At 53.6% G+C, this 115343-nt stretch carries 102 protein-coding genes (2 of these 102 cut by a window edge); 46 read left to right on the top strand and 56 right to left on the bottom strand.

The window, feature by feature from the left end; genetic code table 11:
- From B152_RS22640 to B152_RS0105425, 4 genes are all read right to left on the bottom strand, one after another.
- A protein-coding gene (locus B152_RS22640) for an ABC1 kinase family protein (RefSeq protein ID WP_020591384.1) crosses the window boundary here: on the bottom strand, positions 1 to 1053 show its 5' portion. It extends 564 nt beyond the left edge of the window; only the first 1053 of its 1617 coding nucleotides appear in the window; it begins with the start codon at positions 1051 to 1053; the stop codon falls past the left edge of the window.
- Positions 1043 to 1807 (bottom strand): TetR/AcrR family transcriptional regulator, encoded by a 765-nt coding sequence (locus B152_RS0105435; RefSeq protein ID WP_020591383.1) that lies wholly within the window; start codon positions 1805 to 1807, stop codon positions 1043 to 1045. The genes B152_RS22640 and B152_RS0105435 overlap by 11 nt, the downstream gene beginning before the upstream one ends.
- A 377-nt stretch (positions 1808 to 2184) precedes the next feature.
- Positions 2185 to 2778 (bottom strand): DUF6151 family protein, encoded by a 594-nt coding sequence (locus tag B152_RS0105430; protein ID WP_020591382.1) that lies wholly within the window; start codon positions 2776 to 2778, stop codon positions 2185 to 2187.
- A 79-nt stretch (positions 2779 to 2857) separates the two neighbouring features.
- Positions 2858 to 3535, bottom strand: a complete 678-nt coding sequence (locus B152_RS0105425) for a hypothetical protein (protein WP_020591381.1) — start codon at positions 3533 to 3535, stop codon at positions 2858 to 2860.
- A 256-nt stretch (positions 3536 to 3791) separates the two neighbouring features.
- On the opposite strand from B152_RS0105425, the gene B152_RS0105420 reads away from it, so the two are divergent.
- Together B152_RS0105420 and B152_RS0105415 are read left to right on the top strand one after the other, a co-directional pair.
- On the top strand, positions 3792 to 4934 hold the full coding sequence (locus B152_RS0105420) for a DUF2157 domain-containing protein (RefSeq protein ID WP_020591380.1): 1143 nt from the start codon (positions 3792 to 3794) through the stop codon (positions 4932 to 4934).
- Positions 4934 to 5608, top strand: coding sequence for a hypothetical protein (locus B152_RS0105415; RefSeq protein WP_020591379.1), 675 nt, complete (start codon positions 4934 to 4936; stop codon positions 5606 to 5608). Before B152_RS0105420 ends, B152_RS0105415 begins: the two co-directional genes overlap by 1 nt.
- Here the strand turns inward: B152_RS0105415 and B152_RS0105410 are convergent.
- Complete coding sequence (locus B152_RS0105410; RefSeq protein WP_211212134.1) at positions 5605 to 5931, bottom strand: YciI family protein; 327 nt, start codon at positions 5929 to 5931, stop codon at positions 5605 to 5607. The two genes, B152_RS0105415 and B152_RS0105410, sit on opposite strands and share 4 nt — an antisense overlap.
- 238 nt (positions 5932 to 6169) lie before the next feature.
- Here B152_RS0105410 and B152_RS0105405 point away from each other — a divergent pair, with 238 nt between their 5' ends.
- Together B152_RS0105405 and B152_RS0105400 are read left to right on the top strand one after the other, a co-directional pair.
- Complete coding sequence (locus B152_RS0105405; RefSeq protein ID WP_020591377.1) at positions 6170 to 6799, top strand: glutathione S-transferase family protein; 630 nt, start codon at positions 6170 to 6172, stop codon at positions 6797 to 6799.
- 169 nt (positions 6800 to 6968) lie between these two features.
- Entirely contained in the window at positions 6969 to 7802 is an 834-nt protein-coding gene (locus B152_RS0105400; protein ID WP_157230867.1) for a substrate-binding periplasmic protein, read from the top strand.
- A gap of 77 nt (positions 7803 to 7879) precedes the next feature.
- Here the strand turns inward: B152_RS0105400 and B152_RS0105395 are convergent, their stop codons facing one another.
- The 12 genes from B152_RS0105395 to B152_RS25015 all read right to left on the bottom strand — a co-directional run bounded on the left by B152_RS0105395 (position 7880) and on the right by B152_RS25015 (position 17627).
- Positions 7880 to 8752 (bottom strand): substrate-binding periplasmic protein, encoded by an 873-nt coding sequence (locus tag B152_RS0105395; RefSeq protein WP_020591375.1) that lies wholly within the window; start codon positions 8750 to 8752, stop codon positions 7880 to 7882.
- 107 nt (positions 8753 to 8859) lie between these two features.
- A complete protein-coding gene (locus B152_RS22635) occupies positions 8860 to 10146 on the bottom strand; it encodes a methyl-accepting chemotaxis protein (RefSeq protein WP_020591374.1) in 1287 nt (428 codons plus the stop codon).
- A 99-nt stretch (positions 10147 to 10245) separates the two neighbouring features.
- Entirely contained in the window at positions 10246 to 10545 is a 300-nt protein-coding gene (locus B152_RS0105385; protein ID WP_020591373.1) for a CHASE3 domain-containing protein, read from the bottom strand.
- A gap of 22 nt (positions 10546 to 10567) precedes the next feature.
- Positions 10568 to 11041 (bottom strand): hypothetical protein, encoded by a 474-nt coding sequence (locus B152_RS22630; RefSeq protein ID WP_211212132.1) that lies wholly within the window; start codon positions 11039 to 11041, stop codon positions 10568 to 10570.
- A 598-nt stretch (positions 11042 to 11639) separates the two neighbouring features.
- A complete protein-coding gene (locus tag B152_RS0105375) occupies positions 11640 to 12005 on the bottom strand; it encodes a VOC family protein (RefSeq protein WP_020591371.1) in 366 nt (121 codons plus the stop codon).
- Between the two features lie 55 nt (positions 12006 to 12060).
- Positions 12061 to 12525 carry a VOC family protein gene (locus tag B152_RS0105370; protein ID WP_020591370.1) on the bottom strand — a complete coding sequence of 155 codons (465 nt, stop codon included), beginning with the start codon at positions 12523 to 12525 and terminating at the stop codon, positions 12061 to 12063.
- 83 nt (positions 12526 to 12608) lie between these two features.
- Positions 12609 to 13448: an AraC family transcriptional regulator gene (locus B152_RS0105365; protein WP_020591369.1), complete on the bottom strand. Its 840-nt coding sequence runs from the start codon at positions 13446 to 13448 to the stop codon at positions 12609 to 12611.
- Positions 13449 to 13559: 111 nt separating this feature from the next.
- The gene (locus B152_RS0105360; protein WP_020591368.1) at positions 13560 to 14279 is read right to left on the bottom strand and encodes an RES family NAD+ phosphorylase; all 720 of its coding nucleotides are present in this window, start codon (positions 14277 to 14279) and stop codon (positions 13560 to 13562) included.
- On the bottom strand, positions 14276 to 14707 hold the full coding sequence (locus tag B152_RS0105355; protein WP_020591367.1) for an antitoxin Xre-like helix-turn-helix domain-containing protein: 432 nt from the start codon (positions 14705 to 14707) through the stop codon (positions 14276 to 14278). Before B152_RS0105355 ends, B152_RS0105360 begins: the two co-directional genes overlap by 4 nt.
- A gap of 76 nt (positions 14708 to 14783) precedes the next feature.
- Entirely contained in the window at positions 14784 to 15254 is a 471-nt protein-coding gene (locus tag B152_RS0105350) for a GDYXXLXY domain-containing protein (RefSeq protein WP_020591366.1), read from the bottom strand.
- Positions 15255 to 15256: 2 nt separating this feature from the next.
- Positions 15257 to 16489 (bottom strand): DUF4401 domain-containing protein, encoded by a 1233-nt coding sequence (locus tag B152_RS0105345; protein ID WP_020591365.1) that lies wholly within the window; start codon positions 16487 to 16489, stop codon positions 15257 to 15259.
- Positions 16482 to 17627 (bottom strand): DUF2157 domain-containing protein, encoded by a 1146-nt coding sequence (locus tag B152_RS25015; RefSeq protein WP_020591364.1) that lies wholly within the window; start codon positions 17625 to 17627, stop codon positions 16482 to 16484. Before B152_RS25015 ends, B152_RS0105345 begins: the two co-directional genes overlap by 8 nt.
- A gap of 277 nt (positions 17628 to 17904) precedes the next feature.
- Between B152_RS25015 and B152_RS0105335 the strand changes: the two genes are divergently transcribed.
- The 3 genes from B152_RS0105335 to B152_RS0105325 all read left to right on the top strand — a co-directional run bounded on the left by B152_RS0105335 (position 17905) and on the right by B152_RS0105325 (position 20295).
- Positions 17905 to 18411, top strand: a complete 507-nt coding sequence (locus B152_RS0105335; protein ID WP_157230865.1) for a GNAT family N-acetyltransferase — start codon at positions 17905 to 17907, stop codon at positions 18409 to 18411.
- 396 nt (positions 18412 to 18807) lie between these two features.
- Positions 18808 to 19674 (top strand): substrate-binding periplasmic protein, encoded by an 867-nt coding sequence (locus B152_RS0105330; protein WP_157230863.1) that lies wholly within the window; start codon positions 18808 to 18810, stop codon positions 19672 to 19674.
- A gap of 126 nt (positions 19675 to 19800) precedes the next feature.
- Positions 19801 to 20295 (top strand): P-loop nucleotide/nucleoside kinase family protein, encoded by a 495-nt coding sequence (locus B152_RS0105325; RefSeq protein ID WP_020591361.1) that lies wholly within the window; start codon positions 19801 to 19803, stop codon positions 20293 to 20295.
- Positions 20296 to 20559: 264 nt separating this feature from the next.
- Here B152_RS0105325 and B152_RS0105320 read toward each other — a convergent pair whose 3' ends face one another.
- A complete protein-coding gene (locus tag B152_RS0105320; protein WP_026261305.1) occupies positions 20560 to 20886 on the bottom strand; it encodes a low molecular weight protein tyrosine phosphatase family protein in 327 nt (108 codons plus the stop codon).
- Between the two features lie 440 nt (positions 20887 to 21326).
- Between B152_RS0105320 and B152_RS0105315 the strand changes: the two genes are divergently transcribed.
- Positions 21327 to 21977 carry a DUF2306 domain-containing protein gene (locus B152_RS0105315; RefSeq protein ID WP_020591359.1) on the top strand — a complete coding sequence of 217 codons (651 nt, stop codon included), beginning with the start codon at positions 21327 to 21329 and terminating at the stop codon, positions 21975 to 21977.
- An 83-nt stretch (positions 21978 to 22060) separates the two neighbouring features.
- Here B152_RS0105315 and B152_RS0105310 read toward each other — a convergent pair whose 3' ends face one another.
- Positions 22061 to 22591, bottom strand: a complete 531-nt coding sequence (locus B152_RS0105310) for a hypothetical protein (RefSeq protein WP_020591358.1) — start codon at positions 22589 to 22591, stop codon at positions 22061 to 22063.
- A 393-nt stretch (positions 22592 to 22984) separates the two neighbouring features.
- On the opposite strand from B152_RS0105310, the gene B152_RS0105305 reads away from it, so the two are divergent.
- Positions 22985 to 23521, top strand: a complete 537-nt coding sequence (locus B152_RS0105305; RefSeq protein ID WP_157230861.1) for a hypothetical protein — start codon at positions 22985 to 22987, stop codon at positions 23519 to 23521.
- A gap of 69 nt (positions 23522 to 23590) precedes the next feature.
- On the opposite strand, the gene B152_RS25010 is transcribed toward B152_RS0105305, so the two are convergent.
- Both B152_RS25010 and B152_RS0105290 read right to left on the bottom strand, forming a co-directional pair.
- Positions 23591 to 25354: a methyl-accepting chemotaxis protein gene (locus B152_RS25010; RefSeq protein WP_020591356.1), complete on the bottom strand. Its 1764-nt coding sequence runs from the start codon at positions 25352 to 25354 to the stop codon at positions 23591 to 23593.
- A gap of 680 nt (positions 25355 to 26034) precedes the next feature.
- Positions 26035 to 27237, bottom strand: coding sequence for an aminotransferase class V-fold PLP-dependent enzyme (locus tag B152_RS0105290; protein ID WP_020591354.1), 1203 nt, complete (start codon positions 27235 to 27237; stop codon positions 26035 to 26037).
- 160 nt (positions 27238 to 27397) lie between these two features.
- Here B152_RS0105290 and B152_RS0105285 point away from each other — a divergent pair, with 160 nt between their 5' ends.
- Both B152_RS0105285 and B152_RS0105280 read left to right on the top strand, forming a co-directional pair.
- Entirely contained in the window at positions 27398 to 28342 is a 945-nt protein-coding gene (locus B152_RS0105285; protein WP_020591353.1) for a LysR substrate-binding domain-containing protein, read from the top strand.
- Positions 28343 to 28437: 95 nt separating this feature from the next.
- Entirely contained in the window at positions 28438 to 29475 is a 1038-nt protein-coding gene (locus B152_RS0105280) for an alpha/beta hydrolase (protein ID WP_020591352.1), read from the top strand.
- A 64-nt stretch (positions 29476 to 29539) separates the two neighbouring features.
- Here the strand turns inward: B152_RS0105280 and B152_RS22615 are convergent, their stop codons facing one another.
- Positions 29540 to 30283: a 5'-methylthioadenosine/adenosylhomocysteine nucleosidase gene (locus tag B152_RS22615; protein ID WP_020591351.1), complete on the bottom strand. Its 744-nt coding sequence runs from the start codon at positions 30281 to 30283 to the stop codon at positions 29540 to 29542.
- Between the two features lie 257 nt (positions 30284 to 30540).
- Between B152_RS22615 and B152_RS0105265 the strand changes: the two genes are divergently transcribed.
- From B152_RS0105265 to B152_RS0105235, 4 genes are all read left to right on the top strand, one after another.
- Entirely contained in the window at positions 30541 to 31029 is a 489-nt protein-coding gene (locus tag B152_RS0105265) for a hypothetical protein (RefSeq protein WP_157230859.1), read from the top strand.
- A gap of 211 nt (positions 31030 to 31240) precedes the next feature.
- On the top strand, positions 31241 to 33001 hold the full coding sequence (ggt, locus tag B152_RS0105255; protein WP_020591347.1) for a gamma-glutamyltransferase: 1761 nt from the start codon (positions 31241 to 31243) through the stop codon (positions 32999 to 33001).
- A 162-nt stretch (positions 33002 to 33163) separates the two neighbouring features.
- Positions 33164 to 33853, top strand: coding sequence for an alpha/beta fold hydrolase (locus B152_RS25005; protein ID WP_020591345.1), 690 nt, complete (start codon positions 33164 to 33166; stop codon positions 33851 to 33853).
- Positions 33854 to 33968: 115 nt separating this feature from the next.
- Positions 33969 to 34568 carry an HD domain-containing protein gene (locus B152_RS0105235; RefSeq protein WP_020591343.1) on the top strand — a complete coding sequence of 200 codons (600 nt, stop codon included), beginning with the start codon at positions 33969 to 33971 and terminating at the stop codon, positions 34566 to 34568.
- 133 nt (positions 34569 to 34701) lie between these two features.
- On the opposite strand, the gene B152_RS0105230 is transcribed toward B152_RS0105235, so the two are convergent.
- Entirely contained in the window at positions 34702 to 35754 is a 1053-nt protein-coding gene (locus tag B152_RS0105230) for a hypothetical protein (protein ID WP_020591342.1), read from the bottom strand.
- A gap of 189 nt (positions 35755 to 35943) precedes the next feature.
- Positions 35944 to 36597: a glutathione S-transferase family protein gene (locus tag B152_RS0105225; RefSeq protein WP_020591341.1), complete on the bottom strand. Its 654-nt coding sequence runs from the start codon at positions 36595 to 36597 to the stop codon at positions 35944 to 35946.
- Positions 36598 to 36864: 267 nt separating this feature from the next.
- On the opposite strand from B152_RS0105225, the gene B152_RS25000 reads away from it, so the two are divergent.
- Positions 36865 to 39252, top strand: coding sequence for a mechanosensitive ion channel family protein (locus tag B152_RS25000; protein ID WP_083921815.1), 2388 nt, complete (start codon positions 36865 to 36867; stop codon positions 39250 to 39252).
- A gap of 58 nt (positions 39253 to 39310) precedes the next feature.
- On the opposite strand, the gene B152_RS0105215 is transcribed toward B152_RS25000, so the two are convergent.
- Positions 39311 to 39943 carry an Lrp/AsnC family transcriptional regulator gene (locus B152_RS0105215; RefSeq protein ID WP_245549946.1) on the bottom strand — a complete coding sequence of 211 codons (633 nt, stop codon included), beginning with the start codon at positions 39941 to 39943 and terminating at the stop codon, positions 39311 to 39313.
- 264 nt (positions 39944 to 40207) lie between these two features.
- On the opposite strand from B152_RS0105215, the gene B152_RS0105210 reads away from it, so the two are divergent.
- Positions 40208 to 40804, top strand: a complete 597-nt coding sequence (locus B152_RS0105210) for a LysE family translocator (RefSeq protein WP_026261302.1) — start codon at positions 40208 to 40210, stop codon at positions 40802 to 40804.
- 430 nt (positions 40805 to 41234) lie between these two features.
- On the opposite strand, the gene B152_RS0105205 is transcribed toward B152_RS0105210, so the two are convergent.
- The 4 genes from B152_RS0105205 to B152_RS0105180 form a co-directional block, all read right to left on the bottom strand.
- On the bottom strand, positions 41235 to 41738 hold the full coding sequence (locus tag B152_RS0105205; RefSeq protein WP_211212131.1) for a GNAT family N-acetyltransferase: 504 nt from the start codon (positions 41736 to 41738) through the stop codon (positions 41235 to 41237).
- 544 nt (positions 41739 to 42282) lie between these two features.
- The gene (locus tag B152_RS0105190) at positions 42283 to 43857 is read right to left on the bottom strand and encodes an alanine/glycine:cation symporter family protein (RefSeq protein ID WP_020591333.1); all 1575 of its coding nucleotides are present in this window, start codon (positions 43855 to 43857) and stop codon (positions 42283 to 42285) included.
- A gap of 10 nt (positions 43858 to 43867) precedes the next feature.
- Entirely contained in the window at positions 43868 to 44305 is a 438-nt protein-coding gene (locus B152_RS0105185; RefSeq protein ID WP_020591332.1) for a universal stress protein, read from the bottom strand.
- Between the two features lie 332 nt (positions 44306 to 44637).
- The gene (locus tag B152_RS0105180) at positions 44638 to 47925 is read right to left on the bottom strand and encodes a transglutaminase family protein (RefSeq protein ID WP_020591331.1); all 3288 of its coding nucleotides are present in this window, start codon (positions 47923 to 47925) and stop codon (positions 44638 to 44640) included.
- A gap of 105 nt (positions 47926 to 48030) precedes the next feature.
- On the opposite strand from B152_RS0105180, the gene B152_RS0105175 reads away from it, so the two are divergent.
- The 11 genes from B152_RS0105175 to B152_RS24995 all read left to right on the top strand — a co-directional run bounded on the left by B152_RS0105175 (position 48031) and on the right by B152_RS24995 (position 62957).
- Positions 48031 to 49905 (top strand): class II glutamine amidotransferase, encoded by a 1875-nt coding sequence (locus tag B152_RS0105175; protein WP_020591330.1) that lies wholly within the window; start codon positions 48031 to 48033, stop codon positions 49903 to 49905.
- 114 nt (positions 49906 to 50019) lie between these two features.
- Complete coding sequence (locus B152_RS0105170) at positions 50020 to 51486, top strand: circularly permuted type 2 ATP-grasp protein (protein ID WP_020591329.1); 1467 nt, start codon at positions 50020 to 50022, stop codon at positions 51484 to 51486.
- A complete protein-coding gene (locus tag B152_RS0105165; protein WP_020591328.1) occupies positions 51479 to 52423 on the top strand; it encodes an alpha-E domain-containing protein in 945 nt (314 codons plus the stop codon). The genes B152_RS0105170 and B152_RS0105165 overlap by 8 nt, the downstream gene beginning before the upstream one ends.
- Before the next feature lie 171 nt (positions 52424 to 52594).
- Positions 52595 to 53560 (top strand): bestrophin family protein, encoded by a 966-nt coding sequence (locus B152_RS0105160; RefSeq protein ID WP_020591327.1) that lies wholly within the window; start codon positions 52595 to 52597, stop codon positions 53558 to 53560.
- Between the two features lie 118 nt (positions 53561 to 53678).
- Positions 53679 to 54953 carry a tetratricopeptide repeat protein gene (locus B152_RS0105155; protein ID WP_020591326.1) on the top strand — a complete coding sequence of 425 codons (1275 nt, stop codon included), beginning with the start codon at positions 53679 to 53681 and terminating at the stop codon, positions 54951 to 54953.
- A 208-nt stretch (positions 54954 to 55161) separates the two neighbouring features.
- Positions 55162 to 56460: a hypothetical protein gene (locus tag B152_RS0105150; RefSeq protein WP_020591325.1), complete on the top strand. Its 1299-nt coding sequence runs from the start codon at positions 55162 to 55164 to the stop codon at positions 56458 to 56460.
- Positions 56461 to 56902: 442 nt separating this feature from the next.
- Positions 56903 to 58996 (top strand): hypothetical protein, encoded by a 2094-nt coding sequence (locus B152_RS0105140; RefSeq protein ID WP_020591323.1) that lies wholly within the window; start codon positions 56903 to 56905, stop codon positions 58994 to 58996.
- Positions 58986 to 60116, top strand: coding sequence for a hypothetical protein (locus B152_RS0105135; protein WP_020591322.1), 1131 nt, complete (start codon positions 58986 to 58988; stop codon positions 60114 to 60116). The genes B152_RS0105140 and B152_RS0105135 overlap by 11 nt, the downstream gene beginning before the upstream one ends.
- A 14-nt stretch (positions 60117 to 60130) precedes the next feature.
- Positions 60131 to 60724 carry an RNA polymerase sigma factor gene (locus tag B152_RS0105130; RefSeq protein ID WP_020591321.1) on the top strand — a complete coding sequence of 198 codons (594 nt, stop codon included), beginning with the start codon at positions 60131 to 60133 and terminating at the stop codon, positions 60722 to 60724.
- Positions 60721 to 61371 (top strand): anti-sigma factor family protein, encoded by a 651-nt coding sequence (locus tag B152_RS0105125; RefSeq protein ID WP_020591320.1) that lies wholly within the window; start codon positions 60721 to 60723, stop codon positions 61369 to 61371. The genes B152_RS0105130 and B152_RS0105125 overlap by 4 nt, the downstream gene beginning before the upstream one ends.
- Positions 61371 to 62957, top strand: coding sequence for a S8 family serine peptidase (locus tag B152_RS24995; RefSeq protein WP_020591319.1), 1587 nt, complete (start codon positions 61371 to 61373; stop codon positions 62955 to 62957). Before B152_RS0105125 ends, B152_RS24995 begins: the two co-directional genes overlap by 1 nt.
- A gap of 6 nt (positions 62958 to 62963) precedes the next feature.
- On the opposite strand, the gene B152_RS25965 is transcribed toward B152_RS24995, so the two are convergent.
- The 4 genes from B152_RS25965 to B152_RS0105100 all read right to left on the bottom strand — a co-directional run bounded on the left by B152_RS25965 (position 62964) and on the right by B152_RS0105100 (position 64786).
- Entirely contained in the window at positions 62964 to 63125 is a 162-nt protein-coding gene (locus B152_RS25965; RefSeq protein ID WP_157230855.1) for a hypothetical protein, read from the bottom strand.
- A 103-nt stretch (positions 63126 to 63228) separates the two neighbouring features.
- On the bottom strand, positions 63229 to 63654 hold the full coding sequence (locus B152_RS0105110) for a GFA family protein (protein WP_020591317.1): 426 nt from the start codon (positions 63652 to 63654) through the stop codon (positions 63229 to 63231).
- A gap of 191 nt (positions 63655 to 63845) precedes the next feature.
- Positions 63846 to 64235, bottom strand: coding sequence for a cupredoxin domain-containing protein (locus tag B152_RS0105105; protein ID WP_020591316.1), 390 nt, complete (start codon positions 64233 to 64235; stop codon positions 63846 to 63848).
- Positions 64232 to 64786, bottom strand: coding sequence for a DUF4142 domain-containing protein (locus tag B152_RS0105100; RefSeq protein WP_020591315.1), 555 nt, complete (start codon positions 64784 to 64786; stop codon positions 64232 to 64234). Before B152_RS0105100 ends, B152_RS0105105 begins: the two co-directional genes overlap by 4 nt.
- 317 nt (positions 64787 to 65103) lie before the next feature.
- Between B152_RS0105100 and B152_RS0105095 the strand changes: the two genes are divergently transcribed.
- Both B152_RS0105095 and B152_RS0105090 read left to right on the top strand, forming a co-directional pair.
- A complete protein-coding gene (locus B152_RS0105095) occupies positions 65104 to 66039 on the top strand; it encodes an AraC family transcriptional regulator (RefSeq protein WP_020591314.1) in 936 nt (311 codons plus the stop codon).
- A 145-nt stretch (positions 66040 to 66184) separates the two neighbouring features.
- The gene (locus tag B152_RS0105090) at positions 66185 to 66553 is read left to right on the top strand and encodes an SPW repeat domain-containing protein (RefSeq protein ID WP_020591313.1); all 369 of its coding nucleotides are present in this window, start codon (positions 66185 to 66187) and stop codon (positions 66551 to 66553) included.
- Between the two features lie 78 nt (positions 66554 to 66631).
- On the opposite strand, the gene B152_RS22595 is transcribed toward B152_RS0105090, so the two are convergent.
- A complete protein-coding gene (locus B152_RS22595; RefSeq protein WP_020591312.1) occupies positions 66632 to 67657 on the bottom strand; it encodes a WD40/YVTN/BNR-like repeat-containing protein in 1026 nt (341 codons plus the stop codon).
- A gap of 207 nt (positions 67658 to 67864) precedes the next feature.
- On the opposite strand from B152_RS22595, the gene B152_RS0105080 reads away from it, so the two are divergent.
- Positions 67865 to 68737, top strand: coding sequence for an isocitrate lyase/PEP mutase family protein (locus B152_RS0105080; RefSeq protein WP_020591311.1), 873 nt, complete (start codon positions 67865 to 67867; stop codon positions 68735 to 68737).
- Here B152_RS0105080 and B152_RS0105075 read toward each other — a convergent pair.
- From B152_RS0105075 to B152_RS0105065, 3 genes are all read right to left on the bottom strand, one after another.
- The gene (locus B152_RS0105075; protein ID WP_020591310.1) at positions 68720 to 69133 is read right to left on the bottom strand and encodes a MerC family mercury resistance protein; all 414 of its coding nucleotides are present in this window, start codon (positions 69131 to 69133) and stop codon (positions 68720 to 68722) included. The two genes, B152_RS0105080 and B152_RS0105075, sit on opposite strands and share 18 nt — an antisense overlap.
- Before the next feature lie 156 nt (positions 69134 to 69289).
- Positions 69290 to 70159 carry a hypothetical protein gene (locus B152_RS0105070; protein WP_020591309.1) on the bottom strand — a complete coding sequence of 290 codons (870 nt, stop codon included), beginning with the start codon at positions 70157 to 70159 and terminating at the stop codon, positions 69290 to 69292.
- Complete coding sequence (locus tag B152_RS0105065; protein WP_157230853.1) at positions 70156 to 71046, bottom strand: hypothetical protein; 891 nt, start codon at positions 71044 to 71046, stop codon at positions 70156 to 70158. Before B152_RS0105065 ends, B152_RS0105070 begins: the two co-directional genes overlap by 4 nt.
- Positions 71047 to 71438: 392 nt before the next feature.
- Between B152_RS0105065 and B152_RS0105060 the strand changes: the two genes are divergently transcribed.
- Positions 71439 to 72272: an isocitrate lyase/PEP mutase family protein gene (locus tag B152_RS0105060; RefSeq protein ID WP_020591307.1), complete on the top strand. Its 834-nt coding sequence runs from the start codon at positions 71439 to 71441 to the stop codon at positions 72270 to 72272.
- A 119-nt stretch (positions 72273 to 72391) separates the two neighbouring features.
- On the opposite strand, the gene B152_RS0105055 is transcribed toward B152_RS0105060, so the two are convergent.
- Positions 72392 to 73246 carry a DUF7847 domain-containing protein gene (locus tag B152_RS0105055; RefSeq protein ID WP_020591306.1) on the bottom strand — a complete coding sequence of 285 codons (855 nt, stop codon included), beginning with the start codon at positions 73244 to 73246 and terminating at the stop codon, positions 72392 to 72394.
- A gap of 19 nt (positions 73247 to 73265) precedes the next feature.
- The gene (locus B152_RS0105050; protein ID WP_211212129.1) at positions 73266 to 74009 is read right to left on the bottom strand and encodes a helix-turn-helix transcriptional regulator; all 744 of its coding nucleotides are present in this window, start codon (positions 74007 to 74009) and stop codon (positions 73266 to 73268) included.
- Positions 74010 to 74152: 143 nt separating this feature from the next.
- On the opposite strand from B152_RS0105050, the gene B152_RS0105045 reads away from it, so the two are divergent.
- Positions 74153 to 74866, top strand: a complete 714-nt coding sequence (locus B152_RS0105045) for a hypothetical protein (RefSeq protein ID WP_020591304.1) — start codon at positions 74153 to 74155, stop codon at positions 74864 to 74866.
- A gap of 139 nt (positions 74867 to 75005) precedes the next feature.
- Here B152_RS0105045 and B152_RS0105040 read toward each other — a convergent pair whose 3' ends face one another.
- The 3 genes from B152_RS0105040 to B152_RS24990 all read right to left on the bottom strand — a co-directional run bounded on the left by B152_RS0105040 (position 75006) and on the right by B152_RS24990 (position 77644).
- The gene (locus B152_RS0105040) at positions 75006 to 75572 is read right to left on the bottom strand and encodes a hypothetical protein (protein ID WP_020591303.1); all 567 of its coding nucleotides are present in this window, start codon (positions 75570 to 75572) and stop codon (positions 75006 to 75008) included.
- A gap of 370 nt (positions 75573 to 75942) precedes the next feature.
- Entirely contained in the window at positions 75943 to 76989 is a 1047-nt protein-coding gene (locus tag B152_RS24740; RefSeq protein WP_020591301.1) for a methyl-accepting chemotaxis protein, read from the bottom strand.
- Positions 76925 to 77644, bottom strand: coding sequence for an MCP four helix bundle domain-containing protein (locus tag B152_RS24990; protein ID WP_020591300.1), 720 nt, complete (start codon positions 77642 to 77644; stop codon positions 76925 to 76927). Before B152_RS24990 ends, B152_RS24740 begins: the two co-directional genes overlap by 65 nt.
- A gap of 510 nt (positions 77645 to 78154) precedes the next feature.
- On the opposite strand from B152_RS24990, the gene B152_RS0105020 reads away from it, so the two are divergent.
- The 4 genes from B152_RS0105020 (at position 78155) to speA (ending at position 83829) form a co-directional block, all read left to right on the top strand.
- On the top strand, positions 78155 to 79282 hold the full coding sequence (locus B152_RS0105020; protein WP_020591299.1) for a hypothetical protein: 1128 nt from the start codon (positions 78155 to 78157) through the stop codon (positions 79280 to 79282).
- 10 nt (positions 79283 to 79292) lie between these two features.
- Positions 79293 to 80423, top strand: a complete 1131-nt coding sequence (locus tag B152_RS22585; protein WP_020591298.1) for a cytochrome-c peroxidase — start codon at positions 79293 to 79295, stop codon at positions 80421 to 80423.
- A gap of 50 nt (positions 80424 to 80473) precedes the next feature.
- The gene (locus B152_RS0105010) at positions 80474 to 81715 is read left to right on the top strand and encodes a YncE family protein (RefSeq protein ID WP_020591297.1); all 1242 of its coding nucleotides are present in this window, start codon (positions 80474 to 80476) and stop codon (positions 81713 to 81715) included.
- Between the two features lie 227 nt (positions 81716 to 81942).
- Positions 81943 to 83829 (top strand): biosynthetic arginine decarboxylase, encoded by a 1887-nt coding sequence (gene speA / locus B152_RS0105005; protein ID WP_020591296.1) that lies wholly within the window; start codon positions 81943 to 81945, stop codon positions 83827 to 83829.
- Between the two features lie 134 nt (positions 83830 to 83963).
- On the opposite strand, the gene B152_RS0105000 is transcribed toward speA, so the two are convergent.
- Both B152_RS0105000 and B152_RS0104995 read right to left on the bottom strand, forming a co-directional pair.
- Positions 83964 to 85148 carry a glutathionylspermidine synthase family protein gene (locus B152_RS0105000; RefSeq protein ID WP_020591295.1) on the bottom strand — a complete coding sequence of 395 codons (1185 nt, stop codon included), beginning with the start codon at positions 85146 to 85148 and terminating at the stop codon, positions 83964 to 83966.
- Between the two features lie 55 nt (positions 85149 to 85203).
- Complete coding sequence (locus B152_RS0104995) at positions 85204 to 85740, bottom strand: DUF1190 domain-containing protein (RefSeq protein ID WP_020591294.1); 537 nt, start codon at positions 85738 to 85740, stop codon at positions 85204 to 85206.
- A gap of 618 nt (positions 85741 to 86358) precedes the next feature.
- On the opposite strand from B152_RS0104995, the gene B152_RS0104985 reads away from it, so the two are divergent.
- Both B152_RS0104985 and B152_RS0104980 read left to right on the top strand, forming a co-directional pair.
- On the top strand, positions 86359 to 86988 hold the full coding sequence (locus B152_RS0104985) for a PAS domain-containing protein (RefSeq protein ID WP_020591292.1): 630 nt from the start codon (positions 86359 to 86361) through the stop codon (positions 86986 to 86988).
- 80 nt (positions 86989 to 87068) lie between these two features.
- A complete protein-coding gene (locus B152_RS0104980; RefSeq protein ID WP_020591291.1) occupies positions 87069 to 87458 on the top strand; it encodes a VOC family protein in 390 nt (129 codons plus the stop codon).
- Positions 87459 to 87623: 165 nt separating this feature from the next.
- Here B152_RS0104980 and B152_RS0104975 read toward each other — a convergent pair whose 3' ends face one another.
- The 3 genes from B152_RS0104975 to sugE all read right to left on the bottom strand — a co-directional run bounded on the left by B152_RS0104975 (position 87624) and on the right by sugE (position 91087).
- Positions 87624 to 89597, bottom strand: coding sequence for a methyl-accepting chemotaxis protein (locus tag B152_RS0104975; RefSeq protein ID WP_020591290.1), 1974 nt, complete (start codon positions 89595 to 89597; stop codon positions 87624 to 87626).
- A gap of 446 nt (positions 89598 to 90043) precedes the next feature.
- On the bottom strand, positions 90044 to 90736 hold the full coding sequence (locus tag B152_RS0104970; RefSeq protein ID WP_020591289.1) for a hypothetical protein: 693 nt from the start codon (positions 90734 to 90736) through the stop codon (positions 90044 to 90046).
- 30 nt (positions 90737 to 90766) lie between these two features.
- On the bottom strand, positions 90767 to 91087 hold the full coding sequence (gene sugE, locus B152_RS0104965; protein WP_020591288.1) for a quaternary ammonium compound efflux SMR transporter SugE: 321 nt from the start codon (positions 91085 to 91087) through the stop codon (positions 90767 to 90769).
- Between the two features lie 380 nt (positions 91088 to 91467).
- On the opposite strand from sugE, the gene B152_RS0104960 reads away from it, so the two are divergent.
- Entirely contained in the window at positions 91468 to 92295 is an 828-nt protein-coding gene (locus B152_RS0104960; RefSeq protein WP_020591287.1) for a substrate-binding periplasmic protein, read from the top strand.
- Between the two features lie 26 nt (positions 92296 to 92321).
- Here B152_RS0104960 and B152_RS0104955 read toward each other — a convergent pair whose 3' ends face one another.
- Complete coding sequence (locus tag B152_RS0104955) at positions 92322 to 92729, bottom strand: hypothetical protein (protein ID WP_020591286.1); 408 nt, start codon at positions 92727 to 92729, stop codon at positions 92322 to 92324.
- Between the two features lie 295 nt (positions 92730 to 93024).
- Between B152_RS0104955 and hglS the strand changes: the two genes are divergently transcribed.
- From hglS to B152_RS26500, 4 genes are all read left to right on the top strand, one after another.
- Positions 93025 to 94503, top strand: coding sequence for a 2-oxoadipate dioxygenase/decarboxylase HglS (hglS, locus tag B152_RS0104950; protein WP_020591285.1), 1479 nt, complete (start codon positions 93025 to 93027; stop codon positions 94501 to 94503).
- A gap of 62 nt (positions 94504 to 94565) precedes the next feature.
- Positions 94566 to 96047: an FAD-binding oxidoreductase gene (locus B152_RS0104945; RefSeq protein ID WP_020591284.1), complete on the top strand. Its 1482-nt coding sequence runs from the start codon at positions 94566 to 94568 to the stop codon at positions 96045 to 96047.
- A gap of 204 nt (positions 96048 to 96251) precedes the next feature.
- A complete protein-coding gene (locus B152_RS25960; RefSeq protein WP_157230851.1) occupies positions 96252 to 97034 on the top strand; it encodes a hypothetical protein in 783 nt (260 codons plus the stop codon).
- On the top strand, positions 97031 to 97165 hold the full coding sequence (locus B152_RS26500; protein WP_281168709.1) for a PIN domain-containing protein: 135 nt from the start codon (positions 97031 to 97033) through the stop codon (positions 97163 to 97165). The genes B152_RS25960 and B152_RS26500 overlap by 4 nt, the downstream gene beginning before the upstream one ends.
- A 15-nt stretch (positions 97166 to 97180) precedes the next feature.
- Here B152_RS26500 and B152_RS0104925 read toward each other — a convergent pair whose 3' ends face one another.
- Both B152_RS0104925 and B152_RS0104920 read right to left on the bottom strand, forming a co-directional pair.
- Positions 97181 to 97984: a hypothetical protein gene (locus tag B152_RS0104925; protein ID WP_020591280.1), complete on the bottom strand. Its 804-nt coding sequence runs from the start codon at positions 97982 to 97984 to the stop codon at positions 97181 to 97183.
- A gap of 255 nt (positions 97985 to 98239) precedes the next feature.
- Positions 98240 to 99034 (bottom strand): substrate-binding periplasmic protein, encoded by a 795-nt coding sequence (locus B152_RS0104920; RefSeq protein ID WP_020591279.1) that lies wholly within the window; start codon positions 99032 to 99034, stop codon positions 98240 to 98242.
- 534 nt (positions 99035 to 99568) lie between these two features.
- Between B152_RS0104920 and B152_RS0104910 the strand changes: the two genes are divergently transcribed.
- The gene (locus B152_RS0104910) at positions 99569 to 100393 is read left to right on the top strand and encodes a substrate-binding periplasmic protein (protein WP_020591277.1); all 825 of its coding nucleotides are present in this window, start codon (positions 99569 to 99571) and stop codon (positions 100391 to 100393) included.
- A 5-nt stretch (positions 100394 to 100398) separates the two neighbouring features.
- Here B152_RS0104910 and B152_RS22575 read toward each other — a convergent pair whose 3' ends face one another.
- The 6 genes from B152_RS22575 to B152_RS0104880 form a co-directional block, all read right to left on the bottom strand.
- Positions 100399 to 101853 carry a DUF1835 domain-containing protein gene (locus B152_RS22575; RefSeq protein WP_020591276.1) on the bottom strand — a complete coding sequence of 485 codons (1455 nt, stop codon included), beginning with the start codon at positions 101851 to 101853 and terminating at the stop codon, positions 100399 to 100401.
- Between the two features lie 152 nt (positions 101854 to 102005).
- Positions 102006 to 103154: an STM3941 family protein gene (locus B152_RS0104900; RefSeq protein ID WP_020591275.1), complete on the bottom strand. Its 1149-nt coding sequence runs from the start codon at positions 103152 to 103154 to the stop codon at positions 102006 to 102008.
- Between the two features lie 58 nt (positions 103155 to 103212).
- Positions 103213 to 104478: a lysozyme inhibitor LprI family protein gene (locus B152_RS0104895; RefSeq protein WP_020591274.1), complete on the bottom strand. Its 1266-nt coding sequence runs from the start codon at positions 104476 to 104478 to the stop codon at positions 103213 to 103215.
- 197 nt (positions 104479 to 104675) lie between these two features.
- Complete coding sequence (locus B152_RS0104890) at positions 104676 to 105914, bottom strand: threonine/serine exporter family protein (protein WP_020591273.1); 1239 nt, start codon at positions 105912 to 105914, stop codon at positions 104676 to 104678.
- Between the two features lie 49 nt (positions 105915 to 105963).
- Complete coding sequence (locus B152_RS0104885; protein ID WP_020591272.1) at positions 105964 to 106407, bottom strand: DUF3088 family protein; 444 nt, start codon at positions 106405 to 106407, stop codon at positions 105964 to 105966.
- A gap of 5 nt (positions 106408 to 106412) precedes the next feature.
- On the bottom strand, positions 106413 to 109577 hold the full coding sequence (locus tag B152_RS0104880) for a CHASE domain-containing protein (RefSeq protein WP_169337404.1): 3165 nt from the start codon (positions 109575 to 109577) through the stop codon (positions 106413 to 106415).
- Between the two features lie 678 nt (positions 109578 to 110255).
- On the opposite strand from B152_RS0104880, the gene B152_RS0104875 reads away from it, so the two are divergent.
- Positions 110256 to 115343, top strand: the 5' portion of a protein-coding gene (locus B152_RS0104875; RefSeq protein ID WP_020591270.1) for an alpha-2-macroglobulin family protein. Its footprint extends 321 nt past the window's final position; the window shows 5088 of its 5409 coding nt (coding positions 1-5088); the start codon lies at positions 110256 to 110258; its stop codon lies off the right edge, out of view.

Here is a 115343-nt window from a genome sequence, read left to right as displayed (position 1 = left end):
TGGCATAAAGAGAAAGTTTCCGGGATGGGGATCGGCGTGCAGGTGTTGCAGGTCGAAAAAGCTGTGAAAGAAAAAATCATAAAGCAGCTGACCGTAATGGTTCTTCTCGGCCTGTGTCGGATTGCCCGCTAGCCATTCCTCGAGATGACAGCCCGAGAGGTTTTCCATGGTCAGGATGCGTTCGGAAGAATAGTCCGCAAAGACGGCCGGGATCCTGACCTTGTCGAGTTTCAGGCGAGAGGCAAAACGCGTAAGGTTTTCCGCCTCGAGAAAATAGTCGACCTCGCGCTGGAGCTGCAGGGTGATTTCATCAAGCACCGGGTCAATCACTGTCCGGTCCGGCATAAAGTTGGTCGAGGCCGAAACCAGAGACAAGAGGCCGCTAAGGGCCTTGATGTCGCTTTTGATCGAGGCGGCAATACCGGGGTACTGAACCTTGACCGCCACGTCCTGATTTGGGGCTTGATTTCGGGCCTGAGTTGGGGCCAGACCCTGATCCCCGGGCAGGGTGGCCTTGTGCACCTGCCCCAGACTGGCGGCGGCAAAGGCGTTCTTGTCAAAGCGGGCAAAAACATCGCCGGGACCCTTGCCAAACTCGTTGCGAAAGACCTTGTCGATCAGAGCCCGATTGAGCGGCGTGGCCTGATAACAGGCTTTGGCCAGTTCCTTGCGAATGCCTTCGGGCAGAATTTCGGCTTCCATGCTGAGGATCTGCGAAGCCTTGAGCGCGGTGCCCTTGAGCTGGTTCAGGGCTTTGAAGAGGGTCTTGCCGATCTGTTCTTCGTGGGCGCGCTGGATCTGGGCACGGCTTTCCCTGCTGGCGATATCGTCGGTGGTCTTGGGGTTCAGTCTTTGTGCCAGCTTTGTCCGACCGAGATGACCGAGATGGCTAAGACCTACTCTGGTCGCGGTCAGGCCGAGGGTGGTCGATCGCTGGAGACGTCGGGTGGCGATGCTGCCCTTGTCTTCCTTGTCGGCTGGTTTATTGGGTGATTTTTCTCGTAATTGTTCTGGTAATTTTTCTGGTGATTTATTGGGTGATTTATTCGGCATGGCCCCGGCCTCCTCTGGAGACAAAAGAACTCATGCCCTTCATCAGCGAGGCCAGACCCATCGCGCCCCCCATTCCGGCACCGCTTTCCATAAAGCGCATCATCTGGCTTTTGAACAGGAAGCTGACCAGATCAGCACCCTTGCCGATGATCCCGCTTTTGAGCAGGGTAACAAAAAATCCGGTGGCAACCTCGACAAACTGGGTGGTCTGGGTAAAGTCCTCGCTGTCATCCTGCAGCCAGTAGAGCACCGTGCCGAGCAGGCCATCGACCATAAAATGCGACAGCGCGCCCTGAAACGGCAGCTCGGGGATTTCCCCGGTTTCAACAGCCTCATCCAGGATCTGTGCCAGTTTCTTTTTCAGCGCCTTGCTGGCGGCAAATTCGCGCTGCATCAAAAAGGAGGGCGAGGCACGGAGAATTTCCAGACTTTCGCCGACAAATTCGCGGTTTTCCAGCAGCTCGTCGAGGTAGTTATAGACAAAAAATTGAAGTTTTTCCTCAAGGGTGAAATCGGCGAAGTCGCTGTTTTCCTCGACCAGATCAAGAATGTGAAACAGAACATCCTCGTGATAGGCCAGCAGGAACTTGTCCTTGTTGGGAAAGTATTTGTAGACCGATGAATCGCCCATACCAGCGGCTTTGGCGATCTGTTTCATCGTGACATTATGAAAACCCTGTTCCGAGAAAAGCTCGACCGCAACCGCAATCAGCTTGCTGCGATTGGCTTCTTTCTGTTTGCTGGAAATGCGCATAATGAAAAATACTCTCTATTAAATAAGGATATAATGTTGTTTAATGTAGTAATATTCTCATAAGAGTCAACGCAGCTTACTATTTAGCCGCCGTAATTTATGTCCGTTATCAAATTGGAATTCTGGTAACTAGCTGGTGTAATTGAAGAATTTTAGATTTCTTTTTCAAAATTATCAGCTCGTCGACTCCCGCGGGTTTTGTGACGGGGCTGTCGAGGGAGGTGTCCTGTAAAAACAGGGCAGGAAAAAGTAGAGCCGCCCAGAGGGGGGGCTGGGCGGATTTGCTGAGGGGGTGGTTCACCCGGGGATTGCTTCGCCCGGGGATTAATTTACTCGGGACTTGATTGGTTTGAGTCTGATTTCTTGGCGGGCTTGCTTCAGGATGCAGGCTGTTTCTGTTCGGACACAATCAAGGGTTCCGAAACGGGTTGGCCTTCGGCGGTGAAGAAGGGGGTCGGGCGATGTCTGCCGAGCAGGCGGTTGACCAGGGCACGGGGCATAACCCGCAGCAGCAGCCGCAGGGGGAAACCCTTGTGCAGGGGCCGGGCCGGAGGGGTGCCTTTGGCATATTTGCCCATGACATAACTGCGTACCGGGCCGAGGTTCAGGCTGCGTCTCGTCTTGTCGCCCATAAAGCTGTGCACCAGCCCGACCACAGGCAAGCCGGCAGAGAAGGTATTACCGACGGGGGTCTTGCAGCAGTCACAATACCAGCGCAGCAGGCCGCCGGGGGTCAGGCGCAGGGAACGGAGCAGTTCAACCCCGTGGCTGATCTCCAACTGGGCTGGCGTAAGCTGGTATATATCCGTGCCGCCATGTTCGTCCAGAATCTCGGTTTCCCGTCCGAGAAAGCGGGCGAAGGCCTGGCAGTCATCACAATAGCAGACAATCCGGGTTCCGCTGACGGGGGATACCTTGTGGGCCTGGCCCTGGACTTTGCCACAGCTGCAACTTAAGGGAACATCGGTCATGATGGCTCTCGGGCTATTGTCGGGTTATATTATCTCTTCCCGCAGCCTAGTGGGAGTGAGCGAGCGCTGCAACAGGGATTTAAGCCATAAGTTGCGATTGATAGTGAAGATACTCCTGTGCCTGGAGTGGTTGTTTCAGCGGCGGCATGTGAGCGACGCCGATCATGGTCTCCAGAACCAGGGTCAGGGCGACCTGCAGATCGATCATCTGCCCGGCCTTGGCCAGCATATAGGCAAGGGCAAAACCCAGGGCCATGGTCTTGCCTTCGCGATCCAGATCATAGCGGGCTGCAATCTCGTTGACCTTGAGCCGCAGGTTGGGACAGGCATTGGGGGACCATTCCCGGGGATGATATTGGACCGGGATAGAAAGAGGGGGAAAAGGGCTGCTGCCCAGGGCATCGGTAACCCGTTTGACCGCGGCTTCGGGATCGGGCAGGGGGATCTCGATACCCTCGCGCCTGAGCACCAGCCGGATAATGGTCCAGACGGTTTTCCCGGAAGACTTTACAGGTGAATTTACGGCAGACTTAACGGGTGAACTAACGGGTGAAAAAATCAGGCGCAAGGCTTTCCCGGTGATCAGCCGTCCCTCGGCTGCTCCTCCACTCTGTGCAGCGAGCAGGGCACTTTCCCCGGCCAGGGCTGCCGCAGCACCCAGCAGGGTTTCGTTGTGCAGGCCGGAGGGCCTGTTGTAGTGCTTCATCAGGAGGCTGATAATTTCCAGCCCGGCGGTTGATTCTGTTGCGCTGGACATCAGCGGAAAACTCCAGTTTATCTCATGCTGATAACACGCGTTGCGTGTTGAAAAAATATTGTAAAATTATTTAGTGGGTTGGTATTTATGGAAATATAGGCGGTATTCTTTGGAAAGGACACATAATCTTTTTGTCTCAAAACAAGATAAAATACACGCTAATGGTGTGTCTGTGTTTTGGTGCGTCACCCATTATCAGTTGCGAAAAACCCTCTTTCTGCCTAGGATTTTTGGCTAAACAGCAATGGGGGTGGAGATGGACAGGCGAACGGCAGGGGAACGGAGCCAGCAGATCCTGGCCTTTCGGGCCGAGCTGGCGCTGCTGGAGCAGCAGGGGCTGGCGAAGTTTTCGGTGGCGGAAAACAAGCGGGTTGTGACCTATCACGAGGCACTTCTGGCGGATTTTTCCCGGCGCTTTGATACCGATCTCAGCAGCTCGCAGCAGCAGCTTTCCTGGGGCATGCGTCTGGCGTCCACTTTTGGGGCACTGGCCTTTTCCTGTGCGATCTTCCTGTTTTTTGAACACTACTGGGATGTTTTCTCTATCGCCCTGCAGATCGGGCTGGCGAGCGCTGCGCCGCTGGTGGCGCTGGTACTGTGCGAAGGGGTCGAACGGCGCTTTGCCACACGCCACTATACCGGACTGGCGGCGCTGGTGGCGCTGGCCTGTTTTGGGGCGAACCTCAGTATTCTGGGAGAAATCTATAATATTTCGGCCTCGGCCAATGCCTTTCTCGCCTGGGGGGCTTTTGCCCTGATTCTGGCTTATCGTTATGACCTGCGGGTGGTTCTGGGCCTTGGTCTTGGTGGTCTGATCATCTTTGTCGGCGGCAGCTTGACGGGTCTGCTGGGCTATCTCTGGCCCCGGCGGGACGTACCGGAACTGTATCTGCTGGCTTCCGGTTTGATCCTGTTGCTGCCGTTATTGGCCGGGTTATTTGGTGCCGGGCTGTTTGATAAATACAGCGACGGTGTGGCAAAAGCGATCCGCCGCCAGCGCGAGGTCTATGCCTTTGCCGGGCTGGCGGGGATCTATATCAACCTGCAGTGGCTCGGGCTGGATGCGCAGCAGAGCCTGCTGCCGCTGGCGGACTGGACAGTGGAATATATCTATTCCCTGCTGGCTTTTGCGGCTGCCGGGCTGGGTGTCTGGCTGTGCCTGCGCCAGCGCTGGCAGATCGGCAGCTATCTTTCGGCCGGGTTCCTGCTGTTTTATGCTCTGCTCAAATACGCGATCTGGTTCTGGGACGACTGGCCGGAATACGTTTTTTTCCTGATCCTCGGCCTGATCGCGCTGGGCATGATTGTCTTTCTCAACAGGCTGCGCAGTCGTCTGCGCCAGCAGCCTGCTGTGTTGCCCGATCTCGCTGGTGAAGCAAAAGCTGGGGGAGAGCTGTGATGAAGAGCAAAACAGAACAAACAGACGAGAGTCAGGAGCCGCAACAACAAAGGCCGGGGAAATCCGGACTGATTATGGCTGTTCTGGTGCTGGTTCTTGCCAATGCCGGGCTCTGGGCCGGGGTGGTCTGGAACCGGAGCGGTGATCCGACCGGAGAAATCAGCTTCACTCAATGTGATTTTGTTGACTTCACCAACGCTACGGACGGCAGCAGCAGACCCCAACCCTTTATCGGCAGTCTTTATCTGTCCATCGACGGGCTGGAAATCGGCACAGACAACGCAGAGCGGCTGGGCAGCTTTTACACAGGTTATGTGGCAGTCAGCCGGGGCGGTGAAGCCTGGGAGAAGCACTTCAACGCCTTGAGTGAAAACGACAGACGCTGGAGCAGCAGCGATCAGCAACTTCTGGCAGTTGCCGTGTCCCGCCGGGCAGAGGAACTGTTCCCTGATTATGGTCAGGATGGTCGCAGTGCGGTTTTGCCCGCCTATGTCGGAGTTGATCGCTGGGTGGCCCTGAACCATCTGGTCCAGGTTGGTGACGGGATGCGCGAAAAACTCGGCGCGATCCCGGTGCAGGGCAAGGACTGTACCCCGACCCACCGCCTCACCATAACCTGGGGCCAGCGCCATGAACCCTGGCTCAGCGCGGTCGAGGAAATCGGGAGTAGCTAGCTCAATCCCTCGGCGGTCATGCGCGGCTGGAACTCGGTGATGTGGTAGCGGGCGATCTGCTTGGCGTGGAAGGGATCTTCGGTGATCAGCTGTTCAACCTCGGCCCGGCTGGCTGCGACCGCCAGGATCACCCCGCCGCTGCGCGGGACCTTGGCACCGGAAGCCAGAAAACGCTTGTTGGCGTAATATTTATCCAGAAAAGCGCGGTGGGCCTCGATCAGCGGTTCGACCTGTTCCAGCGGCACCAGATATTCAAGATCAATGATAAAGATATTAGGATGTAGGGCATTTTTTACTCTTGTATTATGAGGCTCGCTGCTCACTGGGATCTGGCGGGCAGCAAGAGAAAAAGAACACAGGTGAACGGGCGAGGTCAAGAATCACAAGTGGCCCCGTTACCCCGTTACCCCGTTACCCCGTTACCCCGTTACCCCGTTACAGGGGGGGGGGCAGTCGCAAGTGGCTCTCTCTCAATTCCGCAAATGGATCTGTTATTCGGGGGTGATCAGCGACAGTTTGGTTTGCTAATTATTTTTCCGATTATCTGTAGGCTGAGCCCCGATGAAACTGCTTTATCAAACCCATTCTCCCTATGCGCGCAAGGTTCTGGTCATGGCCCAGGAAACCGGACTGGTGAACCAGATGGAGGTTGTCCATATGGAAACCAGCCCGACGGATCGCAACGACGAGGTTTTTGCCCTCAACCCGCTGGGCAAGGTTCCGGTTCTGATTGATGCGGGCGAGGCGATTTATGATTCCTCGGTGATTTGTGACTATCTTGATCGTAAACATGACGGGGTGAAATGTTTGCCCACTGACAGCAAGGGTTACTGGGCGACAAGAAAGCTTGAGGCGCTGGCGACAGGTCTCGCTGATGCGGGCATTCTGGTCCGCTGGGAGACCGTCCGCAGACCGCAGGAAAAACGTTATCAGCCCTTTCTAGAAGGGCAGCAGCTCAAGGTCAGGGAAACCTGCGCTTCTCTTGAACAAAGCCTTGACCTGGCATCCCCGGAATTCCGGCTGGGGCAGATGGCGCTGGCCTGTACCCTGAGCTGGCTGGACTATGTGGGGCTGGCACATTTCAGGGAAGACAATCCTGAACTTGCTGCCTGGCTGGACAGGGTATCCCTGCGTCCTTCGATGCAGGCCACGGCCTATTCGGGAACGACACAGGATCTGGGCAAGGCGTGATATCGGGTTCTTGCTGTTGTGGTCACGATACTGGAATAAAAGTGGGGGTAAGGAAAACAAAGGTTTTGTTTCCTGTTTCATGTTATGCTTGCGCAAAGGTCCAGACGGCATCCTGGCCGGTTATGGCAATGTTGAACTGGACTAAAGCAATTGGGCGCAGGGAATTCTGGTGTGGTTAGAAGAACCTGCTATGGAGGGTGTCGTGCCATTCTTCTATGCGATCCTGTTGGTTTTCTTTGTGAGTTCAACCTCTCTTGCGCAGGAAAATGCGGGAGAAGATCTTGCCCTCCCGAACCGTTCAGACCCTAAAACCGTCTATCTGACCAACGGCGAATGGCCGCCCTATACTTCTCAGCATCTGGACCACTACGGTTTCGTGTCCCGTATCATTGAAGAAGCTTTCAGGGTTGAAGGTTATAACGTCGTCTATGGATTTTTCCCCTGGAAGCGATCCTATGAGCTGGCGAAAAAGGGGCAGTGGGATGGCTCTGTCGGCTGGGTGCCTACGGAGGAACGGCAGTCAGACTTTATATTTTCCGATAATGTTGCCGATGTGCAGAAGTATTTTTTCCATCTCAAGAACACGGAATTTGACTGGGCAGAGGTAGAGGATCTGAAGGGCTATCGTCTCGGGGTTGCGGCGGGTTACACCTATGGCCCGGAATTTGACGAGCTCTGGCATAACGGCGTCTTGGCAACGGATGAAAGCAACAATGAAACCAGTAATCTGGTCAAGCTGTTGCGCGGACGCATCGACGCTTTTCCAATCGAGTTGGAGGTGGGGTATTATCTGATCCATTCGACCCTGCGCAAGCGGGATATCGTCCAGATCACCAACCACCCGCAGATGATCATGCAAAGCCCGGTTGCCCTTGGAATCTCGCGGCAGCTCGATCCGGCGCGGGCAGAGGAAATTCTTTCCGTGTTCAACCGCGGTCTGGCTACCCTTCGTGAGCTGGGTATCTATGAAAAATATCGCGACGAGATGATGCCGCGTTCGTAAAGGGACCGGTTCATAAAGCATCCCGGTCGTAAATTTATTCGGCGATGAAAGATCGGAGCCCCTATGGGACGTTGTATCTAGAGCAGCAGTTCTTCTTCGCTCCAGAGATCACGGAGGCTTTGCAGCTCTCCACTTTTTTCGAGCTTTTGCAAGGTCACGGAAATGCGTTCTACTATGTTTTCCGGCAGATGGGGCGAAACCATCATATAGAAGGTTTCACTGCCCAGAGCCGAGGCATGAATGCGCAGGTTGTGGACATTTTTCACGCCCGCCTGTTCCAGGCCGGGGCGGCGGACATAATAAAATCTGGCCCGGCCATTCCAGAGTTTATCGACATTTTGCTGCAGCGTTTGTCCACTGCTGTCGACCCGGATGCCAAGGTCTTCCAGCTTTTTGATCACACTGCTGCCTGCATTGACCAGAACAATATTGTCAGGGGAAAGGGCCCGGACATCGGCCCAGTTTTGGGGTGTGGCTGTGTCGTCCTGACGCGAAAGCAGGTGGTAATCTACGGTCCAGACCGGAAAATCAATTACATGAAGTGATCTGCGGCGGCTGTCGCTGTCCTGAAGCCCGCAGGCAAGGTCTAACTTGCCTTTGCTGGTTTCATATACAATGCGCGAAAGGGTGCGCCACTGGTCCTGGCCTTTGAATTTTAATCCCGGGTCTGCTGCTTCAATCGCGCGCAACAGATCCGGGCAGAAACCGGATGGTGTGTGTTCACTATTCCGGCCCATAAATTTTGGAGCGCCACCAATCTGGGCAGAGGTCCGCAGGACAAGCGGCTCTTCAGCCCGGGCCTGGGGCGAGGTGAAGAACAGAGCTATGGTCAAAAACGGGAGCAGCCCGGAAAGGCGAAGGACAGGAAAAAGGCGTGAGGATTTCCGGGGCAGGCGTGTCGCCCCGGGTTTCTGCACAGAAAGCAGGCCCTCATGTCTTTTCGAAATCATCTTATTTTCCCTGCGGGACAATGCTCTGCCATAGGGTCATTGTTTACAATCCTTTGCTTCTTTTCCGCCTGGTCTGTTGTAATGGTACAGCAACAGGGTTCAATTTTCTATATCAACCTTACATTGCTGAGGAATTCGGTAATGTCATCCTTGAGTGTTTTGTTGTTTTGATTCAGATCTGCGACCACTTGTTTTTGGTTCTCGGCAAGTTTGCCGGTTTCGTCTGCTGCGGTTGCAACATCCTGAATGGTCTTTCCAACGTCGCGTGCGCCCTGTGAGGCCTCTGTCACGTTGCGGGCAATCTCGCTGGTTGCCGCGCTCTGTTCCTCGACCGCACCGGCAACGATTGCCGTCAGCTTGTCGATGGTCCTGATGGTTTCTCCGACCCCGAGAACGGCAGAGGCTGCAGCTTCGGTTTCCAGCTGGATCTCCTTGATTTTTTGGCTGATCGTTTCGGTTGCCTCTCCGGTCTGGCTGGCGAGATTTTTGACTTCGCCGGCCACCACGGCAAAGCCCTTGCCGGCTTCTCCTGCCCGGGCGGATTCAATGGTGGCGTTCAGGGCCAGAAGGTTGGTCTGGCCAGCGATATCACTGATCATCTTGATGACCTGTCCAATACTTTCTGCAGCTTCACTCAGGGTTTTAACCCGCGTGTTGGTCCGTTCAATCTCATCGACAGCCGAGCGGGACACATCTGATACCTGAGCCATCTGTCGGGAGATTTCATCGACGGATGCGGACAGCTCGGTCGTTGCCGAAGAAACCGTCTCTATATTGCTGTTGGCCTCTTCGATACTGATCGATGCGTTGCGGGAAAGCTCTCCGGTAGAAGTTGCATTCTGGGCCATGGTCGAGGCCGAAGTGGAAACATTTTCGACAGAACTGGACACAATATCCAGCGCACTGCTCATTTTTTTGTCAAATTCAGTGGTCAGTTGGTCAAGCTTTTCATGGCGTTGTCTTTCTGCCTCCTGTTTAAGTGCATCCTGTTCGAACATGCTGCGTTGTTTGATCGCGTTTTCCTTGAACACGCCGACAGCTCGGGCCATGTTGCCGATTTCGTCCTTGCGATTGGCTCCCTGGATATCAATATCCAGATTATTATCTGCCAGCTCACTCATGCGGTCGGTGATCTGGGCGATGGGGGTCGCTATAACCTTGGTCAGCACAACCCCGAAAAATATGGCCGCCGAAGCCAGAAAGGCGAGAGAGACAATGATGGTTGTCGTGAATTTGATAACAGCGCTGTTTTTGAGGGTGTGAGAGTCAGCCACGGTCAATTCCAGCTTCTGACTTAATTCCTGAGCCACCTCCTCGAATTTTCCAATCGTCTCCTGGGGCAAGCCGGAGACTTCGATGGCCCTGGCCTGATTAACCGTAAGATAGTTGCGCATCAGCTGGATCTGCTTGCTGGCAAAGGTATCACGCCAGAGCTGGTAATTGCTTGCCAGCGAAGCAACCAGCCTGTCAATTTCCGGATCCTGTACCGAGAGCTATTTGAGACGGGAGGAATGTTTTGTCACAACCTCGCCTAAGTTATTAAAGTCTTGAAGACCTTTACGATCACCCGTCAGAAGGTAATAGAGCAGGCCCTGACGCTGATCGATGAAGGATTTGTTATAGAGCTGATAGGTATGATCCAGATCCTGGGCATATTCATTGTTCAGGTCTGCATTCTTGATGTCGTTGATGGCAGAGAAGGAAATAAGGGCCATCAGAACCGTGATGGCAATCAGGCAGGCAAAGCTGACAGCAAGCTTGCGTGAAATTTTTATATTGTGGAGGAAGTTCATGATCTGCTCCCGAGTTCCGGCATTATTGCACTGCGCGACGGCGAGCGAGTTCTGTCAGATTGTATTCGACAGTAATCGCGCCTATCGGCTGCTGTGTGCTGTCCGAGATGGTCAGATTAATCTGGGTACGCCAGGTCTTGCTGGCTTCATGATATTCTGCCTCGTCTATAAAAACAGCGTTGTGACCCTTGGGGTAGGTCTCCGAGAACTTGGCCTCATCCCCTTGCCAGAAATCCGATGTGATGGCGCTTTGTCCCACGTTCAGGCCCTTGGCATCCATAACAAACATTTCAGTGAAAAGGCCGATGGACGCGGCCTGGATCTGGGTGAGATAACTGGAAAGAGGGCTGCTGAGGGTGGCCGCGATCAGGGGTTGGTCTTCAAGCTCGCGTTCTGCACGCCACTGTTTGTCGAGGTTATCGACCTCAGACTGGGGCAGGGTGGCATATTTTTTATTCTGGGAGAGGAGAGAGATTTCGACAACCGGGTTTTGCAACCAGGTTCTTATTTCCTTGATTGCCGTTTCGTCGATCAAGGAAAGAGGGGGGGGGAGGATTCCTGAGAAAAGGCAGGAATATTTCCGGTAAACAGCGGTGTGAAGACGAACACCCCGCATAGGAGTATCGATTTGTATCGCATGGTTTTCCGCAATCCTGAGTGTTTTTACTGTTCTTATTATTGGGTTGGTTTTAGATGATCTTTCGCGTGATGAGTTTAAAACTTTGTAGGGAGGCGTACGCACATTTTTTTAGACTGTCGTGACTAAACGAACTTTACGGTAAATTAATGGGATTAATCTTTGATTAACTTGGGGGAGTTTGTCCAAGAATAGAGGGCCTTATGGCAAAGACTTCCCCTTGGCTGTGACGGCTAAAGCACGTTTTGTTTAATCAGAGCTGGAAAAAATGCATCAGCTATTTGGTATGTCGCGTTTACTTCTCCTTTGATCTATTCCGATCAAAAGGAAAAATTTTAAAGAATTTACCCTGTTTATATAAGGTTGACTTATATAAGACCGATCGCCAGATCCGACAGTAATCCTCACACTTGGGGGACAGGATCAGGCAAGAGGACGCCGCGACGAGAGACTGGTCCTAGCTGTTATGACTGAGGATATTGATCAGCTTGCCAAAGGGATCGCGGACATAAAACCGACGGACGCCCCAGGGTTCGTCCGTCAGGTCATATTCAATGGTGAAGTCAGCAGCTTTCATCTTCTGGTAGAGATGATCAACATCGTCGACTTCGATGGAAAGGTCGGGAACGGGCGTGCCAGCCCCGCCTTCACTGGCAAAACTGATTTGGACGGCCATGGGCTGGTCCGATCCGTAGGTGACAATCCAGCCATGATCCATCAAAAGATCCAGCCCCAGAATGTCGCGGTAAAAAGTCTGCGCATCAGCGGGGGTAGCCCCCTGTGCCGCTGTTGCTATGTTGGACACGATACGTTTGACAGTCATTGGGTGATCCCGATTTTGCTCATGATGGTCCTGTTTTACGGTTTGTTCCGGGGTTTCAGAGAGGCGTTTTGCCTGCCTTTGGCCAATAGGTCCCAAAGCACCAGATGTTCCCTTCCGGATCGCGGCAGATAAACTCTTTGCTGCCGTAATCCCGATCAGTCAGTCCTTCGAGAACTTCTGCCCCGGCTGCAGAGGCACTAGCAAAGACCTCCTCGACATCCCCGACGGCAATGTAAATTGCCTTGCCGGCACTTTCACCGGGGTGACCGACAATCTTGCAAAAGGCATCTTCCCGGGCTTCTCCGATCATAATCAGGGAAGAGCCGAGCGCAAGCTCGGCGTGGGCGATAATTTCTTCCTCTCTGTAGCAGACGTACTCTTTGAAACCAAAGGCTTGCTGTAACCAGTCAATCATGGCCGCTGCGTTGCGGTAGCGCAGGGTTGGAAAGATACAGGGAGCTTCGCTGGTGCTGCTCATGGTGCTGGTTTGTGACCGGGACAGGCTGGTTGAGCTGTTCATTTTTTCCTCTGGATGACGGTTTTATCAAGTGCCCTAGAGTGCGGCAGGGCAAGTCTGCCGTCTTGAAGAAATGTAACCGGCAGCTATTTTGTTTTTGCCAGCCAGCCCGAAGGGGTGCTGCCGGACAAATCGGCAAACTCCCGGCAGAAATGCGCCTGATCAGCATAACCGCTGGCAAAGGCAATGTCGGCCCAGTCTGGCGCGGTGACGGGGTCTCTCTCAGGGCGCGCGCGGGGGATCCCGGCCAGATCAAGGGCGTGCTTGAAACGGACCACGCGGGTGACGGTCTTGGGGGAAAGGCCAAATTCAATCCGGAAACAGCGGGCCAGATGTTTGCGGCTGCAGTCGAGTTTTTGAGCCAGAGCAGAAATCCGGAGATTGCCTGACTGTTTCAGAATTTCACCATAGGCGACCTGGGCCAGGTTTCTTTCCGGCGCTGCTTGCTGGAGACGTTGCAGAACAAAGTGTTCGACCAGAACAAACCGCTCGTTCCAGTCCTGGCTATTGAACAGGCGCTGGCGCAGGGTAAGGATCTCCTGGTCTCCCAGCTCTTCCAGTGTCACCATTCGATCGGCCAGCTCGCTTAACGGCAAGCCAAAAAAACCTTTTGCGCCTGCGGCGGTGAAGTTGATCTGGATGCACCGGGCCTGCCCGTTTGAGTTGATGAAAACCGGGCCGGCATAAAGCCCTGCGGCAAAAGATCCCCAGTGGTCAGAAGTTGCGGGGCGCTGGCCCAGCGCGATGTTGAAGGGATCGCCAAAGCTGATGATCAGGGGAAAGATCAGATTGGCAACTTCGACCTGGTCAACGAGCGGCTGTCCTCTTTCACGATAGCCAATGATATCCTGAACCAGACCGGAAAGGGCCGGGCCGGGTTGATAGACAAACCAGTCGGGGGCAGTCTGTTGTGTGGCAGCAGTCATCGTCAGGATCGCCTGGCAAGTCAGAAATTGTCTGGATAATCACCCTTTGATCATATCGGGCAGGAGCAGGGGATCAAAGATAAATCTTGGACAGGTTGTGACCGGGATTTTCTAGTCCGCTGGCGTAATCATGGGCTCTGGCGTGCCGTTCCAGCGGAATTCCCAGCTGTTGCCAGGACGGATGTTCTGGATCAGTTGCGGGTGGAAGATGGCGATGCAGCGGCCTCTGGCTTTGCGGAGTGAGGGGTAAATCACGCCGTTGCCCCCGGCCCGCAAGAGATTTCGCGCGAGGGCCTGCCCGGCCGGGTAGGCAAGCGTCGGATCGGGTGAGAGGTAATCCTGCCCCCGGTTTTTTGACAGGTCGTGCAGCTCGGTCGAAAAACCGGCCAGCAGTTCGCGGTAGCGGGTGGTGTTGACCAGCGTGCCTGTGTTGATCAACTCGTTTGACAGGTGATAGCCGACCTCGGCCTGGGCGGTTTTGACCGCCGAACTGCCAAAGGTGGCGTACCAGGCGCCGCGTTCGGGGCCGTTGAAGCGGTTGCCGCTGGCGTGGGTGTAACAGAAGGCCGCATTGATATAGCTCCAGCCATAACGCGCGTTTACGGGGATCAGCTCTTCCGGTGACAGCCCGGCGGGCAGGGCCACAAGGGATTGGTGCCGGGGCGAGGTCATCATTTCCAGCTCTTCGAGGATGGCGAGATCGGCTTCGTCATCGGCGAGGGGCTGCAGCGCAGGCTCGTTCAGATAGGCGGTGGAGATCAGGCGGCATGTGTTTTGTTCACCAAAACTGACCAGGGGAAAATCCGCCGGGTCACTCCAGCTTGCGCTCAAAGCCCGCCCCGCAGGGCATCGATATGCTGGCGCACGGCCATCATGGCCGGGATGCCGCCGTCAATCATGACCTCAAGCGGTTTTCGACCCAGAAAGCCTGATCCGGCGTTTTGGCGGCTGACCCAGCCATAGGTCAGCGGGCCGTCAAACAACAGGCGCAGCCCCTTGTAGATGCCAAGGATCAGGCTGGCGCGGGTCATTTTATCCTGATCCAGCCGCCCATGAAAATTCCCGGCCTTCATGCGGTTCCAGGTGGCAATCGGTACATCAAACAGACTGGCGGCATCGCGGTTGCTCAGCTGCCAGGCATCGGCCGTGCGCACCACCGCCTTGACGATGGCCGTGACCCTGGCATCATCAGATGTGGGAGTGACAGCGGCGTTATGGACAAAAGGCTGTGCGGCTTCCTGTAATCCGGGGATGTTCATAATTTCACCTCATATGAGATTCATATATGTATCATATGATATGTATTGTGTAAAAGTCAACTCCTGTTTCCAAGGCTTACAAACCATCCTGTAACCCAACCAGCAGCGGGGTGCCGCTGTCGTCGAATTTGAAGACGCCGTATTTTGCGTTTTCGTATTTTTTTGCCTCGCCTTCCTGGAAAAAGAAACTGTCGGGCACCAGCTTGATACCGCGAGGGTTCCTGCTGTATTTCAGGCGCAGCTCACCTTCGGCCAGCGCGGTGCCGACATCAAAACGGACAACCCGGGCGACATTGGTTTCATCGGGACGGATGACCAGATATCCGCGTGGATCGGAGGGGCGGTAGGAGAGCTTCAGAGCGTCCCGTTCGATCGTATAGCTCAGGCGCATGAAATCGCCCTGCATCAACGACCGGGGGTCGACCGGAGCCAGTTCCAGAAATACTGTCTGGCCGTGAAGTTTGGTCTGTTCCTTCTGGTAAATGGCATAGTTGAGAACCAGAAAAACCACCAGGGAGAGGGCGATCAGGACAAGGTTTCTGCGCATGGCTATTCTCCCCCAGCAGGTGTTGGCTGGGCCTGATCTGACGGAACCGGATCGGGCCGGGTTATTTCTGGTTGACTTGTTTCAGGCTGGTGCCAGCCTTTGAAGCGCAGGTAGAGATATCCAGCCAGCAGGATCAGTCCACTGCCAGTCAGGGCCACCGATTTTTCCAGCAGGGTAAGATCGAGATTGTAGTAATAGAACCAGATGGATAACGGCAGAAACAGCGCGCCGATGAGAGCAAAAAGGCGCAGATGGGCGGCATATCCCAAAATCAGCAGGCAGAGAGAGAGCAGCAGGCCGGGCGAAGCAAGGGCAGCAAGCAGCAGACTGCCGATCAGGGCAAGCTGGACCGCCCGATACTGCAAGGCCTGTATCCCGCCCGCAGCCCAGCAAATCAGGACCAGAAGGGTAAGGCCGAGAGAGACGGTGAGAAAGCGAGAGGTGATCAGTGCAGCTTCTTCGGATGGAGGGTCGAAATCCGGCAGGGCGATCAGCACAACGCCCAGACAGAACGAGGCAACCAGCGCCTGGGATAGCGGCATCAACGCGGCGCTGGTCTTGCTATAGCCGAGCAGGAAAGCTGCCGCCAGAAGGTTGAGCAAGAGAAAGCCGTTGTAGATCCAGGCCATACTGCTGTCGGGGGACAGGTTGTGAAGGATATTGCCATGAAAAGCGACCAGCACGGCAAGCGGCGCGAGATAGCGATAGAGGGACTGGGGATAAAAGTAGCAGGTTGCGCCGACCATCAGCAGAGCAAAGAAATTCACAGCCCAGAGGTCTTCATCGGTCCAGCTGAAGATGCTGTGAAGCAGAAATACCTGCCCGATAACCAGCAGGGTAAAGGAGCTTTGCAAGCCAAGAGTATGGATGACAGCCTGGGGCTGTCCTGCCGCAGGTCGCGAGAAGGGCAGCAGTCCAAAGGCGCCAGCAACGATGGGGATGCCGAGGCTGGCCAGTTGTCCGGCGCTGTCGAAGTCAATGACCTCGAGGATCGTTACGAAGAAGAACAAGAAAACAGAAGTAATGCCTGTACCGACCGCCGCCAGCAGCTTGATATAAAACGGCAGTTCCGGGGCGATCTGACGCTGCCGGACAAAGTCCTCCAGCCGGGGATCCGGCCCGAGCAGTTCTTTTTGTTGCAACTGTAAGAACAGGGTGGCGACTGAAAGAGCGTCTCTCTGGAGGGTTTGTGGCTGATCCACAGGAGAGTTTTTCCCTTGAGAAATATCAGCCATGTCTTACCTCCTGTGCGGCCAGCATCCGGCGCAGATAATGGATAAAGCCGCCAAAGAGGGCAAAACTGAAAAGCGCGATGAACAGAGTGGCAATCGCCCCGCCGAGGGGCAGTTTATCGACAAAAAAGACGACGAAGAATTCAATCACGACGGCGAGTGAAAAGATCACAGCTGCCAGAGCCGGAATATCACGTCTGATTGTCAGCTCCCGGTCCGCGCGGTTTATTTTCAGGCGTTTGCCATAATACCTGTAACAACAGATATGTCCGGCAAGCCCGATCACTGCGCTATAGAATATGCCGATATCGGCGTAGTGGGTCGCAAGGAAAAAGAAAATCAGAGGGTACATCATCAGGACCAGAAGCGGGACCAGCAGAACCCAGCGGGTCCAGCCGGGCTGTAACCACCCAAAGCCGACTTTATTATAAAGCCATTCGCGCAGGGCAAGGGCGCTTCCGGTAACAAAGATGATCAGAGCACTGATAAAGCTGACCATATCGGGTTCAGGCTGAGCTGCCTGATCCCACCAGAAGTAAACCGCGATGTTGACAATCACCAGCCAGACGAACCACTGGGCGGCAAAGTTGGACAACAGGGTCCAGCCGAAAGCCAGCAGGGCCCAGAGGGCAAAGAGCTGCCAGGCATCGGCCCCGGTCTGATAGACCTGACCAAAGACCGCGAGGAAGACGCCGATTAATACCGAAGCGGCCAGCAAAGAAAGCTGTCCCGGCAACTGTCCGGTTTTGAACAGCAAGGCTGCGATCACCGAGGCAACCACTGCGGCTTCGATCAGGCCCAACTTGGCGAACGGAGGTATGGCATTCCAGTTAAAGGCAAAAAAGAAAATCACGCCTGCGAGGATCAGGGCCGTTGACAGCACCAGCAACAAGCGGGAAACCCACAGGCCCCAGCTGTTGTGCGGGATCAGCAGTTGCAGCGCGGTATCGCGGGCTTCCCGGTTGATTTTCCCGGCAGCATAAAGTGCATCAACCAGTCCCCGGTCGGCAAAAACTTGATCGAGGGATAATCTGCCTAGAGTGTTCGGGCCATCCGGGTGTCCCGGATCTGGTTTGTTTTCAGGCAGGATGGCCTGTTCCTGTTCTTTGACCTGTGTAACATCTGGCCCGTTATCCCCCATGATTCCCCCGTCACTCTCTGTAATCGCCGGCTGGTTTGTCTGCTACTTTAGCGCTCATAACCAGATTGATGAACACTATATTTGTGTTTTCTCCGGGCAGGGTCAAACGGCTTTTCAGCAGGACGGGGTGTTGGTGTTCGCAGCAACAGGCTTTATAGTTATATGAAGACCTGGATAGTTATATGAAGACCCGGATAGTTATATGAAGACCGGAGAGTTATATAAAGATCGGGAAACCCCGGTTTGGGACGGGGCAGTTGTAAAGGGAGCAGAAACAGTGAACAAGATTGCTGGTGGTGAGCTGCGCAAAATACCGCAAGTCAGGCTGGAACGTCTGCCAGAGCGTGCCTTTGCTGACTGGAAGACCCATGGGATCAAGGCTTTTGCCGCTGATAAACGTAAAAATCATGGCTATGGTGCTGATGAGGCTCTTAAACTTTCCGCGGACTCTTTTTCCCGCTGTCTGCCCCAGGGGCTGGCAACACCGGACCACTATATTTTTCAGGTGCTGAATACACAGGATCAGCCGGTGGGTACTGCCTGGTTTGCGGTGCAGGATGACTATGGTCTGCGTCGGGCCTTTATCTATGACCTGGAAATTGTCGATCGTGAAAGGCGCAAAGGCTATGGCCGGGCGACGATGATGGCGCTGGAGGATGAGGTGCGCAGGCGGGGGATCAAAACCCTGGGGCTGCATGTTTTTGCCTTTAACAAAGCGGCGGAACAGCTCTATCGCTGGCTGGGCTACAAGGTCACTGACCTGACCATGGAAAAGAAGCTTTGAAGTCGTGGTTCCTCATCACAAACCCCTGAGAGCTGAGGTCCGATGCACGGGTGGCGGTTCTGTTTTGCAGTCGGGAGCATTAAGAAAATCCGGTTCTGCAGGCCTTTACTGACTGTCTTTTGCTGTTTTCGGCCAGATTCCCGGATGTTTTTTTTCAACAAAAATTGCATCCTGTGGTTTATGTTTCGCGCTGTTGCTTCAGGGCGGGATGTTTTTTTGTCATGCTATCATGACCTTGGCAGGATGAGAGAAGTCATAGGTTGTATGGTCTTTGTTTTTAAAGCAAAAGATTGTTTTTTCTTATGTGGCAAACATTGTCGAAAAAGCAAAATTTACCTTTATTACAGAGAGTTTGTGTTAGAATTATCCTGAGGGGAACTCGTTTTGGAGATCCTGATGGTAAGAATTTTCTGGCTTCGCAGACTGTGTATCCTGTTACTTTGTAGTGTCGGTTTCTCGGCCCAGAACATGTCCCAGAGTTATGCCGAAGACTTGGACCAGAGTCCGGCCAACAGTTCGGCGCTGGAATTTTATACTGAAAATTTCCCCCCCTATAATTATCTGGAAAACGGGGTGCTCAAGGGAGTTGCCAGTGATACGATCCGGGAGCTGGCTGCAGAAGTTGGCGAGGAGCCGGATATTTCTGTTATGGCCTGGCCCAGAGCCTATAAGATGGCGCAGGAAAAACCGGGCCGGGCAATTTTCTCGATGGTCCGCACCCCTGAACGCGAGGCGCAGTTCCAATGGGTTGGCCCGTTACATACCATCCGGCTGGCGCTCTATAGTGCCAGTGGCAATGCCTGGCGGTACAAGGGGAGCAACGCGGAAAATCTTGAGGTAGCCAAAAGGGTCCATACGATATCAGTACAGTTCAAGGGGGCTGGCTACGAAATCCTGAAATCCCAGGGGTTTGATAACCTTAGTCCGATCCAGGACATCGGGGAAAGTTTTTCCCTGCTGTTGAACCGTCGGCACGATCTGATGCAGATGTCGGATGCCTATGTCGACTATATGATCGAGCAAAAAATCATCTCTGCCGAGGAAATTACCCAGATTGCCGTACTCGGGGAGTTTGATATCTATCTTGCCTTTTCCAATATGACAGCCGAGGTTGTGGTCGAACGCTGGCGCAGGGCCCTGGCTGTACTGAAAAAAAAGCAGGAAAATGTCGAGCAAACCGGGTCCCATATTGATATAGGTATTGTGCAGGATCAATCCTCCGGTCTAACCGATCCCTCTGGTCTAAAGAGTGCGGACCTCTAAAAATCTTTGGTAAAACTCACCAGTCAACGGGAGGAATTTTTAATAACCCTGCCTTTGAGTTGTCGATAATTTTCGGCTAAAGAATATCTTCTCAGTCGAAGTCGAGACGAAAAAGAAGGGGGATTTATGGCACAGGTTTTTCTGGTTGTTGGCAATACTGGTGCGGGAAAAAGCACCTATGCGGCCAAGTTGGCGCAACAGGAAAAGGCGCATATCTTTGCCGTGGATGTTTGGATGAAGAACCTCTTCCTGATGGATATGCCCGACCCGCCATCCTATGAATGGGCACTGGAACGCACCCGGCGTATCGAGGTGCAGCAACTGGTTGAAACTCTGGGACTGCTTGAAAAAGGACTCAGCGTTATCCTTGATATCGGCTTTTTTGCCCGCGCTCAGCGCCAGAGGGTTCGGGGTTTTCTTTGCGAGAATGGTCACGAACCCCGGGTTCATTATCTTGACGTTGACAAGGACACCCGCTGGCAAAGGGTGCAGGAACGCAACAAAGGCGAGAGCGATACCTATCAGTTTGAGGTCAGCCGAGAGGTTTTCGAATTTTGCGAAACAATCTTTGAACCGCTGGATGAGGGGGAACGGGCTGAGGCGATTGTTCTCAGATCCTGAGTGTTCACGGGACCTGTCTGTTCACAAGCCCCGTCTGTTCACAAGCCCCGTCTGTTCACAAGCCCCGTCTGTTCACAAGCCCCGTCTGTTCACAAGCCCCGTCTGTTCACAAGCCCCGTCTGTTCAGGGGTCTTGAGGTCTTTCACTTTTGAGCAGAAGCGACAAAAGGAAAAAACCGACAAGAAGCCGGACTGGAGCATTTTTTCGGGTTCAAATATAACCAAAAACGCCCCAGATCAGGTAGCGGGGGGCGCCTGCAGAAGGTCAGAATTTGAGGTAACCTTCAAAAGACTGTTCCAGGATCTCCACCAGTTCCGGGTCCATGTACTGATAATGGTCCGGGATATCCAGCACATGCAGGGGGGTATCTTCGAGATAGTCGCGAAAATCGGTGAGCAGCCGCTTTTTATGCTTTTGTTCCATGACAAAGATCATATCGGCCCAGAGAAGATCATCACCCGTGAGGCAATGCCGTGCTCCACTTGCCGTCCCGGCAGAACGGACGGAGAATTGCGGGTGTTTGCGCAATATGGTTTCTGCGGTCGGGCTGCGCCATTTGTTTTTGCTACAGATAAACAGAAGTTTTTGCATGGGGGATACCGGCTCGTGACTGGTTGGCTGGTTCGGGAGAGATTTGTCAGTTTTTTCCAGAACCCGTGTTTCAAGTCTACAGAGGCAAAGCGGAAAAATCATCGTAATTTTTTTGTAATCTTCGCAATAATTTTCTGGGTAATCTTCGGGGGAATCTTTTGTCCTCTCTTCCTGATCAGCCTTCAGGTGATTTTACGGACCTGGCTTTGGATAGCATATCTGTTTTGATTACCAAGAAGATAAGCCAGTTTTTGAGTAGCCTGTTTTGTCCGGAATACAAAGGGAACTCGTCGGATTGTCAGAAGGGGCGAATTGTCCGAGGAAATTGATCAAGATCATGCCTTTTGAACAAGGCCTGTCCTAAACTATTTTTTGCTTCGCACTTTGAAGTTGAATTTAATTTCGAGAAGTTGAATTTAATTCGGGACGGGTAACATGACATGGCATCCTTGAGAGTTTACTGGTGGGCGATCTGGGTGATGCTGACCCTGTCCGCGACCATTATGTCTGTTGTTTCTGCGCGTTTTCTCCTGCCTGATCCACCAGCGATTGGCCCCGATATCATGGTGAACTTATCGGCGAGCAAACCGGTGTTCCTGAGCCACGTGTTCGGAGGGCTGACAGCACTCCTGCTGGGGCCCTGGCAATTTGTCGGGGAAATCCGGAACCGTTGGCCACGCCTGCACCGCTGGATCGGCCGCAGTTATGTTCTGGCCGTGGCTGTGAGTGGGGCTTGTGGCTTCTGGGTGGCCTGGTCCACTGCCTCTGGTATTATTGCGGCCCTTGGTTTTGCGGCGATGGCCCAGATCTGGCTTTATGTAACCTGGCGGGGGTATCTGTCTGCCCGGTCAGGGCAGTTTGACCAGCACCGGCAGTGGATGGTTCGATCTTTTGCGGTGACTATGGCGGCGATCTCTCTGCGTCTGGGGCTCTGCCTTGTGCCGGTTCTGGGGTTGCGGGAGTTGCCTGTTTATATTTTTATGTCCTGGGCCTGCTGGATCATCAATCTGTTGCTGGCAGAATGTTATCTCCGTTCGCGAAAAGGCCGTCGTGCCTATGTTTTGAAAGCCAAAAGAATGACCGCCCGGTAAGCAGGAATGATCAGGAAACCCGGGAGCTTTCCGGGGCAGGAAGTCTGTAATCAGATAAACAAACCTGTTTTTTTATGCTGGCTCTAGTCGAAAATCTGCCAGGCGCGGAGCAGATATCTTTCCCCGGCCATCTCGCCGTTGTAATAGACAAAACTGTAGCTGATCTCCAGCAGGCTGACATCGTCCGGGGCGGTGTAGTGGATGAAGGGAAGCTCGACATCAGCCGAGAGATCGCCAAACAGCATCTTGCCATACCGCAGTTTGTAGATGTAAAGCCCTCCGCCGTTTGTTCCGCCGTTTGTTTTGCCAGCTTCTCTGGGGCCGCTGTTCATTTCATCAAAAAATACCAGCTGCCGTACCCCCTCGATCTTCTTGCCGTCAGCCCGGATCTCGATGATCTTGAGGCCCCAGCGCGGGTCCTGATAGATTTCACTGCCGGGACGGGGGCGGATCGGAAAGGTCAGGATCGGGGCATCCGGACTGAAGTCGACCTCGGTAATCAGGGCCGGTTTAGCGGGATTGAATGTGGCACAGGCAGGAAGTGCAGCTGGAAACAGGACAAAGATCAGAAACAAAGCCAGGGTCTTACAAGAAATTTTTGTCCTGTTGCGCATTTGGTCTCTCCCAAATCTCTGCCTTCCGTTGCTCAATGGCAGAGCTATAAACTGGGCCATAAACAGGGCCATAAACAGGGAAGGTCAGTAATCCAGTCCGTCCCGACAATATACGGCAAAGTTATTACTGGATAATGAGCAGGCGTGTTTATTTAAAGAGGAATATTGAGGATTAATTTCTTTTAGCAGTTGTTCTTCTTCTGTTGTGTCCCTGATTATTAAGGGGAAGGGTTTCGATCAATCCGCTATTCGACCAGACGAAAAACAGAGAAATAAATATGAAAATTTTAGATAAGGTTTTTTGCCCTGCCCCTTATGACGGGACTGTTGGGTGGTTGTGTCACGGCGCAGAAATATGGATCAGGTCCGCTGTCGCTAACCGGGGAGCAGAAAGTGGCATACCGGGAGTATCTTGCTCAGGATGATTTTTCGAATGGCAGTGATGTCCGAGATGCTTTTGTCATCAATCCGCAGACTGGTCAGTTTAGCTGGTATCAGGCTTCAGGTGGCAGAGATCCAAAAGGTACAGCCGTGCAAAAGGCTATGAATAACTGTGGTGAAGGCTGTTACCTGTTTGATCTGGACAAGAAGATTGTCTGGCAGGGCTATGAAGATAAAGACAAGCTCCAGGAAACGGCTGCAGAGTTGTCCAAAGCCAAGATGAGTTATTACAATCCGGACGCTTTTGAAATCAACCCCTATCAGCTGAGAATGTTCCAAACCGAATATATCCCGGATGTTATTGACGATCCAAAGGGGGACTGGGCTTTTGCAATCAGTGATAATGGCCAGTATGCCTATCTGCGGTCGACCGGAAGATCTTCCTACTATGATGTCAGGGAATATGCTTTTCGCAGCTGTCTGGCACGGGCGCCAAAGAGCAAATGTGTGGTTTATGCGGTCAATCAGGAACTGCTGACTGAAAAATAAACAGACCGAATAGCTTGAGAAAAAAGAGGTAGGTTTGTGGTCGTTGAGACTGAGACCTACCTCTTAAATTTATCCAGTGGAGCGCATGTTTACAAGAAACTTGTCAATCTCGCTTTTCAAAACGTTTGACTGCTTCGAGAGTTCTGCTGTTGCGCCGAGAACTTCTTGAGCATTTATCTCTGTTTGTGAAGCGCCGTTTTTAACCTCGGTTATACTGCTTGAAACTTCTTGTGTTCCTTGGGCTGCCTGTTGAATGTTACGAGAAATTTCTTGTGTTGCAGCTTCTTGTTCCTGCGCAACATCTGAAATTTGCTTGGTGATATTGTTCACCTTGTTAATCGTGTTGCTAATGCTTTCAATTGCCGCGGCTGCATTTCCCGCGACATCTTGCATCTCTGTAATTTGAGTTGAAATTTCCTGTGTTGCCTTGGCTGTTTGATTAGCCAAATTTTTAACTTCACTGGCAACAACAGCAAAACCTTTGCCAGATTCCCCGGCACGGGCAGCCTCAATGGTGGCGTTCAATGCCAGAAGATTGGTTTGTTCAGCAATGTCGTTGATGAGGTTGACAACAGAACCAATTTTATCCGCCATTTCAGCCATGCCCTGAACTGTGCTGTTGGCATTTTGGCCTTCTATTACCGCTTGTTCTGTTATCCCTGATGATTCTTTAACCTGCCGTGTGATTTCCTGAACTGAATAGGAAAGTTCTTCCGTGGCGGACGCGACGGTTTGGACATTTTGTGATGCCTGATCCGATGCTGAAGCAACAGCAAGAGCTTGTGTGTCAGTTGATTTGGCTGTGGCACTCAAGGCTTCTGCAGATGCGTTCATTTCTGTTGCTGCGGATGCTACGGATTGAATAACGTTACCGATTGCTTCTTCCAAATTTTGAGCCAAATCAAGTCGGGCTTGCTTTGTTGTCTCCGCGAGCTGTTCTTTTTGTTTTTCGGCTTCAGCTTGAAGTTTCTTGTTTTCAGACATGTGCCCTCTGAAAATGGCCAGTGCATGGGCGACTTTACCAATCTCATCATTGTTTAGGACCTCAATCTCGGAATCAGTATCGCCAGCCAATAATTTTTCGAGAGCAAGGACAATGCTTTTTAACGGAGTGGAGATAGTTTTTTTAACCAGGACGACTGAAGCGAATGTAGTGAAAATGAAAATACTGATTGATAGTATAATAAGAACGCGGAGAGCAAATATTTCATGTTGTTCTGTTTTAAGAGCAGCCTTGGTTGTAAATTTTCCAACTTCAAAAAGCAGTTCCTCAAGCTCGTGCGTTAATGCCCCGGTTTGTTGTTCAAATTTTTCTTCTGCTTCAATTGCTTCTTTGATTCGAGACGTTTCTATTAAAAGAAAAATATCGTTGGCCTGTTTATCGAAATCATGGTGTGCTTTTTCGACCTTCTTTAAAGTATCAAGAACATGCTGGAACTCTTCTTTGTCCGCGGGAGTGTGGGCATGGGATATAGCCTCTGCGGCAATTTTTTCACCTTTTAATATCTCTTCATCAACCTGAACGGTTTGTTGTTGGAAGCGTATTTTGTTCTCTTTGTACAGTTCATTGGCATGTGAATCGTCTTTAAGATGTTCGCCGTACTTTGTTGCACGCTCATAACTGATTATTTGTTCGAGTTGGTGAGTTGTAATGTTTGTTAGTATATTGGTAAGGGGAATGTCTTGTTTAGCAATAGATTCCAGCTCGGTTCCAATTTGTTTCATCTGGTATATGGCAAAACTGGAGATGGTGAAAATTGACAAAAGGCAAAGGGTGACAATTCCTAAAATCTTGGCACTTACACTTAAAGTGGGTTTATTTATCTTCGCCATGGGGCCTATCTCCGAGGATTGATTGCATACCATCGTATGTAGTGTAAAGTCATTGTGTTAATAGGTCATTAAATTTTAAAGCGTTTTGTTTTTGAAGAGACCTCAGCAAAACTCTGGCCTTTCCCTAGACTGATTGATTAAGTATTTTTTGGCTATGAAACAAAGCTTCAAAACACAACCCGCCCTTTTCGCAACACATCACCTTTTGGACCATCCTGCGCTGAACGCGCTTGAGGGTATAGAAGGATTGATCAATTGGACTGCACTGGAGCCGTTGTTACCGCAAGGCGCGAATAATTATCAATTTTCATAATGTACTGTATACATCATGAATTCTTTATTGTTTATTAACAACAAGGGGGATTTGACTTGCAGAACCCATACAGAACTGGTGTTTTTTGTAAGAAGGGAACTGATAATTATCTATTGGAATGTCTGATCCGATTGAATCCTGTGCTTTGAGGCTTGGCAGTCGTGCCACAACATGCGCGAACCTTCCCTTGCGGAAAAGAAAGGTATCGTTGAGTCCGGAGATGATCACCTACCTTTTACCGACCCTGGGGCCATCATACCAGGCGTGGGTCAGTGGGTATTGTTCCGGGATAGCCAGTCAATTCCGAAACTAAAGAAATAAAATCAAATCGTTTATCGTGGGAAAATCCGGAAATGGAGCTCTGGGTTTATTTCTTGAGGTTATGTAAAATCTCGAGCAGGCGGTCGATTTCCCGGGTGTCGTTGTAATAGTGCACCGAGGAACGGATCAACACAGGCAGATTGTTTCTGGTGGCATCGATCAAGGTGCTGCTGGGCGAGGAGCTGCTGACATTGACGCCTTTGGCGACAATTTTCTTGACCATTTCCGCGCTGTCGCGCCCTTCGATGACAAAGCTGACGATGCCACACTGCTGCGGGCAGCGGGTGTGGAGCCGGACACCTCTGATCTCCTGCAGGTTGGCGCGTAGATAGCCTGCCAGTTCATCGATGCGGGCCTGAATGGCGTCCAGGCCGATCTCGAGCGCGTAATCGACGCAGGCACCCAGACCGAGCTTGGCGGCATAGTTGTTTTCCCAGTTCTCAAAGCGTCGGGCATCGGGCCGCAGGACATATTCATCCGGGCTGGTCCAACTGGCGGAATAGAGGTCGATCATCGGCGGGTGTAGTTGGTCAAGCACAGAAGAACGGACATAAAGAAAGCCAACACCCCGGGGGCCGCGCAGGTACTTCCGGGCGGTGGCGGAAAGCATATCGCAGTGGATCTTTTCTACATCCAGCGGTATCTGCCCGGCGGACTGACAGGCATCGACCAGATAGAGAATGTTGTGCGCGCGGGCGATCTCGCCGATTTGCTCGACCGGATTGACCAGCCCGGAATTGGTCGGCACATGGGTGATGGAGATCAGCCGGACGTTTTTGTCGATCATATTGCGCAGGCTGTGCAGACACAATTCGCCCGCTTCGTTGCAGGGAATGACCTCGACCGAAACGCCCTTTTGTTTTGCCATCTGCAGATAGGCAAGATAGTTCGAGGCATATTCAGCCTCGGCGGTCAAAATCCGGTCGCCAGCCTGAAAGGGGATGGCGTAAAAGGCCATGGCCCAGCCGACCGTGGCGTTTTCGACTACGGCGATTTCGTCGCGATGACAGTTGATCAGTCGGGCGATGGAATCATAGACCTGTTCGATCTCGCGGGCTTTTGCCTTTGCCGCCTCGTAGCCGCCAATGGCTGCTTCCAGCTGCAGGTGGTCGAGCTGGGCATCGAGAACCATCTGGGGCATCAGCGACGATCCGGCGTTGTTAAGGTGCGCCACATTGGCCTTGCCGGGGGTGTCGCTGAAAATTCTGGCCAGATTATTGGTAAGATCAAGTTCGAAGGAGCGGGACATAGCAAGGCCTGTGATCGAGAAAGAAGGAGGGTGTTGTTACCTCTGTTAAATCACAGGCCGAGGCTGTCCATCAAACGATTTTAAAACTCCATAACTTTACTTAATGTAAAGCCTGTGCTGTGCTGTTTCATGAATTTTTCTGTAAAAGACGATAAAAATCATGAAGCTTCCACCCCTGACCGCTGTTCGTCATTTTAATGCCGCTGCAACTCACTTGAGTTTCAAGCTGGCTGCTGCCGAGCTGTGCGTGAGCGAGGGAGCCGTCAGCCGCCAGATCAAACTGCTGGAGGACTATATCGGCTGCAGCCTGTTCATCCGCGGCTATCGCGGGGTTGAACTGACCGAAGAGGGGCGGCGTCTTTATGCGGCAACGGATAGTGCCCTGCTGCAGATTGCCCAGACGGCGGAAGAGCTACGTGAGGCCGTGCCGCTTTTTACTCTTTCGGTGACGACCAGCTTTGCCATTCGCTGGTTGATGCCCCGCCTGGGGCGCTATGAGGCTGAACATCCCAATCATCCGATCAGTCTGCAGACTGTGACCTATCCGGATAAGCTGCCGGGACGGGTTTTTGATGCCTCGATCATCTATCGGCTGGGAAACCCTTATGACGCCGGGGCAGTGGTGCCCGAAAACGGACAGATGATTATGGTTGAGTGGCTACTACCGGTCTGCGCGCCCGGTTTTCTGGACCACGTTTCTCTGGATCAGAAGCGTCCCTTTGAGCTGGCAGAACTGGCGGAAAAAAAGATCATCTTCAACGAGCCGACCGGGCGCGACTGGCGCAGCTGGGCTGGAAAGCTGCCGGGGGCCAGCATCAATCTGGAACGGGCGCTGCGGTTCGAGCATGATGACACCGCGATTCAGGCGGCGGTGGCCGGACACGGCATTGCCTTGGCCAACCTGGCCTATATCAACACCGAATTGTCGATGGGCAGTCTGGTTCCGGCTGTGGCCTGTGACCCCCTGCCGATCGGGGCGCACTATCTTGTCAGTCCAGCGGGAAAAGCCCGCCTGCCACAGGTCAGCGCCTTTCGCGACTGGCTGCTGAAAATCGCACAAGACTGCCCTTCACAACAGGGGCACGACGCCGTGCTGAAATCCTAGATTCAAAAAACAATTGTTCGGTCTTTGACGAAGCACTTTGTCGCGCTCTTCGTCTAGTCTTCCTGATCTGTGATGAAGCCTTTCAGGAAAAGAAGATGCCATACAAAAGTTATCGTTTATCCGCAGCAGCCGAGCCGGAGCTGTTTCTCTGTCACCAGCCCGCAGCAGGGACGGGGGAAAATCTGGCGAAGAGGTGCCCCGTACTTTATATCCATGGTGCCACCTTTCCAAGTGCCTGCTCCATTGCTTTTCCCTTTGACGGCCACTCCTGGATGGACGATCTGGCAGCGGCAGGCTTTTCAGTCTGGGGACTGGACTTTGCCGGATTTGGCCAGTCCGGGGGGTATGACCGCTGCAGCCGATCCGGCGGGGATGACGTCTCCTCCCCCGAAATACCCGTATCTGATATACCCGTATCTGACATACCCATATCTGATATTCCCATATCAGACATAAGGGGCCGCATGGCCGAAGCCAGCAGGCAGATTGCCCGGGCGGTTGATTTTATTCTGGCACAGGAGGGCGCCGAGGGACGTGGCAGGGTCTCTTTGCTGGCCCATTCCTGGGGAAGCATTCCCGCGGGTCACTTTGCCGGAGAGCATCCCGATTTGCTGGATCGTCTGGTGTTGTTCGGCCCTGTTGCCCAGAGAAAAACAGATGAAGCAGAGACCGCCACCAAACTGCCGGACCGGCTTTGCCCAAGCCGTCTGGTCACGATAGCCCAGCAATACAGCCGCTTTATTGCCGATGTGCCTGCGGGGCAGGCCCCCGTGTTGCTGGATCGCCATTTCGCTCCCTGGGCCAGAGAATATCTTGCCAGTGACCCTGAAAGTGCCATGCGCAGCCCTCCTGCGGTGCAAATCCCCACAGGCCCGACGGCGGATATAACCGCCGCCTGGAGCGGAGATCTGCCCTATGATCCGGGCAGGATTACCGCGCCAACCCTGATCGTGCGTGGCGCGTGGGACAGCATCACCCGGGACGACGATGCGCAGTGGCTGATGGCTGCGCTTGCCTCTGCCCGGATCAGGCAGGATTGCAAGCTGCCCGGCGGCACACACCTGATGCATCTGGAGGAGGGGCGGTTTGAACTCTATGCCGCGGTGAAAGATTTTCTGGCGTCAAGGTGCTAGGGAGCTCAGACGCTGAAGATGTCATGCTTTGAAGATTTGTGAGCCGGGGATGAGTAAGACAGCTTTACGCGTCGCTGCGGCGGTCCTGTTTGCCGTCCCACCCGGTCATGGCGGTGGGGATCATGCGGTCCATCAACTGGAAGGAGTTTTCGCAGGCACGGGACAGATTTTTCTCAAAGTCTTCACTGGCGGAGTTGCTGGATGAGTCCGACAGGGCGCGGATCACGACAAAGGGCAGGTTGTTGAGGCGGCAGGTGTGTCCGAAAGCAGCACCTTCCATCTCGGTTGCCAGCGCGGCAAATTCGCGCTGCAGCCAGCGCAGTTTCTGGATGTCCTGGACAAAGGTATCGCCCGAGGCAATGGTGCCGAGCATCAGATTGGGGCCGCCCTCGACCCCGTCAAAGGCGGCATCAAAAGCGGCAGTGGCCTTGCTGACCAGATCCGGCTGGCATTCGATCAGCCGTTCGCGCCCCGGGGTCTCGCCGTGGCGGCGACCAAAAGCGGTCAGATCCATATCGTATTCGACCACATGGCTGGCAACAATAATGTCCCCGGCCTGCATGTTGGGCAGCAGCCCGCCCGCCACACCGCTGAAGATCAGCTTTTGCGGCTTGAACAGGTCGATCATCATCTGGGTGCAGATGGTGGAATTGATCTTGCCGATGCCCGACTGGGCCAGCGCGATTTCCGTGCCCTTGTAATTGCCACAGGTGACGGTGATCCCGGCATGAACCGAACTTGAAGTCTCGGTTAGTTCCGCCAGCAGCAGCTGAACCTCTTCGGTCATGGCACCTATGACACCCAGCATGGTTTTGTCTCCGGTTTGTCGGGGTTTTGTCCTGTTCCCAGGGGTGGTTGATCAAACACTATAACCGAGAGGAGCTAAATGATTGATGAAGAAGATTGCCCAGAGGATTGCCCTAAAAGTCAGTTTCAGGGTAAAGGTTAAGTCCCTTTCTTGTTTGGGAAGTTCCCCTGTTTTCAGCCTGCGATTCCTGTTTGATTTATTGGCAGGGGAAAGTGGGACGCCGTTTCTTATCAAGTACAGGTACGAGGATTCCGATTTTGAGTAAGTCCAAAAAATACATGATCTGGCTGGGGATCATCATTACTTTAATCGCAGGCACGGTTTATACTGTCAGAAAAGAATATGGGTTTGACGGAGATTATTATTTTTCCCCGTTGGGGCGTCAGGATAATCTGAGCGTTACCAAAGACGGTAAAGTTATCATTGCTGCCACGGTCATCGATCTTGACAAGATACCCGGCTATTTTGTCGGCCTCAGGCTTCCGGTGGAATATCTCGAATGTGAAGGAGGACGGGCTTATAATATTCGTATTCGCAATGAGGAAAATTACTTCATTCTGGCGACGGATACAGGGGCCGTTTTCGAGTATAGATCCCGGCAGATGTTCGAAGACAAGCTTCAGGCGCTTGGAATTTCTGACCAGATAACGCTGGATTATTCCAGATTTAAAGACCTTTGGCGCTCCTTTTCAAGATCCTACAGCCAGGTCGATTGGGACGACTGCGTAGAAAATACTGATTACTGACCCGCTGTTTATCTCCGGCGTCCATCGTTGACGCTCAGGTCAGAGTCAAATCTGTGTGAACTGCGGGGGTTCGGCAAAGTTTTGGTGGTCAGCATTGCCAGAATAAGGTTTGATGTCTGCAATCTTTGGTTTCATATGATATTAGTTGTCTGAACAGTCTCTTTAGGGGCCGGGTCAGGACTGGAAAAAAGACAATCAACGGGGAACAGACATGATTTCTGTCAGATCAGGATACAAAACAGCTGCGACGACAGCACTTTTGCTTTCGGGGGCGTTGTTTATCGGCGCGGCACAGGCACAGGAAGCGGTTCAGCCCGAGGCAACCCACGCCGTGGTGCAAAAACAGTCGGTCAAGGCCAGCAAGTTTATGGTTGCCACGGCCAACCCCCTGGCGACCCAGGTTGGTTATGAAGTGCTGGAGCGCGGCGGGACGGCGGCGGATGCTGCTGTGGCGGTGCAGTTGATGCTCAATCTGGTTGAGCCACAAAGTTCCGGCATCGGCGGCGGCGCTTTTATGGTCTATTGGGATGCCAAGTCGAAAAAACTGACCACCTTTGACGGGCGGGAAAAGGCCCCGATGGCCGCGACGCCTGACTATTGGCTTGGGGCCGATGGAACCCCGGTCAAGTGGTTCGATGCCGTGGTCGGCGGCAGGTCTGTTGGCGTGCCGGGAACACTCAAGCTGATCGAGACCGTGCAGCAGCGCTATGGCAATCAGGACTGGGCCGAATTGATCGAGCCCGCCCGCGCGCTGGCCGAAGGCGGTTTCCAGATCTCGCATCGCATGGCCAGTGCCATTGCCGGCGCCCAGGGCGAGGACAAGCTGGATATCTTTGACAGCACCCGGGCCTATTTCTTTGACAAAGACGGCGCCCCGTTGAAACAAGGCACCCTGCTGCGCAATCCCGATTTTGCCGCGGCGCTGGCGCTGATCCAGAAAGAGGGATCAAAGGTTTTTTACGAAGGCCAGATTGCTGCGGATATCGTCGCGGCGGTCAAGACCGATATCAATGGCGGGATACTGAGCCTTGAAGACCTCAAGGCCTATGAGGTGATCGAACGCGCCCCCACCTGTGCCCCCTATCGGGGCTATGAGGTCTGCGGCATGGGGCCGCCGTCATCCGGGGCGCTGACCGTGGGCCAGATGCTGTCGCTGCTGTCGCATTTTGATCTGCCCGCGTTGGGGCAGGGGGCGGAAAGCACGCACCTCTATCTGGAGGCGGCCAAGCTGGCCTATGCCGATCGCGGGCTTTATATGGCCGACAGCGATTTTGTCAAAATGCCTGAAGGCCTGTTGAACCAGGACTATCTGAAAGAGCGCGCGGGATTGATCGATCCGGCCAAAGCCATGGTCAAGGCTGAAGCCGGAAACCCGCCGTGGGAAGAAGCGCAACTGCGCGCGCCGGATACCCAGCTGGAACGCCCCGGCACCAGCCATTTCTCGATCGTCGATGCCCAGGGCAATGTGATTTCCATGACCACGACGATTGAAACCGGATTTGGCTCGCGCGTTATGACCAACGGTTTTCTGCTCAACAACGAGCTGACCGATTTTTCCCGCGCCCCGGAAGAAGACGGCAAACCGATTGCCAATCGGGTTGAAGGCGGCAAGCGCCCGCGGTCTTCCATGGCCCCGACCATCGTGTTGAAAGACGGCGCGCCTGTCCTTGCCATTGGCTCTCCCGGCGGGTCGCGGATCATCAACTATGTGGCGGGGGCTCTGGTCAACATTCTTGACTATGGCATGGACCCGCAGATGGCGATCAGCCAGCCGCATATCGTCAACCGCAACGGCGCTACCGATATCGAGGAGAATACCCCGGCAGTGGCTTTGGTTTCCGCGCTTCAGGTCAAGGGGCACGAAGTCACGGTGCGCGATCTCAATTCCGGCCTGCAGGTGATCCAGATCGGCAAAGGGGAACTGATCGGCGGCGCCGACCCCCGCCGCGAAGGCACCGTGATGGGGGAGTGATACGATCAGTTCATATTTTAAAGGAACACCGGGCTGTCACATGCCCGGTGTTCCTTTGGGGGATTTGATTGCCTTTGTTGTCTGTCGAGGTATTTTGCAGAGGAATGTTTTTTCAGGAAATAAAGCGGAGAGGGTTTTGATGTTTTTCACCTGGGTGCTGTCTTGAAGATTGTCCTGTTGCCGGGGCTGGATGGAACCGGTGACATGTTTGCCCCGCTGTTATCGGAACTCAAGGGTTTTGATGCCCAGATTATTGCTTTACCGGACAAGGGGGACCAGGACTATGAAAGGCTGAGCGACCATGTGATCGCCCGTCTGCCAAAGCAGGCGTTTATCCTGCTTGCGGAATCCTTCTCCGGCCCTATTGCCGCAAGGATTGTGGCGAAAGCTCCGCCAAACCTGAAGGGCGTGGTTTTTGTCGCAACCTTTCTCTCTGCCCCCAACCGGGCGTTATTATCTATCGCACGGCTGTTGCCTTTAAGCTTTTTGGTAAATCTTGTGGGGCAGCTGCCTTTCGCCAGATTTGTTTATCGGGTTCTTTTTCTCGGGCCAAAGGCCAGTGACGACCTCACGGCGCTGTTTCATAAAACGGTGAAAAGCCTGTCCGGGACAGTTATGAAAGCGAGGTTGGCGGCAATTCAGTCCCAGACCTTTGAAAAACAGTCCTCTGCGGTAAAAGTGATATATATTCAAGCGTCTTCTGACAAGCTGGTGCCCCGATCGAAAAGCCTCGAGTTTAAATCCTGTTATGAAAATCTTGTCATCAAGGTGATCGAGGGACCGCATTTTCTGTTACAGGCAAAACCTGTTGAGAGCGCAGAGATTATCGCTGACTTTGCATCCGGTTTGTAAATGCCCAATCCGGGTAAATGCTTGCCCTGGCGGGGAAAGGCCATCGGCGAGAGATTGTCGGGGAGCTCTTGATCAACTGTTTTCCTGATATTATTCTTTGCGCAGGAGAGCAAAAATGAATCTGGAAAAAATCAACGGCAGGCTGGAATTTCTGCGCGAGGCCGAGAAGCTTAAATCCGTGCTGCGCAGTGGCTTCAGTTCAACCGGGCGGGCGGAAAGTACAGCCGAGCACAGCTGGCGGCTTTGCCTGATGGTCATTGCCTTTGCCGATGAACTTGGCGATCTCGATCTGCTCAAGGTGATGAAAATCTGTGTGATCCACGATCTGGGCGAGGCGATCCACGGTGATATTCCTGCGGTAGAGCAGGTAAACTTCCCCGACAAATCCCTGCAGGAACGCAAAGACCTGTTGCAGCTGACTTCGGCACTGGACGCGCCGATGCGGCAGTCGATCCTGGATCTCTGGGATGAATATGAAGCCGTGTCTTCACCCGAAGCCCAGGCGGTCAAGGCACTGGACAAACTTGAGACTATTTTGCAGCACACACAGGGACTCAATCCGGCAGATTTTGATTATGAATTCAATCTGGGATATGGCGTGAAGTATACCAGCGTGGCCCCGCTGTTTGCAGCGATCCGTGCCCGGATTGATCAGGATACCCGGGCCCGAATGACCCCGGAGTACCGTGGCGATGAACAAGAAACGCTGTCATAATAATTGGTAAGATAAAACACCCTGTCCGATGATCTCTGTTATCGATATTTGATAGTTTGCCAGAGAGGCCAGACCCAGAAAAGTCGGACAGGATGTTTTTTTGTAAGCCTTTTCAGTAGAGGGGCTCTTTAGGTTATTTCACTTCGTAAGCGGCTGAATCAGCGATTACGGAGTGGATCACTTCTTTGACCGCGTCTTCGGAGAAGTCGGCGTCTTGATAAATCTTGTAGAGTTTGAAGTCGGAAATCCGGCTGAGGACAAACCAGGCCAGACGGGCGGCTTCGGGAGACTCTTCCTTGAGGCCGAGGTCAACGGCAACGGATCTGATCCATTTGTGGGCGGACTTTCCGGCGACGTAGTGGGAGAAAGACCAACTGCCGTCAGAGTAGGAGGAGAGGAACCATTCGGCCATACGCTTGTCGGGGTTGAGCTGTGGTGCAGCTGTTCCAGCGTATTCAGCGGCTTCTTTCATGGCGGGGTTAAAGCCTTCGGCCTTGCCGTCCTTATTGGTGACTTCCACATCCCAATGCGGGTCGAAGTGGGTTGATGCTGCGCCAAAGAGCAGCTTTTCCGGGGCCTTGCGTTTGAGCAGTTCAGCATAGACCACCGCACCGTGTTCACCCATCCAGCCCCATTTGGCCAGACCGTCTTTACCACCCCAGGAACCGGGGAACCAGTCAGGCTTGACCACGGTGCCTGTCTTGACATCCCAGTTGTACCAGACCTTGCTCCAGTCATGCAGGGCCAGCTGGGCGATCACCAGATCGCGGTCGCTGTTGCGGATGCCGTGAACCTGGTCAAAGGTATTGAGCCAGCCCAAGGCGATCTCGATCACCTCGACCAGATGCACCGCCAGACCACCGGGATAGTGGTGATGGCCGGGACCGCCCGTGGCCGGGGCACTGCGCAGGGCATCGGCAGAGGCGGTGCCGTTGAACACGGTTGACTGTGGCGTGTCATACATATCGAGCACCAGAGTTCTGAGCTCCGGGTCCTCGATCGAATTGATATAGCCCATCAGGCGGTCATAGGCCGCCGTGGTCCAGGCCCCGCTTTTGGCCATATCAGTCGGGTCCATGGCGAGGATCTGGTCTAGCCGCTGCTGCGGGACTTCAGTAGCTTGTGCGGAAAAGCTGTAACTGCCGAGCAGAAAACAGGCGAGAAGCAGAAGGCGTGATTTTTTCATAATTTTTGTTATCCAGGGGTGTTTAACACAAAGAACCCCTTCGATAGCTTGGCGTCATGACAGGGCGATGACACCAACAAGTCAGGCCTGCGAAGTTTTTGCGATAGCGGCTTTCCGGCTGATCAGTTTTGGATCAACTTCGGGTCAGTTTTGAGCCAGTTTGGCTAGGCCCCGCTTTGACTGACAGGTTCAGGCGACCAGCAGTTCTTTTACTGTCTCGCGCTGTTGCAGCAGCTGCCACCAGTCCTGCAGGTCGGGCTGCTCGTCCAGCAGCTGTTTCCCTGTGGGGGAGAGCATCAGCAGGTTGTACATCGGCGCACAGAAAAAATCAGGCAGGCTGAGGTTCTCACCAGCCAGATAGGGACCATAGGTTTCCTGTCGCAGGCGGATGATTTCGCGCAAGGACGTACGGGCCATCGGCAGGGCAGCATCAATGATTTCTTGATCGGTCGCAAGTCCTTCTGCCGGGTTGCTGATTTCCTCGACATAGAGGCGGCTGACCCAATTGGGATAGGCATAGGAATTGAGAATGCTGAGAATCTGGTTGGCCCGGGCGCGGTCTTCGGAACGCCGGGGCATCAGCAGCGGGCCGGAGTAAGCCGCATCGATATAGCGGGCGATGGCATCGGCTTCGTAAAGCTGGATCGCGCCGTTATCAAAGGCGGGGATCCGGCCAAAAGGCTGCAGGGCGAGATAATCTTCATCCACACCTTTTTCCTGAAAGGGATCAACCTGTACCAAACGGTGAGGAACGCCCTTTTCCGTCAGTGTCAGGCGTACGGCCTGAACATAAACACTGAAGTCTGCACCATAGAGTATCGGCTGATCTTTACTTGCTGGCATCGGCAGGGGCTCTTCTATTTAAGTGGAAAGGCTGGCGACCTGGTAAAGTGTAAAGTTTGACGAATTCTCTATGGTAAGACGAACAGAGGGCAGGGGTAAAGAAGCGGGGGAAATAAATAATTTCCGGACCGCTTCAGGCTTTGATTTCTGTTGCTTGCCTATTCAACGGTTTTTTGTGGCTTGCCTGTAACCAAAACGTGTCTTTGCATGCTCTGACAAAGGCACGTAGACTTTTTCTAACAATAAAAACGGGATTACGGGGATCTCATGCGTCTATTCACACACCGTTTTTCTATCAGGTTTTGCAGCAATTTATGGGGCAGGGGGGGATGGCTTCTTGCGCTGGTGGTTTTGCTTGCCGGAGTTTTTTCTGTTCCTTTTTCTGTCCCTGCCGGGGCGCAGACAAAAGGCCTTCTGCTGCAGAACAGCCAAACGGAACAGCAGATCGAGATCCCTGAAGAGCTTGATCCGGCGACGGTTGACCAGCTGCTGGGCCGTCTGAGCGACGAGCAGATCCGGGTCTTGCTGCGTGATGAACTGGTGCGCCGGGCCGAGCAGCAGGCAGCCGGGGTTGAAGTCAGTGACCAGACGCTGTTGCGGATTGAAACGCGGCTGAGCGCCATGGCAACAGAAATTCGCCAGCGGGTGGCGCGCTGGTCCGAGGCTCTGGCCAATCTGGAAAATCGCAAGGCTATTGTCGAAGCCCGTCTGTCACTGGCCAGTAATGGTATCGGCGGGATGATCCTTGCTGCTATTGGGCTGATGGCTGTTGGGCTGTTGCCGGCCTTGCTGGTCAGCTGGGGGATGCGGGATTGGCGAAACTGGCTCAAGGCCGTGCCGGGACACAGCAGCTATTGGGAAAAAGTCGGGCGCACGCTGGTTTTGGGTGTGGTCGAGGTTCTGCCGATTATCGTTTTTGTCCTCATGACCATGGCGGGGGGCGAACAGCTCTCTGGCCCGCTTGGCCCGCTGTCTGACCAGGTCTGGATCTATCATACCGGGGTTTCTTATGCCTGGTTGTTTATCGTCATTGCCCGGCGGGCCTTTGCTCCGGAAGTGCCGCAGATTCGTATCGCGCCGCTGGCTGATGACGCCGCGCGCCCGACCTTTGCTCTGGTACGTCGCGCGCTGGTGATCGGGGCCGGGGGCTGGGTTCTCGCCGGGTTTTTCCCGACCCTGGGCTGGGGATTTCCCCCGGCGATTGTCACTGTGGCCCTGACCGGAACACTGGTGGCCGGGCTGCTGTTGCTGGCGCTGTTCCGCAATTATGGCCGGGTACAGCAGGCCGCGGCCCTGCTGCTGGCTCCGGGAAGCCTTGTCACCCTTGAGACAGGGCCGCTTCACCTTGCCGGGGCGGCGGATCTGGCGACATCTCAGCAGGAAGCCGCAGCCACTGGCACTGTCGATACTGCACCGGGCAGTCTGGGCCGGATGCTGATAACAGGAGCACCGCTGCTGATCGGCGGTTATCTTGTCCTGGCCTGGCTCTATTGGCTGGCGCACTGGCTGGAACGCGGGCAGCAGCAGCTCGCGGGCCCCATTGGGACGTTGATTGTGGTGCTGACCCTGCCGATTGTTGATCATCTGGGACGCAATATTGTCGAGAGCCTGCTGCACGGGGATAGCGACCGCAGCGCCCGTTTCCGCAAGGTCTTTAGCGATGCCTGGCGCCTGCTGGTTTGTCTGGGGGCGGCTGTCGTGGTGCTGCAGCTCTGGGGGCTGGATCTGCCGGGGCTGGTCAAGGGCGATGATGCGCCGCTCTGGGCCAGTATCGGCTTTGATATTCTGGTGACGCTGTTGCTCGGGCTGCTGGTCTGGAAGCTGATCACTGCGGCGCTGCACAGCGAAAAGCGGGTCAGTGATGCCTCGGAAGATGCAGATTCCGAAGACGTCCCGGCCAGCTCACGCCTGGATACCCTGACGCCGCTGTTTCGCAATTTGCTGCTTGGCTTCCTCGGTATCATTGTCATCATGACCGTGCTGTCGTCGCTGGGCATCGATATCGCCCCGCTGATTGCCTCGGCCGGGGTGGTCGGGATTGCGGTCGGCTTTGGGGCGCAGACCCTGGTCAAGGATATCTTCTCCGGCGTGTTTTTCCTGATCGACGATGCCTTTCGTGTCGGCGAATATATCGAACTGGACAAGGAAACCCGCGGCGAGGTCGAATCAATCTCGATCCGCTCGCTGCAACTGCGGCATCACCGCGGTGCTGTCATCACCATTCCCTTTGGCGAGCTGAAGAAAATCACCAACCATAACCGCGACTGGGTGATCTATAAAATGCCCTTCCGGCTGGAGCCCGATACCGATCCCAAACACGTCAAGAAGGTGGTCAAACGCATCGGTCAGGAATTTCTGGATGATCCGGAACATGGCCACAAGTTTATCGAACCGCTGAAAAGCCAGGGGGTTTTCTCTATCGACGATGATTCCGCCCTGATCATGCGGGTCAAGTTCAAGTGTAAACCCCGGGCCCAGTTCGTGCTGCGCCGGGAAATCTATCACAAACTGCGCAGCGTCTTCGCCGCCGAAGGCATCGGGTTCGCCCGCCGCAAGGTCGAGGTCGTCAGTTCTGACGGCAAGCCCGTTGACGACCCGAAAGTGGCAGCAGGCATCCCCAAAGACCTGCTCGAAGGCCCGGAGGCGAAGGCGTGAGGGATAGCAGTGATAGAAAGAGTCCTTACCAGTGAGGGCCGAGCCAAGCCATAGCTACCTATTCAGGCGGTAGGGGGATATCAGGCCAGCAGTTTGTAATCTCGGCTTGTATTGGCCGATCCAGATACGTTGACAACGCAACAAAACTCTTGGTTCCCCGTACCCCTGGCAACACATAGAGTTGCGACAAGAAACTTTCCATTGCTTGAGCATTTGCTGTCCGGACTTTAAGAATGACGCAAGTATCTCCCGCAACTGAGTGCATTTCTTCAATTTCTGGAAAAGATCGCAGCCTCATCATCCTCTGACTCTTTCCCCATCCTTCAGCATCAACATGAATAAACGCCAGAAAAGGCTTGCCAACCGCATCCCCGTTTATCACTGCGGCTGTCCCCTCAATAACTCCGGACGCCTTCATACGCTTTACTCTTTCATGGACTGCTGGCGCAGATAACCCGACGGTCTTGCCAACTTCAGCATAGGTTTGCCGTGCATCACGGACTAACTCGCCTAATATCCTTCGGTCAAAATCGTCTAATGGTCTTGATGCATGGCTATTCTGATGAACATCTTCTGTTTTCATTTTCATTCCAGTTTTTGATCTTCTTGCCGAAGAAAATTCAGATATATTATCAAAATAAGAAAAAATATTCATCAAAATTGAAAAAGGAATGCGCCTTTCAGGGAACATTTGTCCAGCAACATCGGGTTTTGTTCATACTCTTGAAGTTCAAAGGGGGGAGGGCAGACAGTTTTTTGTCGGTGGAACTGTGGGCTGGAGCAACAGGGAAAACGCCCTCTGACAGCATTGTGCGAGTAACGAGTTATCTAAATAAACCCGAACATGCCGTGAAGAAACATGATGTCCAATTAAAGGTTCTTGCTGCACTAGCTTTTGTTCCTGATTGGTTGGTCGATATCGCAATAATCGCTTGGGCTATGGTGAGATTACAACATGATAGAATTGACTGTCGCTTTGATCATTTTTCTGTTCCCTTTGGCGTATAGCCCGGGCCCCGGCAACATGTTTTTTGCAGCAAATGGTGCGCGGTTTGGCTTCCGCTCGACCTTGCCTGCCAATGTCGGTTATCATATTGCTACCTGGGTCGTGACGGCAGCAATAGGTTTGGGTTTCATTGCCGCCTTGGAAAAATTCCCCTACGTTTTTGCCAGTCTGAAAATTGCGGGCTCTTTGTATGTGCTTTGGATTGCGTGGAAATTATTCAAAGCTGGAACGCTTGAGGGGAGTGATAGAGCGAAGCCTGCAACTTTTGCAGACGGGGTAATCCTGCTTATCCTAAATCCCAAAGCGTATCTAATCATCGCCCTTATGTTTACGCAATTCCTTGGTCAGTCAGATGACGGATGGCTTGTTACAGTCTTTTTGATATCAACTGTGTTCACTTTCAATAATTTGATAGCGTTTTCGGTTTGGGCATTGCTTGGTGACAAAATAGCAGGACATTTCAGAGCCCCTGAGAGTGCCCGGAAATTAAACATGATGTTCGGTGCAATTTTGGCTGCTGTTGCGATCTGGATGTTCCTGTCATAATCGCATGAATCCAGCGGGAAACCTTGGCTGTCGCAAATTTTGTTGCAAAAGTATGGCGGCTTGATCGATTTGGGAGATCATTACCACTTTTGATAGAGGCGGTTCCGCGATCTTGATGTAAAGGCGGCTGATTTCCTAAGCTTGGCAGAAGGCATCGCGTTCGCCCGCTGCAAGGTCGAGGACGTCAGCGCTGACGGGTAAGCCCATGAGCCGGTACCGGTATCCCTAAAGACCTGCTGGAAGGCCCGGAGGCGAAGGCGTGAGGGGCAAAGAAATATAGCAAGCGACCTCGACCGCGACGGTCAAGATAAGACAGGGGCAGGGGAGTGATGAGGTTGAAGAGAACAAAGCAGGTTATTGCTGCTTATCGTGAGCCCGCCCCTGCTGATCGAGGGACGGGCTCTTTTCCTTTGTTAATTTTTGAGCTGTATTAACTCTCCAGTTTCAGGCGCAGGCAGATTTGCCCGGTGGGCTCGTGCAGGCTTTCTTTGATCTGGACGAAGCCGTAACGGCAGTAGAAACGGCGACCTATGCTGTTTTCCTTGAAAACATCGACTTCCAGTTCACCGCCTTTTTCTGCTACCGCCTTGTTCATCAAAGCCTGACCATAGCCTTGTCCCTGCTGATCAGGGGCGACGAACAGGGCGGCGACCTCTTTATCCATCAGGGAGACAAAGCCGACCACCTCGGAGTTTTCGCCGGGTGTTTCCCTACCGGGTTCTGTGTGGCTTGTGGCTGAAACAGGATGTTTTTCAATCACCCAGGTTTCGACCGCAGGCAGATAGATTTCCCGCACGTTGATCTTTTCCTGTTCAAGGACAGCGCGGGTGAAAAAGGGATAGGCCAGCAGACTGGCGTTGAAGAAGATGTCGGCGATTATATCTGTATCTTTTGTATCTTTTGGGTCGTATTTACGGATTTTTGTGCTGATCACTGTGATCAAACCTTTTTATCTTGCGCCCCGGTTTTACTGGAGGGTTTCCGCTGGCGATCTTTCGCTGGAGAACTCTCATTGGTGATCTGGAGCAGCCTGTTGAAACAGGAATGCCACCAGAAACATCACCAGAAATATCACCAGAAATATCGCAATAAAAAATTTCTGGAAATAAAGGGTCATCCGGGCGCGCTGTTAATGCAAAATGAGATCAAGACAAAAGCGCTGTCAGCTTGAGAGCTGAAAGATAAGGCATTTGGCTTGGGGGATGTCCCTTTGGACATCCGGCATTAACAGGACATAAAAGCTCCGGTAAAAAGGTGACGCCACTTTCGACGAAAGCTGAATGAAATACAAGAGTTATTTCAGTCTGTTACGGAAAAAAGAAAATCATAAAGCAACAGGGTGGCACAAAGGCCACCCTGTTGCTTTATTTCTCCTTGCGGAGGATCTTCCAATTTTCACGGTTTATCCTGAAGGAAAGCCCTGAAAAGCGGTCGGTGGAATGAAAACAGAGTGACCCAAGATCACTCTGTTCCAGACCCTAGTTTTTGAACTTCTTGATCTCGCCGGACTTGAGGCGGGACATATAGGAGTTCAGCTCGCGCTTGACGATCGGCATCAGGCAGTAAAGACCGATGATGTTGACTACCGCCATGGCAAAGATCGCGGCATCGGAGAAGTCGATCACCGGACCGAGGTTGGCGGCGGCACCAATAACGACAAAGACACAGAAGATCACCTTGAAGATCAGCTCTTTTGTCTTGCCTTCACCGAACAGATAGGTCCAGGCCTTGAGGCCATAGTAGGACCAGCTGATCATGGTCGAGAAGGCAAAGAGGATCACTGCCAGTGCCAGCACATAGGGGAACCAGCTGATGGCTGAACCAAAGGCGGCAGACGTCAGGCCGACACCCGAAGCACCGGTTGCTGTTACGATCTGGCCGTTTTCACCAAGAATATACATCCCGGTTGCCGGATCGCTGGTCAACTGGCCGGTGATGATAATCACCAGAGCAGTCATGGTACAGATTACCACGGTATCAATGAAAGGTTCGAGCAGGGAGACCACACCTTCGGTGATGGGCTCGCTGGTCTGTACCGCAGAGTGGGCGATGGCAGCAGAGCCAACCCCGGCCTCGTTGGAAAAAGCCGCCCGCTTGAAGCCTTGGATCAGGGCACCAACCAGACCACCGGCAACACCAAGACCTGTAAAGGCACCGTCAAAGATCTGGCCAAAAGCCCAGCCGATCTTGTCATAGTTCATCAGGATGATGATCAGGGCCGCAGCAACGTACATGATGCCCATAAAAGGCACGACTTTTTCCGTAACCTGGGCGATGGATTTGATCCCGCCGACGATAACGGCAAAGACCACGCCAGCAAAGATCACACCGGTAATCCAGCCGGGATAGTCGTCAAAAATTCCAGCCAGTTGGGCATGGGCCTGGTTGGCCTGGAACATGTTGCCGCCGCCGAGGGCACCAAGAATACAGAAGACGGCAAAGAGAATGGCGAGGAACTTGCCGCCTGGCAGGCCACGTTCGGCAAAGCCCTTGGAGATATAGTACATCGGACCACCGGAAACGGTCCCGTCGGGATATTCATTCCGGTATTTGACCCCGAGAGTACATTCGGTGAATTTTGACGCCATGCCCATCAGACCCGCCAGGATCATCCAGAAGGTGGCACCCGGCCCGCCAATACTGACCGCAACGGCGACCCCGGCAATATTCCCAAGACCAACGGTACCGGAAAGCGCGGTAGCAAGGGCCTGGAAGTGGCTGACTTCACCAGCGTCATTGGGGTTGGAATAGTCGCCCTTGACCAGCGAGATCGCATGGCCGACAGCACGAAACTGGATGAAGGCAAAGTAGATGGTAAAGACGGTGGCGCCAACCACCAGCCAGAGCACGATCCAGGGAAAGGAGGTCCCGGGGAGGTTGGCAAAGATCAGGTTGACGAACCAGCCGGTTGCCAGCGAGAAGATTTCGTTGACCTTGGCATCAATACCGCCGGCTTCCTGGGCAACGGCGCTTTGGAGGGTTGCGAAGAAGAGAACCGGATATACGAAAAGGGACGCCAGCAAGGGCGCCTTGATAAAGCCTGTGTTTTTCATGAGATCACCTTTAGCCGACAACGGTTACCGGGACGGATGCATGCATCACCAGATTGGCAGTAACACTGCCGAAGATCCGTCTGGTGAAGCCCCCTTCGGAAGAGCGGGCAACCACAATCTGCTCTGCTTTTTCTTCCATTGCCACGGCATTGAGAATATCCGCTGCATCCCCGTGTTTGACCCGGCCAGTGGCGGTGAAACCATCGGCTTTCAGGGCATCCAACGCAGGCTGGATCACTCGTTCCATTGCTGTTTTGATTTCTTCTTCCCGCCGTTTGTGACGGCTGGCATTTTCCTCGGGTGTCTGGAAAGAATAAGGGGACCACTCGATCACATAGATCAGTTCAAGTGAACATTTCCCGATCAGTTTTGAGAGACGCTTGGCGTAAGCAAGCGCTCTATCCCCGGACCCGCTGCCGTCGAGCCCCACGATAAGCTTGGTAGACATTTGACCTCCTGTTAAAGGTTTTTATCTTTATGCTTAATTTATTATTAACCGCCTTATTTCACGGGATAAGGGTGGTCATTGCAAATGCTTTCAACTTCGCAAATGCAACAAATCCGCCGTGTTTTTGCTGCATTTTTGAGCAAGGTTAATCCTGGTCAAAAAAAGGCTGTGTTCTAAGCTTTTGAATAATAGAAAATTTATTCACTGGATAATTTTTGGAACAGGATCTTTGCACTGCGATACCAGATGCGGAAAATTTATTTGTTTCACAGATTTTGTCACAGATTTTGGTTTGCCCTGTTCCAGAATTCAGGGGAGTTAAGCCCACTGCTTTAAAGCACCGGGTCCTTGAGGCGCAGATCGAGGGTGTGGGGGTATTCGGAATTTCGTTCTTCCGGCGGCAGGGCAATTTTGCCTGCAGTATGACCCAGAGCCTCAAAGCGGGAGAGCCTGCGGCCCTCGGCCTCGTTTTCATTGACGGGAAAGCTGTCGTAACTTCGGCCTCCGGGATGGGCGACGTGGTAGGTGCAGCCGCCAAGAGAGCGCTGGTGCAGCTGGTCGATAATATCAAATACCAGTGGCGCGTGGATGGGCAGGCGCGGATGCAGGCTCGAAGGCTGTGACCAGGCCTTGAAGCGGACACCACCGACCTGTTTTCCGGCTTCGCCGGTGGGGGAAAGCGGAACCCGTCGTCCATTGCAGGTCACGATATGGCGGCCTTCTATTATACCTGTGGCTGTTACCTGAAGGCGCTCGACTGTGGCATCGACCGAACGGCTGACCCCGCCACCGGCAGGTTCTTCGCCCATAACCGGCCAGGGTTCCAGCGCTGTCGTGAGTGAGAGCTGAACATCCCCGATCCGGCTGCTGCCACATTCGGGAAAGCGAAAGGCAAAAAACGGAACGAACCAGTCAGGAGAGAAATCAAACCCCCCGGTCTTGAAGGTGGCGAGAACATCGTTAAAGTCTTCGTGAATGTAATAGGGCAGCATGTATTTGTCGTGCAGACGTGTGCCCCAGCGGACCAGCCTGTTGCGATAGGGCTGTTTCCAGAACAGGGCAATCGCGGCGCGAAGCAGAAGGTTCTGCAGCAGGCTCATTTGCGGGTGCGGCGGCATCTCAAAGCCGCGCATTTCCAGCAGCCCGAGACGACCCCGGTCACTGTCGGGGCTGTAGAGCTTGTCGATACAGAATTCGGCCCGGTGGGTATTGCCCGTCAGGTCCACCAGAAGATTGCGGAACAAACGATCAACCAGCCAGGGTGGAATGTCGCCCTTTTCCGGGATTTGCCCAAAAGCAATTTCAAGTTCATAGAGGCTGTCGTGCCGGGCTTCGTCGATCCGCGGGGCCTGACTGGTCGGGCCGATGTAAAGGTCGGCAAAGAGATAGGACAGCGAAGGATGGTTCTGCCAGAAGCTGATCAGCGAACGCAGCAGATCCGGACGACGAAGAAAGGGGCTGTCTTCGGGTTTCGCGGCACCAACGACCACATGATTGCCGCCGCCCGTGCCAACCCGGCGGCCATCCAGACTGAACTTTTCGGCTGAAAGTCGCGCCAGCCGGGCCTCTTTATAAATTGTGGTGGTGATGTGTTTGAGCTCTTCCCAGCTTGCTGCCGGCTGGACATTGATTTCGATGACACCGGGATCAGGCGTTACGGAAAAATGTGCGATCCGGGCATCGGCGGGCGGGGTGTAACCTTCCAGCACCACCGGGATTTTTGTATCTGATGCCACGGTTTCTATAGCTGCGATCAGCTCGAGAAAATGTTCGATCCAGGCCACGGGCGGCAGGAAAAGATGCAGCACACCGCCGCGGATTTCTGCACAGAGGGCTGTGTGGATCAGGCCGTTGGGATCTTTGGCAAAGATCTTGTCGTCTGGTGGCCGGACCGCTTTTTTAACAAGAGTTTGTTTTATTTTGCCGTGCGCGGGCAAGGAGGGGGCTGCCTCAAAGGGGCTGCGTTCTGGACAGATTTCTTCGCTGGCCTCTGCCGGGAAGGGCAGGCTGGCAAGCGGCAGGCGCAGGCCGAGAGGCGAGTCACCAGCCAGCAGAACCAGATGCGGGCTTTTAAACTGCCAGCGATTGCTGATCCAGCGTTTGCGGCGATGGGAATAGTGTAGCGGCAATAGATAGCCGCAAGGGGCATTGAGGTTCCGTTCCATCAGGTTTTGCAGGCGCTCGCGCTCGGCCCTGTCATAGACACTGGCCTCCATCATTTCATCCTGCAGCGGCAGCTTGTGCTCTTTCCACAGATAATAGGGTGTGTCTTCCCGGGCCGGGAGAATATAGTCAGCCGGGATGGCGAGTATCTTTGCCAATCGGGTCAAAAATGTTTCGGCAGTCTTGAGGTCGTGTTTTTGTGGTTTGTCAGGATCGGCGAGCAGGCTTTTGTCCTGCCAGACCGCTTCCCCGTCCCGCCGCCAGAAACAGGGTAAAGCCCAGCGCGGCAGGATCTCGCCGGGGTACCATTTCCCCTGGGTGAACATCGGCAGCCCCCCGGGAGAAAAGCGGTCGCTCAACCGGACAAAGATATCTTTGCCAAGCTGTTTTTTAGTGCTGCCAAGGGCGGAGTAATGCCAGACATCGTGTTCACGATCATCGAGCGAGACAAAGGTTGGCTCGCCGCCGGTGGTCAGGCGAACGTCCTGTTTTTCAAGCTTCCGGTCGATTTTCTTGCCGAGCCTGTCAATGGCTTGCCACTGGGCTTCGCTATAGGGTTTGGTCACCCGGGGGGCTTCGTGAATACGGGTGACGGTCATTTCGTGATCAAGCGTCGCTGTTACACCATCACCCAGTGTACCTGTGACCGGGGCTGCACTTGACGGGCTGGGTGTACAGCACAGGGGAATATGGCCTTCACCAGCAAAGAGCCCGGATGTGGGGTCCAGTCCGACCCAGCCCGCGCCGGGCAGGTAAACTTCGGTCCAGGCGTGCAGATCAGTGAAGTCAACCTCGGTGCCGGAAGGGCCGTCGAGGGATTTGATGTCAGCGGCCAGTTGGATCAGATAACCCGAGGCAAAACGCGTGGCCAGGCCAAGGTGCCGCAGGGCCTGACAGAGAAACCATGCCATATCGCGACAGGAACCACTGCCGAGTTTCAGGGTTTCGCTGCAGCTCTGAACCCCGGGTTCCAGACGCACGACATACTGTAATGAGGAATTGAGCTTTTGATTGATGGCGACAAGAAAGTCGATCATACCCCGGGAATGGCGGTCACTTTCTTCAATCCAGTCCAGAAGGGCAGTGTCTCTTTCCTTGATCTCTAGATAGGGAGCGAGCTCTTCTTTCAGACCGGAATCATAGTCAAAGGGGAAATCCCTGGCATAGTCCTCGAGAAAAAAATCGAAGGGATTAAACACACGGATTTCACTAAGCAGATCAACCTCGATCCTGAATTCGGTGATCTTTTCCGGAAATACAATCTTGGCGAGAAAATTTCCAAAGGGGTCCTGTTGCCAATTGATAAAATGTTGTTCTGGCTGGATATTCAGGGAGTAGGATTGAATGTTGGAGCGGACGTGTGGCGCCGGGCGCAGGCGTATAGTCTGCATTCCGAGTGTGACAGCTTTATCATAGCGGTAATGAGTAACGTGGTGCAGGGCAACGACTATACTCATGGTCAGATAAGCCTTTAAAATTAAAAGTCTTTTGAAATCAAGCCTAATCTATTATCATGCATTAGGCACGAATTTAATGGCCGACCCCAGTTTTGAGGAGTTGCTGTGTATACACTTCCTCCACTTTTGAGCGACATTCTGGCAATCAGTTTTGATGGTCGAGGGTCTCCTTCAATCAATATCAATCTGCCCAGCCAGACCGAAGACAGCCCTTCACACGGCTGGGGATTTGGCTGGTATCCTGATGACCGGAAGTCCGCCATGGTTGCAAAGGACCCGGCGGCACGGGGTAATCAGGTACTTGTTGATGCGATTACCGAGTGGTCGAACTTCCGCTCCACAGTGTTCTTTTCAAAAATTCATGGGGCGAGCACAGGTTATAGCCACCGGGAAACCCAGCCGTTTTCCCGCAGTTTTGCCGGGCGGGACTGGCTGTTCATGCACAACGGACATCTGGACAAGGTGGAGCTGGGCAAGCTGCATGGTGAACAGTCGCGTCTGCTTGAGCCACTGGGCAACACGGACTCTGAGCTGGCCTTTTGCGAGCTCCTGGCCCAGATAGAACGCGGGGCTGCCCGTCGGATTTCTGAAGTTGATCCCCAGGCTCTGCATGGATGGTTTATGAGGTTTGATCCGCTTGGCAGTTCGGATATGTACATTACCGATGGCGACAGTATTGCCTGTTTCCACGGCACCCAGTCCCCCAAACCGCTGTCATACAGCCGGATACAGCCGCCGGATAACCGGGACAGCTATGTTTCCCCCGCCGCCGAGATAATCCTGAACGATCCGCGCGATACCTATCGTACGGCACTGGTGGTCAGTTCGTCGACTTTTGCCAATGGTTCCTGGGTGGAGATGCAGCCCGGACAGATGATTATAATTCGTCGTGCCCGCGTGATCTGGGACAGCGCGCCTGTGGCAAACCAGCCGGTGCAAAGGGTTCCTTCTGCACAGTATCAACCCCAGACTCAACCCCAGGCCCAGCAACAGGACGGCCCTGGACGGGGTGATCCTATGGCAGCGATGGGGGGCGAGCAGGCACAGGAACATGTCACAAACGTACGGACAAAAACCCGGGCTGATGACGGGACGCTTCTGGGGTATCGTCTGTTCGAGGTGAGCCATACAACAGATTATGAATACACAGATCCGGTCGAGCATTCGACCCATTTTTTCAGACTGCAGCCGACCGATGATCCGGTACAGGAAGTGGTGCAGTCCCGGATCTCGATCTCGTCTCCGGCAGAAAAAATCCAGTTCGAGGATGTTTTTGGCAACCAGTCCCTGCACTGCATTATCAATGCCCCCTATAGCAAGCTCAAGGTCGAGGCGATCAGCCGGGTCAAGATCTTTGCCCAGCCAGCGGATGATCATGGCCTGTCTCGCCGCCAGACCACCATTCCCATGGTCTGGATGCCCTGGCAACGCCAGATGATGATGCCCTATCTGCTGCCCTCCGAACTGCCGGAATCACAGCTGACCGAGATGACCGAATATGCCATGAGCTTTGTTGAGCGCAATGACTATCACCTGCTCAGGACAATCGAGGATCTGAATGTCAGTATCTATCGGGATTTCAAATATGTTCCCGGGACGACGTCTCTCAATACCACGCCTTTTGAAGTCTACACCTCGCGCCAGGGGGTCTGTCAGGACTTTGCCAACCTTTTTATCTGTCTGGCCCGTCTGCTGAACATCCCCGCACGTTATCGCATGGGCTATATCTATACCGGGGCAAACTATGCCAACAAGATCCAGTCAGATGCATCCCATGCCTGGGCTGAAGTCTATCTGCCCTTTGTCGGCTGGCGCGGATTTGATCCGACCAACGGCTGTGCTGTGGCACAGGATCATATCCGGGTGGCCTGCGGGCGCAACTACCGCGATGCCACACCGACCTCGGGCACAATTTACAAAGGCGGCGGCGGGCTGGAGACGCTCAAGGTTGATGTGAAAATGGAGGAGATCACAGAGTAACAGGGATGACGTCTGCGGGGTCACCCGGCAGGAGCGTTTTTTAAGATGAGGACGAGCAGGAGGCTGTTTGTAGCCTTGCCCCATTTAACTTTAATAGTTGACAGGGAGTATGCTGTGAATTTTGAAGGATACGATACCCAGGGATTTTATGATGAATTGATCGGGGAAGACGGACAGCCCCGCAAAGAGGCTTTGCCCCTGATCGAACGGATCAACGCCTTGCCCTGCAAAGACCTGCGGCGACGGCAAAAAGCAGCCGAACATGCCCTGCATCAACAGGGGATCACCTTCAGCGTTTACGGCGATAAAAAGGGCACGGAAAAGATCATGCCTTTTGATATCCTGCCGCGCATTGTCACTGCGAAAGAATGGGATGTTCTGGAAAAGGGGCTGAAACAGCGGATCCGGGCGCTTAATCTTTTCATCGATGATATCTATAACGGGCAACAGATCCTCAAGGACAAGGTTATCCCTCGTGATCTGGTGCTGTCGTCCGAATGTTATCTGGAACAGTGCAGAGGGCTGTCCCCGCCGAAAAAAATCTGGATCCATGTCACCGGAACCGACCTGGTCCGGGCCGGGGACGGCGAATTTTATGTTCTGGAGGACAATTTGCGCTGCCCTTCGGGAATTTCCTATGTGCTGCAAAACCGGACCATCCAGAAGCGGACCCTGCCGATCGTCTTTCAGGCCATGCGGACGCGTCCTGTATCGGATTACGGCGATCATCTTTATGAAACACTGCGGCATGCAGCGCCCAAGGGAGTTGAAAATCCCACTGTGATCGTCCTGACACCGGGGATTTATAATTCTGCCTACTACGAACATTCGTTCCTGGCCCAGCAGATGGGGGTTCCCCTGGCCCAGGGGTCGGATCTGACCATTATTGATGATCAGGTGATGTTGCGCACCACACGCGGTTTTGAAAAGGTCGATGTGATCTATCGCCGGATTGATGACAACTTTCTTGATCCCGAGGTTTTTAACAAGGGCTCGATGCTGGGGGTTCCCGGCATTATGGAATGCTTTCGCAAGGGGACGGTTGCACTGGCCAATGCGCCGGGTACCGGGATTGCCGACGACAAGGCGATCTATGCCTATGTACCGCAGATCATCAAATATTATCTTGATGAAGAACCGATCATCAAAAATGTCCCGACCTATATCTGCGAAGATCAAAAAGACCGCGACTATACGCTGGCCAATCTGGACAAGCTGGTGGTCAAGGCGGTCAACCTTTCCGGGGGCTATGGCATGCTGATCGGTCCAGTTTCAACCGAGGCCGAGCGCAAGGAGTTTGCGAAGAAAATTCAGGAAAACCCCCGCGATTATATCGCCCAGCCGACCCTGGCCCTGTCGCGTACCCCTACAATCGTCGGGGACAGGATCGAAGGGCGTCATGTGGATTTTCGCCCTTATATTCTTTATGGGAAATCGATCTTTGTTTTGCCGGGTGGCCTGACAAGGGTTGCGCTGACCAAGGGATCTCTCGTGGTTAATTCCTCGCAAGGCGGTGGCAGCAAGGACACCTGGGTTCTGGGGGATAGCCCGATTACCATGGAGGTTGATCTGGATGCTTAGTCGTGTTGCCAATTCGATCTACTGGATGAGCCGCTATCTGGAGCGGGCTGATAACGTGGCCCGTTTTATTGACGTGAATGCCCGTCTGATCCTTGATGTGGGCTGGGAACGCGAGACGGCACAGTGGGAACCGCTGGTGCGGGCCTCTGGCGATGAAGCGGATTTCGCAGCCCGCTATTCGGAATACAGCGAGAAGAAGGTGGTGCACTTTCTTACCTTTGACGAGGAAAATCCCAACTCGATTATCAGCTGTATCCACGCCGCGCGGGAAAACGCCCGGACGGTGCGTGAAATCATTTCCTCCGAAATGTGGGAGGCGATCAACGCGCTGTATCATCTGGTTGATAAACACAGCCGAAAACGCAAGGTTGATGACCTGCAAAGCTTTTATATCTCTGTTGATCACACCAATCATCTCTTTGCCGGGATGATGGAAAACACCATGTCACACGGCGAGGGCTGGCACTTTGCCCGTGCGGGTAAAATGCTGGAACGGGCCGACAAGACGGCGCGGATGCTGGATGTGAAATATTTCCTGCTTTTGCCCACGCCTGATTATTTTGATTCGCCCTATGATACGGTTGAATGGGGGGCTGTGCTCAAGTCAGTCAGCGGTTTCGAGGTTTATTGTAAACGCTATCACCGGGCCAATTACCGTCATGTCACGCAATTTCTGGTGCTGGATGAATACTTTGCCCGCTCGATCCGTTATTGCGTCCGTACGGCTGCGCGGTCAGTCGCTGATATCAGCAAGATGCTGGAGATTACAGTACCCGTAACCGACGAGTTTGCCCGTCTGGAGAAAATGCTGGATGAAGCTGACAATGAGGTGATCCTGAACAAGGGGCTGCACGAGTTTGTCGATGCTTTCCAGTTCAATTTAAATGTGATTGATCAGTCGCTCTATCAGTCGTTTTTTGCTCTTGAGAAGAAGTGATCTGAAAAGCTTGGGGTGAAGGAAAGGCGCACCACCGAATTCCTGTCTGACTGGTTCAATCGGCGTTCTATTCGCAATCCTGGAATTCTTATATCAAACTTCCGAATTGCGTATGGCAATGAATGTCGTAAACCTTGCCGCCTTCGTCTCTCCGTTGCAAGGTCACGCCCGATGATTGTCAGAGAAAAACCCAATGCCTTTAAGCTGTTTTTTTTGCTCCAGGGATCTGTGGTTCCGAGCATCGCCCCGCAGATTTTTTTTGCAGGCTTTATGGGCATACTGGTTTTTCTGGCTGGTAAATACCTTCCCGGCAGTGTTCCTAATCTGACAGCAACACCCTTTGTCCTGCTGGGGGTGACGCTCTCGATCTTTCTGGGTTTTCGAAACGGAGCCTCTTATGAACGCTGGTGGGAAGCCAGAAAGCTCTGGGGTCAGTTGATCATTGATACACGTTCGATTGCCCGCCAGGCCCAGACCTATATCCGCGATCGGGGTGATTTGGCCCTGTCCCCGGATGAAATGCAGAGCAGAGACCGGGAAATCAAGGCGCATCAGCGCCGGATTACCCTGTTGTGCACCGGCTTTTCTCATGCCCTGCGTCATCATTTGAGAAGCACAGACTGCCGGGACGATGTTGCGTCGTTTCTGACGGAGCAAGATATGGAGCGGTTGAATACCGTGCGGCACAGACCAAATTATTTTCTGAACCTGCTGGGAGGCGAAATCAGCCAGCTGCTGCAAAAACGGTTCATTGGCGAGATATCCGCCCGCAATCTGGAAGAACGCCTGGTATCCCTGTCGGAGGTGCTTGCCGCCTGCGAGCGTATCCATAACACGCCACTGCCTTTCGCCTATAATCTCCTGCTCAACCGCACCGCCTATATCTATTGTTTTACCTTGCCCTTTGGCCTTTTTACCTCGCTCGGCGGCATGACACCTGTGATCACGGCCATCATTGCCTACACCTTTTTCGGGCTGGAGGCGCTGGGGGAGGAGCTGGAGGATCCCTTTGGCACCTCGGCCCATGATCTGGCCCTGAGCACCATGTCGCGGACGATTGAAATCAATCTGCTGGAAACCCTGAACGAAACCGATCTGCCCGAACCGATGCAGCCGGATCGTTATCATTTTTCCTGAAACAGGGCTATGGCACCACCGTCTTGAAACGCAGGGGTACTTGTAGCGTTTCGCCAGCCAATACAGACAAATGAGCCATTCTGGGCTAGTATCACCTTCCCCAGCCAAGGTGAGAGCAATGCAGGATCGATATGGGAATAGTCTGTCTACAACTTCCGGGGCCGCGCGTGATGCCTATGTCCTGGGGCTTGATCGTTTTCTAGGTGCCGAACCGGGTGTAGAGGAGGCGCTGTCTCTTGCCATTCGGGAAGATGAGGGTTTTGTTCTCGCGCATGTGGCGCTGGCCCGGTACCGTCAGGTCATTGGCGACCGCTCGGGGGCACAAGCCGCGCTTTTGAACGCGCAGCAAAGTCGCCATGAGCTGAGTGAGCAGGAGCGGTGCCACCTCGAGATTATGTCCCTGCTTGTTAAAGGTAAGAGCGCTGCCGGGTATCAGGCGGCACGAATTCAATTGCGGAAGTACCCCCGAGATGTACTCATCGCACAGGCATGCCTCGGGGTCCTGAGCCTGATCGGGCTCAGTGGACAGCCGGGCCGGGAGGCGGACAATCTCGCGCTGGCGGAAATACTGGAACCGCACTACGGCGATGACTGGTGGCTACAGGGGCTTCTGGGCTTTGCCCAGGTTGAGGTCGGGCAGTTTGACCGGGCTGAAAAGAGCATTGGTAAATCTTTGCAAGCCAATCCACGAAACGCTCACGGAGCGCACTTTCAATCTCATCTTTATTACGAAACAGGACAGACCGAGGCGGGGTACAGCTTTATCACGGAGTGGCAGCGCGGCTATGACAAAGCGGGGCAGATGCATTGCCACATCGCCTGGCACATTGCTTTGTGGGCACTCGCGCGGGGTGACATAGAGGAGATGTGGCGGGTGGTTGATCGTGACATTGACCCCAGAGGAGCTTGGGGACCGCCATTGAATGTGATGGTTGATCTGGCTGCTGTTCTCTATCGGGCGGAGATGGCGGGTGTCACGGTTCCGCCGGCACGCTGGTTGGTGGTCTGTGACTATGCAGCCGAGAAATTCCCCAATCCAGGACTTGGTTTTGCCGATGTTCATGCTGCCTTGGCCTATGCCATGGCAGGGAAAACTGATGCGCTGGAACGGATTATCAGGGAGGCAAAAGGCCCTGCGGCAGAGTACGTACGTTATCTGGCAGAGGCATTTGGTGCTATCGCCTGTCAAAACTGGGTAAGGGCAAACGACCTTTTGACCAAAGCACTGTGGGATCACGCCCGGATTGGGGGCAGCCGGGCACAGCGCGATTTGATCGAATATGCGTCAGTCGCGGTACTGATGCGGCTGGGGCGACATGATGAAGCGCGCCGACAGCTTGCGATGCACCGACCAAGAACTGCAATGGAAAACTCGGTGGTGTGCCCGGTTTAGGCCCTCTCCCTGCCCTTTTTATCGCGGTTCAAATATACAGCAATACAGGTGTTTATGCCACCTGACGCAGCTTTCCGGGCAAGGGACAGAACCTTGAAATATAATTTTTACCGGTTTTTTTGAACCTTCCCCGGGGCGCGTTCGACAGAAGCAGTAACGACAGTGTTTTGCTGTCTGGTGATGCTTTAACAAGATCAGGGGAAGAACAATGAAAAAAATTGCAACGCTGTTATGGGGAGTAAGTGTTCTGGCGCTGGGTGCGGCGGCATTCGCCACATCGGCAGCACAGGCGGCCAGCGGAACATCGGAGTATGTTCTGGATGTGGATCTGACCCTGGGCGCGGGCAATGCCCAGAACCCGGTTATTGTTCGCAACATTTCAAACAACAAACATGTCAGCAATGTCAATCTGAAGACCCACAGCACAGAACTGGTGATCCCGGCTTCGGGGTTTGTTCAATGCGGCGACAAGAAAAGTATCGACTTTGACAAATCCTCGATCTATTTCGGGGCTATCGGTATGGGCGGACTGGATAATATCAATGACAGCGGCGCTTTGCACAAAGCAACGTTCCACCCTGCTGTCAAAACCCGGATTGGTCTGGGAAAATGGATTACCGAAGCAGGGGGAAGTGACAGCTTTTCTGTGCCATTGGCCAAGATCGAAAACGGTCATCCGGCGGTGCGGCTTGATCCGGTTGCAGAAATCAACAAAAAACTTCAAGCCCACCTGCAAGGTGGCGGCACGGAGGTGGACTTTTACAAAGCCGACCAGACAGTAACGATTTCACGGACGATCTCTCTGGCTGGCTGGTGTAAAAAAAGCGGATCATCAAAACCAGGTTTCGAGACCAAATCCTATCAGGTCAGCATCCGCTATGAAGGTGACCCTGAGGTCCACGCACCGGTTAAGGTGAAGCCGGGGCTGGTCGGACAAAACTTGCAGATCAATCAGGACCTGCCGCTGCAACTCGCACAGGCAACATTCCAGCCAAACCTGCCAAACTATGTTGGAAAGTGTGCGCCCGACAGTAATCCGACAATCCGTGTAAATTACAACGGCTCCGGTGCAGGATGGGTTCGCTTCCAGATCAAGGATGGTAGTGCTTCGGTGTATGGTTCTTCCGATATGCTTTATATCTCTGAGCAACTGCCTCAGGCACATTTTGATTTTGATTATCCTTTGATTGAAAAACTAGGCCAGAATCAAAACGCGGATTGGAACACAATCAACAAGACCTTTAATCACGCACTGACAGTCCGGGCCCAGGTGAAGGATAAGAACAGCAACAGCTGGAGCGCTTGGAAAGATTTCGGAGCAGCAACATGGAAGCACCGCTGTACGCCACAGATTGCGGTTAACCCTGCAGCGGGTGGTAAAGTTTATCAGATCCCGTCTAAACCTTCTGCACGGCCGATTTCTCCGGCCAAGCCAGCTCCGGTTGTCATCGATACAATCCAAGCCCAGCCAAAACCAAAACGTCTGCAGGTTCAGGCTCCCGAATAACCATTCTTCCGCCAGAGAAACAACGGTGCCAACAGTGGCCCGTTGTTTCGTCTTCTGCAGAAAGCATCTGGATGTTTGACGGGGATGTATTGGCCGGGATGTATTGGGGAGAATAAATCCTGGAGCTAGGTTGGAGTAACGGCCAAATCATCCGGAAAGAATAAATTCCAAACTGAAATGCCAAACTGAAATGATGATACTGTTTAAACAGTTGGTTTGCGGGTGGTTGTTATAGTACTGTGCAAAGAGGGATGTAGCGTGAGAATAAATAAAATAAACGCGCAGAATGACCAGTTTTATATTTACAAAAGCGATGCAACAGGCAGGGTTTTCAAAAACGTTCTGTTTAATACTCTGCTTGATCTAGAGAATTGTCTTCGGGGGGCGTTATGGATTACAGGGCTGTATTTACCAGCCGGGAAGTCGCAGGGTGATGCGTGTCATGCCTGATCTGGTAATCCGTCTGTTGGCGTTTGCCTTGCTGTTTTTTTTCACCCTGAGCAGCTTGAGTGCAGAGGCCCGTGCAGACTGGACTGCGGATTTTGTCCCGCCTGAGACACCACAATCTGTCTTGCGGGTAGATCTGCCGGAAGATCTGGATATCCTGACACTGACCACGCTGGCGGTCGAGCTGGATGGTATTGATATCACGGCCTTACTTTCGCTGGATGACAACGATTTCACCTATCAGCCGGTTGAGCCTCTGGCCGGGGGGGAGCACCTCCTGCGGCTGGTGCTTCTGGGCGGGGATGGCACGACAACCGAAAAAGGTCGCTGGCTTTTTCAGATTGAAGGTGCGGCTCCGGGCGTGGCCGGTTCGGTTGCTGCGCCATCCGAAGCCGAGCAGATTGCCCAGGCTGAGGCCCTGTTGCGTTCTGCCACCTTTCGGGCCGATACGCTGACAGAATTCAGCAGCCGGGTCCTGCAACAGAACATCGGTCATGAAACCAACGACAACATTCTTTCCGGCGGCGGCGATGGCAATGCCGCCTTTGCTTCGGAAAACTGGGACATCAGGGCCCACGCCAACTATCTGGTCCAGAGCGACCTTGACCAGTCCCTGACCGGGCATCCTGCGGATATCGGCGAGTATGATATCACGGCGGATTTTACCGGGGACAGCATGAAAGGCGGCATGACCCTTGGTCATCATGATATCGGTCTGCAGACCCAGCTGGTTTCCGATTTTTACCGCCGGGGAAGCTCGGTGCGACTTGGTACACTGGATGAACGTTTCGAGGCCCAGGGCTTTGCTTTTGGCACCAGCTCGGTTGCCGGGGCCAATGATTTCACCGGGCTGAACGACAGCGACGACCGGATCAAGGGCCTGACGGCTTCGGTTAAACCTTTCTCGGACGGGATTGATGATATTGATGCCCTGAAAATCACAGGCCTTTATTATGATGGCACAGGCGATGGCGGTGGCATCGGTCTGGAGGGGGAAGGCGGCGATCTCGGCTCTTCTTCAACGGGTTCCGGCTGGGGACTGGTGCTGGAAAAAGGCTTTGATCAGCAGCGCACCCGGCTGCGCGGGGAATATGCCCATGCACTGTTTGATCAGGATGGCTCAACAGGTGAAGCACCAAAAGATGGCAGTGACGCGATTTCCCTCTCCGCCGATCACCGCCTGTTTGAGCAAGGGCCAGTTGTCTTTGATGATGTGCTCGAGATTGATGTGGGTGTTGGCTATGACCGGGTGGAGACTTTCTTTGCCAGTCTGGCCAATCCGGGGCTGATCGGGGACCGGGAAGCCTACAGTGCCTACAGCAACATCTATTGGGGGGCCTTGTCGGGCAATTTCTATCTGCTGGATGAAACCAACAATGTTGATGACCTGGCCTCGACCCCGACCGATCGCCTGCGAAGCCTGGATGCGAGCCTGAATTACAGCTTTGACCCGCAGAGCGGATCGATGGAATGGCTGGGCACGCCCTACGTCGGGCTGTCCGGTTTTGTCGCAACGCTGGAGCGGGAGAAAACTCCGGACGGCTATACGGGGCCGGATACGGACAGCCTGTCGAAATCAGTAACCTTTACTGTAGGTTCCAGCTATAGTGACTGGTACTGGTCTGCCTCGCAGAGCTATGCCCGCTTTGACGACGAGACCAATGAAACCAGTGATACGGTCAATCATTTGAGCGGGATCAATGCGGGCTGGAGCGTATCGGACCGGCTGGATATCTATGGCGGAACCCAGTTCGGGGTATTCGAAGAGGAAGACAGCGACAAACTCAGCTATAACACCAATCTGTCATTGGGAGTGTCGGCAGAGTTGGTCCCTGAAAAACTCGACCTGAATCTTGATTATAATTTGAACCTTGCGAACGGCAGTGGCGACACACCTGATAGCCACATTGTCAATAGCGAGGTTGAATGGACCTTCCTTCAACCACGCAGCAATCGTCCGGGACTGGCTCTGGCGGTCCGTGGTTCGATGGAGGAAACTAATGGAAGTACAGATAGCACAGAAAATGAAACAGATTATCAGGTCTATATGCTCTTGCGGGTCAAGGCACCCTTCGCCTTTGGTTACTAACGCCCGTGCTACGTCGCAGCTGCTGGCCGGGATTTTATCTGTTCTGGTCCTTTTGTCGTTCTCTTCGCAGGTCCAGGCCAACGTCAATTCTGTAACGGCATCACCAGCCCGGGTTGCAGTTCCGGCCAAAGGCGCGGCGACCTTTTCTGTGAACTGGACCGTGAACCGGACCCAGCTGACGGTGGCGGCAACAGTGAACGTTTCTTCTGCCAATGCCCAGCTCAAGGTAAATGGCTCGACCATTGCCATTCTGGGTAACAATTTGTCGCGTTCTTCGACCCTGGGCATTAACCAGAGTGACAGCCTGACCTTTAGCGAGGTCATTACCCTGACCCCGGCACAGGCGCGCCGTGTGTCCGATGCGGCAGCCGGAGCCGTGACCATTACCCGGACCTTCACCGATACCCAGTCGACAGGGCTTGGTACTTTGCGGGTTTTTGCCGGGCCCGGGATCGGCGGTTCCTTGAGCATTCGCCGGATTGATCTGCATTTTGAAAATGACGCCCGGACCGATGTGGTGCGCAAAGACGAGAGTATCCGCGCCATTGCCGAGGTGAACTTCCGCAGCAATGGCCTGTTGCGCGGGGAGTGGCGGATTATTGATCCGACAGCCAGTCTGGGATCATCTGGTGGACGTGTGCTGCAGGTGGTGCGTCAGCAGCTCGCCAGCTCGGGCGAGGGACGCACGCGGATTGTCAGCCCGCCGTTGCCAACCCGGACCAATGGTCTTTATCTGGTGACCTTTGTCGTGGCCGATACCGACAGCAGAATTGAAACACCGATCTTGCGCTATTTTGTGCTGGAAGGCACAGCAGAAGAACCCGAGGAAAATCTCGCGATCCTGACACCGGGTGACGGCACGGCGGTAAGTACTGCGACAGTCTTTTCGTGGAAGCCGCTGCCGGGGGCAAGCGCCTATCAGCTGGAGATTTTCGACGCGAGGCAGATTACACCGATTTCCGGCAAGCTGGTTCCGGGAAGTGATCTCAAGCTCAGTCTTTCCACGCTGTCTCTGGAAAATCTTGATCCAGGGACACGTTATGACTGGCGGATCCGGGCCTTTGACCGGGAGGGACGGGTTATTGGTCTTTCCCCGCGACAAAGCCTGATGATGCCATAGGGACTTCTCATCCGATGAAAAACACCATGCCCCCTGACGGATCAGAACAGCTATCTGATAACGAAACGGCAGTGTATCTTCTGGAAAAAATCGGCAAGGGCGACGAACACGCCTTTGCCGATTTTTACCGTCTGTTTGAAAAGTGCTTGTTCAGATTTATCAAAAGTAAATTGAACGATTCCTTTGAAGCCGCCGACATACTTAATGAAACCCTCCTCGAGGTTTGGCGCAAGGCCGATACCTTTGAGGGGCGGTCGAAAGTATCAACCTGGCTATTTGGAATAGCGTACTACAAGACGGTGGACAGAATGCGCAAGCGAACAGACATCCCCATGGACGAAGAGAATTTTCCGGAAACGGCTGATGACAGCCCGGATGCCATGGCCTGTCTGCTTTCTGCGGAACGCGGCGAGCATATCCGTTATTGCCTTGACCGTCTGAAAGCGGTGCAAAAGGCAGTAATGGAGCTGGCCTTTTTTCAGGATCTGCCTTACGGCGAGATTGCCCGCATTGTTGACTGTCCGGAAAACACCGTCAAAACGCGCATGTTCCATGCCAAACAGGCAATGAAGCACTGCCTGTCCAGCAGAATGGGAGCAGACGGATGAGTGAAACAAGACAGGATCTGGAGCAACTTCTGCCCTTTTATGTCAATGGCAGTCTGTCGCCCGAAGAAACGAACCGGGTCGAACAGGCGCTGGCAGAAGATCCTGCGCTGCAGGAAGAAATTGATTTTCTGAAACATCTGCGCGACGAGGTAAAGGACCTTGAACTGGGCAACAGTCCCGGCGAGTTTGGCCTGAGGCGCTTGCAGAAAGCCCTGAAAGAAGAACAGAAACAGCGGAATTCGGCTGAAACATCTTCGGGAACAGTTGTTCCGCTTTCTATCAGGGGCTGGCGTCTTGCGGCCATCGCGGCCTGCCTGTTGTTGCTGTTGCAAACGGCCGTGACCTTGCCGATGTGGAATAGATCAGGTGATGATCTGATTGCAGCCGGGGGCGGCACAGCCGCACAGCTCGGTGGGCAGATTATTACCGTTACCTTTGTACCGGAAGCAAGTGAAGAAAACATCCGCAATCTGTTGCTGGCGGTCGATGCCTCTATTGTGGCTGGGCCCTCGGCGCTGGGGGTTTACCGCCTGTCGGTTGCCCGGGACAGCGAGGCGGTGGTGGAAAAGCTTCTGGCTCATAGAAATCTGGTGGAAACAGCCCAGAATGACAGCAGTGGTTATTCGGGCCGGAAAGCGGGGCAGTGATGCTGAAGCAAAGCTGTTTCGCCCTGCTTTTCCTGATCAGCACAGGTTGGAGCGCTTTCAGTCTGGCGCAGGCTGCTCCTCCCGGGGCAGATCCCTCCGCTGTTCCCTCTGGTGTTCCGGGCAGCGCGCCCGAGCGCCCTTCACGGGACGACAGATCTCCGGAAATAACCGGGCTGGTCAGTACCTGTGTCCGTCTGGGCGACATGTTGACCATCGAGGGCAAAAACCTGCTGGAACTGGGACGGAGAGCACCTGCGCTGGAACACAACGGCAAGATCACGCTGATCGATGTGTTGAGCCGCAGCAATGAACGCTTTATCACCCGTCTGCCGAACGAGGGACTTGAAGCCAACCAGGCCTATCGCCTGGTGCTGGTGGACAAGAACAATATCCGCCAGTACCAGCGTAGTGACCAGCGGGTACGGATCTGTCCTAACTCTGCGACCCTTTCCCGGGCTGGGGCGAAAGAAACCGTGGAACGGGACGTGCTGATCCTGATTGCCCCGGATCAGGAAAGTTCGGTTCTTGCCGCGCTGAATGCCAGATCGGTGCCGCTGCTGGAGCGACATGATTTGGTGGCGCTGGACCGTCTGTTGCTGCGGGTACGGGCGGCAGATTCAGCGGGGCTTGTCCAGGATCTGCGCCAGGTTTTTCCTGAGGCGGAGGTTGATCTCAACGATGACCTGTCTGCGGGAAACGGCCCCCGGGTCTATGCAAAAAAAAAGATTAACTGGCCCGAAGGAGAGAGCTGTCTTGACCCCCTGATAAAGCAGGGGGGAAATTTGGGGGCAGCTGGTAACCCCGGTCTTGTCATCGGTCTGCTGGATGGTGCAATCGACCGTCACCATCCGGCCTTTTCCGGGCAGGATCTGGTCTCGGCGGATTTTCTGGGCGGACTGTCTGCGGACCGGGAACACGCTACGGCGATTGCCTCGATCCTTAGCGGTACTGCGCCGGATCTGGAACTGAAAGGGTTGCTGCCGGGGGCGCACCTCTATAGCGCCGTGGTCTTGCGCCGCGTTGAAGAAGGCCAGCAGCTGGCCAGCACCGAAGCCACTTTGCGCGGGCTCGACTGGTTGCTGCAACAGAACATTCGTTTGATCAATGTCTCCCTCGCCAGTGACCGGGCTAACCGCCTGCTGATCCGTGGCTTCGAGATTGCCCTGTCGCGCGGCGCCCTAATTTTTGCCGCGGCGGGTAATCACGGACCAGAGGCTCCGCCTGTCTATCCAGCTGCGCTTGATGGTGTGATCAGCGTAACGGCGCTTGATGCCGCCAATCGGATTTATCCATCAGCCAATCAGGGCGGCTATATTGATCTGGCCGCACCGGGGGTGGATATCTGGTCGGCTGTGGCGACCGGAGAGGGCGACGGTTCCGGCGTTGCTGCGCCAGGCGGTGCCTATCGCAGCGGCACCTCCTATGCCGTACCCTATGTGCTGGCCGCAGCCGCTCTGTTTCAAATCAGAAACCCGTCGATTTCCAGTAAGGTCCTGCTGCTGGCCCTGACCCGAGGCGCCAAGGATCTCGGTGATCCGGGCCGCGATGAGGTGTTCGGGGCCGGGTTGCTGCAAAGCGGCTGTTGATACAGGCTATTTTACCGTGGTGAGCAGAAGCTCTTCACCCGCCGCCGCATATTGTGGTTGCTCGAAAGTCTGGTTAAAGGCGTCCTGCCCGATCGAAAAAGCCGTGTAGTTCAGGACCCCTGTCACAAGTAGCGACAGGAGAAAAAGAAATCCCAGTGCCTGTGCCATCGTTATATCCCCGTTTTGTACAAGTGGATCTTGCATCAAGACTAACGGGTAAATCTTACCAAAATCTGACAGTTCTGTTGCAATCGAGAAATGCAAGTTCCGGCTAGCGCCGGTCCGAGGGATGGTTGATGCCGTCGCTGACGGGGATGTCGCCCAGGTCAAAGGGGTTGATACCCTCCAGGCAGGCGACGTTGTAGCCATATTCTTCGGGGTTGGAGCGGCGCTGGTGGTGGGTGTAGATGCCACAGATCCCGCAGAAATAATGTTTTGCGGTCATGGTGTTGAACTGGTAGAGGCGCAGGTGTTCCGCGCCAGCGACCACTTTAAGGTTTTTCAGACTGACCGACGCGGCAATGGCCCCACGCCTGCGACAGATCGAACAGTCACAGCGCCTCGGGTCTTCGATGCCCTTGGGCAGGGTCAGTTCCAGCTGCACCGCGCCGCAGTGACAGCTGGCCCGGTGGACCGGTTTGACCTGAACTGGTTTAGGAGCAGACAGGGAAGGGGACGTTTCCTGTGTGGACGGCATGAATTGCTTTCCTGTATGGCTAAGACAGAACTCATGCCCGCTAAGCTAGCTGTGAAAACAGGATTTGAAAAGTACTGGATGGTTTATCCATTTTGAGTAGTGGGCAACAGCTTGATCGAGAGAGGCTGTTACCGATGCGTTTGTCAGCTTGTTATCCCCGTGGCCGGAATCAAGGGTATCTGCCGGATGGCTTACTCTTGCCGTAATCTGATTTTACCGCGCATGTGGGGATGGAACAGGCAGTAGTATTCCCCAGCCATCTCCTGTGTCACAACCAGGCTATGGCTTTGGCCCTGTATCAACTCTTGCGTATCCCACTCCCCGTCTAGGGCGGTTGCGGTGTGGGGACTGATATCCTGGTTGATCCAGCGGATCGTGTCTCCCACAGCGACTTCCAACTCTTCTGGAACAAACCTGAGATTCCGGATTTCAACAAGATATTCCCGGTGGTTACCTGCGGCGTTTGCAAAGCGCGAAAGCCCGGTTGATGCAACGAGAACCCCCGTTGCACCAACCATGATTATCCTTGCGACCAGAACAGCGCGACGTTTTATGGCGTTGTTTTTCATGAGACCGCTCATTTAAGCTTCTGAACCATCATTTCAGCATGATGTTCATGGCCCTTGAAAATTTCCAGTCCTTGTTTGAACAGGGCTTTTACTTCCGCATTTTCAATATTCGGAATAAAGCTGTGTTCCACCAGTTCATTGACTGCCTTGTGGTAGGCGAGTTCATTCGTTGCGTAGGCATGGTCAAATTCCGCACCGCGCAAGGCAGCAAGATCCGTGATGATCTTTTCAGAATTGCTGTTCAGGGTCTGGCTCAGGAAATTATCCTGCGCCGTCGCGCCGAGTTTTCCCAAAAGATCAAGAGCTGCCTTGTTCACGGCTTCATGATCGCGGATCATGGTCTGGGCAAATGTGCGCACCTCTGGATTGTCTGACAAGGCCAGAGCCAGGTGGGCATATCTGATATCGATGTTATCTGCGCTATAGGCCACATGCGCGATTTCCAGATCGTTCAGTTCTGCGGGATTTTCAGCAAGGACGGGAGAGGTAAAGGCAAGGCTCAACGGCAGGCTGCCCAGTGTCAGGGTCCCCAGGGTAAGAATAACGGAAGCCAGTTTTTTCATTTGTATCTCCAGCGATGTTCACAAAAAGTTTCACCATGAGCTCCATTGCAAATTTTGATGGATCTTGGCTGGAGACAGGAAAGCGCGAATAAGCCGGACTGTGAATGTCTGATGGTTCGTATTATGTGTCAGATCGTTCAAACGACTGGACGATGCCGGGATCATTTTCCATAATCGACCTAGGCCATAATCAGCAGGGACATAATCGGTCAGGGCCATCATCAGCCAGGGCCCTGGCTTTCCATCGACGAGCCCTGTTTAAACGAAGGACCTGCAGCGCATTAAAAACGCAGTGCAAAGAACAGGGAGGATCGGGCATGCTGGATTTACTCAGTGACATACTCACACGCCTTTCCGTGAAGGGCACCCTGTACTTTCGAACCTCTTTTACCTCTACCTGGGGGCTTGAGGTGCCGCCCTTTGAAAATGCGGCCCGCTTCCACTTTGCGCATCGCGGAAGCTGCAAGGTGATGATCAACAGGACCGGGGAAAATCTGGTGCTGGCACAGGGGAATCTGGTGATCATTCCACATGGGGCCAGCCACAGCCTTTATTGTGCAAATACTTCCCCGCGCGAAATTCTGCCACTAGAGCGTGTTCTGGAAGAGTCCGGCTACAAAGGGGATGGCGTTCTGGTTTATGGCGGGGGAGATGTGGAAAAAGAGACCCAGCTTATTTGTGGTCATTTTTCCTTTGCCAAAGATGCAAGGCACATGATTTTTGACCAGCTTCCCGACTATATCCACATTCCCAATTACGGCGAAACGGCGGGTAAATGGATGGAGGCAACCTTGCGGATGATCGGTGATGAAGCAGGCGGCGCCAAATTCGGCGGAGATCTGATCGCGCTGAAAATGTCGGAAGTGATCTTTGCCCAGGCCATCCGCATGTTTATCGAGACGCAGGGGCCAGATATTACGGGGCTTGCCGCCTTTGCCGATCCGCATATCTCCCGGGCCCTGAACGCTTTTCACAAGGACCCGGCCAAGAGCTGGTCTGTGGAAAATCTGGCGCGTGAAGCCGGACTGTCCCGAACCAGCTTTGCCCAACACTTTGCCCGGAAGATGGGCGTAACACCGATGCAGTATCTTACCTCTTGGCGCATGCAGATTGCCCGGCAGGGGCTGGTTGAACAGAACATGAATGTCGCCGAAGCCGCAGCACTGATTGGCTATGCCTCTGAATCCGCCTTTTCGCGGGTATTTAAAAAAGAAGTTGGCATGTCACCTGCGGGGTACAGAAGCGCGCAGTAGTTTGAACGATCTGACAAATAACGCGAACCATCTGAACTTCATCGTACGGAATTTTTGCTTACATTGATCATACGAGTTTCGAGAAAATTTTCCTTAACAAGGAAATACCTTGGAAAAATGATCAAGTTATAAAGGAGCTGATACGATGATACCGCGCTTTGTTACCAAAACCATCCATGCCTATCTCGACTATCCAGTTGCGATCAGTCTTGTTGCCCTTCCCTTTGCTCTCAATCTGGGGAGCAGCCATCCCGCCGCGCTCTGGCTTTCAGTTGTGACGGGTTTGGCTGCCTTTATTCTTACCCTTCTGACAGATCACCATCTCGGTCTTATCCGTGTATTACCCTACCGTTTTCACCTCGCTGTTGACTTTGCCGTTGGGGCAATCTTTGCGACGATCCCCTTTATCCTCGGGCTTAGCGGTATTGATGCGATCTATTACTGGGTCAATGGTCTGGCCGTTCTGACAGTGGTCAGCTTGCATAAACCGGAAGAGAGCATGCAGCTCGCCTAAAGAGAATTTCCTGTTTTGGGCTCTTGCAGAGGATTTTGGAGGGTGGACCGTTTTGATCCACCCTATCTTTTTGTGGTTCTAGGGTGCAGCTGTCAGAATGATGTGTGCAGCACCGACAGCAACAATTTGGGTTGTCGAGCTGGTAACGGCAATCAAAGCATCAGAAGCTACATATGTTTGATGCGTCCAGTTGGTGCCGTCGGTTGAAATGAAGATATTGCCGTATTGTCCGACAGCAACAAACTGGGTGCCGCTCCAGGTAAGACCCCGGAGAGAGTAGCTGCCTAAAGTGGGTTGGGCAGTCCAGTTCAGGCCATCAGAAGAGGTTGCGATTGTACTTGTTGTCCCTGTACCCGAGCCTGATATTCCGGCGGCGGCAAAGGTGCTGCCATTCCAGGCAATACCGTAATAGGCTTGTGCCCCGGCGAAAATATGCTGTGACCAGGTTTTGCCGTCTGGTGAGGTGTTAATACTGTTAGCAAGATCACCCCCTGCGAGGAACAGGCCGTTCTCTCTTATGACTGTAACAAAACCATATCCGGTGTTTAGGGATCTGTCGGTCCAGGTGATGCCATCTGGCGAGGTTAAAATTATGTCTGGTCCCCCACCTACGGCAACGTAGAGTGAATCCCCCCACGTAACAGAAAACAGGTTCTGTTGTGTACCCGAGCTTTGGGCCGTCCAGGTAACGCCGTCAGGCGAGGTCAGAATTGTTCCGCTATCTCCGACAGCAATATATTGGCCGTTCCCCCAGGTTACACCAAACAGGGAGTTTTGGGTGCCGGAAGTCTGACGGGTCCAGGTGATGCCATCGGAAGATGTCAGGATGGGGGAGGGCGCGGTGTTTTTCGCCCCTGAGTAGTTCGCCCTGCCCACGACGATAAACTGGTCATGGCCCCAGGTGGCCCCAAGATAAGTTTCGCCTTTGTGCGTGCCAGATGTTTGTTGTGTCCAGGTCAGTTGCGTGTCGGCTGAGGCAGGATGGCTGCCCAGTAGGGCGAATGAGAATAGAAGCAGGAAAAATTGCGGCAGGAACAGGTTTCGAAGTCTGTGATGGTTTGTGACGTCTTTTTGTTTTTTGCAGTCAGTTGGAAGTTGTTTCATTTTAATACCCTTAAATAGACGAGGTGATCGTGGTTTGAGGTAGGGTTAAAAAATTGGGAAGCTTTCGAGCAACCAAGTAAGATGATTATCTTGTGACATCATTAAATAAATTCAATTAAGAGTAGTTTTTATGTATTAAGCGCCCGTTAAGAGGGTTTTTTTAATAAAAATCGCATTCAGGAACAGTCTGGAAGAGGAGCCAGCGTGATGAAAAAGACCCAGCAGGAAAAATACGAAGCTTTTAATGCTCTGCATCAACGTCAGGAAACCTTTCTGATCCCCAATCCCTGGAATGGAGGGACGGCGCGGATACTTGAGGCTTTGGGGTTCGAGGCATTGGCGACGACCTCTGCCGGACTTGCTTTTGCGCTGGGTTGTCGCGACAGTGCGGCGGCGCTGAGCCGGGAAGCGGTTCTGGAAAATGCGCGGGAGATCGTCGCGGCAACAGACCTTCCGGTTTCGGCTGATCTGGAAGGCGGCTTTGGCAGATCACCGCAAAGCTGTGTGGATACCATCCGCCTGGCTGCCTCTGTCGGGCTCGTCGGCGGATCGATCGAAGATGCCACGGGCGATGCCACCGATCCGATTTTCGACTTTGATCTGGCGGTGGAGCGTATCCGGGCGGCGGCAGAGGCCAGCCGGAATCTCCCTTTTTTGCTGACCGCACGGGCGGAGAATTTCCTGCATGGCCGCCCGGATCTGGACGATACTATCCGCCGCCTGCAGGCTTTTGAAGAAGTCGGGGCCGATGTGCTCTATGCCCCCGGCCTGCCTGATCTGGAGGCCATCCGCAGGGTCTGTGCTGCTGTGTCGAAACCGGTCAATGTGGTGATGGGCCTGAGCGGCAAGCGCTATAGCCTGAGCGAACTTCAGGATGCCGGGGTCAAGCGCATTTCAGTTGGTGGCTCTTTCGCGCGGGCGGCCCTGGGGGCGATGATCCGCGCCGCCACAGAAATCCGTGACCATGGCACTTTTGACTATGCCGATGATGCCCTGCCAGACGCCGAGGCCAGCGGATATATGGCACAAGGAAAAACTGAACAGCGTTTCGGTGCAGGTGTTTTATGGCCGGGAAGCTGACTGGCTGTGCCAGTCCCAAAGAGCCGCTGAAAAAAGCAGGATAAACCCGGCCAGTTCTATCAGGATGCTGTACTGCTGAAACATGGTATAGGTCAGCAACAGAGCACCGCTTGCGCCGATAACACTGGGCCAGGGATTTTTGTGTCGCAAGAGACCCCAGATCAGTCCTGCCAGGGCAAGCCCTGCGGTACTGACAATGGCGCCTGCCCAGAGGGTGTCATTGATCGCCATGGCAACCCCGACCTGACCAAGCAGAGAGATAATAACGAGGGTGCCGTAACACAGCAGGAAAGAAAAGGTGGTCGAGATTGCCGCTATCCATCTGATGTTGGGTTTGGCGCTCTGCCTCCCTTGGTATGCCAGAACCTTCTCCGGCACTTCTGCTCTTCTCGACATGCCGGGGGTCCTCAAGTTAACGGGTCTGGACGTTTATGGGGCAGGAAACCTTAGCCTATGGGACCTGTTTTGATAAGTCGAAACTAAGGGCCGTAAATATTTACCTGCTGAAGTCCAGATCAGGGCTGATAACAGGCCATCAGCTAGATCAGCCCCCTATTCAAAAATCCTGTTCAGCTGTTCTGGGCTTTGGCTGTATTTGATCCCGGCAAGGTTGGTGTAGGCCGAGTACCAGAGCAGAGCAACAAAGGGGGCAGTCAATCCCTGAACCAGGGTTGCGCCTGTTCTGTGATAGTCAAACCAGATTTCGGAAATCAGGAATCCTCCCTGGGGGATCAGGGGCAGGAGGTAGGAGACGGGCTGCGCGATCAAGGTCAAAAACAGGCCAGTGAAGAGAAAAAGCCAGAACAGGGACCATCTATGACCTCTAGAGAGGTCGAGGCACCTTTCCAGCGCTTTGTCTGGCCCCGGTTGCTCGATGACTGCCACGGGGATAAAGATAAAGAAAATCAGCGCCAGGATATAGCCGGGAATATTGCCGACAAGAAAGGGCAGCTGGGAGAAGAGGATGTCAGGGCCGGGGTTGACGATCAGAAAAACGGTGGTGCCCAGCTTGAACAAGGGCAGGAAGACGACAAAAGTCAGAACAGCAAGCAGGAGAGCAGGGTTAAGCCGTGATATTTTGGGAAGAGGGCGCTGTGGGGCGTGAACTTGTTCTGTGTGAAGTTGGCTGGTGTGACCTTGTCGGCCGTAATGATGGCATCTCCGGGTGATCAGGAGGTAAAAGCCATAGGTCAGGAGGCTCTGCACGGCCATAAGCAGACCCAGTCTGATCATCATGTGAATATAGACTTTGAATAGATAGGAAGCTGCCTCCAGTGACACTTCGAACAGATAAATGCCGCCCCTGAACATCAGGCCGAGAAGCGAGAAGTAGACAAGGTTTTGGCCCCAGAGACGAAAGGTTTGTGACAGCGTGTTGATGACAGGCAGCTTTTCCGGGGAAACTTGTGAGATCGTCGTCATACCGGGGCACTTGCTTCTCTGGCCGGGGAAAGATGAGCATAGGCGCAGGCGCAGAGAATAATATCGAAGGGAAGGATCAGCACGACCTGTAACCAGAAAAAGATATCTGTGAACGACAACGGAAAACCCGAGAAAATTTGCGATAGACCATAGAGATCAAAAGCTTCTGTCAGGAAAAGATAAATCGCCCCAAAGGCCAGGCCATAAAAGGATTGCACGACTAGGCTCAAGAGCAGCAGACCGAGAATGGCCCCGTAATTACCCTTGCCGAGCTGAAGGCTGCGCCGCAGGGCGGGGAGCATGCCCGGATTTTCAATCACGAAAACCGGGATCAGAAAAAACAGTACCAGGGCCAGAACAAATTCAGGGGCGTTCTGGATGATCTGGGGCAAAAAGTCGTTTTCCCCCCAAACGCCCCCTGATACTAACCCGCCGTCGCTGGCAGGGAGGCTATAATCCTGTAGATAAAACCGGATAAGAGGATAGGCGACAAGGGTAAAGATAATGTAGAACAATAAAGCCGGATTGAAGCGGGCAAAGGCCAGCGGAAGCCAGGAGCGGGCCTCTTTTGGCTCTGGCTTTTGCAGCTTGTGAAAGCAGCGCCATGTGACCAGAAATTGAAAGGCGTAGATCAGCATCACCAGCAGGCAGGTCTGGGCGAGATAGAGCGGCCAGGCTTCGCTGTTGCCAAGCGTCGCGAGCAGATCATCCGGCGGATAGTCCGGGATCAGGGAAAGACCCGCTGAAAAAAGCAGGGACAGTAGCGAGAAATAGACAAAGTTCCGGCCCCAGAGCGTAAAAGCGTCCAGCAAGGTATCGAAGACAGGCAGCTTGGCTGGCATAGCCGCGGGGAATACTCTGGGCGTTTCAGACGAAGGTACCGTCATTTCAGGTCTTTCTGCTTAGACTGCCGTGATGCTGGTCAGGGCGGTTTAATAAAGGCACACTCAAGCTATAGCTGTAAAAATCTAGGGAACTTCGCGGGTGTTGGCAAGGGATTGGGTGTTCAGCTTTTGGGGTGTCTTTTCGCTTTCCAGGCCAATTGTTCAGGTGCTAATCCACTTCGAATACTACCCAAAAGAGGAGAGGTGACACCCTTTCAGACATTCATGAGCCTGAGGAAACCTGGGGCTGGGTGGAGAAAATGGTGTGGATATGGGGTGCGATTTTGTCGTTTTTGTACCTCTGTAATAATAAAGGACAGGTACACTTGTTCTGTTTGATGTTCTGGATGAAAGGCCAGTACCCTATTTGATGTGATCTAAAAAGGTATTTGATAATGAGCAAAAGCCAACAGGAAAAATATGAAGCCTTTAAGGCTCTACACGAAAAGCAGGGCGCTTTTCTGATCCCTAATCCCTGGAATGCGGGGACAGCGCGGATGCTATCAACGCTGGGGTTCGAAGCGCTGGCAACGACCTCGGCCGGGCTGGCTTTTTCTTTGGGGTATTGTGATGGCACCACAGGGTTGAGCCGGGAGATCACCCTGGAAAATGCCCGCGAAATTGTTGCGGCAACAGACTTGCCTGTTTCTGCCGACCTGGAAGAAGGATTTGGGGTTGATCCGCAAAGCTGCGTTGATACAGTCCGTCTTGCCACAGCCACCGGGTTGGTTGGTGGTTCCATTGAGGATGCCAGCGGCAACCCGGATGACCCGATCTTTGCCTTTGAGCTGGCGGTGGAGCGGGTTCGTGCAGCGGCAGAGGCAAGCCGGGATCTGCCTTTCGTCCTGACCGCGCGGGCGGAGAATTTCCTCCATGGCCGCCCGGATCTGGACGATACCATCCGCCGCCTGCAGGCTTTTGAAGAGGCCGGGGCGGATGTCCTCTATGCGCCGGGCCTGTCCGATCTTGATGCAATCCGTAGTGTTTGCAGTTCGTTGTCCAAGCCGGTGAATGTGGTGATGGGCCGAGGCGGAGCCACTTATAGCTTTACTGATTTAGAGACGGTTGGCGTCAAACGGATCTCTGTTGGCGGTTCTTTCGCTCGGGCTGCACTTGGGGGACTTATGCGCGCTGCCCTGGAAATTCGCGATCAGGGAACTTTTACCTATGCCGACGATGCTCTGTCGCATCAGGAGGCTAGTAGCTATATGATTGAGAAACGCCGCTAGCTGAGGATATGCCAGATCGCTTCTAGCAAAGCCTAAGCCTAAGCCTAAGCCTAAGCCTAAGCCTAAGCCTAAGCCTAAGCCTAAGCCTAAGCCTAAGCCTAAGCTGGCTTGCGGTCTGGCTATTCAAATACATCTTTCAGATAGTCCGGGTTGTCGAACTGTTGCAGCTGCGTGAGATTTACATAGACCACAGACCAGAGAATCAGCGGCAGTGGGATGAAAAGCGCTTGCTGGATCGACAGGATAAAGCTGATTTGTTGCGACGTAAGACCAGAGGGCCCGGTCAGCAGGTCGATCAGATTATAGAGTTGATTGAACCCCAGATTATACAAGCCCTGGATCAGGCCATAGATGACAAGCAGGCCAAAGATCTTCAGGCGGTTGCCCCGGGTCAGGTTAAGGCAGTGTCGGATACTATCGGTAACAGAGGGGCGTTCGATAATGATCAGCGGGAGCAGTACGAAAAAAAACAGCTGGAAGATAAAGATAAGGAGATTTACCGCCATCGAATAATAGAAGGGAAAGATGCTGTTGTTCTCAAGCAAATTCATGGCCATAACCAGGGTATAAGCCTTGACCATGGGATAGAGTGATACTGTTACCATCATATAGAGGATCAGTGGGAAATTGAGGCGAAACAGTGCCGTTGGCAGCCATTGGCGGGCTTCCAGTCCATCGGGATTTTTGATCTGGTGGTAACTGCGCCAGATAATCAGAAAATATACTCCATAGAGCAAAATCGCGGGTACGCAGGACTGCAGGAACTGCCCGAGGATCGTGAAGGTCAGGTAATATTTGGTTGATAACGGCAGATATATATCCTGTACCGCGCCGAGATAGACTGTGATTGTGACCTGAACCAGCAGGGCGAGCAGGGTCAAATAGATAAAATTCCGACCCCAGAGGCTAAAGCTCTGACCCAGCGTATCAAAGACGCGAAGTTTTTGCGGTGCAGACGTGGTGAGGATCGTCATGCTTTTAGGGTCTCTTTCATCATTTGTCGTGCCTGAAGGTTTTGACGTAATCGCTGTAGAGCTTGCCCGGTTCGGGGCGGAAGGTTTCGCCCGTCGTGGTCAGGCTCTGGATGCGGTCAACGCGGAAATTGCGGAAATCATTGGCCTTTTCGCACCAGCTGGTTAAAAGCCAGGCCCGGTCAAACACGGTCAGGGCGAGGGGGCGGACGGTGCGTTGGCTCGGCTGGTCCTTGAGGTCGAGATAGCTGATCATCAGCTTGTCATGCTGGCGCAGGGCGTTGCGCAAGGGAGAGAGAAAAGTCAGCTTGTCCTCGTCTGATTTTCCCAGCGTTGAATAAGCATAGAGCGGCAGATCGCGGTGCTTGTCGCGGATATGGTCGGGCAGGACCGCGATCATTTTCGCCCGCGCCCGCTTTGCGGCTTCCCCCAGGTGCTGATCGCCGCGGGCAGCCGCCAGTTCGGTGCCGATGATCAGGGCATCCAGCTCGTCCGGATCAAAATGCAGCGGGGGAAGGAAATATCCTTTTTCAATCTGATAGCCGATGCCTGCTTCTCCCCGGATCGGCGCGCCCATTTCCTGCAGGGTCGCCATGTCGCGGTAGATGGTGCGCAGCGACACGCCCAGATCCATGGCAAGGGTTTCGGCGGCAACAGGATGACGTCTGGCCCGCAGGCGATCGAGAATGGAAAATAGTCTGAGCAGGCGCATCGCGTGGTTTGGCCAGTGTTTGATTCGGGAAAAGATCAAGATTGAATTTAGCAAAACAACCCTGACATAAACTGTCAGGAGTATCCAGTAGATATAGGGGCAGTTCCCCGGTGCTTGAAAGGAAACAGCTTTATGAAAGCCCGGGTTACCCAACAAGTTGAACTTATCGACGCTATGGTTTGAAGGAAAAATGTCCGATGTTAAACGATCCTGTGAGAAAACAAGATACTCAAGATACTGCTGTTCAGGCTGTCGATGTTACGGATGCAAATGACCGTTCTTTGGCGACAAAGGCTTTTTCTGCGATGGGTTTTGCCCGCTATGAAAAACGGCCGGAGGTCGCGGGAGATGACCTGATCGAAGCCTGTCTGACCTGGCGGCGGGAGTTCCTCTATCAGCAGCCGGGAATTATCCGACACTGGTTTCTTGGCAACCTCAAGGGGCAGTTTGCCGATGCCGTTCTGGCGGAAAGCCCGGATGCGCTGCGGCAGATGGGGGAAAAGTATCCGGAGTACGAAAGTTCACATGCTTTTATGGCCCTGCTCCGTCCTGATACCGTGCGCATGAGCCCGAACCGTCTGTTGAGCCCGGCGCAGCAGGTCCCTGAGAATTTTGCCTGCATCGAATTCGGCAGCTTTAAAGCCCGGGCGGGGGAAAGCCTGACGGCGGAGAAGCTGCAGGAGGTTTCAACCCGGATTGAGCAACGTTATCTGGTGAACCAGCCGGAAATGCGGGCGCATTTCATGGGGCAGGTCAATAGCAGTGTCTGGTCGGAAATCAGCTTTGTCGAGAACCTCGCGGCGGCCCGGCGGATTTGCAATGGTTACCTGAGTGACCCTACCTGTCAGGAACTGTTGAGCCTGTTCGATCCTGAGAGTGTCGATCTGGATTTCTGGTTCCTGCTGGCGTAGTCGCCTGTAACAGCCAGAGTAATCTGGCGAGAGAAATCAGAACTGGTACCAGCCTGAACATCCCGGGTTCAGGCTGGTCCGCTATTAAACTAGAGATTGAGAACCGGAACTGGGCAAGACGATTGCTTTACCAGATTACCTATTTCGTCGTGATCTCGCGCAAAAGTTCCTTGGCCTCTGCCGGGCTGTAGGTTTTGTCTTTTTCCTTGGTGCAGGCAAAGCCAGTCACGATATCAGTGGCAGAGCTGGCCTGTTTTCCGGAAACCAGATCGCGATAAAACCAGAGACAGCTGCTGTTCGCTTCGGGGAAAAGAAAGCTGTAGCATTTGTAGCCGTCACAGGAGATTTCACGCATGCTGTCTTCGGCGATATTTTCAAAATCAGGCCAGATATAGACATCTTTCCTGGTGATATTTGGCGCTTTCCTCCAGACCTGAAAACTTTTGATCGGTTTGTAATACAGGCGCCCAAAACTTGTGCCCTTATCCCAGAACCAGGTGCCGATAAAGTTGTAGGTTTTTCTGTCGCTTGACGTCTGGCGTTCACAGGCAAGCTGTACGATTTCCTGTTGTGAGGCCGGGCCAAAACCCATCGGACAATCCTCGGCAGCCAGCTCTTTTGCCGCCGCAGTTTGAAGAGCCGGGCTGAACTGAAGGGCCGAAAGGAGAAGGGCTGCGGCTGAGAACAGGCGGAATTTATGGTTCATGATACTTTTTCCTCGTTAGCAAAACCTTTTGGCAAGCGGGTAGATAGAATTATTTGGCTTGCTTTACATTCGACCTGTTTTGCAGGTGGAAAGGGGGCGAGTTTTTCATTTTTGATCTTGGGAAGTCCGCCAAAGGCATAAGTTGTTTATTATCATTCTCTGCAGCTTTTAGAGGAGGGATGGCTATGGTTCAACCAGAAAATCCCGTTTATTGAACAGGGAGGTTGCTGGAATAATTTCGAAGCCAACAAGAAATTTCCGGCTGATTTGGTCAAGTATTCCAGTGGAAGACCTGAAAAGATTTGGGGGCAGATAGAAAGACCAGGTATCAGAGAAATACCTGGTCTTTTGGTGCAGGGGCAAAAACAGCTCAGGCAGCCCGTACTGTGTCGAGGAAGATCTTGAGCTGGGTTTTCAGCTTGTCTGAATTTTCTGTCAGCAGATTGGCGGCAGAGAGAACCTGAGTGCTGGCAACACCGGTTTCCGAAGCCGCCTTGTTGACCCCGACAATATTCGAGGAAACCTCCGTTGTGCCTGTGGCAGCTTCCTGAATGTTGCGGGCGATTTCCTTGGTTGCTGCCCCCTGTTGTTCTACAGCCGAGGCAATGGAAGAAGAAATCTCGTTGATGGTCTGGATAACATTGTCAATGGTTTTGATCGCTTCTTCGGCTTCTTTGGTTGCGGTCTGGACATCGGCGACCTGTCGGCCGATTTCTTCGGTGGCTTTCCCGGTCTGGCTGGCCAAATTTTTTACCTCGCTGGCAACTACAGCAAAGCCTTTACCCGCGTCTCCAGCCCGTGCAGCTTCAATCGTCGCGTTCAAGGCAAGGAGGTTGGTCTGTTCAGAAATGTCGCTGATCAACTGAACAACTTCGCCGATTTTTGTCGAGGAGGAGACCAGTCCCTGTACCTGCTTGTTGGTTCGGGAAACCTCGTTGACCGCCTGTTCGCAGACTTCAGTTGAACGGCTCATCTGGCGACTGATTTCGCTGATGGAGCTGGAAAGCTGCTCTGAAGCTGATGCGACAGTCTGGACGCTGACTGAGGCTTCTTCTGCAGCGGCGGAAACGGTGGTTGCCTGGGCGTTGGTTTCTTCTGAAATGGCGGCGACATTTTCTGCCGTTACCCGCATTTCAGAAGCCGAGTTGGCGACGGCGCCAACGATCGACCCTACGTTGGCTTCAAAGTCATCGGCCATCTGGTTCATCAAACGTTTTTTCTCTTCTGCTGCCTTTTCCTTGGCCCGTTGACTTTCCTGTTCCATTTCCCGGTTGCGGATCATGTTTTGTTTGAAAATCAAAGTCATCTGGGCAATTTCACCGACTTCATCTTTTCGCTCTGTACCAAAAATATCAACAGTGAGGTTCCCATCGGAGAGTTCTTTCAGGCAGCTGACAATCTGTTTGATTGGCCGCACGGTTCCGATACTGGAGATATACCAGGCAAGACCAAAGCCGACGGTGATGCCCGCTCACTGCAACGACAAGCATGGAGGTAATCAGGCTGTTGGCTTCTTCGGTGGCGGTGTCGGACATTCTTGTTCCCTTGTTATCAGTATAGTCGACGAACGCTTTGATGGCTGATCTTAAGTCTGAAGCTATGGTTTTGCTGGAGTTTACCGAAGCGAGCAGTTCTTGTTGTTGTAGGGATAGATTGGTCGAGGTGCTGTATTGATTGGCCAGGGCAAGAGTTTCCGAAAGCTCTTTCTGGTAGAGGGGCAGGATGTCCGAAATTTTGTCGAGCATCTTTTTCTGGTTTGGTCCTGCAGTGGCCTGAAGGCTGGCAAAACGCTCGCTGATTTCTTCGAAGGTTGTGTCGATGACAGGCGTGACTGCACTGGCATCACCGGGGGTCAGAGCCAGAAGATATTCTGCCCGGTTAAGGATAAGAATACGCTGGCTGATCCCTGATGCGTATCTCATTTCAGCTGCTGTCAGATTTATGTCGTCAGTGGTTGCACTGAGGCGGTTCAGCCCAGCCAACCCGGTTATGGTCACAGCAAGAGCAACCAAAGTCAGGAGGCCGACGATGGCGTATATTTTTATGGATAGTTTGAAATTGCCTATATTCATGACCTTTTCCTTTCAAAAGGTAAGGAGGAATACCCTGTTCTTTGTTGCATTGCAGAAAGGCAAAAAATTGAGCCTTTAATTCGAACGACGCCTTTATTGCTACTCGGCTTGTGCGGGCAATAAAGTCACGCAAGGGGGGAGCTGATCAAACATTGATCGGTCGATCCTGCCTGGAGGCGAACGGGGTGAATAGCTCTCGTCGCGGTCAAAACCCTTCTGGTAAACTTAGTATGTGCACAAATAAATAATTAAGTGCAATTGATCAATTTAACACAACCCATGATAACACTTTCGGAAAGGAAGTAATAGAGTCCGGATATGTTTTTGAAATATTGAGAGCGTTTTAGCCCGGGGGAAAAATGAAATACAAGAATCTGTTCTTTCATGGCAACAGCCATGGGATGGGTTCTTTTCCTTGAATTCGCCTTTAGGTAGAGGTATCTTGGGGGCCATTATTTTTTACTGGTTAGGTATTGGAAGAGGAAAAATTCAAAAAACAAGGAGTAGACAATGTTAAAATATCTATTGTTGTTCCTGTTACCCTTGGTGTTTATGACCGGATTATCCGGCAGTACGATTGAACGGGCAACGGCCCATGGCCTGCACGATATAGACCTTGCCATCACCGACAGCACCCTGAGCAAGCGACCCGCAATCCTGATTGCCTGGCGCAATACCCAGAAAATTTTCGAAGCAGAAGTCCTGGTCCGTAATTTTGGTCAGGATGAAGGTCATGGCGAGGTCAAGCTGGAAATTGTCGACGAACTGGGCAATGTGCTGATGAGCCGCCCGGAAAGCGGGCCGGGTATTCCGGTGGTGGTTCCCGGTCGTGACGAAGGCGGGCTTGACGGGGCTGTTGTCCAGATCCTGGGATCAAAGGCTGCCAACCAGCTGATTGACCGCCTTGACCGCCAGGCGGTGCACTATTCAATCCGGGCCACGGTTGATACTCTTGAGGGGGATGCCAACGACCTTAACAATGTCAACTCCAAGACCTATAACACCGAAACCCGGGTCTTCCCCCAGAGCACAAATTTTTTCACCTATCGCTTTGGCAATCCGGGAACGCTCCCCAGGAAAATCAGGCTGGAGCTGGCTCATAATGACTTGCCCGAGGGCTGGTCTGTGGTTTCTGTGCCAGCAGCAGGCAGTGAAATAGAAATTCCCGCGGGCGGATCGGTTCAGGGCTATGCCACCCTGAGCGCCGGAGAGGCGGTGCCGGATGGATCTTTCAGCGATATCACCTTTTCTGCCATCGACCTGGCAAGCTGGACAATTTATGACAAGCGGGAGTGGTATGCGGTTTCAGATAACCAGCCGCCAACCATTTCCGAAGACACGGTGGTCGAGGTCACAGACGGCGAGGTTTATGTCGAGCTGGTGGCGACAGACGAACACTCGGGCATCAAGGAAGCCAGCGGCGTCAAGGTCGAGTTTTCCGTTGATGGCGGCATTACCTTTTCCAACAAGGTCATGGCCTATCTCGACGGCAATTTTGTCGAACCGACCCTGTTTCAGGCCTATCTCGGGCCCTTTGCCGCGAACACTGAACTGGATATCTGGATCAGTGCCAGTGATTCCGCCGGGAATGTGACGCGCAAACAGATGCAAACCATCATCATCCCGCCACAGTCCTAGGGACGGGGTTATGGGTTTCCGGCACCCCAGCTTTGGCAGGTGGTCCTGTGCCGCTGTTGTTTTTTTGTTGATGGCGGGTATCAGCGGGGCAGATGCAAGCTCTGCATCTGCTTCTGGGACTGTCAGGGACAGCTGTCTGGTTGGCTTGCCGCCTCTACCAGCTGCTGCGAATACTGGAGGCTTGAAAGAAGAGGCCCTTTCCGGACTGGTCGGGCTGGGGCAGACCCTCTTTGAAGAAAAGGCTCTTTCCAGGGATGGTTCCACCAGTTGCCAGAGCTGTCATCTGCCGGAGCTGGCCTTTGCCGAGCCCCGGGCGGTTTCTGTTGGCGTGGCGCAGCGTTCAGGCCGTCGCAATGCGCCGTCGGTTTTGAACACGGTCTATCTGAAGCAGTTGCTTTGGGACGGGGCGGCAGAGGATCTGGAGAGCCAGATTATCAAGGCCCTGACCCACGAGGACGAGATGGGGAGCGGACCAGAGCATCTTGAAGAGTATCTTGCAGGGCGTCCGGTACTGGCGGAAGAACTGACCCGTTACGCGCCCGGTGAAAATGTGATGGAACAGGTCGCGGGGGCCATCGGGATTTTCCTGCAACAGCTGCGGGGCGGGGGCAGCGCGGTGGATCGCTATCTCTATGGCAATGATCCGACGGCCCTTTCCGCACAGGCGCAGGAGGGCTTTGAGATTTTTGTTGGCAAGGGACACTGTTCGATCTGTCACACGATCCACCATCCGCGCACCCATCCCTTTGGCGGGGCATCCAGTCTCTATTCTGATCAGCGGTTCCACAATATCGGGGTGGGGGCAAAAAACGGCTTTGTCGACGCTGGTCGGCAGGAGGTAACAGGTCGGGCAGAGGATCAAGGCAAGTTCAAAACCCCGATGCTGCGCAATGTCGCCCTGACAGCCCCCTATATGCACGATGGCAGCCTGAAGGATCTGATGGCTGTGGTCGATTTTTACGACCGGGGTGGCGAGAGAAATCCAAACCTTGACCCGGCAATCCGGCCCCTGCGTCTGAGGGAAGAGGAAAAACGGAGCCTTGTGGCTTTTCTCGAGGCGCTGACCAGTCCCTGCGCTGACGGAACGGGACTGTTTCCTCTGATCACAGAAAGCCCGCCAGAAAGCAGGGATCAATCCTGAAATATCTTAATTAACCCAGTCTGTTCATTCTCGAAACAAAGGTGAAAAAAATGGGTACCGCAAAAACCACACAACAACACGTCACCCGCCGCAGTTTGTTAAAAGGCATCGGCTATGGTCTTTTGACCTGGCAGACGGATGTTCTGTTCCGTCAAAACCGCGCCCATGCGCAAATTGCCGGACGCGAGATCAAAGTGATTGATCTGAAAGGCGAACATCCGGGCGTGCCAACCCTGATGCCGGATGACCGGACGCTGGTCAGTGTCAATCAGGAAAGCAGCAACCTCAGCCTGGTAGACATGAAAAGCTACAAGCTGATTGATACCATCTCGCTGTCGGGCAAGCGCGAGCCCTGGGAAATTGCTTTTACGCCCAGCGGCAAGCTGGGTTTTGTGTCGCACTCGGCCTTTGATGGTGATCAGCAGAAAAAATCCTTTGTGACGGTGGTGGATATGAAAGGCCGCAAGGAGATCAAGCAGATCCCGGTTGGTCTGCGCCCGAACGGGGTGGCGGTAGACAAAAAGGGGCAGTGGGCTTTTGTCGCCAATATGGGCAGCAACTCTGTGTCAGTGATCTCGGTTGATGATCTGAAGGTGGTCGAGGAGATCAAGGTCGGACGCAGTCCTTTCGATCTCGCGGTCACGCCGGACAACCGCGAGCTTCTGGTGGTCAATTTTTATGATTCCAGCCTCAGCGTGATCAGTCTGGACAATTTTGAAGTGCTTGATGTGATCCCGACCGGAACACCCGGGCTCGATGATCCCTATCCAGAGTTCGGTGGCGGGGACAGCTGTCAGATCGCGGTTCATCCGGAAACGGGCAAGGCCTATGTCAGCAACTATCGCACCCATGAAATCGCGGTGGTCGATATGAAAAAACGCCGGGTGGAAAAACGTATCCCCACGGTAAAATACCCCTTTGGCATGAGCATCGCGCCGCAAAACAATCTGCTTTCCGTGCTCAGCGGGGAATCCCGTAAACTGGGGATTATAGATCTGGGTGTGAGCAAGGCCCTGAGCAACACACTGAAATCCCGTGGGGAGCCCCTGTCAGAGGCGGAAAAGAAAGAACTGGAAGCCATTGCTGCGGCAGAGAATACCATGATCGAGACCATCCCACTGGGCAAAGGTGGTGGCAAACCGCCCTTGCGTATTCCCGGCACGCGGGCGAAGAACGTCACCTATTCCCATGTGGACCCGCTGCGTGGTTTTCTTTATGTGATCCCGGCTGTCCCGGATGCACAGATCTTCGGGGTCCAGGTCGCCGAAAGCAGTTCCAACGCCGGGGCTTGAGGGGACATTCCTTCAGGACTGAAGGGCGGCGATGAATTGTGATGGGTATTGTTCCCGCTTGCAGAAATCTGTCTGTGGTGATGTAGACTGCGCCCTAACCATGGGGCGAGAAAAAAATCAAATTTCTCCCTGTATATCGCCGATTAATCTGTGTTTATATAGGGAATGTCTATAAAAGAGTCCTCAGAGCTGCCTGATAATTATTTTTACAAAATGGATCGGTTATAATGGTTGAAACCAATGGTGTTGGTGAGTCTGTCTATGGCGTGGACAGGTGGGGAATGGATCTGGTTTCTGTGATGCCCAACGGCGATATCGGGTTGAAAAATCCGCTGATACCCGATGCTGTTGTCACCAGTTTGCCTGATATTGTCCGAAATCTGGGCGAGCGCGGTATTCAGGCACCGCTTCTGGTGCGCGTTGCTTCATTCCTGGAGCAGTCGATCATCGGGATCAACCGGTCTTTTGCCGCAGCGATCGAACGCAGTAACTATCAGGGCGTTTATCGCGGCGTCTTCCCGATCAAGGTCAATCAGCAAGCCCAGGTGGTTCAGAGGATTGTGGATTGTGGTCGGCAGTTTGCCCATGGGCTGGAAGCCGGATCAAAACCGGAACTGGCGATTGCCCTGGCCCATCATCTAGCCAAAGACGCAATGATCATCTGCAATGGTGTCAAGGATGCGGACTTTATCCGCCTGGCAATCCTTTCCCTCAAGCTGGGTTTCAATACTGTCATTGTTCTTGAAAGCCCGAAAGAGCTGGATACGGTTCTGCAGGTGGTCAAGGAAACCGGGCAGGAGCCTTTGTTGGGTGTGCGGGTGAAGCTGACCAACCAGATCAGCGGAAACTGGGCCAAGAGTTCTGGCGACCGCTCGACCTTTGGCATGCATACCGATCAGCTGGTTTCCGTCATCGACAGGCTAAAGGACGAAGGCCTGTTGCATTGTCTCAAGCTGCAGCACTCTCATCTTGGGTCACAAATTCCGGATGTGAACGATGTCCGTCGCGCTGTGGGCGAGGCAGCGCGCTATTTTGTCGAGCTCACCCAGGAAGGCGTACCGCTGACCCATCTGGATCTCGGTGGTGGGCTGGGCATCGACTACACCGGCGAAAAAGCGGCCAACGAAAACTCGATCAACTATAGCATGGCTGAATACTGTACCAACGTGGTGGATACGGTTTCTTTTGTGCTGAATGAAGCCGAGATTACCCATCCGACACTGGTGACGGAAAGTGGCCGGGCGGTTGTTGGCTCTTCGGCCATGCTGATTTTCAACGTTCTCGAAACAACGCTCTATGACGCCAAGTCAGCGCCGGAGCCGGAAGCCGATGATCATCATCTGGTTTCCGAACTGGCCAAAATTCCGGACTATCTCAGTCTGGAGCGTCTGCAGGAATCGCTCAACGACGCGTCCTTCTATCGCACCGAATTGCGGGCTTTCTTTCGCCGGGGGTATATCGGCCTGCGGGAAATGGCGCGGGCAGAGCGGATCTATCTGCACGTCATGGCCAAAATCAAAGAGCTGGCACCAGCCATCGGGGTTGATCCGGTGATTGACGAACAGCTGGAAAAACTGGTGGATATCTATCACTGCAACTTCTCGCTGTTCCAATCGCTGCCGGATACCTGGGCGATTGACCAGCTGCATCCCGTCGCCCCGCTGCAACGGCTGAACGAACAGCCGGATCGCCGGGCGGTGCTGTCGGATATCACCTGTGATTCCGATGGCAAGATCGACAAGTTCATTCTGGCCAACGGTGTTTCACCGTCGCTGCCGATCCATTCGCTGGATGACGATACACCCTATTATGTCGGGGTGTTTTTCATCGGGGCCTATCAGGAAACGCTCGGCGATCTGCACAACCTGTTCGGTGACACCAATATTGCGACCATCGAGCTGCGCAAGGAGGGTGGCTTTGATCTGCTGCACGAGCAGGAAGGCGATACTGTGAGCGAGGTGCTTTCCTATGTGGAATATGACCCGCGTGACTGTATCGATGCCTTCCGCCAGATGGTTGACCGCACGGCGTCCGACAGCCTGACGGCGGCGGATCGCAAACAGCTGATCTCGGCCTATCGGGCGATTATCAGTGGTCCGACCTACTATGCCTGACGCGGATTTGCACCTGAAGCGGATCAGCTGACCTGAGCAAGATCACGAACCAGATCCTGTAAAAGAAAAAGCCGCCTGGAGGTTATTTCCAGGCGGCTTTTTCTGTTGGCGAACCCGGGGGCCTGAAAGGGGGGCTAGTAAATCACATGCGGCAGGAAGCGGGAGCTGTCCTTGGTAATGGGACTGTCGTCTTCGCGGATGCCAATGCCGCAGGGCTTGCTGGCCACCAGCCAGGAGCCGATGACGGTGTGATTGCCCTCAAAGACCGGCAGGGGATGCAGCGCTTGAATGATCGCACCTTCGCTGCCATAGGGGCCTTCGACCGAGATCGGGCGCTGGCCGGGGCGGATGATCTGGACGTTGCTGCCTTCGCGGGAAAACAGCGGCTTGCGGACATAGCCGCTGGTGAGGCCGGGAACCATTGAGAGATCGCCCAGCTGGGAAATGCGCGGGTCGTCCTCGAAGAAAGACGGCAGCAGGTTCGGGTGGCCTTCAAACATTTCCCACAGCAGCGGCATCAGGCCCTTGTTGGAGAGGATGGCCTTCCAGCCGGGTTCGATAAAACGCAAGCCACTGTTTGGCACAGATTTGCCGAACTCGTCGTTCATGATCCATTCCCAGGGGTAGAGCTTGAACAGGGTCGCGATACCCATATCATCCAGATCGGTAAAGTGGCCGTCTGGATCAATGCCGATGTCTTCAATATAGAGAAATTTTGTATTCAGTCCCGCCTGACGGGCGCATTCTTCAAGATAGCGCACGGTCCCTTCGTCTTCCGGGCTGCCCTGACAGGAGGCGAGGTGGAAGGGGCCTTCGATATCAGCTGTTTTGAAGGCCTCCACCAGCGCTTCGTGAAGGGAGTTGAACTGGTCACAGCCCGCAGGGATGATCTCGCGTTCCATTGCCTGTTCGAGCCAGAGCCATTGAAATACGGCGCTTTCATAAAGCGCGGTTGGGGTGTCGGCATTGTATTCGAGCAGCTTGGCCGGGCCTTTGCCGTCATAGGAAAAGTCCAGGCGGCCATAGAGGTTTTTCTCGCGGTTCAGCCAGCTGTTACGAATGTAGTCCCAGAACGTCTCGGGGATGGCGAGGCGGGCCATGACTTCACTGTCATTGATTGCGCGTTCGACCACTTCGAAACAGAGATTTTCGATATCGGCGCTCGGGTCCTCGATGTCGTTCTCGATCTGGGCAAGGCTGAAGCGGTAGCAGGCGGTTTCATCCCAATAGGGCTCGCCGTCAAAGGTGTGAAAATCAAACCCGACTTCCTCTGCCTGGCTGCGCCAGTCGTCGCGTTCCTCGATCGAGATCCGTTCCATGCTTTTATCCCTGTGGTCTGTCGCAGATTGTCTGTCTGAACCTGTCTGTGGTTACCTAGCCGCCGAAGCTTCGCAGGCTCGGGGCCGAGGCACCAAAGCCTCCACGGCGCAGGGTGCTGGTCTTGACGGTCGGGGCTTTTGCCACCTTGCCGGGGACGGTAGAGAGCCCGGTTTTCCCGGCGACCTTCTGATTGTCAGCGGTACGGAAGTTGGACGGATCATCCTTGGAACGGTAAAGCGGCTGGGTTGCCACGCGGGAATTGCCGCTGAGCATATTGCCCATCATGTAGCCCATCATCAGGGGCATGAAGACCGAGCCACCGCTTTGGGTCTGTACCGGGGCGATCTCACAACTTGCCGCGCCAAAATCGGCTTCGCAGTCTTCAATCACACTGTATTTCGGGGCAACCGCGATGTGCTCTTGACGGGCCAGGTCCATGTTCTGCTGACAGCTGTTACTGTCAAAGCCGTCCTGTTGGCTGCACTGTTCAACCGATTCAAAGATCGCGACGTCCTGAGGCTGGTCGCAGGCGGTGAGTGCAAGGGCACTGGCACCCATAAAGGCGAGTTTCAGGGAACTGGATCTTTTCATGGGAACTCCGTGAGTAACAGGCAAGAGAGGGGGCAAATCGACAAAAAAATATCAGGTAACAGATTGCAGACGAGAAATAACAGAAATATCAAATGGGGCAAGAAGATACCACTGTGACTGCTGTATATGGGGGCGGAGCAGGCATATTCCAAGCGGGGAAGGTAAGAAATATTCTGATCGACAGAATGTTGTTGCCTTGTTGTACGTTTGGCCATTTGGGGAGAGCAGGGTTCTCTGGTGAGAGGCGTTTCGAGGCAGGAAATCATTGCCTGTGGAGTAGGATTATTTTGTAAATTGAGTATTGAGGTTCTTGCCCATACTGGCAGAGGGTCGGCAAATGATGCTGTATTCAGAAGAGGATAGGTCATTTACAAGAGTTGATATATATTTCCCGAGAAAAAATAACGTCTTGTTAAGTATGGTTTTGAAAAAAAACTCAACCTATGGTACACTAACCCTTCGCTTTAAAAATATCAGCTGGATTTATCTCAAATGCCTGGTATTTTGTGATAGGGGGCTATTCGGATGGCGTGTAACCATTTATATGGGTGATCGCCGTCGGATTAGAAAGCGCATTACTCCACTTGTCTGTTGATGAGCAGAGCCAGGAGACATGCTATGAGCCCTATACTGCAACCCAATGTGCAGGGTGAAACCAGAAAATCAGAGTTCGCGAATGTAAATGACGAAGACCTCTTGATTCAAAGCCCGGTTCTGCGTGGGCTTCTGGATTACTGGAAGTCATTACCCGCAAAGCCAAATCTGCCGTTGAAAACGTCATTTGATCCTTTGGCTGTTCCACGCCAGATCTGGCCGCAGATCTTTCTTTGTCAGCTTTTCTATGACCCCTTTTCTGTTCTGATCCGTTTGCAGGGAACTTACCTGAATGATAAGTTACATCAAAAGTTTACCGGGAAGTATATCGACTATTCCACCTTTGGCCCTGCAGCTGTGAAAATCCTGCACAACTATCAACGTGCCGCGCAAAATAGAACAGGATATCTTTCTCAAGAGCGTCTATGTTTTGGTGAGCGGGACGGGGTTTTTCTTGAAGCCATACACTTGCCTTTGCTTGATGAGACGGGACGTGTAAGCCATATTCTGGGAGCTCTGGAACGATTGCCGGGACAGGCAGACTGCCATGAGAAATTTGAGGCCCGCCGCAGGGATATTTCTCACCAGTCGCCTCTGGGACAGTTCTGCTCTTCTGCCAGAGAAGCAGGATTTACCCCTATTGTACGAGATTGATAGTGGTTTGAATTTATACTGGTTTTGCACTGGCTTATACACTGATATGCTTGCCATTCCGGGATAGTCAGGGGTAAGCGATGCGACCAGAGATCAACCAGTCGGTGGTTTTTACCTATTGTGATGATTTAGCCGAAGCCTCCCGCTTTTTCAGCGAAATCATGGAGCTTGATTTTGTTGTCGATCAAGGTGCCTGTCATATCTTTCGTCTGACGGGGCAAAGTTATCTTGGGGTCTGTTGCCTTCCTGATCGCCCCCGTTCGCAAGCAGGGGTCACCATTACACTGGTTTCTGATGACGTTGAGGGCTGGCACCGTTTTCTAACTGCCAAAGGGGTGGCGTATGTCAAGCCGCCTTCTCATTCAACGCAGTTTGGGGTCTATTCCTCGCTCTTTATCTCCCCACATGGCTATCGCATTGAAATACAACATTTTGACAAGCCAGACTGGTTTACCGGAAGCCTGCCTTAGGGGGGCTGAACAGTCTGGTGTTATCCAACACAGGGTATAGGGTATAAGGACGACAGCCTTCGGTGAGTTGGCCCAACTCAGGGGAGAAACAAAAGAGGCTCTGGAGCATTTCTCTCCAGGGCCTCTTGTTCATATGTATCAGCAGTGTAACACGAGAATTGATCTCTAGGCTGATTTAACCTCACTAATGAAGTTGGTAACATAGCTGTTGAGCTTGTCGGACTCACCGGAAAGTTCGGTTGAGGCCTGTTTGACCTTCTTGGCCGCCGCTTCACTATCGTTGGCGGCGACACTGACGGATCCGATGTTATGGGTTACGGCTTCGGTACCACGAGCTGCCTGTTCGACATTCCGGGCAATTTCCTGGGTCGCAGCCATCTGTTCCTCAACGGCTGCAGAAATGGCGGCAGCAATTTCATCGATGTCGCTGATGGTTTTGCCAATTCCACCGATGGCGTCAACGGCCAAGCGGGTGGCATTCTGGATGTCGGCGATTTGCGCCCCGATCTCGTCGGTGGCTTTGCCGGTCTGGTTGGCTAGGTTTTTGACTTCGGCGGCAACCACGGCGAAGCCTTTTCCAGCTTCCCCGGCCCGGGCAGCCTCGATTGTGGCGTTAAGCGCCAAGAGGTTGGTCTGTTCGGCAATATCGCTGATCAGCTTCAGTACTTCACCAATCTTTTCAGCGGACACCGCCAGCCCCTGGATGGCCTTATTGGTGCTGTCGGCCTGTTTGACGGCATCAGACGAGATATGGGTCGAACGAGAGACCTGTGACCCGATTTCGCGGATCGAGGCGGCCAGTTCTTCCGAAGCAGAAGCCACGGTCTGGACGTTGGAAGAGGCTTCGGTTGCTGCGCGGCTGACTTCGCCAGACTGTCGGCTGACCTGATCAGCTGAAGAGTTCATCAAGGTTGCTGTATCATCCATCTGCCCGACAGCATTGGCGACTGTTCCAAGAATGTTCTTTATGTGCTCTTCGAAGTCCTTGGTCAGACGGTTCAGGTTGTCGGTACGGCGGAGCTTTTCTGCCTGTTCTGTGGCCTGCTCTGCAGCAAGTTCTTCTGCCTTGATCATGTTTTCCTTGAAAACCAAAACCGCCCGGCCCATTTCACCCAGCTCGTTCTGGCGTTCTGTGGCGGGGATTTCGGTTTCTTTGTCTCCGGCAGCCAGCGAGGCCATGGCATCCGTCAAGCCTCTGAGCGGTTTGGCGATGGCCCGGCCAATCAGGGAGCCGATTGTCAAAACCAGGAGAGTGATGATCGCGATAAGTGAAAGGGTCAGGACCTGACTGTTCTTGACCGCGGCGGAGCCTTCTTTCGTGGCCGTGCCGAAGTGGGCCAGGGTGGTGTCAAACACAAGCTCAAAGTGCGGTTCCATATCGGCAAAAATCGAACTCAGGACCTTGGTGTCCGCCTCAACGGCAAGACGTTTCCCGGCCAGGGCGTTGAAATCCTTGTGGTATGTGTCAAGCAGATCAGTAATGGTCTTTTGAGCATCGACGGGAAGATCTGAACTCGCCAATCGACCTTTGAATTCTGTGACACGTTCAGCCATTGTGCCGATGTATTTATCATTCAGGCGCAGCAGGAAGTCTTTTTCGTGGCGGCGTAGCATCAGCATGGTGACCAGCAAATGGTCGTTCTTGAACTCCTTGAGTTTGGTTTCCACTTCATGAACTGATTTACGCAGCTTTCCCTGCAGGCCTTCCTCTTCGCTGAGGCCAAGTTCTTGCCAGGCGTCAGTCACTTTTTTGAATTGTGCCTGATAGAGGTTGATGCCTTCAAAGGATGCATCAATGGCGGACAAGACTTCGGGGTTGGAATAATATCCACGCAGTTCCTGTAGTTTGGCCTTGGCAGTATCGACTGTTTCGGCATGCTCACCGATGTATTTGGCATCAAGGCGGATCAGAAAGTCTTTTTCTTTTCGCCGGGCATTGAGAAATTCGTATTTGACTTTGTCAACCAGAACCGTGCTTTGGGCTGATGCCGTCTGTGATTCCTGGGAGGAAAGGACCGTTGAGGAACTGTTGAAAAGGACAATGCCGATGAGGACAAAGCCGAGCAAAGCGACCAGACTGGTCAGATTGACCTGATAGATAAGCTTGGCATTTTTAAAAGACAGGTATCGCGTTAACACGGTTTGTCTCCCGTATAATTATTAAGTAACAATGACTTGCGCGAGCGTTGTCTTGTCTTGCAGGTTTGCTGGCTAAGCAAACATACGATTGTGTAAGTATACAAAGTATATTCATAAAAGATTAAAATTTTATTCATTTTACCATAGTTGTTTCGGGGGTGTATGAATTTTTTATTACAGGCATGGGTGTTTTTACTAAGGGAGAATCAATTAATAGCTGTAGTTTGTGATGTTGTTCTCAATGACCCGGGGGGGAGCCCCTGGCCCTTCCCAACAGCTGTTTTGGCAAGGGCTTGTTGGCGTTCCGACTAAGGTTGCCTGCTGTGCTGTGTCGTGTCGGTCATAGGTATATGGGATTTCCGACAAGGCCAAGGTCATGGCTGCCAAGATTCAGCGGTTCTTTTATACGGTGCCAGATTGGTGTCTCAGCCTTAAACAGCATCGTATCATTTATTTTGTAGATAATGTCCGAAGAGATAATCGTGCAACCAGATCCTGTCTTCGGGGCGCAGATCCGGGGCAAGATAAAAACCTTCGTCTCCATTGATAAAAACCAGGGGGGTCTCTTCTTCGGGTTTCCCCAGATGCAGGACTGTCAGGGCGGCAGGCGTCAGGGTCAACTTGCGACGAAATCCGAACAAGGCCATCGGGGAACTTGTTCTGTCACAGATGCGAATGATAAAGGCACCGATGCTGGCACGGGTGCAGCCCGTATCAAAAACACAGTGGGTCTTTTTAAGCAGGAAAACCTGTGGCAGAGGCGGTCCCATCAAACGGTAGCTGAAGATACCGGAAATTGCGCCTGCTCCCATGACGATAATCGCCATGGTGATGCGGTCGCCGATGGAGAGCGTTTCGCTAGGTTGAATGAAGCTAAAGGTTGCCAAGAGGCACAAGCCGCAAATAAACAGGAAAATCGTCCCGAAGAGATAATGCCAGATCCGCGCTTTACGATAGGGAATTACCAAACGGGGATAGCCCTGGTTCCAGTCAAGCTTGATGCGGGAGCCAGCGGGCGGACGAATGGCCAGTCGTGCTGCCAGATGTTGGCGGGCTAAAACTGCCGGATCAGGCAGCTCTTCCGATGGGATCTCCTTAGCGGAGTTCTGTTCTGTGGGGACGTTGGACTGGTCAGGCATCTGGCTGGTTCATTTGAAGGTATCTGGGCTTTATGCCGGAGAGAATATTTTCAACCCGGCAATGCCGGCAACGATCATGAGCAGACAGAGAATACGCATGATATCGCGCGGCTCGTCAAACAGGATCATGCCGAGTACTGCAACGCCGATGGTGCCGATCCCGGTCCAGACGGCATAGGCCGTGCCAACGGGAATGCTTTTCATCGCTGCGGACAGCAGCCAGAAACTGGCAGCCATGGCAAGCACTGTCAGCAGGGAGGGGACAAGTCTGGTCCAGCCATCGGCATATTTCAACCCGATGGCCCAGCCACATTCAAGCATTCCTGCGAGTATCAGATAAACCCATGCCATGATTATTTTTCCTCAATTTGCAAACAAGATCTGGGGATAGTGCCACTGCCACCGGCTCGAGTATATCAATCGGATAGTGCATTGGCGGTCTCCTCCTGCCCTGTAATGCCCTGACAGAATTACAGAGGGAAGCCTCTGTGTTTGTCCATGGTGCCAAGTGACGGAGGATTGCACAATCCGGAATTGAGATGTGGTGTTTTTCGTCGTGGTAATAGAGCTCGGACAGTTTTCTTCTGCTTGTTATCCGGGAACGGGCAGGCACTCTCTGGTGGTCGTGATCGGGGATTTTACAGGACAGAAAGGGATTTTTTTGCTAGACTTCTGCCTGTGAGGGGCACTGTAGCACAACTGTTTTACCTTCAGCAGGTGACTGATGACCCTTGTCGCATGGTGTACCGAAAAAAAACGGGCCAGTTTATATCCCGCGTTTTTCCCTTTTATTTGCCCTGGTTTCTTTTCTTCTTGTTTCCGGTGTTCTTTTTTCGGGTGCTTTTTTTCTGGGCCTGCTTTCCGGGAGCGGGACAGCCCGGGCTGAAGCGCCGCTTTCCATCGGGCTTTATACCTGGGCGCCCTATACGGGAGAGGATCTTCCCGACAGTGGGTTTGCAACTGAATTGATACAGGAAGGGATGAAACGGGCGGGCTATGAAACAGTGGTCAGGCCTGCGCCCTGGTCGCGGGTTCTGAAACAGGTCGAGCAGGGCAGTGTGGATATCATTCCCGGGCTCTGGTTTTCCGAGGAGCGTCTTGATATCATTGCCTATGGTCCGGTGCTGGCTTTTAACAGTCTGGTGCTGATCACCCGCAAGGATACAGCCCGCAAGGTTGAGATGATTTCAGATCTGGCAGGACTGGTGGTCGGGGTCGGGCGGGATTATGCCTATCCCGAAGAATTTCTGGCAGCAGACAATTTCAAACGCGACGAGTCCATTGATCTGGAAACCAATATCCGCAAGCTGGTGGATGGCCGGATTGATGCCACAATCGGAGATGCCTTTGTCGCCAGCTATACCAACCGCCAGATCCTGAAGAACGAAGTCCCCCTGCATTATTCCAGCAAGCCTGTTGAGGTCAAAAACCTGTATATAGGCATCAGTCGCCAGCGAGCGGATTACCAGATTATCCTCGACAGGTTCGAGGAAAAGCTCAGGGAAATGTGGCAGGACGGGACCTACAAGGCGATCATAAGGCGTCACGGGCTGGAATAGGCCAGGGTAAAGTTTCCGGATCAGACTTAGTCAAATATAATCTTGTTCTTGTTGATCTGCTCCTGTTGGTCCGGTTTGGGGGGAGGTGGACGGACTTCGGCGCTGTTTGCAGTATGATCACAGAAATATTCCGGTTGGTTTTCCCGGGCAGTCGGAAGCCCCAGCTCATTGTAAAAGCTGCCGCCTTTCATTCTTTTTCCCCGTCGCGCACGCGCTATAAGCATGGCGATAAATAACAGCGGGAATCCCAGAGAAATCAGAAACTTCGAGGGTGTCGTACCATTAATCGTTTCGGGGATTTTTTTTGGGATCATTTCAAAAACGGTACTTAGTCCTAAACGCCATTGCGCACTTTCTGCTGTTAACCACAAGAGACCGCAGATGAAGAGGCCCAGAATAGCGAGAAAGAAAAATGCTCTGAAAACAGTACGCATTGTGAAAGTAAATCCCCCGGACCAACTGTGGATGCACAGTTCTGTTGGTTTTTATGATCTTGTCTTTCAGATAAGTGCCTCAAGCATCTTATTGAAGATAAGGCGTTGGCCTTTGTGGCAGGTTCATTCGTATAACTCATAAAGTAATGAGAAAACACTGTTTTCTTTGGCGCACTGCGGGGTGCTATATCTGGCACTCTGATCTCTTGTCTTGTCTGCTTTTGAGGCTGTATAAGACGCGACGATAAAGGTGGCAGATTGTTTTTGTTCTGCGTGTGCGAAGGAAGTTTTGGTGATGAGTAACGATAATCTTCAGTCAAAGTCAGGTCCTGTTTCTGGCCTCGTTTCTGCAAACGAAATCCGGGTACAGTTTTCCCGCGCCATGTCGGCGATGTACCGCGAGGAGGTTCCGGCCTATGGCGAGCTGATGGATCTGGTCGAAGATATCAACGCCACACGTCTGGCCGATGATGTCGCCCTGAGCGAGCAGCTGGAACACAGCAACGGGCTGGCGCGTCTGAGCGAGGAACGCCACGGGGCGATCCGGGTCGGCACCGCCGAAGAGCTTTTCACCCTGCGCCGTCTTTTTGCCGTGATGGGTATGGAACCTGTAAGCTATTATGATCTGGCTGTGGCAGGCATTCCGGTGCATTCCACCGCTTTTCGCCCCATTGCCGAAGACGATCTGAGCCACAATCCTTTCCGGGTTTTCACTTCGCTGCTGCGGCTGGAGCTGATTGCCGATGCGGACCTGCGCGACGCCGCGCAAAAGGTCCTGGACGCGCGCGATATCTTTACCCCCGCCCTGCGCAATCTGATCGAGCGGGCCGAAACCCAAAATGGTCTTGATGCGGAAGACGCGGCCCGCTTTGTCACCGAGGCGCTGGAAACCTTCCGTTGGCACAGCAAGGCCATTGTGGATCAGGAACTTTATCAGCGCCTGCACGACGAGCACCGTTTGATTGCCGATATCGTCAGTTTCCACGGTCCGCACATCAATCACCTGACCCCGCGCACGCTCGATATTGATGCGGTGCAGGCCGCCATGCCTGCGCGCGGTATCAATCCAAAAGAAGTGGTCGAGGGACCGCCCCGGCGTGACTGCCCGATCCTGCTGCGCCAGACCTCGTTCAAGGCACTGGAGGAAAAGGTTCTTTTCAAAGCGGCGAGCGGTTCTGCGACGGGGGTGAACTGGGCCGAGGGATCGCACACCGCGCGCTTTGGTGAAATCGAACAGCGCGGTCTGGCCCTGACGCCAAAAGGTCGTGCCCTTTATGACCAGTTGCTGGAGCAGACCCGGGCGCGCGTGCGTTCCGGTGAAGGTGACTATGAAACGCTGCTGGTCGAGAGCTTCAAAGCCTTCCCCGACAGCTATGCCGAGTTGCGCGCGCAGGGACTGGGTTATTTCCGTTACAGCCTGAATGAGCGCGGCGAGGAACTGGCCCGTTCTGTCGGCATCAGCGGAACCCTGGAAGGGCTGCTGGAAGTCGGTCTGCTGCGCTTTGATCCGATTGTCTACGAAGACTTCCTGCCAGTCTCTGCCGCCGGAATTTTCCAGTCTAATCTGGGGGCCAATCTGGGCGAAACCGGAGCCGATGTGGTCTATGCCAACCCGAGCCAGAGCAGCTTTGAAGCGGCGCTGGGGGCAAAGGTGCAGGATGAATTCACGCTCTATGCCGCGCTGGAGCAGGCATCCCTACAGGCCTGTCTTGCGCGTCTGGCGGAAAAATCAGGAGATAAAGGTTCTGGTGAAAACAAGGCTGTTGCCGCCTGATCAGGCTGCTATGCTTGCTTTCTGATAACCTGTTCCAATGACCGTAAAAAAGAACCCGCTTCATGATCAAGTCAAACCAGCGACCTCTCAACGATGAAACCGGGGCAACAGGCGTCCCGGCTGAACAGCTTGCGGCCCTGAAAGCCATTGTCGGGGACAAGGGGCTGTTGCTGCCTTCTGAAGGGGGAGCGGGGAACGATCTTTTGCCTTATGAAACCTGTGTCCGCTATGGCGCGGGCAAGGCCGCGTTTGTCGTCCGCCCGGCGACCTCCAGCGAGGTCTCGCAGGTGTTGGCCTGTTGCGTGGCCCAAGGCATCACCGTGATCCCGCAATCGGGCAACAGCGGGTTGGTCGGAGCCTCGACCCCGGATGCCACAGGAACACAGGGCGTGCTCAGTCTGGACCGTCTGAGCGGAACGATGGAGCTGGACGAAGACAACCGCTCGGTCACCGTCGGGGCCGGGGTGCGCCTGTCAGATCTCAACAGTTTTCTGGCCGAACGCGGCTACAGCTTTCCCATCGATCTGGGCGCAGACCCGCGCATTGGCGGCATGATCGCAACCAATACCGGTGGCGCGCGTTTCCTGCGCTATGGTGATGTGCGCCAGAATACCCTGGGTATCAAGGTGGTGCTGGCCGATGATCAGGGGACAGAGCTGGACTTCATGTCGGGCCTGCGCAAGGACAACACCGGGGTGGATTGGAAACAGATTTTTATCGGCACTTCCGGGGTCTACGGCGTGATCACCGAAGCGGTGCTGAATGTTGAACGTCTGCCCAAACAATCTGCCGCCGCCCTGCTGGTGCCGCGCGATGAAGCCGCCGTCTTGCCACTGTTGCGCGCGCTGGAAGAACGCTGTGGCAGCCAGCTTACCGCCTTTGAAGGCATGTCGGCCGAGGCCATGGCCTGTGCCTTTGATCACGTACCCTCGCTGCGCAATCCCTTTCCCGGCGGTGAGCTGCCCGGCTATGCCATCCTCGCCGAGGTCTCGCGCAGCTGGGACAAACGCGAAACCGAAGAAAGCCTGGACGACCTGCTCGAAGCCGTACTGGCCGAGATCTGGGAGTTCGAGGGCGAACCGCTGGCCAATGCCTTTATCGGGCGGCCCGAGGAAATGTGGTCGCTGCGCCACGCCCTGTCCGAAGGGGTCAAACACGCCGGCAAGCTGGTGCCCTTTGACGTATCTTTCCGCCGGGGTGTGCTGATGGACTTCCGCGCCGCCATGGCGGTGGAGCTGCCCAAACACTTCCCCGAGGTGCGCATCTGTGACTTTGGTCACATCGGTGACGGTGGCCTGCACTTCAACCTCGCCATCGCCAAGGACGACCCGCGCCTGACTGATGAAAGCTTTATCCCCGCCCTGCGCAACTGGGTCGTCACCCGCGTAACCGACTTCAAAGGCAGCTTTTCCGCCGAACACGCCATTGGCCGCAGCAACCAGAGCTTCTATGACAGCTACACCCCGGAAAAAATCAAAAGCCTCGCTGCCGGACTGAAAGACCTGACCTCCCCCGGACATCTGGGCGCGGTCAAGCTGGGGTAGGGGTTTCAGCGGAGATATTGAGCCACTGGCTGTTGAAATTGAAGAAACCGGAAGGAGAATTTCCCCTTCCGGACCATCCAGGTTTTGTAAAGCAAGACCGCGTAAGGTATTTTCTATTAAATTGTGGTATTCTGAGAATGGTAGTGCTGTGATCCATGATCACATGGGTATATCTTTGTTTTGAAGAATAACCACGGGTAATCAATGTCTGTGTGTCATGACAAAACGGTCGAAGAAATCGGGCCTGTGTGGAGAGAGTTGTGGGGCCGATTATGGCATACAACACATCCAGAACGGTTTCTTGGCATACTGAAAGACGGTGCGATACGTCCTGAGCCTGACATTCCAGATTCCGAAAGATGGAATACCCGAAGAGGATCAGCTTTATTCCCGTTTGTCCGTTCAATCGAAGGCGTTAGCCTTTTTGATTTTTTCGATTTTGATCCAATCGCATATCAAAAAAGATGTCCCATTAGTACTTGGAGAGAGTTTGCTCCTTTTCGGAGCAATTGGGCCGGGGCTGTATGGCTAGAGGTAGAAAGAAGGAATATACTGTCTTCATTTATTTCCGGTGATAAACTTCTGGAATCTTGGAAAAATAAGAAGCAATTTTCTAGAAATATCATGCCTTATATTGAGGCTGCACACATTGGGGATTTACCTTTAAGCTCTATACGAAGGGTAATTTTTATTAGAGCACGTGATAAAGGGAGGTTCCATTTTTTTGATCCATTAAATTTTGATCGAGAAAAGTATAGGGATCTTCTCACAGAATGGCGAATGGACCATGAACAGCAGAATCTTAAATTGAAAAGTATAGCTGAGAAACGCCATAACAAGATCATCAATGATCATGGCAAACCAACGCATGAGGTCAAAAAAATAAAACAGCTCGAGACTGATCCGCTGACCCTGCTTCGGGGAGCCGTTGTGAAACTTGAATATCCCGATGAGCCTGTTGGCGGGAGTGATTGGGATCCGTCTTGACTGGGTTGCTCGCTATAGGCACCGACCCGGCGGGCCGGATGATTGTCGCCACCGCCCGCAAATTCGCCATCCCGCTGATTACCGCCGAGAGCAAGATCCTGGGCTATGAGCATGTGGCGACAATCTGGTAACGCAGAAGAAAAGACTCAGGCTTTTTCAGGCAGAATCTTGTTCAAGATCCTGAGGACTGACGTCAGTTTTGGGTAAAGAGTCCGCATGATCCTGGCTCCATATATCCGGGCTTCTTTCTTCTCATCTTTATCAAATTCTGTATGACCATAATGGCAATGTCCGGCTTCCTGATAAAACCCGACTTCGCGCAGGAAATCCAGACCTCTGCCGAAAATGACCTGCAAGATCCGGTTATCCGGTTTTGCGTAGCTGTCCCATCTCAAGGTGATGATGTTGAAGCGGGGGCGGTAGTAGGTGGTGTAGTCGTAACTTTCCCGTTCGGGGAGGATGTAGATCCGCGAGATCCTGCCCTGATCTTCGGCAGGGAGGTTCTGCAGCCAGCCTTCGACCTTGTGGCTTGCCTGCTGTTTGAGGTCGATGGTTTTGTCTTCGAATATCCTGATAGTACCAAGAGTGGTTGCGCGGTAATCATCAAGGCTGAAGCGTGCGACAATTTCGAGTGCTTGCCGGATTGCGGGATGACATTTCTGTTCCAAGGCCTTGGTGATAAAGGTACATGATGCTGTTTCGTCCAGATCGTGCAGAATGGTGCTCATCCCGCTGATCAGGGACAGCACATTTTTGTGTTCCAATCGAGTCAGGTCAATTTTTTGCAACTCCTGAAGCAACGGCGCTACGGCATCTTCGCCAAAGCCATAGAGCTTGACGTAAACTTCGTCAGTGACCTCGGAGTTCTGGATAAACGCCCCTTTTTTGAGTTGCTGGATCGCCAGATCAATATGGTCCTTTGGATTCTGCGCGGTTGCCGGGGATTTCATTCTGAAAACCAAGATCCTGTTGCCCGTTGCCTGTGCCGTAAAGGTATCAATTTTTCGCGGCAGGTGATGCTTCCGGCGCTATTCACTGTAAGTTCTCCAACGAAGAGGGGGCCTGTTTACGCTGGTGTGATTAAAGCAGTTCTCGCAATAATCGTAAATGAATTATTGGACCTTATTATCACGATTGTTCCTGCGCGTTCAGGCTTGGACTCTTCCCTCTGGGCATTGCTGGTTTGATTTATCTGTATTGGGGACTCATCTGTATTTGGCGTGGATCTGGTCGTCGGTGCCGTCGGACTGGACCTCGGCCAGTCCTTCGTTGAAGTGGTTGAGCAGTTCGTCACTCCCGGGCCAGTTGCGGCTGAGGCAGAGGTGATAGGCTTTCTGGCTGGTTGGATAGGATATCAGGGTAACGTCGGGGATGATTTTCTGGGCCATATATTCTGTGGCGTTGATTTCGCCAAAGAGAAGGTCAATCCGGCCTTTGCGCAGTTTTTCCAGGGCGGTGGCCAGATCTGGGGATAGATCGGGTTTGATACCAGCTGTTTTAAGCTCTGTCGTCGAGGCATAGCCAATGATCGAACCGACAGTGTATGCGGCCCCGTCTTTGGTTTCTGAAATCCGGGAAAGCCCCCGTTTCTCCAGGGCCGTGTAACCGCGAGTGGCAAAACTGATCGGGTCAGAATGAATAAAATACTGCTCGCGGGTGCTGTTCTTGGCGCAGGAAAGGATACCTGCAGCCTGCCCTTTCCGACCCTTTTCCAGAGCACGGGCCCAGGGCATGAAGCTTATCCCGGCCTTGATGTCTTTTCTGGCAAAGGCTTCAACCACGGTTTCTACATCAAAACCCTTTAGCCCCTTTTCCGGTTTTTCAAACTCAAAAGGGGGAAAGTGGACAGCCAGGATGGTGATGTCATCTGCGGCAGTGGCGGGTTGAGGAGGATTAAAAACAAATCCTGAGAGAGAAAAACAAATCAGACTGGTCTTTATTATGCTGATTTTACTTCGTTTTTGGGCAGCGATTTTTTCTGGCTGCACAAAATAGGGCATTGCGATCTCCCTGTCCGGTCAGTGTTCTTTTTATACTTTAGGCACAAAAGTACTCTTAAAACGATAAAAACAGGTAAAGATATGAGGTTGAAGGGTATTTTTCCCTGCTGGATGTTCGGGCAGCCTAGAGGATCAGGAAGCCACAGGACCAGGAAGCCAGGGTTCCGAAAGTGTGCCGCGAAAGAGAGGTCGAAACAGGGGCAGCCGATAGCGGAAAACGGCCCTTGATTGCGGCTGGTTTTATTCCTCACCCAAGAGATGTCATAGGTTGGAGGAATCAGGCCTCACAGGACATTCTGGGGCTGTTCTGTAAAGAGACAGGTAACCTTTTCTCCTTTATGATACGGGGTAATATCCGCGCGCTAGAATAATTTTGTCGGAGTTAACTCTATGCAAGTCTGCCCGAAAATCTGCACCGCAGCTGCCGGGTGAATTTTCGGACGGCCATTCAACAGGGGCAACGGGTCAGGTGATATTTTGTTCAGCCACAAGAGTTCAGGTGAAGGACTTTCGATTGTGAGGGCTGTCTTCCCTATGAGTATCCTGTCCCGCGTGATTTCTGGGATGATGGCTGGAATGTTGCCGGGGATAATATTCGGAACAATTTTCTGGTGTCTGGCATCTTCCAGCCCTGCCTTGGCTGAAAGTGAAAACAAGTTGTCCGGGAACCGGGCGCTGGTGATCGGGGTGTCGGACTGGGCCCCCTATACCGGGGCAGAGCTGCCAGGGCACGGTTTTCTGACCGAACTGACCAGTATCGGGATGAAACGGGCGGGCTATGACACGGTGATCCGGGATCTGCCCTGGTCGCGTATCCTCAAGGAAGCCCAGCGGGGCGAAGTCGATCTGATCCCGCATATCTGGTACACTGACGAGCGCAATGAATATGTGGCTTTTGGCCCGGTTCTGGCCCAGAACAAGCTGGTGCTGATTTCCTGTCTTGACCGCAATTTGAAGATTGAAACCATTGCCGACCTGGACAATCTGATTGTTGGCACAATGCAGGACTATGCCTATCCGGAAGATTTTCTTGCCGCGACAGGCTTTAAACGCGACCCGACACAAAGTCTGGAAGGCAACCTGATGAAGCTGGCCAATGGCCGGGTCGATGCCGTGATCGATGACGAGCTGGTTGTGCGTTACACCGCGCGGATGCTGTATCCCGAAGGCGACCGCTTTCGCTATGCCAAACATGTACTTGAATCGAAAGACCTGTTCCTTGCCATTTCCCGGAAAAGCCCTGACCATCAAAAGGTCATGCAGCTTTTTACCCGGGCGCTGGAAGAGATGAAAAGCGACGGGACCTATGACAAGCTGCTGGAAAAGCATGCTCTGTCACCCGCAGTCCCGCCGTCCTGAGGGGATTAATCTCTCCGATTTTCCTGCGTTTTGAATGCAACCCTGATCCCGCCGACCCAGCGTTCACGGGTGGCAAGGTCGAGATAGCTGCGTTTCCCGGCCAGCACCTCGCGCCCAGTTCGGGTGATGTGGACCAGGCGGTCCGGCCAGATCTGTGGCGGGGTTGCCGGAGTATAATCCAGCAAGGGTTTTGTCGCCTGCTTCAGATCGACCAGTTCGTGCCAGTACATCAGGTCGCCAAGATAGGGCAGGGGTTCACGTTCGCGCATCAGCTTGCCAAAAAGCTTGCCGCCTGTCATCGGGCCTTCCTGATCAAGGATTTCCAGCGTCAGGCGCTGGGTCAGGCCGAGGCCGCTTGCGGGGTCTGGCAGTTCCTGCAGGTGACGGCGCAGGGCGGTAGCCATGGGGGGGATTGCGGCGGTGCCATCTGTGATCAGGCTTTCCAGCGCCTGCGGGTCGGGCTGGCGCAGGGCTTTCCAGACAGAGCTGCCAAGCCTGAACTGTTCTGATGTGATTTCTGCCCGGCGGTTTTCCCACAGCCAGATCAGCAGTTCCGGGGCCAGTTGACCCAGCCCGGTAAAGTCGGGCACGCCGGGTATCTGGTCAACGCAGATCAGCTCGAACCGGAGCAGGGAGCGACCCGACGGAGTTTCGTCTGGTTCAGCAAGAGAGAGCCGCGACGGGAAAGCCCGGGTGATATAATCGAGCAGAAAAGCCAGGATCAGCTGGTCGTAGCTGTCGTGTTCAAACCAGAGCACCACGCGGCTGTAATCCTGCAAGGTTTCCAGCCCGCCATAGGCCTGTCGCTGACGGCCCAGAGTGTCTTCCAGATCAAGACCATAGGCGGAGGAAATAAATTCGGCCCGCTGTTCAAGAAATTCAGCGAGTGGCAGATCGGGCAGTGGCCCCTGACAGAAGGGATCGGAAAATTCATGAAAAGCTCCGATGAAACCTGCGACTTCCAGTGCATGATGGATATCGGAACCGCAGCGCAGGTGCAGGGTTTCGGGGCTGTCGAGCCGGGGGACGGACCCCACGGCAATCTGTTTCTGGCGCAGGGCCAAGCGGTCACAGTGAACCTTGAGCTTGGGCCAGCTGGAAAAACCGGCCTCGCGCGCGATCACCAGCTGGGCATCGGCAAGCTTGGCAGCGTTGCCTTGTTTACTCGTTGTTCCGTTGGAAATCTTCTGCGACCCAAAAAGTGAAAGCTGCCGGACAAAACGCTGTAGCGCGTCAGCGTTCCCGGCATCAAAGGCCTTGAGCAGATCCTTGGCGCGTTTTTTCTGCTGTTCGAGATTAAGCGCCCCGCTGAACATCAGGCGTGGTGGCCGGTTCGGCTGTTGCACTGTTGCTTGAGTGCTTTCCGGGGCGGGGCTGTTGCTGTTGGGTGAAAAGGCCGGGTTTTGAACTGGGTTTTGAACTGGGTATTGAGTTGGGTTTTCCGGTTTGTGCGTCGTCATACGATTATCCCGTTAAAATGCCTGCGTCCGCCTGACAGGTCAGGAAATCGTGGATGAAAAACGAGCGTTTTTTGTGGGCGCAGCCCTTTCCGCGGACGGGGAGGCTTCGGGAAAAGCCCTGAGCTTTTTATGCCATAGCTCTGCGTTGGGCGTCAACGTTTACCGGCGCAAAGGGGAGGCGTATCAAGGGTTCTGCCAAAGTAATCAAACAGCGCTGCACTAAGGCTTTCTTCTTTGATCTTTAGAAAACGGTTGTTGATGATCAGGGGACTATCAAATTTTTTGTTCAGCTTTTGACGATGCCATCTTTGAAGATAGTTTCCTTTGCCCAAATATTTTTCTGGATTATTGACCCGGATCGAAATGGTATTTGGGGGATTATAAATGGATGGCACCAGAGCTGTAACCTCCTCCCAAGGGACAAAATCGTTCCCGGATAGAGTTGTGTTAAGATAAATACCGCTTTGAGAAAGTATCAGGCGGGGAGATTTTTTGAGCAGAAAAAATAGTGAAATACCAACCAAGACCAAAAAGCAAAACAATCCGAACAACCCGAGATAAAACATAACGGGATTTGCATCTTCATATGCTTTGAAAACGCCAAAGCAGAAGAGAATAATCGCTGAGGTACTGACTAAAAAGGCAACAAACATTTTTCCTTTTGCCAAGGGAATGGCCAGATCATTCTCCGGTGGGCGACGTTTGCGGTGATGTAGGGCGATGTCTTTGATAATGCCAAGGTGGTATTCGTCGGAAGCTTGGGCCTTTTCTGATTTGTACAGACCGTAGTATTTGACCAGGAGGCGGCGGAGATTATGTTCATCAAAGGCTAGCTCTCGCGAAGGAATCAAATAGACCGTGCCAAAATCCTGGGCAAGTTTGTGCAAGTACCTTTTATGCCAAAACGTACCAGCAAGGGGATGTTTTTCCGGGGTGAAAAGGTGAATTCCAATCATCTGACCTTTGAGAGACAGGCAGGCCGAAAGCTTTTCAATCGCTGTCCAGGGGACAAACTGTACCGGTTGATACAGGCTTTTATAGCTGATCCCCTTGTTATTCAGCAGTAAGCCGGGTGTTGGATCAAGAAGTCTGCGCAGGGCAAGGAACCCGCGCCAGACAGCAAATAGACACAAGAAGAACGCGAGCAATATAAGAAGATCAGCTTCTGCCGGAATCTGCCCAATATCGAGAGCGAGGTGCCAGAGCCAAAGACCACAGATTAGCAGGATACAACAGATCAGCAGGGAAAAGATAACTTTCCCCTTTCGCAGCTTTAAGCTGGTTTCTTTTACAGGCGGCATTGCTTACTCGTGTGATTGATCGGGGGTGTTGTGATCGGAAAGAGTAGCTTGAACAAATCTATTGCAGCAACAGTTTCAGCTGGGCGGTCCGGCTGTTGCTCATCCAGCCGAGCAGGCTTTGCTGGTCCAGGGCGGGGTTGAGGGCCTGGAGCAGTCTGGTGGTGCTGTCGCGGTAGGGCAACCAGAGGCGCTGGACGGCGCGCAGTTCATCGGGGGAGGGCAGATAGTCAGGCTGATCCGGCCGGGCAAGAAAGGCGGTGGCGTCTTTGTAGCTGTTGTTCAAGGCCCGGTCGGCGGTGGCGAGGTCGTGCGGGCTGCTGGGAATTAGTTTCCGGCTTTGCACCTGTTTGACCATGGTGATCCAGGCGTTTTTCTGTTCCATCTCCGAATTGAGTATCCAGGCGGCGCGTCCGGTGCCCCCGTGGCCTTCTTCGTCTGCTGCCTTGGCTTCGATAAAGCTGCTGGCGTCGGCATAGGCCTGTTCCAGCAGGGGATGAAGCTCAGGGGCAAGGGTTGCCTTGAACTGGATCAACTGGTTGTCGCGGGTCTGGCTGTCCTGCTGTTTACTGCGCGCGGCACAAAAGCCCATGCCCGAGCCGCTGGTGACATAGTCGCAGATATTGAAGGGTTCGGCCTGACCTGCTTTCCAGTTGGCATAGGCGTCGCTAATGGCAGCAGAGGTTTCAGCCGGGACGGAGCCACCACGGATCACCAGATTGAGCACCAGCTCTGGATCAGGTTTGCCAAAACGCCCACCGCGCGAGGCTTCCTCGGCCAGTTGCCAGATGCCGTAAAAATCGTCTTCGAGGGCGGCTTCGTCCAGCTTGTAGCGGGTGATAAAAGCTTCGGGATCAAAGCCCCGGGGTTCGGCAGCCATCTGCAAAACCCGGAGTTTTGCCTCGCCGTCATAGAGTTCCAGCGCCGGGTTGACCTGCTGGGCCTGATAGAACAGCTCCAGCGCGGCCTGTGGATTGGCCCAGCGCAGACTGTCGGCGCGAAAGACCAGTGCATCAAGCACATAGGACAGAGCCTCACTATGACCAAGTTTAGCTGCTTCGCTCAGGTGATAGAGCCTTTCTTCGTCGGACAGAATGTACTTGTAGGTCAGTTCAAAATGGCCGTCAGCAGAACCGAGCTTTGCTGCCTGAAGATAGAGAAGCTTTGCCCCCTCCCGGTCTCCATCCTCATAGAGGGCATCAGCCTGTTCCAGCAACTCCAGCGCCGGGAAGTTGCTTGCTGAAGGGGTTTGGGACAAAGCAGGAAAAGCCGGAACCAGTGAGGCAAAACCCAGAGACAGGCAAAGGGCGAGGAGAAGATTTTTCATGGCAGAACCGTTAATTAGACGACCGGGACGGGCAAAACGCTGTACTGGAGCTTAAGAAGACACCAGCATTGTGGAGTTTTCGTGGCCGGAGATCAACGGGAGATCAACGGGAGATCAACGGGAGATCAACCCGAGGTCAACCCGAGATCAAGATGACTCATGGAGGCACAAAGATAAGGCCAGCAAGGCGAAGTCTGCTAGAGCGTGACCTTGGGGCGCAGGATGGTGTTGGAGACCAGCAGCCCGGCGGCGATGGTCAGGGCGACGATGAACATCTGCATGAACTGGTCCACGCCCTTGTCGGTTTCCCCTGCGGCAGCAACGATGAGGCCGCGAAAGCCGATAGAGCCACTGACCAGCACGGTGATGGCCGGGATCAGCACGATCGAAGTCGGGCGTCCGGTGGCCCGCGACCAGAGATTAGCAAAGATCCCGGCGACAATCGCGCCGAACAGCGCGCCGAGGTTGGCCGAGAGCAGTTGGCTCGAAATCATCACGGCGCCATAGGACAGCGCACAGCTGACCAGCACCCAGAAGACATCGCGCCAGAGGGTCTGATAAGCGACACAAAGCCCCAGAAACAGCAGGCTGATATAGAGCCAGATAAAGTGATCGCCGAGAGTAGATTCCGTGGTGCCGGGTGCGGCATCCCACAGGACGCCAACCGAGGCAATACCAAGCCAGGCCCCGGTGAACTGTTTGATCAGATAGACCAGTCCGCCCATCAGCCGGGCCGAGCCGGCCACAACATAGTTATCGACGATTTCAATGATTCCGGCGCTGACGGCAAAACCGGGGATCAGGATGACAATGGCGGACAGGGTCACGACGGTATGGTTGATTTCGGGCAGGAAGAGTTTGAGCGCCGCCGCGCAGAGCCCGGCGATATAGGCGCTGACAAAGGGCAGGGCATCGGCAAGACGTCCGCCAACCCGCTCGGAAATAACCGCAATGGCATAAACCAGCAGGCTGAGCAGACCGGCAAAGAGGATATCCCAGCGGTTGCCCTGGATCAGCCCGGCAAAACCAAGGCCGACCAGGGCAAAACTCAGGGCATAGCTGGTGACGCCCCAGGGGTTGGGCAGGGCGTCGATCTCGTCAAGGCGTTTGGAGGCTTTGGCAAGTGTGAGTTTACCCGCGACCAGGTTATCAACCAACTCGCCGACGTAGGCCAGTTTGGCCATGTTGTAACCGCCTGCAGGTACAGCAACCATATGGGTGCGCTGCCACAGCTGACCTTCCTGCCAGAAAGCGAAGGTGATTTCCGAGGGGGTAGAGCGAAAGACCCCGCGATAGCCCAGAGATTCCGTCACCCGTACCAGAAAGGATTCAAGCCGGGCGGCTGCGGGACCATAGCCGTTCACCGCGGTGCCCAGTTTGATGATGAACTGGCAGGCCTCGTCAAAGGCGCGATCGTTTCTCTTGAGTTTGTTCATGGCCTGACGGGGTGTTCCTGGTGGTTCTTCCGGTTGTTTTGGGGGGATTTTAGGGGTGCGGGGCTGCACCTCCAAATTTTTCGGCAAGATAGCGGGTGATTGCGACCGGATCGGTGAGGGTCTCGTTCTTTTTCCCGTCTTCTTGCGGGAGCACGAGAACCGGGAGCCACTGCTGTTCTTCGCCAAGCAGCTCGACCAGTTCGCGCCTGGGGCGGGGGAAAGCGAGCCGCTTGACCTCAATATGATCCAGCCACTGCGGGTTGATCCCCAGGGCACCTTCGATCAGGGCGCAGTGGCTGCAAAACCAGCTGTCGCTTGACGGTGGTGGAACAAGATCGGGATCGGAAAAAGGCATCTGGAGGACAAAAAGGCGTGGTTTCATGACAGTTGTAACCTTGATCGGACGATTGTCAAAAGGAACGATTTGGGCAGGAGAAACGGCAACCGCTGTTCCAGAAGACTGTAACGAGAAGAGTGGGACCAGAAGACCCAACGATTTTATTTGTTCTTTTGAGTATACTCGCTGGCCACGCTTTGCAACTTTTTGAGGATGTCCTCGACCTCTGCCGTAAATTCGGCCGGGGGCTCCTCTTCGGTTTCTATGTCGGTTTCTGTGTCGGTTTCTGTGTCGGTCTCTACTTCGGGTGGGGGGGCTTTTGATGGCTTTTTCCCGGATTTTTTTTGCGCATCTTCCAGAGCTTTTTTTGAGGATTTTGCAGAGGATTTTGCAGAGGGTTTTCTGGCGGAATCGGGCGGAGTAATACCTTGCGGGCCCTCGTCGATCTGAGGGGTAGCTGTGTGGATTTCTTCCCCCATAACCCGGTTGATTGCTGCAACAAGCTCGTCCCGGTCAATCGGTTTGGTCACACAGTCATTCATGCCACAATCAAAATATTCCTGGCGGTTTTCAATCATGGCATCGGCCGTGACGGCAATAATCGGGATCGATGCCTTTTCATTCTCGAGCTGGCGGATGGCAAGGGTTGCCTCGGGGCCGGACATTTCGGGCATGCGAACATCCATCAGGATGAGATCGTATTGAGCTTTCTTGTGCGCCTTCAGCACTTCGCGCCCGTTATTGGTAAAGGTTGTTTTATGCCCAAGAGCTTTGATCACCGCCTCGATAATCTTCTGGTTGATCCGGTTATCCTCGGCAACAAGAATATTGAGTGTACGGCTGGTGTTATAGCCCGATTGCGGCAGGATCTGGTCCAGTTTCGTGACATCGCCGGTTGCCTCTATACAGGGCAGGGTGAACCAGAAACAGCTTCCCTGGCCAAGATTGCTTGTTGCCCCGATCTTGCCGCCCATCAGTTCGGCAAGGCGCTTGCAGATAACCAGCCCGAGACCTGTTCCCTCGAACTTGCGCGAGATGGAGGCATCAGCCTGGCTGAATTCCCTGAACAGCCGGGGGAGTACGTCCGGATGAATACCAATCCCGGTATCACTGACCGAAATTCGGATCATGTCAGTGCCGACACCTGTGGTCTGTTCCAGATTACCCTCGATGATGATGTTGCCTTTGTGCGTGAATTTGAAGGCATTGCCGATCAGATTGATCAGGATCTGGCGGATGCGGGTCGGGTCAGCCTTGATCGCGGAGGGAAAGTCTTCTGAAAGTTTGACTACAAGTTCGATTCCCGTCCCTTCCTTGTCTTTCTGGTCAAAGAGAGCCAGCACATCATCAATCAGTTCCGGCAGGGAGAAATCGATCTGTTCTATCTCCAGCTTGCCAGCATCGATTTTTGACATGTCGAGGATATCGTTGAGAATACGCAGCAGGCTTTTGGAGCAGTCCTTGATCCAGCTGACCTTTTCCCGGTTCTCGGGTGCTAAATCACCAGCGAGCAGCTGATCGGCAAAGCCGATCACGCCAGTCATGGGAGTACGGATCTCATGGCTCATGGTCGCCAGGAATTCTGACTTGCTCCGGCTGGCCTGTTCCGCTTCTGATTTGGCAATAAGCAGGGCCTCTTCTACCTGTTTTCTTTCAGCGATTTCATAACGGAGATCTCTGGTTCTTTCTTCGACCGACAGCTCCATCTGCAACAGCACCCCGGTGCGAAAAAGCGTGAAGAGACAGATCAGGGAAGAGATGATTAAACCGGGTATCAGAACCATCCAGCCGCTTTTTTCCAGTCTGTTGGTTAAAAACTCGGACTGTACATAGCTGCAGAGTTCCCAATCGCGCCCGGGCATGGCGATCTTGAAGGTCCAGCTTGCAGTTCTCTGGGGGAGGTTTTTGTAGTTGACGCCTGCGGCGGGAGTTTTCCGGCTGAAAGTGCTGAACAGAAGTTGTTTGCCGGGTTCAGCTGTGCGGTCAAACAGCTCCAGATCCAGCCCAAAAGTCTGGGCGTGGCTGATCACTTTTTCTAGAACATCTTCGATACGGAGAACTGCCGTATGATACCCAGTCAAATTTTTCTGCCGACTTTCAACCGAATCATGGGGAAGATGCTGAGGATAATGGGGGCGAAATACCAGGACAGCAGCCTGGTGAGCCGAACCCTGGATAAGTCTGATCTGGCTTGTGGTAATTTGTTCGCCACTGTCTCTGGCCTGGTCAAGGGTGATGCGTGAAACCGGGTTGGACAGGACATTGTATCCCAGTGCGGGGAGATTTTTCTGCAGCGGTTCGATCATCAGGACAGAGACGTATTCCGGATTTTTTTCTGCCGGGATCAGATCACCATCAACATCCCTTTGGGTGATTTTGATCTCGGGACCGTAGTGTTGACGGTAAAAGTTCTCAACCCACGGGCGCTGTTCATCTTTATAGCGGGGATTCCAGGACAGGGCATGGAGAGCCGGGAATTCGCGGAGAGCCGGGGTTGTGAAGTCCCTGAACTGGGTTGGTGTTACGGTTTCCAGTGCATGGAAAACACCTTCCTGGGTTGCAAGTACACTCAGGTGCCCCTGGAGTGTCAGATCAAGTTCTCGGGCAATATCCTGAGCCCGGTTGTGCAAATCCTTTTCGACACTTTCCTTGTCGAGAGAGAGCACATAGAGATAGGCGCCGATCGCCAGAACAAAGGTGGCGAGCAGCAGGAGGGTAACGGGAAGTCGGCGGTTTCCTTTGATGTCCAGACCCCAGACAAGAATCAGGGGAGTAAAAATCAGAACACCAAGAGTGTCGCCACTCCACCAGGTTACTGCTGTCGCCAACCAGACTTCTGGAAGAATTGTTCCGGTAACCATCAGGGTTGATGAACCGATTATGGCATTGATCAGACAGCCCAGTGGTCCGGCATAGATGAAAAACAGAATGATTTTCCCAGGAGTGATCAGGGGATTGGGGTAGCCGCCAAAATAACGCACCAGAAACCCTGAGCCCAGTGCCTGAACAGCCGCGCCTATGGCAATCATGGCGGCGGTAAAGAGCGCCGTTGGCGTGGACAGGATCAGCTGTTCAAAAGAATTTCCTGACAAGACATTGGCAAGAAAACTGCCAATAAAGATTCCTGGGGCAACCCGGTACCCAAAAAGAAGAACAGCCGCGAGAGCAATGCCGGAAGGTGGCCATACTGCGGTGGCAAAGCCGGTATCAATCGCCCAGGTCAAACCGGCCCAACCGGTAATGAAATAGGCGGTAGCCACAAGCAGGATGGCAAGGGGCAGGGACAGACCGTACAGCGGTCGGGGGGCGTCCTGTTGCTGTGGCAAGGTTTGATCCGTCTCCAGTCCTCTGCCCTCCTTCGGAAAGGAGATGGTTTCATTGCCCAGATCCTGCCTGTCGGATCCTGTCTCATGGGATGGGGAATACAGGGGGCGGGGGGGCAACTGATTTATACCAAGGTCCATCGGAGGCAAGGTTTACCTGATCTGTTAAGCAAAGGAGATACGGTTGATTTATCCTGACCCGAGTATAGCGGAGAGTCGTTTGCACAGGGTTAATTTTCGTACGGGATTTTAAGAGTGAGATCAGTGTTTTTTAAAATTCAGGATTTTTAATGCCAGGGTATAAGAGGAGAACAAGGAAAGAAATAAGCAAGAGGCTGGAAATGTCTCTACCCGACTGGTTGACTTGCCGGAGGGATGTAAGGGTATGTTCAAAATATTCGGAATAAAAAATACCATCGGGCTTATTTGTCTCTGGGCGGAATCGCCCATGACGTGTAAAAGGTCTCGATTGTAACATTTTACAGTCACATTCTTTCATCACTCTTTGGTTTTCGGTCACACGAGTTACCAGTCGGGATCTGTTTTTCTGCTGATCACAGCTGTGTTGATCACAGGCAGATTTGTTTCCTGGTGATACCACTTTTGTGAGCCAATTCCGGTTCGTTCTTCGTTGCTACATCCAGATATGACCCTGCTGCAGGGCAAAACAGGAAAAATTCGATGCGATATTCTCAGGCTGGCAGGTTGACCACGCTTTTTGTGCTTTTTCTGATGACCGTTCTGGTTTCTTTTGCGGTTCCAGGCGGGGGTGGACTGCTGTCTGTGGCTCATGCCCAAGTCGAAGCCGTACCTGAAACGGTGGCGGCGGTAGAGAGCAGCGAGACAGAAGCATCACTGATTGATCCGGATTTTGTTGTGCCTGATTATTCCGACAAGGCCCGCAAGCTGGAGCGCACGCTGAAAGAGTTGGTTGCCCGGTTCAAGGACAAGGAGAAGCGCAAGCAGAAGCTGAGCGGCAGCGATCTCTATGCTGATATGATCAGTCCTGATCAGGACAGTGGCTGGGAAAGTGGATATCACTTCGAGGTCAGGGCGGTTGAGTATCCGGATCATTTGCCGAACTGGGCGGCTTTGTACCACCAGTATCTGCGGGAAGGCAACTATGAGGCTGCTATGGGAGCTGCTTATCGTTCATACGAACTGAGCAGCTATGCCATAGAAACGGCATCAACTATTTTCTCCATGGGACAAGTAGCGCTTGCCCAGGGAGATTCCAAACTGGGGCTTAATCTCTTTAGAAAAGGGCTTGAGCTTGCGAATAATGAGTCGATGCAGAACTGGTATCAAACCCTGCTCGAACGCTATGATCTGAAAATTGTGAATATTGCGGTCGATCTGGAAAAAGCGCAGCCCAATGCCTGTCTGGTCTTTTCGGCTCTGTTGCCCCGTGACCCGGCGTTTCACGGCGAAGACTATGTGAGCCTGAGCGAAGAAACCGATCTGGACATTTCGGTCGCTGGCGAGCGGATCTGCCTCAACGGACTGGAGTTTGGCAAGACCTATGAAGTTACGGTCAAGGCCGGTCTTCCCGGTGAGGAAGGCGGTAAGCTTTATCAGGCGACAACCCGGTCTTTCAAAGTTGGAGATATGCGGTCGCGCATCCTGCTGGGCCGGGATAACTATGTGCTTCCTGCCCAAAGCAACAATGTTGTGCCTCTGAAGACGGTCAATCACGATGATGTCCAGCTCAGTCTCTATCGTATTGGCAGCCGCAATCTGGATACGGTTCTGATTCAGGGGCTGCTGAGCAGTGACCTCAATGCCTATATGGAGCAGGAGATCGAATATAACAGCGGGATGCTGGTCTGGCAGGGAACTGTAGAAATTGCCAGCCAGGCAAACCGGGAAGTGGTGACCAATATCCCGCTTGATGGGCTGTTCGAGACCAAGAGCGAAGCCCGCAAGCCGGGGATCTATGCGCTGGTGGCAAGCCCGGCAGATCGCGATGAGGAAACGCGCTGGCAAGCCCAGGCGACCCAGTGGCTGGTGGTATCTGATCTTGGGCTGACCAGCTTTACCGGAGCTGACGGGCTGCATGTTTTCACCCGCTCGCTGGAAAGTGCCGAAGCGCTGGAGGATGTAACGCTGGAGCTTGTTGCGCGAAACAACGAGATCCTCGGCACGCTTGAGAGTGATGATCAGGGTATGGTTTCTTTTGCGCCCGGACTGCTGCGTGGCAAGGGCGGGAACAGCCCCGCCTATCTGACGGCCCGCAGTGAAAAGGGGGATTATAACTTTATTCAGCTTGATGGTCCGGCACTGGACCTGAGCGAACGCGGGGTTTCCGGCCGTCAGGCACCGCAGTCGATGGATGCTTTTCTCTTTACCGAACGCGGGGTTTATCGCCCGGGTGAAACGGTCCGGCTGTCTGCCATTTTGCGCGATGCCGAAGCCAAAGCGGCCGGGAATGTTCCCCTGACCCTGCGGGTCATGCGCCCCGGTGGTGTCGAACTGTGGAAAAAAACCATCACCAGCGACGGGCAAGGGGGACTGGGACTGGATATTCCGATTTCCGGCGCGGCGCGTTCGGGAACCTGGCAGGTCACAGCCCATCTGGGCGAAGATAGCAGCATTCTCGGTTCGGTAGGATTTCAGGTGGAAGACTTTGTGCCGCAGCGGATGGCGGTCGAGCTGAGTAACGCCGATGCGTTTCTGACAGCTGACAGCCTTGCCAAGTTCCAGGTTGAGGGGAAATTCTATTTTGGTCCGCCCGCGGCTGATCTGAAAGGGGAGCTGGCCTTTTCAATCGAGGCCAACCCGACACCCTATCCCGCTTACAAGGATTACCAGTTTGGCGAAATTCAGGAAGGTTTTGTAACCCATCAGTTTACGACCGAAAGCTTTAGAACAGATGCGGCAGGCAAGGCCTCTATCAGCCGGAACCTTGAGGGGATGCCCGAAGTATCAACCCCGCTCCAGGCAGTTTTTATGGGCAGTATTTTTGACAGCGGCGGCCGCCCGGTTACCGGGATCAAGCGCATTCCCATTCGTCCCCGCGAGGTCGAAGTCGGTCTTAAACCCCGTTTCACCGGCAGTCTTGGTGAAAACGAAGAGGCGGTCTTTGATGTTCTTGCCCTGTCGCGAGAAGGTGAGGTTCTTGAGGGCCGGAAGATCGCCTATCAATGGGTCGAGGAACTGTACGACTATAACTGGTATTGGCAGAACGGTTCCTGGTATTCCCGCAGTGATTATTATGACAAGCCCTTTGCGGCGGGAGAAGTGACCAGCGATAAAGGCGGGATGGCCGAAATCAGCCAGCCACTGGGCTATGGTCGCTATCGCCTGGATATCCGGGATGCCGATGGAACCTCTACGGCAAGTTATCGCTTTTATGCGGGCTGGTGGTCTGCTTCTGATCAGCCGAATACACCGGATCAGCTGGAGCTGACCCTTTCTGAAAAAGATCTGGAGCCGGGCAAGACAATCAAGGCTTTTGTTCGTGCCCCGTTCGAAGGCAAGGCGCTGGTCTCGGTCGTGAACGAGCGCCTGCGTTATAGCGAGGTTATTGATCTGGATGCCGAGGGCTCTGAAGTCGAGATCGACGTTGAAGATGACTGGGGCCCGGGAGCTTATGTGATGGTCACGGCTTTCCGTCCCGAAGCCGGGAAGGTGTCGCTGTTGCCGATCCGGGCCATGGGGCTGGAATGGTTTTCGATCGGGCGCAAGAACCGTGAGCTGGCTGTTGAGATAACCGCGCCGGAAGTAACCCTGCCTCGCCAGAGCATCGATATTCCGCTGCAGGTTAAAAAATTGTCGGGAGAAAAGCTTTCGGGTTCCGTTCGGGTGGTGCTTGCTGCGGTAGATGAGGGCATTCTGGCGCTGACCGGGTACCAAAGTCCTGATCCGGCGAAACATTTCCTCGGGCAGCGCTCTCTGGGGCTGGATATCCGTGATATCTATGGCCGTCTGATCCGCAGCGAAGAAGGCGCCCTGGGTGAGTTGCGCAGCGGGGGGGACGGTGTTGCCCTGCAAAACACCAAAGGCACCAATACCCGCACGGTCAAAACGGTTGCTTTGTTCGAACGCGATGTCGAGCTTGACGCTAAAGGTCAGGGTGTGATCACGCTGGAGCTGCCGGACTTTGCCGGGCAGTTGCGCCTGATGGCCGTTGCCTATAGCAGTGATGCTGTTGGATCTGATGCAGCCGACATGATCGTGCGCGATCCGGTGGTTGCCGATTTACTGTTGCCACGCTTCCTTGCACCGGGAGATGAAGCCGAGACAACCCTGTCCGTACATAACCTTTCCGGCGGTGATCAGAAGCTGATGGTGAGCTTTAACTATAGCGATGGCGTAGAGCTGTCGAACAGCGGCAAGACCGGTGTGGTGGAGACGGCAAGCCAGAAGACAACCTTTGATATTCCCCCTTTTATCGTCAAGGATGGCGGGAAACGTGATATCGTACTGCCGTTGCGCGGCAAGAAAGTCGGGGATGCCAAAATATCGATGCAGGTGACGGCAGAGAAGGTCGGTGATCCAGAAACGCCGGCGCTGTCATTTGATCGGGAATGGGACATTGCCGTGCGTGCGGCACAGCCTTTTGTAACCGATCGTCTGGTCAGCTATCTGAAACCGGGGGAAAAACTTAATCTCAATCAGGAAGGCAACCAGAGTTACCTGCCTGGAACTGCCGAGATGAGTGTGACCCTGGCGACCCGTCCTGATTTTGACGTGCCGGGACTGCTGGAGGAGCTGAACCACTATCCCTATGGCTGTACGGAACAGACCGTGAGTGCCAGCCTGCCGTTGCTGTATCTGGCCGATGTGGCAGAGCAGTGGGACCAGGACCTCGACCGGAATGACCTGCGGTTCAAAGTGGACAGCGGCATTGCCCGGGTACTGGAGCGCCAGCGCCCGGATGGCAGTTTTGCCACCTGGCATGGTTTTGGATCGGCCCAGCCCTGGCTGACGGCCTATACTTTTGACTTCCTGACACGGGCCCGGGAACAGGGATACGAGGTTCCGACCGCGGCCTATAATCTGACCCGAACCTGGCTGAAAGGCTATCTGGAGGACCGTTACTCTCCTGATCCGCGCTCTCATGTTCTGGTAACCCAGGCTTATGGGTATTATGTGCTGGCGCGGACAGGTGATGTCCGGGCAAGTGAGGTGCGATATTTTGCTGAACAGAACGCCGGAAACCTTGAAACCCGTCTGGCAAAGGGGCAGCTGGCGGCGGCTCTGGCCATTACCGGGGAAAAAGAACGGGCGGGCGAACTGTTTGCGTCGGCGATGACTTTCGAGCGTCCCTGGAACCAGTGGTATCACGACTATGGCTCGGATCTGCGCGATGGTGCAGCTCTTTTGGCCCTGATGAGTGAAAATCTGGACGATACCCAGAAAATGCAGGAAATGGGCAATGCGGTGGAGGAGATCTTTACCAAGCGGCGCTATTTCAGCACCCAGGAACAGGCCTGGCTGTTACAGGCAACCCATGCCATGGCAACAGCACCACAAACCGATATGACGGTAACGTTGAACGGCGAAGAACAGTCGCCAAGACGGGCGCCGCTTTATCTGCGTCGGGAAGTTGAGCAGATGGCACAGGAGCTTGATGTGATCAACAGTAGCGAGGGCAGTCTCCGGGTTATCCGTTCCATCCGGGGCGTGCCGAGCGCTGATCTGCCCGCGGTGGAAGAAGGTTTCCGGATCAAGCGCCGTTACTACAGCATGGACGGAGAATATCTGGAGCCGGAGAAGCTCAAGCAGAACGATCTGCTGGTCGTGGAAATTGAAGGTCATGTTCTT

Source organism: Kiloniella laminariae DSM 19542 (assembly GCF_000374005.1).
Classification (GTDB): domain Bacteria; phylum Pseudomonadota; class Alphaproteobacteria; order Kiloniellales; family Kiloniellaceae; genus Kiloniella; species Kiloniella laminariae.
The sequence above is the reverse complement of the archived record's forward strand: the minus strand, read 5'-3'. Positions and strand labels throughout refer to the sequence as shown.

What these genes read in the sequence shown, in the direction of transcription:
- B152_RS0105435 (WP_020591383.1), bottom strand. Translation starts at nt 1,807, where the DNA reads ATGCGCATTTCCAGCAAACAGAAAGAAGCCAATCGCAGCAAGCTGATT.
- B152_RS0105430 (WP_020591382.1), bottom strand. Translation starts at nt 2,778, where the DNA reads ATGACCGATGTTCCCTTAAGTTGCAGCTGTGGCAAAGTCCAGGGCCAG.
- B152_RS0105425 (WP_020591381.1), bottom strand. Translation starts at nt 3,535, where the DNA reads ATGTCCAGCGCAACAGAATCAACCGCCGGGCTGGAAATTATCAGCCTC.
- B152_RS0105420 (WP_020591380.1), top strand. Translation starts at nt 3,792, where the DNA reads ATGGACAGGCGAACGGCAGGGGAACGGAGCCAGCAGATCCTGGCCTTT.
- B152_RS0105415 (WP_020591379.1), top strand. Translation starts at nt 4,934, where the DNA reads ATGAAGAGCAAAACAGAACAAACAGACGAGAGTCAGGAGCCGCAACAA.
- B152_RS0105405 (WP_020591377.1), top strand. Translation starts at nt 6,170, where the DNA reads ATGAAACTGCTTTATCAAACCCATTCTCCCTATGCGCGCAAGGTTCTG.
- B152_RS0105395 (WP_020591375.1), bottom strand. Translation starts at nt 8,752, where the DNA reads ATGATTTCGAAAAGACATGAGGGCCTGCTTTCTGTGCAGAAACCCGGG.
- B152_RS22635 (WP_020591374.1), bottom strand. Translation starts at nt 10,146, where the DNA reads ATGCGCAACTATCTTACGGTTAATCAGGCCAGGGCCATCGAAGTCTCC.
- B152_RS0105385 (WP_020591373.1), bottom strand. Translation starts at nt 10,545, where the DNA reads ATGAACTTCCTCCACAATATAAAAATTTCACGCAAGCTTGCTGTCAGC.
- B152_RS0105375 (WP_020591371.1), bottom strand. Translation starts at nt 12,005, where the DNA reads ATGACTGTCAAACGTATCGTGTCCAACATAGCAACAGCGGCACAGGGG.
- B152_RS0105370 (WP_020591370.1), bottom strand. Translation starts at nt 12,525, where the DNA reads ATGAACAGCTCAACCAGCCTGTCCCGGTCACAAACCAGCACCATGAGC.
- B152_RS0105365 (WP_020591369.1), bottom strand. Translation starts at nt 13,448, where the DNA reads ATGACTGCTGCCACACAACAGACTGCCCCCGACTGGTTTGTCTATCAA.
- B152_RS0105355 (WP_020591367.1), bottom strand. Translation starts at nt 14,707, where the DNA reads ATGAACATCCCCGGATTACAGGAAGCCGCACAGCCTTTTGTCCATAAC.
- B152_RS0105350 (WP_020591366.1), bottom strand. Translation starts at nt 15,254, where the DNA reads ATGCGCAGAAACCTTGTCCTGATCGCCCTCTCCCTGGTGGTTTTTCTG.
- B152_RS0105345 (WP_020591365.1), bottom strand. Translation starts at nt 16,489, where the DNA reads ATGGCTGATATTTCTCAAGGGAAAAACTCTCCTGTGGATCAGCCACAA.
- B152_RS25015 (WP_020591364.1), bottom strand. Translation starts at nt 17,627, where the DNA reads ATGGGGGATAACGGGCCAGATGTTACACAGGTCAAAGAACAGGAACAG.
- B152_RS0105330 (WP_157230863.1), top strand. Translation starts at nt 18,808, where the DNA reads ATGGTAAGAATTTTCTGGCTTCGCAGACTGTGTATCCTGTTACTTTGT.
- B152_RS0105325 (WP_020591361.1), top strand. Translation starts at nt 19,801, where the DNA reads ATGGCACAGGTTTTTCTGGTTGTTGGCAATACTGGTGCGGGAAAAAGC.
- B152_RS0105320 (WP_026261305.1), bottom strand. Translation starts at nt 20,886, where the DNA reads ATGCAAAAACTTCTGTTTATCTGTAGCAAAAACAAATGGCGCAGCCCG.
- B152_RS0105315 (WP_020591359.1), top strand. Translation starts at nt 21,327, where the DNA reads ATGGCATCCTTGAGAGTTTACTGGTGGGCGATCTGGGTGATGCTGACC.
- B152_RS0105310 (WP_020591358.1), bottom strand. Translation starts at nt 22,591, where the DNA reads ATGCGCAACAGGACAAAAATTTCTTGTAAGACCCTGGCTTTGTTTCTG.
- B152_RS25010 (WP_020591356.1), bottom strand. Translation starts at nt 25,354, where the DNA reads ATGGCGAAGATAAATAAACCCACTTTAAGTGTAAGTGCCAAGATTTTA.
- B152_RS0105290 (WP_020591354.1), bottom strand. Translation starts at nt 27,237, where the DNA reads ATGTCCCGCTCCTTCGAACTTGATCTTACCAATAATCTGGCCAGAATT.
- B152_RS0105285 (WP_020591353.1), top strand. Translation starts at nt 27,398, where the DNA reads ATGAAGCTTCCACCCCTGACCGCTGTTCGTCATTTTAATGCCGCTGCA.
- B152_RS0105280 (WP_020591352.1), top strand. Translation starts at nt 28,438, where the DNA reads ATGCCATACAAAAGTTATCGTTTATCCGCAGCAGCCGAGCCGGAGCTG.
- B152_RS22615 (WP_020591351.1), bottom strand. Translation starts at nt 30,283, where the DNA reads ATGCTGGGTGTCATAGGTGCCATGACCGAAGAGGTTCAGCTGCTGCTG.
- ggt (WP_020591347.1), top strand. Translation starts at nt 31,241, where the DNA reads ATGATTTCTGTCAGATCAGGATACAAAACAGCTGCGACGACAGCACTT.
- B152_RS0105235 (WP_020591343.1), top strand. Translation starts at nt 33,969, where the DNA reads ATGAATCTGGAAAAAATCAACGGCAGGCTGGAATTTCTGCGCGAGGCC.
- B152_RS0105230 (WP_020591342.1), bottom strand. Translation starts at nt 35,754, where the DNA reads ATGAAAAAATCACGCCTTCTGCTTCTCGCCTGTTTTCTGCTCGGCAGT.
- B152_RS0105225 (WP_020591341.1), bottom strand. Translation starts at nt 36,597, where the DNA reads ATGCCAGCAAGTAAAGATCAGCCGATACTCTATGGTGCAGACTTCAGT.
- B152_RS25000 (WP_083921815.1), top strand. Translation starts at nt 36,865, where the DNA reads ATGCGTCTATTCACACACCGTTTTTCTATCAGGTTTTGCAGCAATTTA.
- B152_RS0105215 (WP_245549946.1), bottom strand. Translation starts at nt 39,943, where the DNA reads ATGTTCCCTGAAAGGCGCATTCCTTTTTCAATTTTGATGAATATTTTT.
- B152_RS0105210 (WP_026261302.1), top strand. Translation starts at nt 40,208, where the DNA reads ATGATAGAATTGACTGTCGCTTTGATCATTTTTCTGTTCCCTTTGGCG.
- B152_RS0105190 (WP_020591333.1), bottom strand. Translation starts at nt 43,857, where the DNA reads ATGAAAAACACAGGCTTTATCAAGGCGCCCTTGCTGGCGTCCCTTTTC.
- B152_RS0105185 (WP_020591332.1), bottom strand. Translation starts at nt 44,305, where the DNA reads ATGTCTACCAAGCTTATCGTGGGGCTCGACGGCAGCGGGTCCGGGGAT.
- B152_RS0105180 (WP_020591331.1), bottom strand. Translation starts at nt 47,925, where the DNA reads ATGAGTATAGTCGTTGCCCTGCACCACGTTACTCATTACCGCTATGAT.
- B152_RS0105165 (WP_020591328.1), top strand. Translation starts at nt 51,479, where the DNA reads ATGCTTAGTCGTGTTGCCAATTCGATCTACTGGATGAGCCGCTATCTG.
- B152_RS0105160 (WP_020591327.1), top strand. Translation starts at nt 52,595, where the DNA reads ATGATTGTCAGAGAAAAACCCAATGCCTTTAAGCTGTTTTTTTTGCTC.
- B152_RS0105155 (WP_020591326.1), top strand. Translation starts at nt 53,679, where the DNA reads ATGCAGGATCGATATGGGAATAGTCTGTCTACAACTTCCGGGGCCGCG.
- B152_RS0105150 (WP_020591325.1), top strand. Translation starts at nt 55,162, where the DNA reads ATGAAAAAAATTGCAACGCTGTTATGGGGAGTAAGTGTTCTGGCGCTG.
- B152_RS0105140 (WP_020591323.1), top strand. Translation starts at nt 56,903, where the DNA reads ATGCCTGATCTGGTAATCCGTCTGTTGGCGTTTGCCTTGCTGTTTTTT.
- B152_RS0105130 (WP_020591321.1), top strand. Translation starts at nt 60,131, where the DNA reads ATGAAAAACACCATGCCCCCTGACGGATCAGAACAGCTATCTGATAAC.
- B152_RS0105125 (WP_020591320.1), top strand. Translation starts at nt 60,721, where the DNA reads ATGAGTGAAACAAGACAGGATCTGGAGCAACTTCTGCCCTTTTATGTC.
- B152_RS24995 (WP_020591319.1), top strand. Translation starts at nt 61,371, where the DNA reads ATGCTGAAGCAAAGCTGTTTCGCCCTGCTTTTCCTGATCAGCACAGGT.
- B152_RS25965 (WP_157230855.1), bottom strand. Translation starts at nt 63,125, where the DNA reads ATGGCACAGGCACTGGGATTTCTTTTTCTCCTGTCGCTACTTGTGACA.
- B152_RS0105110 (WP_020591317.1), bottom strand. Translation starts at nt 63,654, where the DNA reads ATGCCGTCCACACAGGAAACGTCCCCTTCCCTGTCTGCTCCTAAACCA.
- B152_RS0105105 (WP_020591316.1), bottom strand. Translation starts at nt 64,235, where the DNA reads ATGAGCGGTCTCATGAAAAACAACGCCATAAAACGTCGCGCTGTTCTG.
- B152_RS0105100 (WP_020591315.1), bottom strand. Translation starts at nt 64,786, where the DNA reads ATGAAAAAACTGGCTTCCGTTATTCTTACCCTGGGGACCCTGACACTG.
- B152_RS0105095 (WP_020591314.1), top strand. Translation starts at nt 65,104, where the DNA reads ATGCTGGATTTACTCAGTGACATACTCACACGCCTTTCCGTGAAGGGC.
- B152_RS0105090 (WP_020591313.1), top strand. Translation starts at nt 66,185, where the DNA reads ATGATACCGCGCTTTGTTACCAAAACCATCCATGCCTATCTCGACTAT.
- B152_RS22595 (WP_020591312.1), bottom strand. Translation starts at nt 67,657, where the DNA reads ATGAAACAACTTCCAACTGACTGCAAAAAACAAAAAGACGTCACAAAC.
- B152_RS0105080 (WP_020591311.1), top strand. Translation starts at nt 67,865, where the DNA reads ATGAAAAAGACCCAGCAGGAAAAATACGAAGCTTTTAATGCTCTGCAT.
- B152_RS0105075 (WP_020591310.1), bottom strand. Translation starts at nt 69,133, where the DNA reads ATGTCGAGAAGAGCAGAAGTGCCGGAGAAGGTTCTGGCATACCAAGGG.
- B152_RS0105070 (WP_020591309.1), bottom strand. Translation starts at nt 70,159, where the DNA reads ATGACGACGATCTCACAAGTTTCCCCGGAAAAGCTGCCTGTCATCAAC.
- B152_RS0105065 (WP_157230853.1), bottom strand. Translation starts at nt 71,046, where the DNA reads ATGACGGTACCTTCGTCTGAAACGCCCAGAGTATTCCCCGCGGCTATG.
- B152_RS0105060 (WP_020591307.1), top strand. Translation starts at nt 71,439, where the DNA reads ATGAGCAAAAGCCAACAGGAAAAATATGAAGCCTTTAAGGCTCTACAC.
- B152_RS0105055 (WP_020591306.1), bottom strand. Translation starts at nt 73,246, where the DNA reads ATGACGATCCTCACCACGTCTGCACCGCAAAAACTTCGCGTCTTTGAT.
- B152_RS0105045 (WP_020591304.1), top strand. Translation starts at nt 74,153, where the DNA reads ATGTTAAACGATCCTGTGAGAAAACAAGATACTCAAGATACTGCTGTT.
- B152_RS0105040 (WP_020591303.1), bottom strand. Translation starts at nt 75,572, where the DNA reads ATGAACCATAAATTCCGCCTGTTCTCAGCCGCAGCCCTTCTCCTTTCG.
- B152_RS24990 (WP_020591300.1), bottom strand. Translation starts at nt 77,644, where the DNA reads ATGAATATAGGCAATTTCAAACTATCCATAAAAATATACGCCATCGTC.
- B152_RS0105020 (WP_020591299.1), top strand. Translation starts at nt 78,155, where the DNA reads ATGTTAAAATATCTATTGTTGTTCCTGTTACCCTTGGTGTTTATGACC.
- B152_RS22585 (WP_020591298.1), top strand. Translation starts at nt 79,293, where the DNA reads ATGGGTTTCCGGCACCCCAGCTTTGGCAGGTGGTCCTGTGCCGCTGTT.
- B152_RS0105010 (WP_020591297.1), top strand. Translation starts at nt 80,474, where the DNA reads ATGGGTACCGCAAAAACCACACAACAACACGTCACCCGCCGCAGTTTG.
- speA (WP_020591296.1), top strand. Translation starts at nt 81,943, where the DNA reads ATGGTTGAAACCAATGGTGTTGGTGAGTCTGTCTATGGCGTGGACAGG.
- B152_RS0105000 (WP_020591295.1), bottom strand. Translation starts at nt 85,148, where the DNA reads ATGGAACGGATCTCGATCGAGGAACGCGACGACTGGCGCAGCCAGGCA.
- B152_RS0104995 (WP_020591294.1), bottom strand. Translation starts at nt 85,740, where the DNA reads ATGAAAAGATCCAGTTCCCTGAAACTCGCCTTTATGGGTGCCAGTGCC.
- B152_RS0104985 (WP_020591292.1), top strand. Translation starts at nt 86,359, where the DNA reads ATGAGCCCTATACTGCAACCCAATGTGCAGGGTGAAACCAGAAAATCA.
- B152_RS0104980 (WP_020591291.1), top strand. Translation starts at nt 87,069, where the DNA reads ATGCGACCAGAGATCAACCAGTCGGTGGTTTTTACCTATTGTGATGAT.
- B152_RS0104970 (WP_020591289.1), bottom strand. Translation starts at nt 90,736, where the DNA reads ATGCCTGACCAGTCCAACGTCCCCACAGAACAGAACTCCGCTAAGGAG.
- sugE (WP_020591288.1), bottom strand. Translation starts at nt 91,087, where the DNA reads ATGGCATGGGTTTATCTGATACTCGCAGGAATGCTTGAATGTGGCTGG.
- B152_RS0104955 (WP_020591286.1), bottom strand. Translation starts at nt 92,729, where the DNA reads ATGCGTACTGTTTTCAGAGCATTTTTCTTTCTCGCTATTCTGGGCCTC.
- hglS (WP_020591285.1), top strand. Translation starts at nt 93,025, where the DNA reads ATGAGTAACGATAATCTTCAGTCAAAGTCAGGTCCTGTTTCTGGCCTC.
- B152_RS0104945 (WP_020591284.1), top strand. Translation starts at nt 94,566, where the DNA reads ATGATCAAGTCAAACCAGCGACCTCTCAACGATGAAACCGGGGCAACA.
- B152_RS25960 (WP_157230851.1), top strand. Translation starts at nt 96,252, where the DNA reads ATGTCTGTGTGTCATGACAAAACGGTCGAAGAAATCGGGCCTGTGTGG.
- B152_RS0104925 (WP_020591280.1), bottom strand. Translation starts at nt 97,984, where the DNA reads ATGAAATCCCCGGCAACCGCGCAGAATCCAAAGGACCATATTGATCTG.
- B152_RS0104920 (WP_020591279.1), bottom strand. Translation starts at nt 99,034, where the DNA reads ATGCCCTATTTTGTGCAGCCAGAAAAAATCGCTGCCCAAAAACGAAGT.
- B152_RS0104910 (WP_020591277.1), top strand. Translation starts at nt 99,569, where the DNA reads ATGAGTATCCTGTCCCGCGTGATTTCTGGGATGATGGCTGGAATGTTG.
- B152_RS22575 (WP_020591276.1), bottom strand. Translation starts at nt 101,853, where the DNA reads ATGACGACGCACAAACCGGAAAACCCAACTCAATACCCAGTTCAAAAC.
- B152_RS0104900 (WP_020591275.1), bottom strand. Translation starts at nt 103,154, where the DNA reads ATGCCGCCTGTAAAAGAAACCAGCTTAAAGCTGCGAAAGGGGAAAGTT.
- B152_RS0104895 (WP_020591274.1), bottom strand. Translation starts at nt 104,478, where the DNA reads ATGAAAAATCTTCTCCTCGCCCTTTGCCTGTCTCTGGGTTTTGCCTCA.
- B152_RS0104890 (WP_020591273.1), bottom strand. Translation starts at nt 105,914, where the DNA reads ATGAACAAACTCAAGAGAAACGATCGCGCCTTTGACGAGGCCTGCCAG.